98 protein-coding genes (2 of these 98 running past the window's edge) are annotated in these 115,343 nt (G+C 35.7%); 59 read left to right on the top strand and 39 right to left on the bottom strand.

Features of this window, described 5'->3' with window-relative positions:
* From IIF7_RS03275 to nhaC, 8 genes are all read right to left on the bottom strand, one after another.
* Positions 1–1,974: the 5' portion of a DNA translocase FtsK gene (locus tag IIF7_RS03275; protein WP_084840339.1), read on the bottom strand. 441 nt of this gene lie to the left of the window's left edge; 1,974 of the gene's 2,415 nt are visible here — the first part of the coding sequence; its start codon is at positions 1,972–1,974; its stop codon lies off the left edge, out of view.
* Positions 1,975–2,088: 114 nt separating this feature from the next.
* Positions 2,089–3,081 carry an alpha/beta fold hydrolase gene (locus IIF7_RS03270; protein WP_084840244.1) on the bottom strand — a complete coding sequence of 331 codons (993 nt, stop codon included), beginning with the start codon at positions 3,079–3,081 and terminating at the stop codon, positions 2,089–2,091.
* A 176-nt stretch (positions 3,082–3,257) separates the two neighbouring features.
* Entirely contained in the window at positions 3,258–3,626 is a 369-nt protein-coding gene (locus tag IIF7_RS03265) for a diacylglycerol kinase family protein (protein ID WP_084840243.1), read from the bottom strand.
* A gap of 1 nt (position 3,627) precedes the next feature.
* Positions 3,628–4,128 carry a thiol peroxidase gene (gene tpx / locus IIF7_RS03260; protein WP_084840242.1) on the bottom strand — a complete coding sequence of 167 codons (501 nt, stop codon included), beginning with the start codon at positions 4,126–4,128 and terminating at the stop codon, positions 3,628–3,630.
* A 138-nt stretch (positions 4,129–4,266) separates the two neighbouring features.
* A complete protein-coding gene (locus IIF7_RS03255; protein ID WP_084840241.1) occupies positions 4,267–4,518 on the bottom strand; it encodes a DUF6952 family protein in 252 nt (83 codons plus the stop codon).
* Entirely contained in the window at positions 4,499–4,813 is a 315-nt protein-coding gene (locus IIF7_RS03250) for a thioredoxin family protein (protein WP_084840240.1), read from the bottom strand. Before IIF7_RS03250 ends, IIF7_RS03255 begins: the two co-directional genes overlap by 20 nt.
* A 106-nt stretch (positions 4,814–4,919) precedes the next feature.
* Entirely contained in the window at positions 4,920–5,558 is a 639-nt protein-coding gene (locus tag IIF7_RS03245; protein ID WP_084840338.1) for a peroxiredoxin, read from the bottom strand.
* A 165-nt stretch (positions 5,559–5,723) separates the two neighbouring features.
* On the bottom strand, positions 5,724–7,211 hold the full coding sequence (gene nhaC / locus IIF7_RS03240; protein WP_084840239.1) for a Na+/H+ antiporter NhaC: 1,488 nt from the start codon (positions 7,209–7,211) through the stop codon (positions 5,724–5,726).
* Between the two features lie 329 nt (positions 7,212–7,540).
* Here nhaC and lpdA point away from each other — a divergent pair, with 329 nt between their 5' ends.
* The 3 genes from lpdA (at position 7,541) to IIF7_RS03225 (ending at position 11,047) form a co-directional block, all read left to right on the top strand.
* A complete protein-coding gene (lpdA, locus tag IIF7_RS03235) occupies positions 7,541–8,947 on the top strand; it encodes a dihydrolipoyl dehydrogenase (RefSeq protein WP_084840238.1) in 1,407 nt (468 codons plus the stop codon).
* 201 nt (positions 8,948–9,148) lie between these two features.
* Positions 9,149–9,736 (top strand): hypothetical protein, encoded by a 588-nt coding sequence (locus IIF7_RS03230; protein ID WP_084840237.1) that lies wholly within the window; start codon positions 9,149–9,151, stop codon positions 9,734–9,736.
* A gap of 15 nt (positions 9,737–9,751) precedes the next feature.
* A complete protein-coding gene (locus IIF7_RS03225; protein WP_092542001.1) occupies positions 9,752–11,047 on the top strand; it encodes a hypothetical protein in 1,296 nt (431 codons plus the stop codon).
* Positions 11,048–11,238: 191 nt separating this feature from the next.
* Here IIF7_RS03225 and IIF7_RS03220 read toward each other — a convergent pair whose 3' ends face one another.
* Together IIF7_RS03220 and IIF7_RS03215 are read right to left on the bottom strand one after the other, a co-directional pair.
* Complete coding sequence (locus IIF7_RS03220) at positions 11,239–11,949, bottom strand: LytR/AlgR family response regulator transcription factor (RefSeq protein ID WP_084840235.1); 711 nt, start codon at positions 11,947–11,949, stop codon at positions 11,239–11,241.
* 46 nt (positions 11,950–11,995) lie between these two features.
* Entirely contained in the window at positions 11,996–12,394 is a 399-nt protein-coding gene (locus IIF7_RS03215) for a hypothetical protein (protein WP_084840234.1), read from the bottom strand.
* Between the two features lie 224 nt (positions 12,395–12,618).
* Between IIF7_RS03215 and IIF7_RS03210 the strand changes: the two genes are divergently transcribed.
* Positions 12,619–13,668, top strand: a complete 1,050-nt coding sequence (locus IIF7_RS03210) for a sensor histidine kinase (protein WP_176218888.1) — start codon at positions 12,619–12,621, stop codon at positions 13,666–13,668.
* A gap of 245 nt (positions 13,669–13,913) precedes the next feature.
* Here the strand turns inward: IIF7_RS03210 and IIF7_RS03205 are convergent, their stop codons facing one another.
* Positions 13,914–15,257, bottom strand: coding sequence for a DEAD/DEAH box helicase (locus IIF7_RS03205; protein ID WP_084840337.1), 1,344 nt, complete (start codon positions 15,255–15,257; stop codon positions 13,914–13,916).
* Between the two features lie 107 nt (positions 15,258–15,364).
* On the bottom strand, positions 15,365–16,237 hold the full coding sequence (locus IIF7_RS03200; RefSeq protein ID WP_084840232.1) for an aldose 1-epimerase family protein: 873 nt from the start codon (positions 16,235–16,237) through the stop codon (positions 15,365–15,367).
* A gap of 161 nt (positions 16,238–16,398) precedes the next feature.
* On the opposite strand from IIF7_RS03200, the gene IIF7_RS03195 reads away from it, so the two are divergent.
* A complete protein-coding gene (locus tag IIF7_RS03195; RefSeq protein ID WP_245801497.1) occupies positions 16,399–16,938 on the top strand; it encodes an NADPH-dependent FMN reductase in 540 nt (179 codons plus the stop codon).
* A gap of 2 nt (positions 16,939–16,940) precedes the next feature.
* Entirely contained in the window at positions 16,941–18,245 is a 1,305-nt protein-coding gene (pabB, locus tag IIF7_RS03190) for an aminodeoxychorismate synthase component I (RefSeq protein ID WP_084840231.1), read from the top strand.
* Here the strand turns inward: pabB and IIF7_RS03185 are convergent.
* Positions 18,242–18,538 (bottom strand): type II toxin-antitoxin system RelE/ParE family toxin, encoded by a 297-nt coding sequence (locus IIF7_RS03185; protein WP_084840230.1) that lies wholly within the window; start codon positions 18,536–18,538, stop codon positions 18,242–18,244. The two genes, pabB and IIF7_RS03185, sit on opposite strands and share 4 nt — an antisense overlap.
* Positions 18,535–18,756 (bottom strand): hypothetical protein, encoded by a 222-nt coding sequence (locus tag IIF7_RS03180; RefSeq protein ID WP_084840229.1) that lies wholly within the window; start codon positions 18,754–18,756, stop codon positions 18,535–18,537. The genes IIF7_RS03185 and IIF7_RS03180 overlap by 4 nt, the downstream gene beginning before the upstream one ends.
* Before the next feature lie 150 nt (positions 18,757–18,906).
* Here IIF7_RS03180 and tilS point away from each other — a divergent pair, with 150 nt between their 5' ends.
* The 6 genes from tilS (at position 18,907) to IIF7_RS03150 (ending at position 28,895) form a co-directional block, all read left to right on the top strand.
* Positions 18,907–20,220 carry a tRNA lysidine(34) synthetase TilS gene (tilS, locus tag IIF7_RS03175; RefSeq protein WP_084840228.1) on the top strand — a complete coding sequence of 438 codons (1,314 nt, stop codon included), beginning with the start codon at positions 18,907–18,909 and terminating at the stop codon, positions 20,218–20,220.
* Entirely contained in the window at positions 20,217–22,238 is a 2,022-nt protein-coding gene (locus IIF7_RS03170) for a protein-disulfide reductase DsbD family protein (RefSeq protein ID WP_084840227.1), read from the top strand. The genes tilS and IIF7_RS03170 overlap by 4 nt, the downstream gene beginning before the upstream one ends.
* Before the next feature lie 63 nt (positions 22,239–22,301).
* Positions 22,302–24,155 (top strand): CocE/NonD family hydrolase, encoded by a 1,854-nt coding sequence (locus IIF7_RS03165; RefSeq protein ID WP_084840226.1) that lies wholly within the window; start codon positions 22,302–22,304, stop codon positions 24,153–24,155.
* Positions 24,156–24,161: 6 nt separating this feature from the next.
* Positions 24,162–25,982, top strand: coding sequence for a DUF885 domain-containing protein (locus tag IIF7_RS03160; RefSeq protein ID WP_084840225.1), 1,821 nt, complete (start codon positions 24,162–24,164; stop codon positions 25,980–25,982).
* Between the two features lie 57 nt (positions 25,983–26,039).
* Positions 26,040–27,032, top strand: a complete 993-nt coding sequence (locus IIF7_RS03155) for an aldose epimerase family protein (RefSeq protein WP_386274864.1) — start codon at positions 26,040–26,042, stop codon at positions 27,030–27,032.
* A 180-nt stretch (positions 27,033–27,212) separates the two neighbouring features.
* Entirely contained in the window at positions 27,213–28,895 is a 1,683-nt protein-coding gene (locus tag IIF7_RS03150) for a sodium/sugar symporter (protein ID WP_084840224.1), read from the top strand.
* Between the two features lie 83 nt (positions 28,896–28,978).
* Here the strand turns inward: IIF7_RS03150 and IIF7_RS03145 are convergent, their stop codons facing one another.
* Positions 28,979–30,019, bottom strand: coding sequence for a UDP-glucose--hexose-1-phosphate uridylyltransferase (locus IIF7_RS03145; protein WP_084840223.1), 1,041 nt, complete (start codon positions 30,017–30,019; stop codon positions 28,979–28,981).
* 23 nt (positions 30,020–30,042) lie between these two features.
* A complete protein-coding gene (galK, locus tag IIF7_RS03140; RefSeq protein ID WP_084840222.1) occupies positions 30,043–31,206 on the bottom strand; it encodes a galactokinase in 1,164 nt (387 codons plus the stop codon).
* A gap of 124 nt (positions 31,207–31,330) precedes the next feature.
* On the opposite strand from galK, the gene IIF7_RS03135 reads away from it, so the two are divergent.
* Complete coding sequence (locus IIF7_RS03135; protein ID WP_084840221.1) at positions 31,331–32,035, top strand: NUDIX hydrolase; 705 nt, start codon at positions 31,331–31,333, stop codon at positions 32,033–32,035.
* A gap of 102 nt (positions 32,036–32,137) precedes the next feature.
* On the top strand, positions 32,138–33,025 hold the full coding sequence (locus tag IIF7_RS03130; protein WP_245801495.1) for a hydroxypyruvate isomerase family protein: 888 nt from the start codon (positions 32,138–32,140) through the stop codon (positions 33,023–33,025).
* Positions 33,026–33,082: 57 nt separating this feature from the next.
* On the opposite strand, the gene IIF7_RS03125 is transcribed toward IIF7_RS03130, so the two are convergent.
* From IIF7_RS03125 to IIF7_RS03095, 7 genes are all read right to left on the bottom strand, one after another.
* Entirely contained in the window at positions 33,083–33,955 is an 873-nt protein-coding gene (locus IIF7_RS03125) for a sterol desaturase family protein (protein WP_084840220.1), read from the bottom strand.
* 110 nt (positions 33,956–34,065) lie between these two features.
* Complete coding sequence (locus IIF7_RS03120; protein WP_084840219.1) at positions 34,066–35,166, bottom strand: hypothetical protein; 1,101 nt, start codon at positions 35,164–35,166, stop codon at positions 34,066–34,068.
* A gap of 217 nt (positions 35,167–35,383) precedes the next feature.
* On the bottom strand, positions 35,384–37,936 hold the full coding sequence (locus tag IIF7_RS03115; RefSeq protein ID WP_084840218.1) for an adenosylcobalamin-dependent ribonucleoside-diphosphate reductase: 2,553 nt from the start codon (positions 37,934–37,936) through the stop codon (positions 35,384–35,386).
* 380 nt (positions 37,937–38,316) lie between these two features.
* Positions 38,317–39,762 (bottom strand): alpha-amylase, encoded by a 1,446-nt coding sequence (locus tag IIF7_RS03110; protein WP_084840217.1) that lies wholly within the window; start codon positions 39,760–39,762, stop codon positions 38,317–38,319.
* Positions 39,763–39,814: 52 nt separating this feature from the next.
* Positions 39,815–40,969: a SusF/SusE family outer membrane protein gene (locus IIF7_RS03105; protein WP_084840216.1), complete on the bottom strand. Its 1,155-nt coding sequence runs from the start codon at positions 40,967–40,969 to the stop codon at positions 39,815–39,817.
* A gap of 16 nt (positions 40,970–40,985) precedes the next feature.
* Positions 40,986–42,608, bottom strand: a complete 1,623-nt coding sequence (locus tag IIF7_RS03100; protein WP_084840215.1) for a RagB/SusD family nutrient uptake outer membrane protein — start codon at positions 42,606–42,608, stop codon at positions 40,986–40,988.
* Positions 42,609–42,618: 10 nt separating this feature from the next.
* Positions 42,619–45,546, bottom strand: coding sequence for a SusC/RagA family TonB-linked outer membrane protein (locus IIF7_RS03095; RefSeq protein WP_176218887.1), 2,928 nt, complete (start codon positions 45,544–45,546; stop codon positions 42,619–42,621).
* A 240-nt stretch (positions 45,547–45,786) separates the two neighbouring features.
* On the opposite strand from IIF7_RS03095, the gene IIF7_RS03090 reads away from it, so the two are divergent.
* From IIF7_RS03090 to IIF7_RS03040, 11 genes are all read left to right on the top strand, one after another.
* Positions 45,787–46,806 (top strand): LacI family DNA-binding transcriptional regulator, encoded by a 1,020-nt coding sequence (locus IIF7_RS03090; protein ID WP_084840213.1) that lies wholly within the window; start codon positions 45,787–45,789, stop codon positions 46,804–46,806.
* 142 nt (positions 46,807–46,948) lie between these two features.
* Positions 46,949–48,316: an MFS transporter gene (locus IIF7_RS03085; protein ID WP_084840212.1), complete on the top strand. Its 1,368-nt coding sequence runs from the start codon at positions 46,949–46,951 to the stop codon at positions 48,314–48,316.
* Positions 48,317–48,340: 24 nt separating this feature from the next.
* A complete protein-coding gene (gene pgmB / locus IIF7_RS03080) occupies positions 48,341–48,997 on the top strand; it encodes a beta-phosphoglucomutase (RefSeq protein WP_084840211.1) in 657 nt (218 codons plus the stop codon).
* A 12-nt stretch (positions 48,998–49,009) separates the two neighbouring features.
* Positions 49,010–51,310 (top strand): glycoside hydrolase family 65 protein, encoded by a 2,301-nt coding sequence (locus tag IIF7_RS03075; RefSeq protein WP_084840210.1) that lies wholly within the window; start codon positions 49,010–49,012, stop codon positions 51,308–51,310.
* A gap of 35 nt (positions 51,311–51,345) precedes the next feature.
* Positions 51,346–53,457 (top strand): glycoside hydrolase family 97 protein, encoded by a 2,112-nt coding sequence (locus tag IIF7_RS03070; protein WP_084840209.1) that lies wholly within the window; start codon positions 51,346–51,348, stop codon positions 53,455–53,457.
* Between the two features lie 272 nt (positions 53,458–53,729).
* The gene (locus IIF7_RS03065; protein ID WP_084840208.1) at positions 53,730–55,577 is read left to right on the top strand and encodes a glycoside hydrolase family 13 protein; all 1,848 of its coding nucleotides are present in this window, start codon (positions 53,730–53,732) and stop codon (positions 55,575–55,577) included.
* A 2-nt stretch (positions 55,578–55,579) separates the two neighbouring features.
* Entirely contained in the window at positions 55,580–57,025 is a 1,446-nt protein-coding gene (locus IIF7_RS03060; RefSeq protein WP_084840207.1) for an alpha-amylase family glycosyl hydrolase, read from the top strand.
* Positions 57,026–57,148: 123 nt separating this feature from the next.
* The gene (pfkA, locus tag IIF7_RS03055; protein ID WP_084840206.1) at positions 57,149–58,135 is read left to right on the top strand and encodes a 6-phosphofructokinase; all 987 of its coding nucleotides are present in this window, start codon (positions 57,149–57,151) and stop codon (positions 58,133–58,135) included.
* A gap of 17 nt (positions 58,136–58,152) precedes the next feature.
* Positions 58,153–59,151: a type I glyceraldehyde-3-phosphate dehydrogenase gene (gene gap / locus IIF7_RS03050; protein ID WP_084840205.1), complete on the top strand. Its 999-nt coding sequence runs from the start codon at positions 58,153–58,155 to the stop codon at positions 59,149–59,151.
* 99 nt (positions 59,152–59,250) lie between these two features.
* Positions 59,251–60,108, top strand: coding sequence for a BadF/BadG/BcrA/BcrD ATPase family protein (locus IIF7_RS03045; protein WP_084840204.1), 858 nt, complete (start codon positions 59,251–59,253; stop codon positions 60,106–60,108).
* 53 nt (positions 60,109–60,161) lie between these two features.
* Entirely contained in the window at positions 60,162–61,697 is a 1,536-nt protein-coding gene (locus IIF7_RS03040) for a YifB family Mg chelatase-like AAA ATPase (RefSeq protein ID WP_084840203.1), read from the top strand.
* Here the strand turns inward: IIF7_RS03040 and IIF7_RS03035 are convergent, their stop codons facing one another.
* Entirely contained in the window at positions 61,698–63,314 is a 1,617-nt protein-coding gene (locus IIF7_RS03035) for a TlpA family protein disulfide reductase (RefSeq protein ID WP_084840202.1), read from the bottom strand.
* Positions 63,315–63,510: 196 nt separating this feature from the next.
* Between IIF7_RS03035 and IIF7_RS03030 the strand changes: the two genes are divergently transcribed.
* From IIF7_RS03030 to IIF7_RS02910, 25 genes are all read left to right on the top strand, one after another.
* Positions 63,511–64,665: a DUF2891 domain-containing protein gene (locus IIF7_RS03030; protein ID WP_084840201.1), complete on the top strand. Its 1,155-nt coding sequence runs from the start codon at positions 63,511–63,513 to the stop codon at positions 64,663–64,665.
* A gap of 17 nt (positions 64,666–64,682) precedes the next feature.
* Positions 64,683–65,894: an Nramp family divalent metal transporter gene (locus IIF7_RS03025; RefSeq protein ID WP_084840200.1), complete on the top strand. Its 1,212-nt coding sequence runs from the start codon at positions 64,683–64,685 to the stop codon at positions 65,892–65,894.
* 105 nt (positions 65,895–65,999) lie between these two features.
* The gene (pxpA, locus tag IIF7_RS03020) at positions 66,000–66,737 is read left to right on the top strand and encodes a 5-oxoprolinase subunit PxpA (protein WP_084840199.1); all 738 of its coding nucleotides are present in this window, start codon (positions 66,000–66,002) and stop codon (positions 66,735–66,737) included.
* Complete coding sequence (pxpB, locus tag IIF7_RS03015; protein WP_084840198.1) at positions 66,734–67,468, top strand: 5-oxoprolinase subunit PxpB; 735 nt, start codon at positions 66,734–66,736, stop codon at positions 67,466–67,468. Before pxpA ends, pxpB begins: the two co-directional genes overlap by 4 nt.
* On the top strand, positions 67,461–68,321 hold the full coding sequence (locus IIF7_RS03010) for a 5-oxoprolinase subunit C family protein (RefSeq protein WP_084840197.1): 861 nt from the start codon (positions 67,461–67,463) through the stop codon (positions 68,319–68,321). Before pxpB ends, IIF7_RS03010 begins: the two co-directional genes overlap by 8 nt.
* Positions 68,322–68,568: 247 nt before the next feature.
* Positions 68,569–68,952 carry a hypothetical protein gene (locus tag IIF7_RS03005; RefSeq protein WP_084840196.1) on the top strand — a complete coding sequence of 128 codons (384 nt, stop codon included), beginning with the start codon at positions 68,569–68,571 and terminating at the stop codon, positions 68,950–68,952.
* Positions 68,953–69,074: 122 nt separating this feature from the next.
* Complete coding sequence (locus IIF7_RS03000) at positions 69,075–69,689, top strand: hypothetical protein (RefSeq protein ID WP_139801255.1); 615 nt, start codon at positions 69,075–69,077, stop codon at positions 69,687–69,689.
* Positions 69,679–70,467, top strand: coding sequence for a sensor histidine kinase (locus tag IIF7_RS02995; protein WP_084840194.1), 789 nt, complete (start codon positions 69,679–69,681; stop codon positions 70,465–70,467). Before IIF7_RS03000 ends, IIF7_RS02995 begins: the two co-directional genes overlap by 11 nt.
* Entirely contained in the window at positions 70,460–71,086 is a 627-nt protein-coding gene (locus IIF7_RS02990; RefSeq protein ID WP_084840193.1) for a response regulator transcription factor, read from the top strand. Before IIF7_RS02995 ends, IIF7_RS02990 begins: the two co-directional genes overlap by 8 nt.
* Positions 71,087–71,172: 86 nt before the next feature.
* Complete coding sequence (locus IIF7_RS02985) at positions 71,173–72,693, top strand: carbon-nitrogen hydrolase family protein (RefSeq protein ID WP_084840192.1); 1,521 nt, start codon at positions 71,173–71,175, stop codon at positions 72,691–72,693.
* Positions 72,694–73,244: 551 nt separating this feature from the next.
* A complete protein-coding gene (gene ilvD, locus IIF7_RS02980) occupies positions 73,245–74,918 on the top strand; it encodes a dihydroxy-acid dehydratase (protein WP_084840191.1) in 1,674 nt (557 codons plus the stop codon).
* 11 nt (positions 74,919–74,929) lie between these two features.
* Positions 74,930–76,663, top strand: coding sequence for a biosynthetic-type acetolactate synthase large subunit (ilvB, locus tag IIF7_RS02975; RefSeq protein ID WP_084840190.1), 1,734 nt, complete (start codon positions 74,930–74,932; stop codon positions 76,661–76,663).
* Positions 76,663–77,202: an acetolactate synthase small subunit gene (ilvN, locus tag IIF7_RS02970; protein ID WP_084840189.1), complete on the top strand. Its 540-nt coding sequence runs from the start codon at positions 76,663–76,665 to the stop codon at positions 77,200–77,202. Before ilvB ends, ilvN begins: the two co-directional genes overlap by 1 nt.
* On the top strand, positions 77,199–78,674 hold the full coding sequence (gene ilvC / locus IIF7_RS02965) for a ketol-acid reductoisomerase (protein WP_084840188.1): 1,476 nt from the start codon (positions 77,199–77,201) through the stop codon (positions 78,672–78,674). The genes ilvN and ilvC overlap by 4 nt, the downstream gene beginning before the upstream one ends.
* 3 nt (positions 78,675–78,677) lie before the next feature.
* Entirely contained in the window at positions 78,678–79,946 is a 1,269-nt protein-coding gene (ilvA, locus tag IIF7_RS02960; protein WP_084840187.1) for a threonine ammonia-lyase IlvA, read from the top strand.
* Positions 79,947–80,338: 392 nt separating this feature from the next.
* Positions 80,339–80,968, top strand: a complete 630-nt coding sequence (locus IIF7_RS02955; protein WP_084840186.1) for a GNAT family N-acetyltransferase — start codon at positions 80,339–80,341, stop codon at positions 80,966–80,968.
* Between the two features lie 15 nt (positions 80,969–80,983).
* Positions 80,984–82,165: an argininosuccinate synthase gene (locus IIF7_RS02950; protein ID WP_084840185.1), complete on the top strand. Its 1,182-nt coding sequence runs from the start codon at positions 80,984–80,986 to the stop codon at positions 82,163–82,165.
* 19 nt (positions 82,166–82,184) lie between these two features.
* Positions 82,185–83,147, top strand: coding sequence for an N-acetyl-gamma-glutamyl-phosphate reductase (gene argC, locus IIF7_RS02945; RefSeq protein WP_084840184.1), 963 nt, complete (start codon positions 82,185–82,187; stop codon positions 83,145–83,147).
* Between the two features lie 23 nt (positions 83,148–83,170).
* Positions 83,171–83,965 carry a pyrroline-5-carboxylate reductase gene (gene proC, locus IIF7_RS02940; protein WP_084840183.1) on the top strand — a complete coding sequence of 265 codons (795 nt, stop codon included), beginning with the start codon at positions 83,171–83,173 and terminating at the stop codon, positions 83,963–83,965.
* 2 nt (positions 83,966–83,967) lie between these two features.
* Positions 83,968–85,107, top strand: a complete 1,140-nt coding sequence (locus IIF7_RS02935) for an aspartate aminotransferase family protein (RefSeq protein WP_084840182.1) — start codon at positions 83,968–83,970, stop codon at positions 85,105–85,107.
* A 115-nt stretch (positions 85,108–85,222) separates the two neighbouring features.
* Positions 85,223–86,170, top strand: coding sequence for an N-acetylornithine carbamoyltransferase (locus tag IIF7_RS02930; protein ID WP_084840333.1), 948 nt, complete (start codon positions 85,223–85,225; stop codon positions 86,168–86,170).
* A 164-nt stretch (positions 86,171–86,334) separates the two neighbouring features.
* Complete coding sequence (gene argB, locus IIF7_RS02925) at positions 86,335–87,108, top strand: acetylglutamate kinase (RefSeq protein WP_084840181.1); 774 nt, start codon at positions 86,335–86,337, stop codon at positions 87,106–87,108.
* Positions 87,108–88,175, top strand: coding sequence for a M20 family metallo-hydrolase (locus IIF7_RS02920; protein ID WP_084840180.1), 1,068 nt, complete (start codon positions 87,108–87,110; stop codon positions 88,173–88,175). The genes argB and IIF7_RS02920 overlap by 1 nt, the downstream gene beginning before the upstream one ends.
* Positions 88,176–88,329: 154 nt before the next feature.
* Positions 88,330–89,604, top strand: coding sequence for an argininosuccinate lyase (gene argH / locus IIF7_RS02915; protein ID WP_084840179.1), 1,275 nt, complete (start codon positions 88,330–88,332; stop codon positions 89,602–89,604).
* 2 nt (positions 89,605–89,606) lie between these two features.
* Positions 89,607–90,158 (top strand): GNAT family N-acetyltransferase, encoded by a 552-nt coding sequence (locus IIF7_RS02910; RefSeq protein WP_217806673.1) that lies wholly within the window; start codon positions 89,607–89,609, stop codon positions 90,156–90,158.
* Positions 90,159–90,224: 66 nt separating this feature from the next.
* Here the strand turns inward: IIF7_RS02910 and leuB are convergent, their stop codons facing one another.
* From leuB to IIF7_RS02890, 4 genes are all read right to left on the bottom strand, one after another.
* Positions 90,225–91,337, bottom strand: coding sequence for a 3-isopropylmalate dehydrogenase (gene leuB / locus IIF7_RS02905; protein ID WP_084840178.1), 1,113 nt, complete (start codon positions 91,335–91,337; stop codon positions 90,225–90,227).
* 33 nt (positions 91,338–91,370) lie between these two features.
* A complete protein-coding gene (gene leuD, locus IIF7_RS02900) occupies positions 91,371–91,982 on the bottom strand; it encodes a 3-isopropylmalate dehydratase small subunit (RefSeq protein WP_084840177.1) in 612 nt (203 codons plus the stop codon).
* Positions 91,982–93,364, bottom strand: coding sequence for a 3-isopropylmalate dehydratase large subunit (gene leuC / locus IIF7_RS02895; RefSeq protein WP_084840176.1), 1,383 nt, complete (start codon positions 93,362–93,364; stop codon positions 91,982–91,984). The genes leuD and leuC overlap by 1 nt, the downstream gene beginning before the upstream one ends.
* A 73-nt stretch (positions 93,365–93,437) precedes the next feature.
* The gene (locus IIF7_RS02890) at positions 93,438–94,610 is read right to left on the bottom strand and encodes a 2-isopropylmalate synthase (RefSeq protein WP_084840175.1); all 1,173 of its coding nucleotides are present in this window, start codon (positions 94,608–94,610) and stop codon (positions 93,438–93,440) included.
* A gap of 147 nt (positions 94,611–94,757) precedes the next feature.
* Here IIF7_RS02890 and IIF7_RS02885 point away from each other — a divergent pair, with 147 nt between their 5' ends.
* Together IIF7_RS02885 and IIF7_RS02880 are read left to right on the top strand one after the other, a co-directional pair.
* The gene (locus IIF7_RS02885; RefSeq protein WP_084840174.1) at positions 94,758–96,302 is read left to right on the top strand and encodes a hypothetical protein; all 1,545 of its coding nucleotides are present in this window, start codon (positions 94,758–94,760) and stop codon (positions 96,300–96,302) included.
* 11 nt (positions 96,303–96,313) lie between these two features.
* Positions 96,314–97,180, top strand: coding sequence for a DMT family transporter (locus tag IIF7_RS02880; protein ID WP_084840173.1), 867 nt, complete (start codon positions 96,314–96,316; stop codon positions 97,178–97,180).
* Between the two features lie 17 nt (positions 97,181–97,197).
* Here the strand turns inward: IIF7_RS02880 and IIF7_RS02875 are convergent, their stop codons facing one another.
* The 6 genes from IIF7_RS02875 to IIF7_RS02850 all read right to left on the bottom strand — a co-directional run bounded on the left by IIF7_RS02875 (position 97,198) and on the right by IIF7_RS02850 (position 103,525).
* Positions 97,198–99,000 carry a glycoside hydrolase family 15 protein gene (locus tag IIF7_RS02875; RefSeq protein WP_084840331.1) on the bottom strand — a complete coding sequence of 601 codons (1,803 nt, stop codon included), beginning with the start codon at positions 98,998–99,000 and terminating at the stop codon, positions 97,198–97,200.
* Positions 99,001–99,482: 482 nt separating this feature from the next.
* Positions 99,483–100,184 carry an RluA family pseudouridine synthase gene (locus tag IIF7_RS02870; protein WP_084840172.1) on the bottom strand — a complete coding sequence of 234 codons (702 nt, stop codon included), beginning with the start codon at positions 100,182–100,184 and terminating at the stop codon, positions 99,483–99,485.
* Positions 100,184–100,681: an ASCH domain-containing protein gene (locus tag IIF7_RS02865; protein WP_084840171.1), complete on the bottom strand. Its 498-nt coding sequence runs from the start codon at positions 100,679–100,681 to the stop codon at positions 100,184–100,186. The genes IIF7_RS02870 and IIF7_RS02865 overlap by 1 nt, the downstream gene beginning before the upstream one ends.
* Positions 100,682–100,686: 5 nt before the next feature.
* Positions 100,687–101,190, bottom strand: a complete 504-nt coding sequence (locus IIF7_RS02860) for a cupin domain-containing protein (RefSeq protein ID WP_084840170.1) — start codon at positions 101,188–101,190, stop codon at positions 100,687–100,689.
* A 28-nt stretch (positions 101,191–101,218) separates the two neighbouring features.
* Positions 101,219–102,037, bottom strand: coding sequence for a 3-methyl-2-oxobutanoate hydroxymethyltransferase (panB, locus tag IIF7_RS02855; RefSeq protein WP_084840169.1), 819 nt, complete (start codon positions 102,035–102,037; stop codon positions 101,219–101,221).
* Positions 102,038–102,388: 351 nt separating this feature from the next.
* Positions 102,389–103,525 carry a glycoside hydrolase family 18 protein gene (locus tag IIF7_RS02850; protein WP_084840168.1) on the bottom strand — a complete coding sequence of 379 codons (1,137 nt, stop codon included), beginning with the start codon at positions 103,523–103,525 and terminating at the stop codon, positions 102,389–102,391.
* Positions 103,526–103,609: 84 nt separating this feature from the next.
* Here IIF7_RS02850 and IIF7_RS02845 point away from each other — a divergent pair, with 84 nt between their 5' ends.
* Positions 103,610–104,062, top strand: coding sequence for a 3-methyl-2-oxobutanoate hydroxymethyltransferase (locus IIF7_RS02845; protein WP_084840167.1), 453 nt, complete (start codon positions 103,610–103,612; stop codon positions 104,060–104,062).
* 19 nt (positions 104,063–104,081) lie between these two features.
* On the opposite strand, the gene IIF7_RS02840 is transcribed toward IIF7_RS02845, so the two are convergent.
* The 3 genes from IIF7_RS02840 to IIF7_RS02830 form a co-directional block, all read right to left on the bottom strand.
* Positions 104,082–104,777, bottom strand: coding sequence for a CPBP family glutamic-type intramembrane protease (locus IIF7_RS02840; protein WP_245801493.1), 696 nt, complete (start codon positions 104,775–104,777; stop codon positions 104,082–104,084).
* An 85-nt stretch (positions 104,778–104,862) separates the two neighbouring features.
* Complete coding sequence (locus IIF7_RS02835; protein ID WP_084840165.1) at positions 104,863–105,321, bottom strand: GNAT family N-acetyltransferase; 459 nt, start codon at positions 105,319–105,321, stop codon at positions 104,863–104,865.
* 42 nt (positions 105,322–105,363) lie between these two features.
* The gene (locus IIF7_RS02830) at positions 105,364–106,788 is read right to left on the bottom strand and encodes an L-serine ammonia-lyase (protein WP_084840164.1); all 1,425 of its coding nucleotides are present in this window, start codon (positions 106,786–106,788) and stop codon (positions 105,364–105,366) included.
* A gap of 241 nt (positions 106,789–107,029) precedes the next feature.
* On the opposite strand from IIF7_RS02830, the gene dnaK reads away from it, so the two are divergent.
* The 4 genes from dnaK (at position 107,030) to IIF7_RS02810 (ending at position 111,570) form a co-directional block, all read left to right on the top strand.
* Positions 107,030–108,949 (top strand): molecular chaperone DnaK, encoded by a 1,920-nt coding sequence (gene dnaK, locus IIF7_RS02825; RefSeq protein WP_084840163.1) that lies wholly within the window; start codon positions 107,030–107,032, stop codon positions 108,947–108,949.
* Positions 108,950–109,575: 626 nt separating this feature from the next.
* Positions 109,576–110,160 (top strand): hypothetical protein, encoded by a 585-nt coding sequence (locus IIF7_RS02820; RefSeq protein WP_084840162.1) that lies wholly within the window; start codon positions 109,576–109,578, stop codon positions 110,158–110,160.
* A gap of 104 nt (positions 110,161–110,264) precedes the next feature.
* Entirely contained in the window at positions 110,265–110,906 is a 642-nt protein-coding gene (locus IIF7_RS02815) for a hypothetical protein (RefSeq protein ID WP_139801254.1), read from the top strand.
* Positions 110,907–110,916: 10 nt separating this feature from the next.
* Positions 110,917–111,570, top strand: a complete 654-nt coding sequence (locus tag IIF7_RS02810) for a hypothetical protein (protein ID WP_084840160.1) — start codon at positions 110,917–110,919, stop codon at positions 111,568–111,570.
* Between the two features lie 7 nt (positions 111,571–111,577).
* On the opposite strand, the gene IIF7_RS02805 is transcribed toward IIF7_RS02810, so the two are convergent.
* Both IIF7_RS02805 and IIF7_RS02800 read right to left on the bottom strand, forming a co-directional pair.
* Positions 111,578–112,864 carry an NRAMP family divalent metal transporter gene (locus IIF7_RS02805; protein WP_084840159.1) on the bottom strand — a complete coding sequence of 429 codons (1,287 nt, stop codon included), beginning with the start codon at positions 112,862–112,864 and terminating at the stop codon, positions 111,578–111,580.
* 464 nt (positions 112,865–113,328) lie between these two features.
* Positions 113,329–113,979 (bottom strand): alpha/beta hydrolase, encoded by a 651-nt coding sequence (locus IIF7_RS02800; protein ID WP_084840158.1) that lies wholly within the window; start codon positions 113,977–113,979, stop codon positions 113,329–113,331.
* Between the two features lie 48 nt (positions 113,980–114,027).
* Here IIF7_RS02800 and IIF7_RS02795 point away from each other — a divergent pair, with 48 nt between their 5' ends.
* Both IIF7_RS02795 and IIF7_RS02790 read left to right on the top strand, forming a co-directional pair.
* The gene (locus IIF7_RS02795; RefSeq protein WP_084840157.1) at positions 114,028–114,450 is read left to right on the top strand and encodes a PaaI family thioesterase; all 423 of its coding nucleotides are present in this window, start codon (positions 114,028–114,030) and stop codon (positions 114,448–114,450) included.
* Positions 114,447–115,343, top strand: the 5' portion of a protein-coding gene (locus IIF7_RS02790) for a chorismate-binding protein (RefSeq protein ID WP_084840156.1). 237 nt of this gene lie beyond the right edge of the window; 897 of the gene's 1,134 nt are visible here — the first part of the coding sequence; its start codon is at positions 114,447–114,449; its stop codon lies beyond the right edge, outside the window. Before IIF7_RS02795 ends, IIF7_RS02790 begins: the two co-directional genes overlap by 4 nt.

Genomic DNA, 115,343 nt, shown 5'->3' with positions numbered 1-115,343 from the left:
ATCTAAAATGGTTCTAGAATCGATCTTCGAGGTTACTCTAAAAGCAATACGTGCCGGGAAGTTAGCTTTTATAATCCCTGTAATTACGTTTACCGAAGGTCTTTGTGTTGCAATAATTAAATGAATCCCAACTGCACGGGCAAGCTGAGCTAAACGCGCAATTGGAGTTTCTACTTCTTTCCCGGCTGTCATAATTAAATCTGCAAACTCATCTACAACCAGCACGATATACGGTAAAAATTTATGTCCGTTTTCAGGATTTAGTTTTCGGTTTTTAAACTTAACATTGTATTCTTTAATGTTACGAACCATAGCATCTTTAAGCAGTTCGTAACGATCGTCCATTTCGATACAAAGAGAATTTAATGTATTAATAACCTTTGTGTTATCGGTAATAATAGCATCGTCTGTATCTGGTAGTTTTGCTAAATAATGACGCTCAATTTTATTAAAAAGCGTCAATTCTACTTTCTTAGGATCTACCAAAACAAATTTCACTTCAGCAGGATGCTTAGAATAGAGTAGGGAAGTAAGGATGGCGTTTAACCCAACAGATTTACCTTGTCCCGTCGCACCTGCCATTAGCATGTGTGGCATTTTGGCAAGATCTACGACAAAAGTTTCGTTACTAATGGTTTTTCCTAATGCCATTGGCAGTTCCATCTCGGCATTTTGAAATTTTGGCGAAGCAATTACAGATCGCATTGAAACGATGGTAGAATTTTTATTAGGCACTTCTATACCAATGGTTCCTTTTCCAGGTATTGGCGCTATAATTCTAATTCCAAGTGCAGCTAATGAAAGTGCGATATCATCTTCTAAGTTTTTGATCTTAGAAATTCTAATTCCGGCTTCAGGAACAATTTCGTATAAAGTTACTGTAGGACCAACTGTAGCTTTAATCTGGGCAATTTCGATCTTGTAGTTTTTAAGCGTATCTACAATTCTGTTCTTATTTTCCTCAAGCTCTTTTTGGTTAATCGTGATACCGCCGCCATAATCCTGCAATAGTTCTAATGTTGGGTATTTATAATTTCCAAGCTCTAATGTAGGATCAAATTCGCCAAAATCGCTGACTAATTTTTTGCTGAGTTTATCTTCATCTACCTCTTCTTCTTCAGGGGCAGTTTCTACCTCCATGGCAAGTTCTGCTGGCTCTTCTTCTTTTTCTTCGGAAGCTTTTTGAGGTGTATTTTTAGTTTCTGAAGCCGCATTAACTTCAGAAAGGTTGTTTTCGAAATCAATTTCAGGAGCAGTATCGTCTACTACAGGCTTTTCTTCAGTTTTAATACTTTGTTTTTTCCAATCCTGCTCTTCATCGGTAACATTAGCCGTCATTTTATTGGCTGAAGCTTCTTTGGCTGCCTTAAATTCAGCATTAATATCATCCTTTTTAGTTTTTACAAACGTGCCCACCATCTCTGGCGTAAGCTTTAAACGTAATGCAGCGTATGCAATAAAAAGGAAAAATAGAAGTAGTGCTGTACCAAAAAATCCTAAATAATCCTGAAGAAAATCATTCATTTCAAAACCAATGGTTCCTCCTAAAATAGAATGCTCTGTAAAAAAACCTAAGACTATTGATGCCCAAATCATAACCAAAATGCCCCAAAACCAGAACGAAACCAGTTTTTTTGAAGCCATTCCAAAAAACAGGTAAATGCCAGACATGGTGATTAATACAGCTATAGAAAAAGAAGCTATACCAAAGCCCTGGTAAATAAAGAAATCACTAATTAATGCACCAAATTTGCTTAACCAGTTTTTTGCCTCTATACTACGATCGCTAAATTCCTGTAAGGTACTTTGATCTGCCTGCCAGTTAAATAAAAAAGAGATAAAAGCAACAATTAGGGCTAAACCAAAAAGCATAAGAAAACTGCCCAAAACAACCTTTTGGTGTCGGTTTAGTGCAAACGAAAATTTCTTTGAATTTTTAGTGGTTTTCTTAGTTCTGGTTTTCTTTTTGGCCATGCGTGGTTTTTCGGAATTTTGGCAAAAATACAAATTAGCCTCATCTAAAATAAAGAAAATAAAATTCAATTTTAAAAGAGGTCGATTTTATAGAAAAACGCCAAATAGTACGCTTTATTTTTCTAGATACTCGAGAAGCGGAGTCATAAATTTATCGAATACCTCGATATGTGGTAAATGTCCTGTATCTGGAATTTCAACTAGCTGGGCATTAGGTATTTTATCCTGAGTAGATCTACCTAATTTATCATATAATCCCATGGTCGATTTTACCTGTTTTGAGACTAAATTTTTTCCTAGCGCGGTACGATCCCTGGTACCAATGATCAACAAAGTAGGAACACTAATTTCACTAAATTCGTAAACAACAGGCTGGGTAAAGATCATATCGTAAGTTAAAGCAGAATTCCATGCTATGCGATCGTAGTTTTCGTTAAGCGTCCATCCGGCTAAAAGTTTTGCCCATTTTGCATAATCTTGATTCCAATCGCCTGCATAATAGCTTTCTTTTTGATAATTCTTAATGTCTTCGTAGGTTTTGCCGATTTCATTCTTATACCAATCGTCTACGCTTTGATAAGGCACTTTAAGTTTCCAGTCTTCTAGACCAATGGGATTAACTAAAACCAGGTTTTTAGTAACTTCAGGATACATTAAAGTAAAACGTGTGGCAAGCATTCCTCCCATAGAATGGCCTAAAATTGTAGTTTCTTCAATTCCTAGAGAATCGATTAATCCTTTGGTGTTTTCTGCCAATTGCTGAAAGGTATACTGAAAATATTTTGGTTTGCTGGATTTCCCGAAGCCTAATTGATCGGGTACCAAAACATTGAAACCTTCTTTGGTTAGGGCGTCGATCGTGGTTTCCCAATATGCGCCATTAAAGTTTTTTCCGTGAAGTAGTGTTACTGTTTTTCCGTTATCATTTTCTGGCTGTATATACATATAAGCCATTTTATAATCATCTTTTTGTGCATTAAAATGATAAAAAGAAACGGGATAAGGATACTCATAATTTTCGAGCATTAAGCCAAGCTCTTTAACCTCTTGGGCATTGAGATTTAGAAATACTGAAAATAGTAAAAATAGAGCAGGAATTTTTTTCATGACATGAATTTTTCCTGAAGTTAAGAAGATCTACAAGTGTAGGTAAGCTGCTGAAGTACTTTAAAACAAATTTAACTCGATGATCGAGATTGAATGCTCTGAGTTTACCTCGAACTATTAAAAAATTTTAAACAAATGCCTAACGGGCTTATCCCGATGTAGTTTACATGAAAGATCTATAACGCCTGTAAATAAGGAATATAAATAATGCAGCCAATGATAATTGCAATGAAGGCCGCAATGCAAACAGCGCCGGCAGCAACATCTTTAATATGCCCTATTTTTTGATGAAAATCTGGATGCACAAAATCTGCAATGGCTTCGATGGCAGTATTTAGCCCTTCTGCACTCATAACCATTCCAACAGCGATACATTGAAACATCCATTCGTTTCTGGTAATATCAAAATAAAACCCGGCAACAGTTACAACGATAGAAATGGCAAATTGTACCTGTATGCTGGGTTCATTTCTTACAAGTAGCCAGGCTCCTTTTAAAGCATAGCCACCACCACGAATACGTTTCCCAAGGAAACTATCTTTCATTTTATAAAAGCGTTTTTAACGCAGCAAGATAATTTGGTTCTTCGGCAATATCCGGCACTTGCTGAGCATGGATTACATTTAAATTTTCATCCAGAACTATAACAACTCGAGAAAGTAAACCTTCTAAAGGCCCGGTGATCATTTCTACCCCGTAATCTTTCCCAAACTCACGTTCTTTAAAGTCAGACAAGTTAATAACATTTTTTAAACCTTCATCATTTACAAATCTTTTTTGTGCAAATGGTAAATCTCTGGAAATACAAAGTACTACCGTATTATTTAATTCGGTTGCTCTTTCATTAAAATTTCTAACAGAGGTAGCGCAAACTCCGGTATCGATACTCGGGAAAATATTAAGAATAATTCTTTTTCCTTTAAAATCTTCTAATTTGGCTTTGGATAGGTCGGTTTTAATAAGATCAAAATGTGGTGCTTTTTCACCAATCGCAGGCAGATCTCCATAAGTAATCACTCTTTCGCCTTTAAACGATATTTCAGACATAGCAAAATAATTGGTTAAGGATTAGTCTAGATAAATTTAGACTATTTGTAATGGAGTGATACTAAAATTATCATAAAACAAAAATCGGGTTAATTGAATTAACAATTAACCCGATTTTGGTCTTTTTATCACTAAGTTTTATTGATCTATAGATCCTAAAACTTTCTTTACAAATGCGTTTGCAGCGTCTGTATCTTTCATTCCTTCTTCACTTACCATTTTGTGAACTTCTATAGCACCACAAATATTAGTAATTAATTCACCAATTACGTCCATTTCCTCTTCAGAAACAGATCTATGTTCAGTGAAATTTTCAAGCACTTCTACAGTTGCTTCAAGTTTTTCAACTTCGTTATTACGTTGTAAGTGTTTAATTACTGGTAACTTCATTTACTAAGTCTTTTAGAACTTCAAACTTGTTAGTTTGAACTTGGTTTACGAAATCTCCATTTTTAAAAGTGGCGAATGTTGGTAGGTTATTTACGTTTGCAAGCTTTCTACTTTCTGGATACTTTTCAGCATCAACAAGAATAAACTCTGCATTTTCGTTTTCACCTGCTAACTTTTTGAATTTAGGCTTCATAAGTCGGCAGTTACCACACCATCCAGCCATGTACTGTACAACTACAGTTTCGTTGTTTGCAACGATTTCACTTAAATTATCTTGGTCTAATGTCTTCATTATAGCAATTTTTTCCCATCTAAGGGTATTAACACCCCGAGATAAATCCCGGGGATGAAAATTTTTCTTAATCTTTAGACTATCTCAGTTGGCTGAGAATAAAAGCTTTTTAGTTTAAGCTTAAATAATCTGCAACTCCTTTTCTGTCAGCTTTCATTGCATCTTTACCTTCTTCCCAGTTTGCTGGACAAACTTCACCATTTTTCTGAACGTGAGTATAAGCATCGATTAATCTGATGAATTCCTGTACGTTACGACCAAGTGGCATGTGGTTTACACCTTCATGAAATACAGTACCTTCTTCGTCGATTAGGTAAGTAGCTCTATAAGTTACGTTATCACCTTCTAAAGTTACATCACCAGTTTCTTCATCATAAGATTCTCCTGTAATATCAAGGATTCCAAGACGAGAACTTAAATTGCGGTTAGAATCTGCTAAGATTGGGTAAGTAACACCTTCGATTCCACCATCATCTTTTGGAGTGTTTAACCATGCAAAGTGAACCTCTGGAGTATCACAAGAAGCACCAATAACCATTACATTTCTTTTTTCAAACTCTTCTAAAGCAGCCTGAAAAGCGTGTAATTCAGTTGGGCAAACAAATGTGAAATCTTTTGGGTACCAGAATAATAATACTTTCTTGTTATTTTTCTGAGCTTCTTCTAATACATTCACTTTAAATGTATCTCCTAAGTCGTTCATTGCGTTTACACTTAGGTTTGGAAATTTTTTACCTACAATAGACATATGTTGTTGTTTTTGGGTTTTACTTTCTTTTCTTAATTCTGCTGCAAATATAGGCGAAGAGAGCGGTGTCTCCATAAAAATCAAATTCTTAATTTTTATACTGTGATAGAATTTGATTATTGTAAAAGAATATTCTTATAGGGTAATTCTATTTTCTTCGGAAAGCTACGCTGTACGGGTGTTTGCAGAATTACCAAGTTCTTTAATTTTTATTCTGAAAGCAGCGAATAATAAGGTCATAAAAGGACTCAGATAATTGAAGAAACTATACCCAATATAAGAAAGAACAGGTACACCAAGAACACCACTGTGATAAGCACCACAAGTATTCCAAGGGATTAATACAGAAGTTACCGTTCCTGAATCCTCTAAGGTTCTACTAAGGTTTTCTGGAGCCAGACCTTTATCTTTGTAAGCTTTTGCGAACATTTTTCCTGGAACAACAATAGCCAGATACTGGTCTGAAGCGGTTACATTAAGTGCAAGGCAGCTTACAACGGTACTTGCAAAAAGACCAAAAACACTATCAAAAAGATTTAATAAGGCCTTACTAATTCTAGCTAAAGCACCAATGGCGTCCATAATTCCGCCAAAAACCATCGCACAAATAATTAACCAAATGGTTCCTAACATTCCTGCCATTCCGCTTGAGGCAAAAAGATCGTTAAGTGCAGCAGATTCAGTTTCAATAGCAGTATCTACGGTTATAGCATCCATAATTCCGCGGTAAGCACTTACAAATGTCAGTTCGTCACTACCGCTAATTTCAAGAACAATTTCTGGTTGAAAAATAAGAGCAGCAACAGCACCAAGTAAAGTACCTATAAGTAAAGCAATAAGTGGAGAGGTTTTTCTAACAATTAAAAAGATTACCAATACAGGAACCACAAATAGCCATGGAGTGATATTAAAAGAAGCTTCAATAGCATTTAAAATTGAAGAGGTATCTGTAGAACCGCTGGTATCTAAATTAAGTCCTATAATAACAAATATTACTAAAGTCACAACGATGGTTGGGACAGTAGTAATTGCCATATATCTAATGTGAGTAAATAAATCTGTTCCTGCCATTGCTGGTGCAAGGTTGGTGGTGTCACTTAGCGGAGACATTTTATCACCAAAATAAGCACCAGATAAGATTGCCCCAGCCGTCATTCCTAATGGAATACCCAAAGCGTCTGCAATACCAACAAGTGCAATACCAACGGTAGCCGAGGTTGTCCAGCTACTGCCTGTCGCTACAGAGATCACAGAACATATTACAACCGTAGCTGCCAGAAAGATTGTGGGATTTAAAATTTGTAAGCCATAATAGATCATAGTTGGTATAATCCCACTAATTAACCAGGTACCTGCTAAAGCGCCCACCATTAAAAGAATTAAAATTGCCCCAGCTGTACTTTGAATGTTTTTGGCAACTTCATCGATCATGGTATCAAACTTTACTTTATTAAAGTAGCCAACAATTGCTGCAACAGCGCCACCTAATAGTAAAATAAACTGATTAGAGCCAGATAATGCATCATCTCCATATACCACCAAAACATTAAAACCAAGCATTATAATTAAAGCAAACACTGGTAATAGCGCAGCCCAAATACTTAATTCATTTTTTTCAACATTTTCTTCGGGATGGGTAGTATGGTTTTCCATTCAGTTTAAGAGAGTTTAGTTTCTAAAAGCTAAGATTCGATAAATCTAAAGATGTTTTTTAGGAAATATGAAAGTTTAGCATAGATTAAATTTTCGTTTGTAATGTTACGATTTTAGATAAAAGTATGCAAGGTTTAGGTATAACGCAGCTGTTTTAAATCGAATAAAAGCAGGTGAAACTTCAATATAGAAGAAGAATTATTAACAATATCGTTTGAAATTTAAGTTTTCTTAAAAGTTTAGAAAGCTAATTAGCTAGCATTGGTGGTTTAGAGAATAGTCGTACTTTTGTAAGTATTGTTTAAAATTCAACATAAAAACTTATTGTTATGAGTACATATGATGTTGCAGTTATAGGTTCTGGCCCGGGTGGATACGTGGCAGCCATACGCTGCGCACAGCTGGGAATGAAAACTGCAATCATAGAAAAATATTCTACTCTTGGTGGAACTTGTCTTAATGTTGGTTGTATTCCAAGTAAAGCACTTTTAGATTCTTCACACCATTATCATGATGCAGTAAAACATTTTGAGGATCACGGAATTGAAATTTCAGGAGAAATAAAAATGAATCTTGAAAAAATGATGGATCGTAAAGCATCTGTGGTTAGCCAGACTTGTGATGGTGTAAAATTTTTGATGGATAAAAATAAGATTGATGTTTTTGAAGGAATTGGTTCTTTTAAAGACAAAACTCATATCAATATTAAAAAGAATGATGGTGAGACTGAAACTATCGAAGCTAAGAAAACGATCATAGCTACAGGTAGTAAACCATCTAATCTTCCATTTATCGAGTTAGATAAAGAGAGAGTAATTACATCTACTGAAGCTTTAAAATTAAAAGAAGTTCCAAAACATCTAATTATTATTGGAGGTGGAGTAATTGGTTTAGAGTTAGGTCAGGTTTATAGCCGTTTAGGCGCAGATGTTTCTGTAGTTGAATTTATGGATCGTATTATCCCAACTATGGATAGTGCGCTTTCTAAAGAACTTACTAAAGTTCTTAAAAAACAGGGCGTAAAATTCTACACCAGTACAAAAGTGAAATCTGTTGAAAGAAACGGAGTCGAAATTATCGTTAAAGCAGATGATAAAAAGGATAAGGAGGTAGAATTAAAAGGAGATTATTGTTTAGTTTCTGTAGGTCGTCGCCCTTATACAGACGGACTTAATGCAGATGCTGCTGGAGTTACCATAGATGATCGTGGCCGAATTAGCGTAAACGAGCATCTACAAACCAATGTAGAAAATATCTATGCGATTGGTGATGTTGTAAAAGGAGCGATGTTAGCGCATAAGGCAGAAGAAGAAGGAACTTTTGTTGCTGAAACCATTGCCGGCCAAAAGCCACATATTAATTACAATTTAATTCCAGGTGTCGTTTATACATGGCCAGAGGTTGCATCTGTAGGTAAAACTGAAGAGCAATTAAAAGAAGAAGGCGTAAAATATAAAGAAGGTAAATTCCCAATGCGTGCTTTAGGTCGCTCTAGAGCCAGTGGAGATATCGACGGAATGGTTAAAATTCTTGCAGACGAAAAGACCGATGAGGTACTTGGAGTTCACATGATTGGTGCTCGTACTGCAGATCTTATTGCTGAAGCGGTAACCGCGATGGAGTTCCGTGCTTCTGCTGAAGATATTTCTAGAATGAGCCATGCACATCCAACTTTTGCTGAAGCTGTAAAAGAAGCTGCATTGGCAGCTACAGATAATCGCGCGTTGCACGTGTAGATCATTATCAGTTTAAAATTTTGGAAGCCCTGTTCATTTATTTGACAGGGCTTTTTTGATTATTGGAGTTAAAAATTTTCTTAAATAATAAAAGACTAATTCGTTTTAACGACTTTATTATGAAGCTTATCGGTTTTATTTTTTCATGAAAATACTTTGCAATACTATTGCAGTGTATTTAAAATTAACCCTACACCTTACATGAAAAAATTTTCCCCTACGAAGATTCTTCTTGCCGTATTATTTGTTTTTTTTAATGTCACTTTAGGTTTTTCGCAAGTTGGTATTGGTACGTCCAGCCCTGATAATAGTTCTATACTAGATGTTAAAAGTTCTACTGGTGGAGTACTTGTGCCAAGAATGACAACGGCAGAGCGTAACCGAATTTCTTCTCCTGCTACAGGATTATTAATTTACGATACTACGAGACAATGTCTAAGCCAGCAGGTAGGAACGCCCGCTTCGCCAGATTGGGTCTGTATTTCTGGGAATGTAGTTCGTTTCTTTTATTTACCTAGTTTGAACATAGATACTTCAGAAACAGGAAATGGAGAAGTGAATTTGTACGAGGAGTACAAAAAGCAGTTTTCTCAACCATTGGTGTCTTCTACACCAGGTTCAACTATTCCTTATTTCGAATCTGCAACAGATTTAGATTATCATGTTACGGCCTATGATTCATCAGTTTTAGACAATCTTTCTTTGAACCAAAACGGAGTTCTTTCGTATGAAGTAATTGGTAGTGCCACTGCCTGTTCTTTCATAAATGTTGTATTGGTTGTAAAATAATTTCAGCAAACAATTATGAAAAAACTATTCAGTCTTTTCCTGATCTTATTTTCGGTTTATTCATCCATTGCGCAATGTGATTGTGATCAAACCATTTCATCCAGTATATGGAATGGTGGTTATACATTTCAATCTAATAAAACGTATTGTATTCAGGGAAATATTACGATAAGATATAATGTGACTTTCCAAAATAATACAAGTATTTGTATTCCTCAAGGAGCTACGCTGAAAATTGATAATACGATGAATGGTGGTGCTAGTAATAAGGTTGATATAAGCGTATACGGTAACCTTATTGTACCTAATACTTTTCCAGTAAGTTTTGATATTCATGTTTATAATGGTGGTAATATTACAGGTCTTAGAGGGATTAAACAGGATATTCAGATGAATGGAGATAATTTTAATCTTATAATCGACGAGGGTGGTAGTTATAAATTTGGGAATTTGAATTTAAATAATAATGGTAGAGAAAATACGATAGAGAATCATGGGACGATGACAATTGATGGGGAAATTAATACTCGTAATGCAAAATCAGCATTAAGATTAGATAACTATGGAACTATTGATATGACAGGAAATATTTATTTCAGTAATTCATCTGGAACTAATACTTTTTATAATCATGGAAATTTAAGTTGCCTGGGAGTGTATTCAACAGACCCAACATTGCATATGCAAAATGCAGGAACTATGTCGATGTCTCAGAATTATGATAATACTGAAAACAGCGTATTTTCAAATTGTGGAACATTCAGAATGAATGGTAGTTGGGGATTTAATTTAAGAGGTTTAATTATAAATACAGGGAATATGATAATTCCTAATAGTTCTATAGCATTCTCTTCTACAGGTAGAATTCAAAACTATAGTGTAATGAGTTTAAAACAGATAGCTATGGATCCCAATTCAATAATTTATAATGAAGGTGAAATAACATTCGCAGAAGCTCCTAATACTAATATAAGATTTGCTGGGCCTGGTGCAAATGAGCAGCCAGAACATTCTGATTCTAGTAATTATGGTAGATTTAAATGGCCAGGCACACAGTCTAATCAATCTGGTTGGGCTAGAGGCAATTTAAATTTTGTTACTACTACTCCAAGTACGGTTAATGATAACAATGCTTACGGGATGTTTGGAAGATGGAATAGCGTAGAATTTGATAGTTCAGTAAAATTTGGAAACTGTAATACTTGTACAGTTATTACAGAATATGATCAATGCGCTAACGCAGATGGTACTTGGCCGGTTATTGGGCCAAAATGTATCCCGGTAAACAGGCATGTAAGAACATATTTATAATTACTTGATATAAATTAAAAGGCAGCCAACTGGCTGCCTTTTTTCATTCTAAACTACCTCAGAAATTATAAGGTTTGGGCTTTTTAATTGGTTTAGGAAGTAAATTAAAAGCCTGATTAATCTGAGTAAAATTCAATAGGGAAATATTGATTGTTTTAGAATGAGATTTTGCATGTTTTTACAGTCTTTTTTTAATGATATTCAGCCAACTTTTCTAGAACCTGGTCTTTAAAACTTCGGCTTATTGGTATCGATTTTTGTCGTATCACCACCTGCTCATTAGTATAAGATTCGATTTTTGGGATCGAAACAATAAAAGAGCGATGCGTTCTTAAAAATTTAGAACTAGGTAACTTCTCTTCAATCGCTGTAATAGTTTCTCTGGTGATTTTCGTATCAGTTAACAGGTGAATTTTTAAATAATCAGCATAGCTTTCGATATAAAGCAATTCTTCAAAATCGATTTTAACCATTTGGCGATCTATTTTTACAAAAATAAATTCGGCCTCTCTTTCAGCAATTTTCGTGATTTCTTTTTCTGAATGATTTTTTCGGTAATTATTGATGGCATCTAGCAAACGTTCAAAAGAAATAGGTTTTAGTAAATAATCTGCTGCGTGCAAATCAAAACCATCTACCGCATATTCTCGATAAGCAGTGGTGAAAATGATCTGTAGGTCTTTATTGATCGATCTAGCAAAGGAAATCCCGGAAATTCCCGGCATATTAATATCTAAAAAAATCAAATGGATGTTCTCTTTGCTAATTACATTAAAAGCTTCAGAAGCGTTACTGCAACGTGCTAGAATATTGATGTCTTCAATTTTAGAAAGATGACTTTCCATAATATCCAACGCAACAGGTTCATCGTCTACAAGAATACAATTAATGGGTGCCGCCATTTATTCAGAATTAATGCTTTTTAAAATTAACCAATTTCAGCATACATCACTTTTTTATGGCTGTTAAAATAATGATTCCCAGCCTGCCAACCAGAAAAGTTACAGTGCCAAAAATAATAGTAAGTAAAGTCACTTTTAATCCACCAGCCAGCATTTCAGTAGAAACATTTCCCCAGCTTTCTATTGCATCGAACATTTGTATTAAACCAAGAAACTGAAAAAGAAGTCCGCTTACCAATGCAAATAAGCCAATATGATGAATTAAACTGAGCGCTTTTTTGAAAAGATGATCCTGCGATAATTTTGTGGCAGCAAAGGCTATAAGTCCTATAGTAATTAAGAAGCAAATAAGGATGGTCCACATCGCAAAAGGCCCGCCCTCGTTCATTCTATCGGCTAATTGGCCAAAAAATCCACGACTTTGATACAGTAATACTAGGTACATAATTATTTTTTTAAAGATTGATGAAGCAAACTTAACAGCCTTTTAGCTTCAAAAAATCACTTTGCGATAGATTACAGGTTTTAGCTTCTTTTCTACATTAAAGATATATTTTTAAGTACAATTATCGCTAAACTTGTAGAAAAGCCAAGCTTTTTTGTAGTTGGTCGCAAAAGTTGATCTTACCAGATCATTCTTGCCATATTTGTAAATTAATGTTACTAAAATTGACCATAAAGATATTTAAGAAACTACTGCTACACAGCTTATTTTGGGTAGCAGTGCTTTTCTTTTATATGTTCTTTTTTGCGATAGACGATTCAGATTTGTGGTTATCGGCGCGATTTTCAATTGCATTGATGCCGGTTACAATTGGCACAACTTATATTTTTTCCTACACCTTAATCCCAAAATATCTATCTAAACGAAAGTATTTTTTATTCGGACTTTATTCATTTTATGCTTTAGTGATTTCAGCCTCGTTAATTATTTTTTCGGCTTTTTATGGCTATTTACTGGTGTTTGGATTGCAATGGGAGGGAAGTTACCCGGTTTCTAAAGGTTTAACCTTTATATATTTTGCGGTTTACCTGGTAATCGTCTTAGGTTGTGGCTTAAGTCTTACCAAATCTTATTTTAAAACTTTAAATAAAAACGAGGAGCTAAAAAATACTCTGCTAGAAAGCGAATTACAGCTTAAGATTCAGGAGTTACAGTATTTAAAGATGCAAATTCATCCTCATTTTCTGTTCAATACCTTAAATACTATTTATGGTTTGGCGCTTACCAAAAAGGATTCAGCTCCAGATATGATCTTGAAATTGGCAGATCTACTGGATTACATTTTATATGAAACTAAGAAGAATAAGGTGCCATTACAGCGCGAAATTCAGCATTTAAAGGATTATATCGAGTTAGAAAAACTAAGGTTTGGAGAACAATTAATTGCTGAAATAAATATTACTGAATTTTCATCGAATATTGAGATTCCGCCGATGCTTTTTCTGCCATTTCTGGAAAATTCATTCAAACACGGCAAATCTTCTGAAGATATCCTGAAAATAAAAATGAAGCTCGAAATTCTCGAAAATCAGCTTGTGTTTTTTCTGAAGAATTCGGTGCCTAAGCAAAAGGAAATTTTAGATCAAAATTCTGGAATTGGTCTTGAAAATATTCAAAAAAGGCTCCAATATATTTATAGGGAAGCTTATGATTTAGAGCTTTCTACAAGCAAAAATGAATATTCTGTCTTACTTAAAATTCCGCTTAAATTTTAGCATTTTGACCTTTAGAATTTTCAATTTTGTATTAAAGGAATCACTATCTTTAATAGGTTAATCCTAATTTTAAAGATTATGGGCAAAAGCAAAGCAAAGTCACCAGCTAAAAATTCGGTTAAAAAAGAACCGGTTTTAAGCTTAAAAGAGAAGCGAGCTGCAAATGCGGCTAAGAAATTGAACAGAAGCTAAAGTTTTAAACTTAGATTGAATAAAAAAAGGAGCTATTTTGCTCCTTTTTTCCTTTATTTTTTACGCCTGCGATTGGCATTTTTATCGCCTCGCGTTTTTGGCTTTTTATACTTTTTAGCAATTTCTCTACGATAAGAACCGCCAAGATTTACTTTTTTATTTTTTTCTTTTTTCTCGTGGAAAGCAGGGCCGGCTTCATCTAGTGGTTTACTAGGATTGTTAATCTCAATTTCTCTGGGGCGTTCTTCAGGAATTAATTCATTAGAGATCTTAACTTCTTTAGGAATTTCCATTTTTGGGACTTCCATTTTCATCAATTCCTCGATAGCTTTTAGGTGTTCTAATTCTTTTTCAGTAGTAAAAAGAATAGAATGTCCTTTTTTCTCAGCACGTCCTGTTCGCCCAATTCTATGCATATAATTTTCAGGATAATTTGGCGTATCAAAGTTAATAACGTGCGAAACAGCATTAAGATCTAAACCACGCGCCATCACATCTGTAGCGATCATAATTCGGGTTAAACCTTCATCAAAATCTTCAACGTTTTTTAATCGGTAATTCTGACTTTTACCGGTATGAACCAAACTAATTTCCCCTGGAAATTTTTTACCTAAACTTTCAAATAATCGATCGGCAATACGTTTATCTGAAATAAAAATAAGCATCTTTTTAAAGGTTTCTTTATCACTGAAAAGATGTTTTAAAAGATTCGCTTTTGTATTGAAATTAGGTAAAATATAGCCTTGTTGCTCGATATTATCTAACGGAGTACCACTAACCGCGATAGAAATTTTCTCTGGAGCTTTAAAATTCTCGTCTATCATTTCTTCTACCGTTTCAGTCATCGTTGCAGAGAACATGATGCTTTGTCGGTTAGGAGGCAGTAGTTCAATAATGTTATTGACCTGGAATTTAAATCCAAGATCCAGCATCACATCAACTTCATCGATCACAAATTTCTGAATCGATTTTAGCTGAATAGCACGTCTTAAAACAAGATCGTAAAGTCTTCTTGGCGTAGCCACCACAACATCTAAACCACGTTGTAATTCCTGTTGCTGCGTATTTATATTTACACCTCCATAAATCCCGGCTACTCTTAAATTAATGTATTTAGCAAGTTTGTCGATTTCCTCGGTAACCTGCACAACCAGTTCTCTGGTTGGAACCATGATTAAAATACGCGGATTCTTTTGCTTAGAAAATTTAAGCATTCTAAGTAAGGGTAATAAATAAGCAAAGGTTTTACCGGTACCGGTTTGGGCGATTCCTACAACATCTTTTCCAGACATGATTGGCGAAAATGCCTGTTCCTGGATAGGTGTTGGCTTTTGGAAGCCCATATCTTCCAGCGCATTGCGTAAAGGTGTATTTAAATTAAGATCTTGAAAACTCACAACGGGAGGTTTAATTTTTTGCAAAGGTAGGCTATGATTCTCAAAGAATTACTTTTAAATCTATAATTTGTTTGAGAATCGATGTTTTTGGGCTACTTTTTTTAAAATTATGCTATCGTAATGCTGTATGTTGCGCTGTATTCTTTCCCAGTTTCTAGCTCAATAATTCCTTCTTTGGTTTTAAAGTTTTGATCTGTGCTTTCTACGTCTGCAATCCCTAACCAGGGTTCAATACAAACATAAGGCGCGCCAGGTTTTGCCCAAACTCCCAAGTTTTTAAAATCATCGTAAGAAACGCTTAATATCGATCCATGATTTTTACTTTTTAAGCTTACATTTTTTGAAGTTATATTTTTAAAAATTAAAGCGTCATTATTAAAAAGATCTTTGGTTAGCTGAATTTTATCTGAATTTTCAATGATCGTTTTGGTATTATCACTCACTAAGCCGCTTTCTCCTAAAAGATAAGTTTCTAAAGTGAGATCTTGATCGAATTCCAGATAATAATCTTCATAAGTTTCGCCTTCAAAAAGTGGAGCATTAAATGCAGGATGCCCGCCGATTTGAAAATAAATAGGTTTTGTATCCATATTTTTTACCAGATGATTTACTTTGACAGACTTATCTTTTAAGGTAAAACTAAGCTCGAATTCAAATTCAAAAGGATAGATCTTACGTAATTCTTCGTTACTTTTTATGCTGAAGGTAATCGAAGTTTCGGTTTGGTTTTTTACTTCAAGATTTTCATTGTGGCGTATAAACCCATGTCTTGGCATATCGTAAAATTCACCTTCATATTTTATCTGATTGCCTTTTAAAGCGCCAATTACTGGAAATAAGTTTGGTGCGTGGCTTCCCCAAATTTCAGGATCGGCCTGCCACATATATTCTTTGTTGTTTTTCAGGTTTTTGATACTACATAATTCGGCTCCGTTATGCTGAATACCTATTTCTAATTGGTCGTTCTTTAAAATATACATCGTGATTTATTTTCTTCTAATTTTATTCAGTATAAAGATAACATCTCTTCAATTTTTATCAGCATTTTAAAAACATAAAGATTTCTTATGTTTCCTATAAAATGTTTCTTTAAGAAACAATTGCGCTAAGCCTTGGAAAATCTTAGTTTTGCACAAAAATTATGATGAAAAATATATTAGGATTTGCAGGATCAAACAGCAGTACCTCTATAAATGTACAGTTGCTTGAAAATCTGATGGATCGTTTACCTTCAGATTTTAACAAAAAACGTATCAATGTTTTAGATTACGATCTTCCGTTTTATGGCGAGGATGTAGAAAAAGAGCATGGGATTCCTGAAAACGCTGAAAAATTTGCTACAGAAATCGAAAAATATGATACTTTATTCATCACGATTAACGAGCATAACGGGAGTTTATCTGCATATTTTAAAAACTTAATCGATTGGACTTCACGTTATAAACATCAGTTTTTAGCCGGTAAAAAAATATTTTTAGCAGCGGCTTCTCCTGGTCAGGGTGGTGCAGCGGCTTCTTTACAATATGCGAAAACCGCGTTCACCATTTTTGGAGGTGATGTAGTTGAAACACTAAGTTTCCCTAGTTTTTACGATAATTTTAAAAACGGAATTGTAGTAAATCCTGAATTAGAAAAAGAAATTGATTCAAAATTAAATACTTTTGCACAACAAACTTCTTAAGTGTGCGGAGTAACAAGATTTTTGAACTTTCTAATGTAAATTTATTTAAGCAAAAATTGCTAAGCTGGGTTTCTGGTTTTAGAGAAGTGGTTTGGCTGGATAGTAACGCGTATCCAGATAAATACCGGCAATACGATGCAATTCTGGCAGTAGAAGCTTTTACGGCTATCAAAACCGATGCTGTAGAAGCTTTTGATAAATTAAAGGAATATCAGCAAACTACGAGCGATTGGATTTTTGGATACTTATCCTACGATCTTAAGAATGATACTGAAAATCTAAAGAGTAAAAATTACGACGGACTCGATTTTCCGGAACTTTATTTCTTTCAGCCTCAAAAATTGTTTTTACTGAAAGGAAATCAGCTTGAAGTACAGTATTTGCGGGTAGTCGATGATGAAATTGATCTGGATTTTTCAGCGATCAATGATATTGTAATTCCTGAAAAAACAGCTCAAAAACATCAAAAATCGACTCTAATACAGTCCCGACTTTCTAAAGAAGAATATCTTCAGAAAATCGAGAATATGTTGAAGCATATTCATCGTGGGGATATTTACGAAGCTAATTTTTGTCAGGAATTTTATGCTGAAAATGTCGAATTAGAGCCTTTGCAGATCTTTAATGCACTCAATACAATTTCTAATCCGCCTTTTGCCAGTTTTTTAAAGCTGGAAAACTACCACGCAATGTGCGCATCACCAGAACGTTATATTCAGAAGATGGGAAATAAGGTAGTTTCACAACCTATAAAAGGAACAGCAGCGAGACACGCCGATCCAAAAATTGATGTTGAAAATGCCCAAAATCTTACCGAAGATCTAAAAGAGCGTTCTGAAAATATTATGATCGCAGATCTGGTAAGAAATGATCTTTCCAGGACCGCTAAAAAAGGAAGCGTAAAAGTCGAAGAACTATGCGAGGTGTATTCTTTTAAGCAGGTACATCAGTTAATTTCGACCATTTCTGCAGAACTTCAGGACGATATTGCCGCCGTTGATGTGTTAGAAAGTACATTCCCTATGGGAAGTATGACGGGTGCTCCAAAAATTTCAGCAATGAAAATTATCGAAGATTTGGAAGAAACCAAACGTGGCTTGTACAGTGGTGCGATTGGCTATTTTACACCGGCAGCAGATTTCGATTTTAATGTAGTAATTCGCAGTATTCTTTATAATTCAGAAAATAAATATGCATCATTTTCAGTAGGGGGAGCAATTACCGCACAGTCTAAACCAGAAAAGGAATACGAAGAATGCATGGTAAAAGCGAGAGCTATGCGACAGGTTTTGGAAGAGAATATTTAAATTTCCTTATCTACTTTTTCTGGATTTTGGCGGGTATCAAAGAATGTGATAATTTCAATCTCATCATTTTTGATTCTATAGAAAAAAGTGATTTGTTTGGTAAGAACGCACTTGAAAACACCTTTTTTTCGGGATGATTCAGGGCAACTGTAAGGATATTTGGTTAATTGAGATAGCTTGTCTTTTAATAGGAGAATAAATTTATCCCGAGTTTTTATACCCCAATTTTCGAGGAGGTAAACCGAAATTCTTTGCAATTTAAATTCAGCAATTTCAGAAAAAAATATTTTCATTCCATAATTTTGTTCAAAACAGAATCATAGGGAATTCGTTTTCCTTCTTCTAATTGTTTTATACCTAAATCAATTTCTTCTTGTTGAGGTTTAGATAAATTGTTCCAAAAATCGGGCTGCTCATTTTTTACGAACTCAGCAATTTTTTGGATAAAGGCTTTATTGTCATTCTCAAGAATAACTTTTAATAAATGTAATTTGGTAGCCTGAATATCCATTGTATAAAGATTTGGTTTTCAATCCAATTAATTCAAAAATACAAATTATAGCTGAAGATTATAATTTACAAAGAGATTTAAGCCAATCTTAAGCTTAAAAACAGCAAACTTTGAAAATTCAGCTTATCGAATTTTGTATCTTTGATTTTTATGGAAAAAGCCTTTAAAAATCATATAAAATCGAACTTCCCAAATTTGGTGAATGCCAAGTTGATCCTTGCAGTAAGTGGCGGTGTAGATAGTATGGTTTTGATGCATCTTTGTAAAAAGGCAAAACTAGATGTTGCTGTTGCCCACTGTAATTTTAATCTAAGAAATAATGAAAGTGATGGTGACGAGGAGTTTGTGGTAAGGGCAGCGCAAAATCTAGGGATAAAAGTCCATATTCAGCATTTTAATACCACTTCTTTTGCTGAAGATCACAAGCTTTCTATACAAATGGCAGCCAGGGAACTACGTTATCGATGGTTTGAGGAATTACGAATCGCTGAAAATGCCGATTATGTTTTAGTGGCGCACCACGCCAATGATTCTTTAGAAACTTTTCTTATCAATTTTGTGAGAAGTACTGGTCCAGAAGGCTTGGCAGGAATAAAAGCCGAAAATGACAAGATTTTACGTCCATTATTACAATTTAGTAGGGAAGAAATCGAAAATTACGCCCGTGAAAATCAAATTTTGTGGCGGGAAGATAGCAGTAATGCCTCTACAAAATACCTTCGGAATAAAATAAGGCATCAGGTAATACCGCTTTTTGAAGAAATGAATCCAAATTTTTTGGAAGGCTTCAAAAATACTCAGGAATACCTGCGTCAGCAATTCGATCTAGTTGAAGATTATACCGAGCTGATCTATAAAAAAGCAGTCAAGAAAGTCGATTTTGGATATTCTTTCGATGTGCTTTTTTTACAGCGTTTACCACATACCAAGGCAGTTTTATATCAACTTTTAAAAACATTTGGTTTTACCGAGTGGAACGATGTTTACAATTTGCTGGATGCCCAGTCTGGTAAAATGGTTTTTTCCAACACACATCGACTGGTAAAAGATCGTGATGAACTTATTTTAACCAGGATCGATCAATCTCATTTAAAAGAAACCTACGAAATTGCAGAAAATGAGGAGAACTTTATGCTACCCAATGCAGCTTTTAGTTTTCATAAGGTTTCCGCAATTCAGGAAACCAATCGGCATATAATTTATGTAAATGCCAATAAGCTGGAATATCCTTTAAAACTACGCCGTTGGCAGGAAGGTGATAGCTTTCATCCATTCGGTATGAAAGGTCGAAAGAAAGTAAGCGACTTTTTTAAGGACAATAAATTATCTTTGCCGCAAAAAGAAAATACCTGGTTATTATGCTCTGGCGATAAAATCGTCTGGATTGTGAACTGGCGTGCAGATAATCGATTTGCGATAACATCCGAAAATCAACCCATATTAAAAATTACATTTCATCAATGAAAAAAATTATAGCATTAAGCTTACTATTGTTTGCTTTTTTACCCCTAAAAGCTCAGGTTTTCGATCCAACTATGGCTGGCGGAGGCGGGCAGTTTGAAAATCCAGTAAATTGGGAAGCTTCTTTCGAAAAGGAAAGTGACAGTATTTATATTATTAAAATTAAAGCCGAATTAGAGGGGAAATGGCATTTGTACTCGCAAAAAGAAGTAGAAATGGATATCGCTCCAATCCCAACACAATTCACTTTTAATGCTGAAGAAGGAGGTTACGAGCTTATTGGAGAAACTTTAGAGCCAGAAGTTGAGCCGGTTTATGATGAAGTTTTTGAAGCTGATATTACTTATTTTGAAGAGGAAGCTGAATTCACTCAGAAAATAAAAGTTACCAATCCTGAAGATACACAGGTTATTGCTGAAGTGTATTATTCTGTTTGTGATGATAAGCAATGTTTACCGCCAGAAACCGAACGCTTTACAATTTCTTTAGGTAGTAACAAAGTGACTCAGGGATTTACAGATCTAACTGTAGAAGAAGAAGATCAAAGTTTAGCACAGCAGTTAGATATTAAAGTCCAGGGATGGGAGGGCTACGAAACTGAAGAAGAAGAATCTTCATTTTTAAGCATTTTCTTTTTAGGATTTGTAGGTGGTTTGATCGCATTACTAACGCCATGTGTTTTTCCTATGATTCCACTTACGGTATCTTTCTTTACTAAGAGTGCGCAAACACGTTCTAAAGGAGTTACCAATGCGATATTGTATGGTTTCTTTATCTTTTTAATTTACCTGCTTTTAAGCTTACCATTTCATTTATTGGATAGTGTAAACCCAGAGTTGCTGAATAATATTTCAACCAACGTTACGCTAAACGTGATATTTTTTGTGATATTTATCGTTTTTGCCTTCTCTTTTTTCGGGTATTACGAAATCACTTTACCAAGTTCCTGGGGAAATAAACTTGATGATAAAGCCAGTAGTATTGGTGGTATTATCGGTATTTTCTTTATGGCGATCACTTTAGCAATTGTTTCCTTTTCATGTACAGGACCAATTTTAGGATCCCTGCTAGGAGGTTCTCTAAGTAGTGATGGTGGCGCAACTTTGCTTTCTATCGGGATGGGTGGTTTTGGTTTAGCCTTAGCTTTACCTTTTGCTTTATTTGCTTTATTTCCAAACTGGTTAAATTCATTACCAAAAAGTGGTGGCTGGTTAAATTCAGTAAAAGTAGTTTTAGGATTTATTGAATTGGCTTTAGCATTTAAATTTTTATCGAATGCAGATCTTGTAGATCACTGGGGACTTTTAAAAAGAGAGGTTTTCTTAGGGATTTGGATCGTTTTAGGTATTGGACTTACGTTATATCTTTTCGGTTTAATTCGTTTTCCGCATGATGGCCCAAAACAAAAAATAAGCAAAGGAAGATTTGGTCTTGGGATTATAAGTCTGCTATTTGTTCTTTATTTAATTCCTGGGCTTACCAATACTTCATATTCAAATTTAAAATTACTAAGTGGTTTCCCACCACCAAGTTTTTATAGCTTGTACGATAAAGATACCAGCGGCCCAATGGGATTAGAAAGTTATCATGATTTTGAAGAAGGTGTGGCTGCAGCAAAAGAACAGGGAAAACCTATAATTATAGATTTTACGGGTTGGGCTTGTGTGAACTGTCGTAAAATGGAAGAACAAGTATGGACAGACCCTGAAGTGTACAACCTTCTTAAAAACGATTATATTTTGGTGTCACTTTATGTAGATGATAAAGAAGAATTGCCAGAAGATAAACAGTTTAATTATGAGCGCCCAGACGGTAGCATTAAGAAAATTAAGACGATTGGAGATAAATGGGCGACCTTCCAAACCTTAAATTTCAAAAATAATTCACAGCCGTTTTATGTGCTTTTAGACAGTGATTTTAATCTGCTAAATGAGCCAACTGGTTATACGCCAAAAGCTTCAGAATATATCAACTGGCTGGAAAGCGGACTTCAGAAAAAAGGGGAGCTCGCTAAAAATTAAAAATTCTTTACGATTAGCGGTGTAATTTCTATCTTTAGGGATTAAAAACACAATTCCTGAATAATGAAATTACACCAACGGTCATTACTTTATACATTTTTACTATTTGTAGTATTTCAGGTTGCTGCTCAATCTGGCAGTGATTATAATGTAAAAGATCATTACACTAAAACTGAAGTTGATATCCCAATGCGGGATGGTACTAAACTTCACACTACAATTTACTCTCCAAAAGATACTTCCAAAAAGTATCCTATAATCATGCAAAGAACGCCTTATAACTCCAGACCTTATGGAGAAGGGCAAATGCGTTCTATGATTGGTCCTAACCAATATCTTATGCAACAAGGTAACATCATTGTTTACCAGGATGTGCGTGGACGTTGGATGAGTGAAGGGAAGTATGATAATATGCGTGCTTATATCCCGAATAAAAAAGGAGAGCAGTTTGACGAAGCCAGCGATACTTACGATACTATAGATTGGCTGGTAAAAAACGTAGATAACAATAACGGAAATGTTGGGATGTGGGGAATTTCATATCCTGGATTCTATTCTGTTTATTCTTTAGTAGATTCTCATAAAGCCTTAAAAGCGGTATCTCCGCAGGCGGGAATTTCAGATTTCTTTTTTGACGATTTTCACCATAATGGCGCTTACCTGTTAAGTTATTGGAGAGCAACAGCTCTTTTTGGATATCAAAAAGATGCTCCTACAACAGAGAGTTGGTACGAATTACCAGGTCTTGGTACACAGGATCAATATCAGTTCTTTTTAGATCATACGCCGCTTAGTTCTTTAGACGAATATTATAAAGAAGATAATGAGTTTTGGCAACAACTAAAAGATCATCCTAATTATGACGAATTTTGGGAATCTAGAGGGATTATTCAGCATTTAGATGATGTAAAGCCAGCGGTAATGATCGTTGGTGGATTGTTTGATGCTGAAGATCTTTACGGTCCTTTTAATGAATACAAAAAGATCGAAGAAACCAGCAACACTTATAATATTTTGGTTTACGGGCCATGGAGCCATGGAGACTGGGCTAGAGAAGGAGGAAGACAATCTGTTGGAAATGTATATTTTGAAGACAGTCTTTCTACAAGATATCAGCAGGATTACGAAACAAAATTCTTCAACCATTTCTTAAAGCAAAACGGTAAAGGTTCTTTAGATCTTGCTGAAGCACATATTTACGATACCGGGAAAAGAGAATGGACAGATTACGAGCAATGGCCTCCAAAAAATACCGTTGCTAAAACTTTCTATTTAGGGGACGATCAAGAGCTTACTACAGCCGCTACAGACACAAAACAAGAGTTTGTAAGTGATCCAGAAAAGCCAGTTTCTTACAATAACGAAATTAAAACTGTTTTTACGCCACGTGAATACATGACGGGTGACCAGCGTTTTGCTGCAAGACGGCCAGATGTTTTAGTGTATGAAACTGAAGTTTTAGATGAAGATCTTAGTGTGGTAGGTGAAATTGAAGCTATGCTAAAAGTTGCTACTACAGGAACTGCGGCAGATTGGGTAGTAAAAGTTATCGATGTGTATCCACCAGATGCCGAGAATTATCCTGAAACTATGGATCATTTAAAAATGAGTAATTATCATATGATGGTGCGTAGTGAGGTGATGAGAGGTCGTTTTAGAAATGATTTTTCTAAACCAGAACCGTTTGAGCCTAACACTAAAACCGATGTGAATCTTACATTGCAAGGGGTAAACCATACATTTAAGAAGGGGCACAAGATGCAAATCCAGATTCAGAGTACCTGGTTTCCTTTAATCGACCTTAATCCACAAACTTATGTGGACAATATATTTAAAGCTGAAAAAGAAGATTTTCAGAAACAAACCCATACCGTATTTGGTGATTCAGCCATAAAATTTTCGGTATTGAAAAAATAATTTGTCATGCTGAAGAATCTTAGAAATTTAGGCGTTTTTCTTACAATTTTAGCTTTTGCTTCTTGTAAAAATCAACAGGGAAAGAGCTATTCTGAAGCTGAAATTACTAAAGCTTCAGAAGAACTGAATCAATATTTTGAAGAGCAGTTCGAGATAGAAGTTCAGGAATCACCTATGATGCAAACCCAACTTGGTAGAAAAACCAATTATGGGAAATGGGACGATTTTTCTCATTTACGTTATGCAGATGAGTTGAAAGAGGCAAGAAAGCGAAAAGAATATCTTGAAAATATAGATCCAAATTCGCTAAATAGAGAAACAAATCTAAGTTATCAGTTATACAAAAGACAGATCGATAACGAAATTGAAGATTACGATTATCGGTTTTACGATTATCCGGTAAACCAGATGTTTGGTTACCATTCCAGTTTACCGGCTTTTTTGATCAATAACCACAGGATCGATTCAATTGCAGATGCTAAAGCTTACATTTCAAGGTTAAAAGGTTTTACAAAAGCATTTGAAGATGTTATAGGAGGAATTAAAATTAGAGAGCAAAATGGAATTGTTCCGCCTAGATTTGTTTTTGAAAAGGTAATTGATGATAGTAGAAATATCATTAAGGGAAAACCTTTTGAAAAATCTGAAAATGCCAGTACACTTTTGGCCGATTTCAAGGAGAAAATCGAAAAACTTGAAATTGCTGAAGATAAAAAAGTGAAATTGATAAGCGAAGCTGAAAAAGCATTGGTAGAACATGTTCAGCCAGCTTATCTTTCGTTGATAGAGATTTTAGAAAGTCAGCAAAAACGTGCAAATAGTGATGATGGTGCCTGGAAATTTCCGAAGGGAGATAAATTTTATGAGCTAGCATTAAAACGCACAACGACTACTAATATGTCGGCAGATGAAATTCATGAATATGGTTTAAGTGAAGTAACCAGAATTCATGCAGAGATGGAAAAGATCATGAAAGAGGTGAAATTTGAAGGTTCACTGCAGGATTTTTTCGATTTTATGCGAAATGACGAGCAATTTTATTACGAGAATACCCCTGAAGCAAAAGAGCAATATTTGGCAGATGCAACAGGAATTATAGATGAAATGCGTGGTAGTTTGGATGATTTATTTTTAACCAAGCCAAAAGCAAAAATCAAAGTAAAAGCAGTAGAAGCTTTTCGTGAAAAAAGTGCAGGTAAGGCATTTTATCAGCAACCAGCGCCAGACGGTTCCCGTCCAGGTATTTTCTATGTAAATCTTTATGATATGAAGGCAATGCCAACTTATCAATTAGAGGCTTTAGCTTATCACGAAGGAATTCCCGGGCATCATATGCAAATTGCAATTGCGCAGGAACTAAAAGATATTCCGCAGTTTAGAAAATTTGGCGGTTACGGCGCTTATGTAGAAGGTTGGGGCTTGTACAGCGAATATTTACCAAAAGAAATAGGTTTTTATAAAGATCCTTATGCCGATTTTGGACGTTTAGCGATGGAATTATGGCGAGCTTGTCGATTAGTTGTAGATACCGGGATTCATCATAAAAAATGGAGTAGAGAAGAGGGAATCGAGTTTTATAAAATGAATACGCCAAATGCAGAAAGTGACTGTATAAAAATGGTAGAACGACATATCGTGATGCCAGGACAGGCTACAGCATATAAAATTGGAATGAAGAAAATTTTGGATCTAAGAGAGAAATCTAAAACCGCTTTAGGCGAAGATTTCGATATTAAAGCCTTTCATGATGCTGTGCTATTGGATGGCGCATTGCCTTTAGATGTTTTAGAATCCAAAATTGATCATTGGATCGAAGAAAAGAAATAGATTTTAAAATCGTCCTGTTTTAGATTACAGGGCGATTTTTTTATTATCATAAATTATATGGGATTGGAAAATAATACAGAGTTAAAAACCGTAAAACTGGTAAATAAAGCCAGTACAGAGGTAAGTATCGTAAACTTTGGTGCTGCTATTGGAAGTATTAAGCTTTATGATAAAAACCAGAGAATGGTGAACGTGATTGTATCACCAATTATTCAGGATTTACCATCATCTTTAAACAAATCACATAACCAGTGTTTTGGGGCATCGATAGGGAGATATGCAGGAAGAATTTCTGAAGGTAAATTCGAATTGGATGGAAAAGAATTTAGTCTTCATCACGAAAACGGCGTTCACCTGCATGGTGGTGAGAATGGATTTCAGTATAAATACTGGGAGATCGTGGAAGAAAAGCATGAAGAAAATCCTTCAGTAAAATTAAAATACCTAAGTAAGCATAATGAAGAGGGCTACCCTGGTAATTTAGAAGTTTTTGTAACCTACACTTTAAATGAGGAAAACGATGTGATTATCGAATACGAAGCTAAAACCGATAAAAAAACAGTCGTTAATTTAACCAATCATGCCTATTTTAATTTAAATGGTGAGGGAAGTGTTAGCGATCATTTCTTAAAAATTAATGCTGATAAGATTTTAGAGATCGATGATAAGCAATTACCTACCGGAAATTTAAATAATCTACAAGGCCATGCAAAAGATTTTGGTAGTAATAGATTAATAGGAAATAGAAATCTGGACGATACTTTTGTGCTTAACAGTGATGGAGATGAGTTAGGCGCTCAGCTTTTTGCACCGCTAACAGGGATAAAATTAGATATGTCTACCAATCAGCCTGCAGTTGTGGTTTATGCACCAGAATCTTTGCCAGGTGATTTAACATATCAAACTAAGATATCTGAGTTTCCATCTATTTGTTTTGAGGGACAAAATTTCCCGGATGCACCAAATTTCAGGAATTTTCCTAATAGCATTTTGGAGCCAGGTGAAACTTATTACAATAGAATTAGCCTGAAATTTAGCGTTAAAAAATAGTATTTTCGACTATAAGCGTATTTTTTACGTTTATAAAGCAAAAAAGTAATATCTTTAGCAAAATATTGTGAAAATTTTATTTCATTTGGGATACGGTGAAGTTTTCTAATTCTAAGACACTACATCGATTTATTATCAACTTTTGAGATTTTCTTAAAATACAATCTAAACTTATTTTATATGGAATTTGAATTATTAGACGTGATAGTATTCGTTGCTTACGCGTTACTTATAATCGGGGTAGGATTATGGGTTTCTCGAGGCAAAGGGGATACTTCAGAGGATTACTTCCTGGCCAGTAAGTCTTTACCCTGGTGGGCGATTGGTGCATCTTTAATTGCAGCCAATATTTCTGCAGAACAGTTTATCGGGATGTCTGGTTCTGGTTTTGCATTGGGTCTGGCTATTGCTTCTTACGAATGGATGGCTGCGATCACTTTAATTGTTGTGGGTAAATTTTTCTTACCTATTTTTATTGAAAAGAAACTTTATACTATTCCAGAGTTTATTGAAGTTCGTTATAGTAAAAACCTAAAGACGATTTTGGCCGTTTTTTGGATTTGTTTATTCATATTCGTTAACCTTACTTCAGTTCTATATTTAGGAGCTACTGCCTTAGATACGATTATTGGTAGTGGTGATGGAGCTATTTTTATGGAGTGTATTATTGGTCTGGCTTTATTTGCAGCAGCATATTCGCTTTATGGTGGTTTATCTGCTGTAGCATGGACAGATGTTGTACAAGTAGTGCTTTTGGTTATTGGAGGTTTAATAACTACGTATATCGCTTTAGAACACGTTTCTAGTGACGGAAACATTTTTACCGGTATGGCTGAAGTTTACGAGCAGGTACCAGAGAAATTTTCTATGATCCTTGATAAAGGCGAAATTATTACACCAAACGGGAAAGATGCATGGTGGGATTTACCGGGAATCGCTGTATTAGTTGGTGGTCTTTGGGTTGCTAACCTTTACTATTGGGGCTTTAACCAGTATATTATCCAGAGAACACTTGCAGCTAAGAGTTTAAAGGAATCTCAGCGTGGTATCGTGCTTGCAGGATTTTTAAAAATATTAATTCCGCTTATTACAGTAATTCCGGGGATTATTGCTTTTGTAATGAATACCGATGCAGGTGGAGCAATTACTGAAGGTGTAACCAGCGCTTCTTTCTTTGGTGAAAACGGAAGAATTATTAATGATAACGCAGCGCCCTGGTTAATTAAAGAATTTGTACCAGCAGGTTTAAAAGGACTTGTTTTAGCCGCTCTTGCAGCAGCCATTGTATCTTCTTTAGCTTCAATGCTAAACTCTACCGCTACGATCTTTACTATGGATATTTATAAGCCATTTTTCCAGGAGAAAGCAGGAACTTCAGAAAAAGGATTGGTAAATGTCGGTAGGGTAACAGCTTCTATAGCTTTAGTTATTGCAATTATTCTGGCGCCACAATTAAAAAGTTTAGGACAGGTTTTCCAATATATTCAGGAATATACCGGTGTTGTTAGTCCGGGAATATTAGCAGTATTTATGCTAGGTTTATTCTGGAGAAAAACTACAAATAATGCGGCGATTTGGGGAGTATTGGTTTCTATCCCAATTGCATTATATTTCAAAATAGGGCCAAATGGTTGGATGGAATCACCATTCTTTGTTACCTGGCCGTTTATGCATCAAATGATGGCGACCTGGATCTTGACGATGATCATTATGGTGATCATTACTTACCTTGAAACGGGTGGTAAAATTCAGGAGAAATCTATTAAACTTAGCAAGGATCTTTTCAAAACAGGGCCAATTTTCAATATTGGTAGTTTTGCGATCATTTTAATTGTTGCGATGTTGTACGCTATGTTCTGGTAGAAATCAGAAAAAACATATAAAAAGCAAAAATCCCGAAGCATTACACTTCGGGATTTTTTTATTGGTTGGTTTAGTTGGAAAAATTATTGCTTTAAATAATGAATATCACTTAGATTTTGTAAAGTTTTGGCAGCCTGCTCTGCAGTAATATCTCGTTGTGGGCCGGCAAACATTTCGTAACCTACCATAAATTTTTTCACGGTAGCTGAACGTAAAAGTGGCGGATAAAAACTCATGTGCCAATGCCATTCAGGATAATCTGAACCATCAGTCGGGATTTGATGAATTCCGCTTGAATATGGGAATGAGGTTTCAAACAGGTTATCATATTTTATGGTCAGTTTTTTAAGAATTTCAGCAAAAGCTTTTTCTTCTTCTTCATTTAACTGCCCAATATGTTGTTGATGTTTTTTTGGAGCGATCATAATCTCATAAGGCCAAACTGCCCAATAAGGTACTAGTGCAACAAAGTATTCATTTTCAACAATTATACGCTCTTTAGCCTCTAATTCCTGTTTTATATAATCCCCAAGTAAACTGCTTTGATTCTTATCCCAATATTCTTTAAAATGCTTCGATTTTTTTTCGATTTCGGTTGGGATAGACATTTGCGACCAGATTTGCCCATGTGGATGCGGATTACTACAACCCATAATGGCGCCTTTATTTTCAAAGATTTGAACGTAATTAATGTTTTCCTGGCTGCCTAACTCGGCATATTCTTTTTTCCAGGTTTTCACTACTTTGGTAATATCTTCTTCTTCCATAAGTGGAAGGGTAAGCGAGTGATCTGGAGAAAAGCACACCACTTTACAAATACCAACTTCGGTTTCCGCTTTCATTAATCCATTTTCCTGAGTTGCCACAGGGCTATCGATCAAAAGCGCAGAAAAGTCGTTTATAAAAGTATAAGGTTCTTTATAATCTGGGTTTTTATCGCCAGTACTTCTTGTATTTCCCGGGCATAAATAACAGCTGGGATCGTAAGTTTCTTTTTTAGGCGTTGTATCCTTTTCGGTTTTCCCCTGCCATGGTCGCTTTGTACGATGCGGGGAACAAAGAATCCATTCGCCGGTTAGAATATTATATCTTCTATGAGGGATCGAATTAATATCGTGACTCATTTTTATCGTTTTCTAATTAGTAATTATAATTTTTCTACGATTGTTCCTTCACTTGGTGAAACAGCAATAGTATCTAATTTTATATTGAATTTTTTGAAGTAAGCTTCAGCAGCTTCAGCAACATATTCGTCGATCTTATCAGCTTCAATTAAATTAATGGTACAGCCGCCAAAACCACCACCCATCATTCGGGAACCATAGATGTAATCTTTATCTCTGGAAAACTCAACCAAAAAGTCGAGCTCTGGGCAACTTACTTCATAATTATGCTGAAGTCCGTCGTGAGATCCATACATTAAACCTCCAAATTCGTTAAGCTCTCCTGCTTTTATTGCCGTTGTAGCATTGATTACACGCTCGTTTTCTTCGATCACGTAACGTGCTCTTTGGTATTGTTTTCCTTCTAACTCTGCTTTAAATTCTTCAAGCATTTCAAGATTTACGTCACGCAGACTTTTTACTTCCGGATATTTTTTCTGAATCACTTCAACAGCAGCCTCACATTCCTGTCTACGCGTATTATATTCGCTATCGGCAAGATTGTGGGAAACATTGGTATTCAGCAATAACAATTTACAGGATTTAAAATCTGCGGGAATATATTCAGCATGTAAACTTTCACAATCCAAAAGAATAATATGATCCTGTTTGCTCATTACTGAAGCATATTGATCCATAATTCCGCATTTATTACCTACAAAATTATGTTCGGCTTTTTGCGATAGCTGAGTAATTTCAACTTTGCTTAAACCAAGATCAAACAGAGCATTTAGTCCTGAAGCAAAACCACATTCTAAGGCCGCAGAAGAACTAATTCCTGCACCGGTAGAAAGGTCGCTTTTAATGATACAATCAAATCCTTTTAAAGATTTTCCTAAAACCTTGATTTCGTTAGTTACTCCTAAAACATAGTTTTCCCAGGATTTTTCGCTTATCGATAAATTGTTATGATCAAATTCTAAATAGGCGTTATAGGTAGCGCTATAAATACGACAGGTACTATCTGTCCCGTTTTCTTTAAATTCGAAATAGATTTTTTTATCGATTGCGGTAGGCATCACAAAACCATTGTTATAATCTGTATGCTCGCCAATTAGATTTATTCTTCCGGGAGAAGCCACTTTAATGCTAGGCTTAAAATCTGTAAAAGCTTCCGGTAATTTTTGCGCGTTGGTTGAAGTACTCAATGTGCTTATTTTTAGTAAATTTATAGATCAAATATAATAAACGTAAAATTTACATTCATCTTTTTAATTGATTATTTTTTAACTATTTCCCTATATTTAACAGCAAACTGTATAAAATACGCTTATGACGCCAGCTTTAAAAGATCTATACGTCCAAAAAGATAAAATGTATGTAGCAACCGACTGTATTATTTTTGGTTTTGATGCAGGGAAGTTGAAACTACTCGTTTTTAAACGTAGGGTAGAGCCATTTTTGGGAACCTGGTCTTTGATAGGAAGCTTTGTACGAATGGAAGAAGACGTAAGCGTTGCCGCCAAACGTGTACTTACCGAAATTACAGGTTTAGACAATGTTTTTATGGAGCAACTTAAAGCTTACGGTTTGGCAGATCGTGATCCTGGCTATCGCTGTGTTTCTATAGCACAATTTGCTTTGATTAGAATCGACGATTACGATAAAGAACTAACAGAAAAGCACGGTGCGCATTGGTTCGAATTAGAAGAATTGCCAGAGCTGGTGTTAGATCATTCACAGATGGTAGAAGATGCAATGGCACGATTAAAACGTAAAGCCAGATATCAACCTATAGGTTTTGAGCTTCTACCAGAAAAATTTACGATCCCGCAGTTACAATCTTTATACGAAGCTATTTATCAAAAGAAACTGGATGATAGAAATTTCAGAAAAAAATTAATGTCACTGGGATTATTAATTAAGCTGAATGAGAAAGATAAAAGCTCATCACGAAGAGGCGCTTTTCTGTATAAGTTTGATTATGATAATTATCAAAAGCTGGTGAAATCTGGGTATAACTTCGAGATTGCTTAAATTGAATCAATTTTATTTGATATTTTATTAAAATTATAAGATTTAAAGTCGGTTTTTAATTTATAATGTATATTTTACGCTTATTAATAATTTCTGAAAAGGATGAGTAAGACAAATCGAAGATCTGCGATTAAGGCAATGGCAATGGGAGCTGGAGTTTTAGGTTTAAGCCCAATGATTGCATTGGAGGCTGAAGCAAAACCAACCAACCTAAATATGAAACGTTTAAAAAATAATATTAAACACTCTGCCTGCCGCTGGTGCTATCAAAGTATTCCTTTGGAGGAATTTGCAAAAAATGCTGCAGAAATTGGATTAAAAGGAATCGATCTTTTAAAGCCTGAAGAATGGGAAACTGTTGAAAAATATGGTCTTGAATGTTCTATGGCTACAGATACTTTTGCAAATATCGAAAACGGATTTAACGAAGTTAAAAACCATCAGCATTTGCAGGAATCTTACATGCCTTTAATCGAAAAAGCTTCGAATCACGGAATAAAGAATGTGATTGTTTTTTCTGGTAATCGCCGTGGAATGGACGATGAAACCGGATTTAAAAACTGCGTAACAGGTTTAAAACCATTGTTGGAATATGCACAAGAACGTAATGTAAATCTTGTGATGGAGCTTTTAAACAGTAAAGTAGATCACCATGATTATATGTGCGATCATACAGAATGGGGTGTAGAGCTGGCTAAACGTACAGAAATGCCAAACTTTAAACTGCTTTACGATGTGTATCATATGCAAATTATGGAAGGTGATGTGATTGCTACGATTAGAAAACATCATAAATACATTAATCACTATCATACTGGTGGCGTTCCTGGTAGAAATGAAATTAATGATTCGCAGGAATTATTTTACCCGGCGATTATCAAAGCGGTAATAGAAACCGGTTTTGATGGTTATTTAGCACAAGAGTTTATCCCAACTTACGATGATAAACTGGCAGCCTTAAAAGAAGGTATTAAAATTTGCGACGTATAGTTCTAAAAATAGGATCAAAAAATAACGAATCTCGCTAACAGGCGAGATTCGTTATTTTTAAGCATCTTTTTTACCGGGATTTTTCTCTAGTGAGCTTGGTGGCGCTACAAAAATCCATAAAGCCTTTTTTATACTTCCTGCGCGGCGCATATTTTTAAAAATATCTACCCAGACATGAAAAACATGCTTCACAGGATTAAAATGTTTTGGCTGATCTATAATTCCGTAGATCGATTTTTCAGTTTCTGGCTCAAAAGTGCCAAACATACGATCCCAGATTATAAAGGTTGAACCATAATTTTTATCCAGGTAATTTTCATTTCTTCCGTGGTGAACGCGGTGATGCGAAGGCGTCACGAAGAAGAAATTAAACCATTTTGGCATTCTGTCGATTAATTCAGTATGAATCCAAAACTGATATAAAACAGCAATTTGGTGACAAATAAAAAACACAACAGGGTGGAAGCCTAAAAAACTAATCGGGATAAAAAAGATCACTTTTATCTGCTGTGTCCACGACAATCTAAACGAAGTTGAAAGATTATATTTCTCTGAATTGTGGTGCGTAACATGCGTTGCCCAAAGAAAATTTACTTCGTGGCCATAACGATGCGCCCAATATCTACAAAAATCTAAAACAACAAAGCACAAGATCGAAGTGAACCAGTTAACGGGAATACTCCACGAAACCGAATTGTAAACCCATAACACCAATCCAAACATGATCGATTTGGTGACTAAACCTTGTAAAATATAGACCAGTCCTATCGTTAGGGAGGTCAAGAAATCTTTCTTTTCGTAAAGATCTCTTTTTGTTTTCCAGCTAAAGTAAAATTCTAAAAGTGCCAAGCCTATCATAATGGGAGCGGCATATAGAATTAAATCGGGAGCGCTGGAAATTACTTTTTCTAATGTGATTTCCTTTTTCATGGGGTTCTTTTCCTTTTTTAGGAGGATAAAATTTTTGAACTCCACTCGCAAATCTAAAATCTTAAGATTTCAAACTTTAACAGAAAACGGTTTTTTAAATGATTCTGATATTATTTCAATAGCCTAAAATACCATGATATCCCTAAAGACAGGTTTATTGAATAACCACTAAGATCGTCGTGAAAATCATTTCTAGAAACAAACAATCTTGATCTTATAGCGGTTTCAGTAATTTCTCTTTTACTTAAAAATACACTTGGCACCATATTTACTCGCTTTCGTATTTTATAATCTAGATTTACGCCAAAAAGAAAGTTGTAATCGGTTATAATAAGGTCACTTTCATCACCATCGTAGTCATCTTCAGAAAATTCAGTTATAGCAAGACCTGCAAAGGGAGCGATCTTAAGTTTAGGATTATCTACAATCGCGTATCCGTAAGAAAAATCTAGTAAGGCCAGCGTATAATCCAGGTCTTCTTCCCAGTAAGTTCTACCTGAGTAAGCTTGATCTACATTCCCACCAGATATGATCATATTAATGTATAATATTGAGCTTTTATAGGAAAAATCGAAACCAAAATTAAAACCAATCGAATTATCAAAATGTTCTTTTATAGACTCATTTCTAAAACTGTAAGCGGCGCCTACATGCATTCCCATTCCAAAATTAGCTTTTTCATATTTTGGGATGGTATTATTTTCGTAAATCGCTAAACGGTCTGCTATATTAGCAACCCATTCCTGTACAATTTCGTGATCTCTTCCGTTTCGGCTTTGGCTTTGAAAAATTTCAACTTCATTATTCAGTGCTTCGTATTGATTCTGAAAAACGGTTTCAGCTGAAAAATAGGAGCCGAGGTGATCCAGATCATATTGTAATTTTCTTCGGTATAATTCTGCAATATTAAAGATTACCTGGTTATACTGAAGGTTTTCTGGTGTTTTGAATTTAGGGTTTACCCACGAAAGCTGTGTATCGATAAAACAAAAACTTTGTAATCTAAAAAACACGGTATCGTTTACTTTTTCTTTACTCGGGGTGTAACCAATGACATATTTTAATTCTGAAATTGAATTTTCAAAGGAAATTTCAAGCTCTTTAAAGTCGGCCCAGGTTAAATCTCCTTCTTTCCAGTCTTTTCTGGATTCCTGACTGTATACTCCTGTAAAAACGAAGTAGAAGAGTATACAAAAATGTTTGATTTTCATTGAAGTAAGGGAATCATAAGATTCCAAAAGTAATTTTGATTGATAAAATTGATATTAAAAAAAGTCGGCTAAAATTATATAATTTCATTGATAGTTTTCGATAAAAAAGTAACTCTAAAACATCAAATTTCAGATTGTTAGGTTTGATTTAAAATAAAAAAAGGCTGCCAATTGGCAGCCTTTTACTTAACACTTAAAATTTGTTATTGTTTAGGGATTATCCACATTTAGAAGATCCACAATCTTTACAGGTTAAACATCCTTCCTGGTAGATGAGATTAGAGGAATTACAGTTGGTACATTTTTCTTTTTTAGCAAGCGTACCATCTGCAATAAAGCGTTTTAAGGCTCTTGCAACTCCGTTTTTCCAGGTATTAATAGATTCTGAATCTAACTGAAGACTGTTTACAAGATTTACCACATTATCTATTGGCATCCCGTGTCTTAACGTACTTGAAATCAATTTCGCATAGTTCCAGAATTCAGGATTAAATTTGTGCGATAAACCTTCAATAGTGGTTTTATAGCCTCTTTTATTTTTATACTGAAAATCGTAACGAGAAGTTCCGTCTTCATTTCGGTTTTTAATAATTAAACCTTCATTTACCCAACGCGGGATAAGGATCCCATCTTCATCATCAGAAAATCCGGTAAAGATCTCGTAAGGTCTGCCGTCGATTAATCCAATAAATGCGATCCATTTATCTTTATTATTTTGGAAGCGTACAACATCTGCTTCTAAAACCTGTGGACGCTTTGTAGGGAAAATTCCGGTTTCTTCCTGCTCTTCTTCTTTTTTCTCGTCGTTAGAGATTAAAACTCCAGAACGTGATCCATCACGATAAACCGTAACACCTTTACAACCGGCCTGCCACGCTTCAAGATAAAGTTTACCTACAAGATCTTCGCTAACATCATTAGGCAAGTTAATGGTTACACTAATAGAGTGATCTACCCATTTTTGTACTGCTCCCTGCATTCTTACTTTACTTAACCAGTCTACATCGTTACTGGTTGCCTGATAATAAGGAGAAGCTTTCACCAATTCATCCAACTCGGCATTCGAGTAATTTTTATCAATATCGTGACCGTTTACCTTCATCCATTCTTTAAAACGATGATGGAAAACCACATATTCTTCCCAGCTATCGCCAACTTCGTCTACAAAGTCTACACGAACATCTTTATCGTTAGGATTTACTTTTCTTCTACGTTTATAAACCGGTAAGAAAACAGGCTCTATTCCAGAAGTTGTTTGCGTCATTAAACTGGTTGTACCGGTAGGGGCAATGGTTAAAAGAGCGATGTTTCTACGGCCATATTCTAACATATCGTAGTATAATTTTTCATCGGCTTCTTTCAATCTAAGAATAAACGGATTCTCTTTTTCACGATCTGAATCAAAAATAGAAAATGCACCTCTTTCTTTTGCAGTATCTACAGATGCACGATAAGCAGCAAGGGCAATATTCTTGTGAATTTCTGTTGAAAATTCTACACCTTCTTCGCTTCCGTATCTAATACCAAGTCCCGCAAGCATATCACCTTCAGCAGTGATGCCAATACCAGTTCTACGACCTTCCTGAGCTTTCTTTTGTATATTTAACCAAAGGTTTTTCTCAACTCCTTTTACCTCATCAGTTTCTGGATCTGCGTCGATCTTTTCGATAATTGCATCGATCTTTTCTAATTCAAGATCGATAATATCGTCCATAATTCGTTGTGCAGCACCAATATGTTTTTTGAAAAGCTCGTAATTAAACTTCGCTTTATCTGTAAAAGGATCTTCAACATAAGAGAATAAGTTGATGGCTAATAATCGACAAGAATCATAAGGACAAAGTGGGATTTCACCACAAGGGTTGGTAGAAACTGTTTTATAACCAAGATCTGCATAGCAATCTGGTACAGATTCGTTAATTACCGTATCCCAGAAAAGAATACCAGGTTCTGCCGATTTCCAGGCATTGTGAACAATTTTCTTCCAAAGCTTTTCTGCCTCAATTTCTTTGCTGAATTTAGGTTCACTGCTAAAAACAGGATATTTTTGAGTATAAGCTGTTTTATTCTTTACAGCTCTCATAAAATTATCATCAATTCTTACCGAAACATTTGCCCCGGTAACTTTACCCTGCTCCATTTTAGCATCGATAAAATCTTCTGAATCTGGGTGATTAATCGATACTGAAAGCATTAATGCACCGCGACGACCATCTTGCGCAACTTCTCTGGTAGAGTTAGAATAACGCTCCATAAAAGGAACAATTCCTGTTGAGGTTAAAGCCGAGTTTTTTACTGCTGAACCTTTAGGTCTTATGTGTGATAAATCGTGACCAACACCACCACGACGTTTCATTAATTGTACCTGCTCCTGGTCGATTTTCATAATTCCGCCATAAGAGTCTGAACTACCATCGTTACCAATAACAAAACAGTTAGATAATGAAGCAATCTGGTAAGGATTTCCTATTCCTGCCATTGGGCTCCCCTGCGGTACGATGTATTTAAAATCTTTAATAAGATCGAAAACCTCATCCTCTGTCATTGGGTTAGGATATCGCTGTTCTACGCGAGCAATCTCTTTCGCAATTCTACGATGCATATCATTAGGGGTCTGCTCGTAGATGTTACCATCAGAATCTTTTAAGGCATACTTGTTTACCCAAACACGGGCGGCTAAATCGTCCCCTTTAAAATACTCTAAAGAAGCCTTAAAAGCTTCATCCTGAGTATAAATTTTAGGAGCTTTAGGAGTTGTTTTTACAGGCATAAATCACGTCTATTAAATTAGAAAAGTAAACTTTGGTAAGGTAAAAGTAAATAAATATTTACAAGCTTATTTATGTTGTAATTCAAAAGTTATCAATAAAATGTTGTTAATAAATTAGTAGTCAGTGAATTGAAAATTTATCAACAGGTTGAAGTTTACAAAATCGGATAACTTTATCGTTAAAATACTTGTGAGAGTTTTAAGTGCTGATTTTTAAGCGCTAAGAAAAAAGGATGGAAATTTTGTTGATTTTCGATAAATTCAACAGAAAATTAAAAGTAGAATTTTCTTTTTAAAAAATTGATTTCAGTATCATAAAAAAATCAAAAAACGGGATAAAAATCTATTTATCCCGTTTTCTAACTTTTGGTAAAAAATTGTTATTCTGTGATCGACCAGATTGCGTAAGAATTGGCAGGAGCTTCAATAATTACTTCGCCATTTTCAGACACCTGAGGACGGTAGTTTGAATTTTCAGAATAATCCATTAAAACTGTAGTATCCCAACTGGTAGTAATGGTTCTTCTTTTTGCATTTTCAGAAGTATTAATATAAAGTATAAGTCCGGGATTGTTTGCATCACCGCTACGTTGCATAATATATTCATCATTATCTGCATAAATTACATTTACAGATCCTGTTGCCAAACTATTATGAATACTAATTAATTTATTTAATTGATCCTGAAATTCTGGATTTTCGTAATCCAGATAAAATAAGGTAGGATAACCAGGATGCGTCATTATAAATGCATAAGCCTTCAGTTTATTCTCTGGAGCGATAATGTTATCTTCGTTTCCATCTTTTTCAGTATCATGATTGGCAGTGAAAGTTACCGCTTTATCTGGGTTTGTTTGCCAAACCTGATCGTTGGTAAGCCCTGTTAAATCATCATTTCTATCAAAAGCCTGTTCCATAACATAGAAAGCTGCAAAATCGAAAACACCGCTTCCGGTAGCTTCGATATGATTTCTTAGTACGCTAGGATTACCATCCCAAAGTTCACTTACTGCGAATCCGCCAACTTCTTCCAACCAATCTTTAATTACAAAATCTTCAAATCCTAAAACATAATCAAAACGCCAGCCATCGAAGCCCATAACATTTTTGTAATATTTTGCTACAGAATTTTCGTCTTTCCATAACCAGTTTTGAACACGCTCCCTATGATGATCTAAGTTGGTTTCTTCGTAAAATAAACTTCCCGGATCGTAATTACTTACACTATTTGGATAAAAATCTTCGTAATCTCTATTAAACATTCCTGAAGCATTACCATGAGTTTCATCAAATAGGGTATAGGTGTCTTTTTCGCGATATGGGTTGTACTGCAAACCACCACCGGAGTTATGGTTTAATACCATATCTGCGATAACTTCGATATTATTATCGTGAGCAGTACTAATCATATTTTCCAGATCTTCTCGAGTTCCAAATCTGGTAGGAACGGTACCATGTTGATCGTATTCTCCAAAGTCATAATAATCTGAAGGATCGTACCCCATAGAATAACCTCCAGATTGCCCTTTACTTGCGGGCGGAATCCATATACGGTTTATCCCGGCATCTGCCCAATTTTCTAATTTATCTGAAATGGTATTCCACCATTCAAATCTTGGCTCTACATCCCAATAAAAAGCCTGCATCATTACCCGGCTTCCATTATCATATTCGGCCAGGTTTAATGCTGAAACCGGTTCAGGTTGTTCTATACCGTTGTCGTCGTCTGGATCAACAGGTGGTGTATCATCATCTGAAGAACAGCTGAAGAAAACAACCAATATTAGCAAATATACTAACGGAATATTTTTTAGTGTTTTTTTCATAAAATAATGAAGTTAGAAAAGGCTGCCGCAGCAGCCTTTTCAATTAGATTATTTATTCAGATACCTGAGGAATAAAAAGGTAACGACCATCAAGATCATTAAACCATACATTATAAGTTCCTGGAGTTACCACGATATTAGGATCGTTGTTATTATTACCCTGTCCGCTTAAAAATGTGTCATCTCCCCAGCTATCTGTCCAGTCGTTATCGGCTCTAATTTTTGCTTCACCTTCAAAAATTTCGATTCCGTTAATATACCAGATGTGAGGGTTAAATGTAGATTGCGTAAAATCGATATCCTGATTCCATCCAGAATCATCTCCTGTAGTTGCAGTACCAATAATACCCATTGCAGAATAAGTTGGCGCGCTACTAGCATCTATACTTTCAAAAGTATATGTGCCATCGGCAGCATTTAATGTAAAGCTATAAAAAGCATCATCGCTAACCGGGAAAGCTTGAGGGTCACCTCCTAAAATATCACTGCTTGTAGCAGCACCTTCGTTAATTCCCCATTGTGGTTGCCAATTTCCTAAACTTTCTATTAGTTTGAAACCTTCTACACCATCACCACCAGCAAATCGACCTTCAAAATAATATATGTCATCATTTTCAGCATCTCTAAAAATAGGGGTGTTGTTGTTATCTGGGTTCCAACCAGCAGCGGTTGCATCACCTACTAAGTATAATTCTCTTTTTAGTTCAACAGCATCTTCAGTAGCTTCTGGAAGTGTTACAGAGACTGTAAGAATGTTAGAGGTTTGCTCTACCACATTACCGGCGTCTGCACCAACATAAGCTCTAACTCTAAAATAAATGTTACCAGTATTTGGAGCTTCTGTTTCTGGATCGTTATCTAAACCAGCTTCTTCAGCTAAGTCTAGCATACTACCAATACTAACGGCAAGATTATTATCTGTAACATCACCTAAAACAGAATAGCTGCTAAAACTTTCTTCTGCAGCTCCCTGTAATTCATAATTAATAGGAGTTTGAACATCAAAATCTACTTCGTTCCAAACAAATCTTTCTGCCAGATTATTAGCATTTGCAGAGGTTAACGTATAAGTATCTGCTGTTTGATTCATAAATGAAATTCCTTCTGGATCTGGCTTTGCGGTAAAAGTAAATCCATCATCTTCGGTACAAGCTGTAAAGCTTAATATTGCGATAAACGCGATGAATAATAGTGTTAACTTTTTCATTGTGTCTTTATATTTATTAATAGCCTGTATTTTGAGTTAAATTTGGATTGATTAAAATAATATTACTTGGTAAAGGGAATAGTGCTCTAAAATCGTCTACAGAAGTTCCAGATTGTGAACCTCCTTTAAAAGGCCATAAATAGCTACCGGATGTAAAGTCGTTATAACGAATAAGATCTGTTCTTCTTTGGCCTTCCCAGTATAATTCGCGAGCTCTTTCATCTAATACAAAATCTACAGTAAGATCGCTTGCAGAAATATTACCATCTGTATTTCCAAAAGCTCTTTGTCTTAACTCATTAATATATCCAACAGCAGCCTGAGTGTTACCACCAGATCCTCCACGGGTAACCGCTTCAGCATAGGTAAGATATATTTCTGCCATTCTAATTAAAGGTAGATCTGTATCTACAAAATCACCACCAGCATCGCTACCAGCATTTCCTTCAGAATCGATATTCTTAAATTTTGTTACTGCATAGCCATCAGTAAAGGTGTTTGCAATAGTGTTGATTTCAAGATTTTGACCTTCAGTAAAGAACATTGCTCGATGGTCTGCCCATTCGGTTGGATTTCCATCTTCATCTGAAGCGGTTACCGCATAGTCGAATTTATTAACCAGGGCTTTTGTGGTTCTTAAACCAGACCATCCGCCGTTTACTCCAAATGCAGCGGCATCCATATCACCACCGATAGCAGCGTGAACAAGGAAGGTTGTTCCTCCATAAGTTCTTGAGCTGTTACCATCAAAGTTCAATGCGAAGATAAATTCGTCCTGAGCACCATTACTATCATTGTCTGCTAAGAAAAGTTCGTCGTAAGCAGATCCATTTCCATTAGCATCTACTGTATTGATCTGGTAAGATGAATTGATCACCTGGTTCGCATAGGTGATCGCATCTGTATAACGATCCTGTCCTATCCAGGTTTCAGCGTTAAGATAAAGTTTTGAAAGAAGAGCCCAGGCTGCAACACGATCTACACGGCCATATTCGCTAGCACCACTTTCATTTAAATTATTCTGAATTTCGGTTAATTCAGCTTCAATATAATTGAAGATCTCTTCTCTTGAATTTTGAGCTGGTAATTCAGTTGAAATCTGAGTTACCAAAGGAACATTTCCATAAAGATCGATCAGGTTGTAATACGCAAATGCTCTTAAGAAACGTGCTTCAGCAATAAAAGAAGCTACTGAAGGATCATCCAAAGAGGATGCATTTGAAATAAAAGAGTTACAAAAAGATACCTCCTGCGCAAGACGATAATACATTGCTGTGGTAAAATCATTTCCTGCACCCCAGCTCATAGCATGTAAATTAGGAAGTCCCGGGTCACCCCAACCTACAACAGCATTATCTGTAGTAAGCTCATTTAAACTAAATAACATTCTGGAATATTGTGAAGTTCCTTCATCTATTCCAGAAATATCAGGTTGTCCTGCTGGTCCCTGTTGTCCTGTTAAGGCCAAACTGGCATAAAGTTTAGCTAAAGCACCTCTTGCCTCGTCTGCATTAGCAAATACATCATTCTCTGTAAAACTATCTGGATCGATAGGTGTTTGATCCAGGTCATCATGGCAAGACACTATAATAAGTGTAGGTATGATGAGCGCTAATTTCTTTATATAATTCATTTTCATACTTCTTTTTTTAGAAATTAAGATTTACACCAACGGTAAAAGTTCTTGGTCTTGGATAGAAGTTATTGTCGATACCTCCATTAATTTCTGGATCAAGACCATCATAGTCTGTCACGATAAGCACGTTTTGCGCTGTACCATAAAGACGTAGTGTAGATTCTTCAAAGATTTGATCGAAAGTATATCCTAGTGTGATATTGTCTAATTTGAAGAAAGACGCATCTTGTACATAGTAATCACTTTGTAGATTAGTTTCAGTTAAACTTTGGAAACCAGTATTAAAGTAATCTCTATGTAGATTTGTTAGAATACTATTCTCTGTAGCTCTTATCTCATAAGATTTTGCAGAAGCCATATTGTTATATGCATAGTTTCCTAAACTAGCTCTAGATACAACCGCTAGATCCCAATTCTTAAAACTAACATTGGTATTTAATCCCATAGTGATATCTGCAAAAGGATCCTTGTATAAATATTTATCTTCATCGTTGATCTGGTTGTCACCATTACGATCTACATAAGCACCTTCGATTGGTCTTCCCGCTTCATCATAAACCTGTTTGTAAACCCAGTAGCTAAAAGGAGAATATCCTTCTTTGTGTAATTGGATATTATTACCAGTACCTCCATTGATTCCACCAGTCTCTACCTGGTCTGGTAAATTGGTGATCTCATTATCGTTATAAGCGATATTGTAGCCAATACTCCATTTAAAATCATCGGTTTGTACAGGAACTACATTTAATTCGAATTCAACACCTCTGTTTTCCATGTCTCCAATGTTCTTATCGATACCATTAGAAAAGTTAGTAAATGGATCTACCGTTACGTAGCTAATCATATCTTCTGTTCTCTTAAGATATGCGTTGATAGATCCAGAGATTCTGCTATTAAAGAATGAATAATCTAAACCGGCATTTAAAGTTTTTCCAACTTCCCATCTAAGGTCTTCGTTATAAGCTTCTGGACGGTAAGTTTGGTAATATGATTGTCCAAATTGATAATATGCATTAGATCTTGAACCTGTATATTTCGTTAAGAAAAGATAATCTCCAAGACCATTTACGTTTGCGATCTCACCATAACCTACACGAAGTTTTAATTGATCTACAGTATTAGAATTAAAGAATTCTTCGTTATTAATATTCCAGGCTACAGCAAAAGAAGGAAAGTATCCCCAACGATCATCTGGATTTAATTTAGAAGAAGCGTCAGCTCTTAAAGTTGCAGTTACTAAGTAACGATCTGCATAGTTATAATTTGCTCTACCAAAATATGATAGTAATGTACTTCTCCATTTATCGATAAATTCTGCATCGTTTCCTTCTTCTGCAGCTTCACTATCAAAACTGTAGTTATCGTTTTCGAAACTCTGATAAGAATATCCCAAAACAGCGTTCAAACTGTGGTCATCAAAATCATTATCGTAAGTTAAATAAGCATCGAAAAGTTTATTAGTAGAGTTATTCGTATAATTTGAGTATGAGCCATTCCAATCTAACTGAGAAGATGGCATATTTTCTGAAACTATCGTTCTACCATGACTATTAGTTCTATCTAGTCCAACGTTAACAGTCGCTGTGATCTCTGGGAAAAAGTGTAGTTTATAGTCAACTTTTGCATTTCCTATAAAACGACGAACTTCAGCAGAATCATCTTTTTCGTTAATCAGTGCAATTGGGTTGACAGGAGCCAGGTTGTTTAAAGCATATCTATCTGCTTCCTCACTATATACTAACCATGAATTATAGTTACTAAATGGAGAGTTTGGATCATAAATAGGCTGTGTAGGATCGTAATCTACAGATGTTCCAATCGCATCACGGTTTGCGAACGTATTTTCAGTATACATTCCACGTCCGTTAAGCTCAAATTTCAAATGACCATCCATAAAACTTGGCCTTAAGCTTACAGATCCTGTTGTTCTGGAAAAGTTATCACCAGATAAAATTCCATCCTGATCTGTATACCCAACTGAAGCACGAGTTGGCATAAATCCACCAATGTTTCCGGTAGTACTTAAATTGTGATCAAATCCTATTGCTTCAGAATAGATTTCTTCCTGCCAATTTATGTTAGCATCACCTAGTCTTTCGATAGCTGCTTCGTTCCCAACCTCGTTTACCAATGCTCTAAACTCATCAGCATTCATTACATCTACATAATTTGTAGGTCTTGACACTGTTGTGTTACCAGAGTAGTTGAATTTAAATTCCTGTCCTTTACCTTTTTTAGTAGTAATTAAAACTACACCATTGGCAGCACGAGAACCATAGATCGCTGTAGAAGAAGCATCTTTTAGAACGGTCATGCTCTCGATATCATTTGGATTAATGAAATCTAACGGGTTTCTAGATCCACCAACATTGCTGTTGTCTAATGGAATTCCATCTACTACGTAAAGAGGAGAACTATTTAAAGAAATAGATCCAATACCACGAATATTGATACTTTGTCCCTCACCAGGGGCTCCACCACCTGAAGTCACGGTAACACCGGCGATCTTACCAGTGATTAACTGTCCTGCAGTGTTTACCTGTCCCTGGTTAAAATCTTCAGTAGAAACCTGATTTACGGCACCTGTTGCATCTTTTTTACGAACGGTACCATATCCAACCACAACTACTTCATCTAAAGTAGCCTGGTCTTCGTCTAACTGTACATCTATTGTTTGCTGTCCTGTGAATTCGACCTCTTTAGTAGAGAATCCTAAAAATGAAAAAGCGATGGTATCACCCACTACAAGGTTTTCGATAGTGTATAAACCATCAAAGTCTGTAATGGTTCCATTGCTGGTTCCTTTTACAATCACGTTTGCTCCAGGCACCGGCATTCCGGTTGCGGTTTCAGAAACCGTTCCAGAAACGGAATTTTGGGCAAAAAAGCTCATCGGCAGCATAAGCAGCAAAAACAATGTGCTTTTAATTAATGTTCTCATAAATTTCCCTATTGAATTTTACTTAGATTATAAACTTTATATTTTTACTTCCTGAGGTTAAAATTATATAATTTTTAAGTTCTTTTTTTGAGGATATCTCAACAAACACTCACTACAACGTTGTAGTGTTGAAAACTTTTCTATTTTCCGGGTTTAAATTGCCTAAATCGCAAACCAAACCATCATTTTATAGTATTTTTGGAATAGAAGAAGAGCGCGAAATCATGTAGACCGAATTTTATGAGGCCAAAACTTACTTTAAAGCAAATAGCGAAAGAATTAGACGTATCAATTTCAACAGTTTCAAAATCTTTAAGGGATAGTCCTGAAATTGGAGAAGATACAAGGCAAAAAGTGCAGGCTTTTGCCAAATTGTACAATTATAAGCCTAATAATATTGCCTTAAGTCTTAAAAATAGAAAGACAAAAACGATTGGAGTTGTAATTCCTGAAATTGTACATCATTTTTTTACAACCGTTATTAGTGGGATAGAACATGTCGCCAATGAAAAGGGTTATAGCGTAATTGTATGCCTTTCAGATAACAGTTTTGATAAAGAAGTGCTGAATATGGAGATGCTAGCCAATGGTAGTATCGACGGATTCATACTTTCAGTTGCTAAAGAAACCATGCAAAAAGGTGATTATCATCATTTGATCGAAGTGGTTAATCAAGGAATGCCTTTGGTACTTTTTGATCGTTCTGTAGAAGAAGTTCCTTCAGATAAAGTAATTATTGATGATGTAAAAGGAGCAAAAAAGGCCGTTCAATGTCTAATTGATAAAGGGGCGAAGAATATTGGTATCATTTCTACAGTAGATTATATTAGTGTAGGGAAATTAAGAACCCAGGGATATACAGAAGCACTTCAGGAAAACGGATTTAATGTAAATCAAAAAAGTATTCTCAAAATAGAGAATATGGATAATATAGAGAGTGAGATTTCAGCATTTGTGAAAGAATCAGATTTTGATGCTCTATTTGCGGTAAACGAACATTTTGCTGCGGCTGCCGTTCGAGCAGTGCGAGATAAAGGACAAAAAGTTCCTGATGATGTTCAGGTAATAGGCTTTACCGATGGAGAATTATCCAAGCGGTTTATTCCTAGTCTAACAACTATTAGTCAGCACGGAAGCCGAATGGGCGAAGAAGCAGCGCGCTTGCTTATAGAGAAGTTAGAAAAGTCTCCAAATGAGGAAGAAAGCTACAAAACAATCATTGTGGAAACTGGTTTAATTGAGCGAGAATCTACAAAATAACAATTTTAATGGCGTAATTTTTAAATTATTAGCTATCTTTATCGCCAAATTAGTTAATTTATCAGAACTTATATTTTTACTTCCTACCTAAATTAAGTTTTGATAAGTCTTAGTGCTTATCGTAACCATTTAAAATTACGATATGCAGAAACGCAAATTAAGTTTCTGGGAGATCTGGAATATGACATTCGGATTTCTCGGGATTCAAATGGGATTCGCATTACAAAATGCAAATGCCAGCCGTATCCTTCAGGTTTTTGGTGCAGAGGTCGAGCATCTCTCATGGTTTTGGATCGTCGCTCCTGTTACAGGTTTGATCGTACAACCTATTATTGGTTATTATAGTGATCGTACCTGGACCAAATTGGGTAGACGTCGTCCCTTTTTTCTAACAGGTGGAATATTAGCCGCTATTGGTTTGGTGTTAATGCCAAATGCCGACTTGTTTACTGCAATTATGCCTTCTTTATGGGTTGGTGCCGGGATGCTAATGATTATGGACGCATCTTTTAATGTAGCCATGGAACCATTTAGAGCTTTAGTAGCCGATAATCTTCCAAGCGATCAGCGAACCTTAGGTTTTAGTATTCAAACGGTATTAATTGGGATAGGCGCTGTAGTTGGCTCGTGGTTACCTTATGTTTTAACCAATTGGTTTGGGTTTTCGAATAGAGCTGCGGAAGGTGAAATTCCTTTAAATCTTCTATTATCTTTTATCATTGGGGCTGTTGTTTTAATAGTAAGTATCTTAATTACAGTATTTACTACTAAAGAATATAGCCCTGAAGAATTAGAGCATTTTCATGCACAGGAAGATAAAACTGGTGACATTGTTCCAGATGAAGAGAAATCTAAGATCACTGATATTTTTACAGATTTTGTAAAAATGCCTCATACTATGCGCCAGTTAAGCTGGGTGCAGTTTTTCTCCTGGTTTGGATTGTTCGGAATGTGGGTATTTGCTACTCCGGCCATAGCACATCATATCTATGGATTACCACTTTCAGATTCCAGCAGTGAAACTTACCAGGATGCTGGGGATTGGGTTGGAATCTTATTTGGAGTTTATAATGCCGTTTCTGCTGTCTTCGCGTTTTTCTTACCGGTAATTGCCAAAAAAGTAGGCCGTAAAAAAACACACATCATTTCATTACTTATTGGTGGGGCAGGTTTGCTTTCCATTTATGTAATGCCCGATGAAAATTGGGTAATCTTAAGTATGATTGGTGTTGGTGTTGCTTGGGCGAGTATTCTGGCGATGCCGTATGCTATTTTAGCCGGAGCGATACCACCTCGAAAAATGGGGGTTTACATGGGGATTTTCAACTTTTTTATTGTTGTGCCTCAAATAATCAATGCGTTAATAGGCGGGCCAATGGTAAAATACCTTTATGGCGGTGATCCTATTTATGCACTAATGATGAGTGGCGTGGCATTTATAATTGCGGCGATACTTACCCTAAGAATAGATGACGTAGACGAAGAAGTCTCATCGAATGCTACTAACTAAGAATTCAAGAAACATACTACTAAAATGAGTCAAAAAGCTATCATATTCGATCTTGATGGTGTAATCGTAGATACTGCAAAGTTTCATTTTTTAGCCTGGAAGAAACTGGCTAATGATCTGGGTTTCGATTTTACCAAAGAGCAAAATGAAGAATTAAAAGGAGTGAGCCGGGTAGATTCGCTTAAAAAAATACTGAATTGGGGGAACAAAGAACTTTCAGAAGAAGAATTTAATCGCCAAATGCAGTTAAAGAACGAGAATTACCTGTCTTATGTAAATGAGATGGATAAAGGAGAGGTACTTCCGGGAGTGCAAAAAGTACTGGATTATCTTGAAGAAAATAACATTCTTTATGCACTAGGATCGGCCAGTAAAAATGCACGTCATATTTTAGAGAAAATCGATTTAAAAGATGGTTTTTCTGCAATTGTAGATGGTACAGATGTTAGCAAAGCCAAACCAGATCCCGAAGTTTTCTTGATTGCTGCTGAAAAACTGAATGTGGCTCCGCAAAACTGTATCGTTTTTGAAGATTCGGTTGCCGGAGTACAGGCAGCTAACAAAGGTGAAATGACAAGCATTGGAATTGGTGAAGAAAAAACGCTTCACGAAGCCGATTATATCTTCACTGATTTTACAGAGATCTCGATCGAATTTTTAAAAAATCTACTCCAAAAATAAATAATATCAGCAATGAATCAGGATTATATTAAACCAGATGAATGGTCCATTATAGAAGAAGGTTTTGATGCCGCGCACGTAGAATCTTCAGAAAGTTTATTCAGTATTGGTAATGGTGCTATGGGGCAACGTGCCAATTTTGAAGAGCAATATTCTGGCGATACTTTTCAGGGGAATTATATCGCCGGTGTTTTTTACCCCGATAAAACAAAAGTGGGTTGGTGGAAAAACGGCTATCCCGAATATTTCGCTAAAGTTTTAAATGCGCCTAACTGGATAGGAATTAATGTTTCTATAAACGAAGAAGCTTTAGATCTTAATACTTGTAAAGAGGTTAAAGATTTTGTGCGTGAACTAAATATGAAGGAAGGCTATCACCAAAGAAGTTTTGTGGCGGTGATGCCAAACGATCTTGAAGTAAAAGTTACGGCAACCCGTTTTCTTTCTATCGTAGATGACGAGTTAGGTGCTATAAATTACGAAGTTGAGTTGCTTAATGCAGATGCTGTAGTAAAATTTACTCCGTATCTAGATGGAGGGATCACCAACCGTGACGCTAACTGGGAAGAGCGTTTTTGGGAAACTTTAGCTGTTAAAGCTGAAAACGAGCAGGCTTTTGTGGTTTCTAAAACTTTGAAAACCGAATATCACGTAGGTACTTATATGCAATCTGAAATCACTTTGAATGGTGAAAAACTTCAGGTTGAAGGTGAAGTAGAAAAAGCAGATGATCAGGTAAGTATTTCATATTCAGTTAAAGTAAATAAAGGAGAGAAAATTGCTCTTCAAAAATATGCCGGCTATGTAACTGATATGAATCACAGTCAGGATTCATTGATTGAAGCCGCAAAAAATGTGCTTCAAAAAGCTACAAAATCTGGTTTTTCGGCATTGCTTCAGGAGCAAAAAGAAGCCTGGGCGAAGATCTGGGAAATGGCAGATATCACGATCGATGGTGATGTAAAAGCACAACAGGGAATTCGTTTTAATATTTTTCAGCTAAATCAAACATATTTAGGGAAAGACGAGCGATTAAATATTGGTCCAAAAGGATTTACCGGCGAGAAATATGGCGGTAGTACCTATTGGGATACCGAGGCGTATTGTATTCCGTTTTATATGGCGACCAAAGATCAGCAGGTAGCTAGAAATCTATTGACCTATCGTTACAACCATTTAGAAAAAGCGAAAGAAAATGCACAAAAATTAGGTTTTACTAATGGTGCGGCACTCTACCCTATGGTAACTATGAATGGGGAAGAAAGTCATAACGAGTGGGAGATCACTTTTGAAGAAATTCACCGTAATGGTGCGATGGTTTTTGCGATCTACAACTACGTTCGATTTACGGGAGATTACAGTTATGTGCCAGAAATGGGGCTTGAAGTAATGATCGCGATTGCTAGATTCTGGCAACAGCGAGCAAACTTCAGTAAAAGCAAAAATAAATATGTGATCCTTGGTGTTACCGGGCCAAACGAATACGAAAACAACGTAAATAACAACTGGTACACTAACTATTTGGCAAAATGGTGTATCGAATATTGTATCGAAAATATCGAGAAAATTAAAGCGGAATTTGCTGAAGATCATTCTCGAATTATGGCTAAAACCAGTTTAGATGCTGAAGAAATTGCCAAATGGAAAGACGTAGCTGAAAATATGTATTTCCCATATTCTGAAGAATTAGGTGTTTATCTTCAGCAGGATGGTTTCTTAGATAAAGAGATCGAGCCGGTGAGTACGCTTACCAAAAAACAGCGCCCAATTAACCAAAATTGGAGTTGGGATCGCATTCTAAGAAGTTGTTATATCAAACAGGCCGATGTGCTTCAGGGATTCTATTTCTTTGAAGATCATTTTTCCGAAGAAAATTTAGAAAAACACTTCGATTTCTACGAACCAATTACTGTTCACGAATCTTCGTTGTCGCCTTGCGTACACAGCATTCAGGCAGCGAAATTGGGTAGAATGGAGCAGGCTTATACTTTTTACTTAAGAACTTCTCGATTAGACCTGGACGATTATAATCACGAAGTAAAAGAAGGTTGCCACATTACCAGTATGGCGGGAACCTGGATGAGCATTGTAGAAGGTTTTGGCGGAATGCGTGTGGTAGATGAAAAATTGTCTTTTGCGCCGCAATTGCCGGAGCAATGGAACAGTTTCAGTTTTAAAGTGAATTTTAGAAACCAGATCCTAAGGATCAATATTGGTAAAAATGAAACTACATTTTCTGTAGATGGAAACGAGCCAATGACCGTATTATTAAACGGAGAAGTGATTGAGGTGCACAACACCATAAAAAGCTAAACAAGCCTTTGAGGGCATTTTAAAATTTTTCGAAGATGAAAAAGATAATAACAGTAATTACAATTTGTTTTTCTTTTCTAGGATTGCAGGCACAGGAGTTAAAATCTCCTAATGGCGACCTAAAAATGAAATTCAGTTTACAAGAAAACGGAACTCCGGCGTATCAATTATTTTACAAAGGAGAAGAAGTGATAAAAACCAGCACGCTTGGTTTAGAACTTAAGGATGATGAAACTTCGTTGATGAGCGGATTCGAAATTTCTGACTCAAAAACATCGAATTTCGATGAAACCTGGACGCCGGTTTGGGGAGAAACAGCCAAAATTAGAAATCATTACAACGAGTTAGCGATCACTTTAGAGCAAACTTCAGCAGATCGAAGAATGATCATTCGTTTTCGTATGTTCAATGACGGTTTAGGGTTTAGATATGAATTTCCGCAGCAAAAAAACCTGGTGTATTTCGTGATTAAAGAAGAACATACGCAGTTTGCAATGACGGGAGATCATACGGCTTATTGGATTCCGGGAGATTACGATTCTCAGGAATATGATTACACGACATCTAAACTTTCAGAAATTAGTGATTTATTTGATAAAGCTTTAACCGATAATGCTTCTCAAACGCAATTCTCAAAGTCGGCCGTACAAACTTCTTTAATGTTGAAAACTGAAGAGGGAATTTACATCAATCTTCACGAAGCTGCTTTAAAAGAATATTCGTTAATGAACCTGAATTTGGATGAAAATAGCCTTGTTTTTGAATCATGGTTAACGCCAGATGTACTTGGAAATAAAGGTTACATTCAGGCGCCTACGACTTCACCGTGGAGAACGATCATGGTAAGTGATGATGCAACAGAAATTTTAGCATCTAATATCACGCTAAATCTTAACGAACCAAATAAGATCGAAGATACTTCGTGGATCAAACCAATGAAATATGTTGGTGTTTGGTGGGAAATGATCACCGGAAAAAGTAGCTGGAATTATACCGATGAATTTCCATCTGTGAAATTAGGCGAAACCGATTTTGAAAACGCTGAGCCTAACGGAAAACATGGTGCTACGACTAAGCATGTAAAAGAGTATATCGATTTTGCTGCTGAAAATGGTTTTGATGGTGTTTTAGTTGAAGGTTGGAATGTTGGCTGGGAAGACTGGTTTGGGCAATCTAAAGATTATGTTTTTGATTTTGTAACGCCGTATCCAGATTTTGATGTCGAAGGAATTCAGAAATATGCAGAAGCTAAAGGAGTGCAAATGATCATGCATCACGAAACTTCTTCGGCGATTCGTAATTACGAGCGTCACCTAGACACCGCTTATCAATTCATGAATAAATATGGTTATCCTGCAGTAAAGAGTGGATATGTTGGCGATATTATTCCGCGTGGCGAACATCATTATGGGCAGTGGGCGATCAATCACTTTTTATATGCAGTGAAAAAAGCAGCCGATTATAATATTATGGTAAATGCTCATGAAGCGGTTAGACCAACTGGATTACGCCGAACTTGGCCAAACTTAATAGGTAACGAATCTGCCAGAGGAACCGAGTTCCAGGCATTTGGTGGATCAAAACCAAATCACGTGACCATTTTACCATTTACACGTTTAATTGGTGGGCCTATGGATTATACTCCGGGAATTTTTGAAATGGATATCAGTAAGATCAATCCAGATAACAATTCGCACGTAAATTCAACTTTAGCAAATCAATTGGCACTGTATGTAACAATGTACAGTCCCTTGCAAATGGCAGCCGATCTTCCTGAAAATTATAAGCGTTTTCCAGATGCTTTTCAGTTTATCAAAGATGTGGCTTTAGATTGGGATGAAAGTAACTATATCGAAGCAGAACCGGGACAATATATTACTGTTGCTCGTAAAGCTAAAGGAACTGAAAACTGGTTTGTAGGAAATGTAAATGGAACAACATCAAGAACTTCAAAAATCAAGCTTGATTTCTTAGAAGATGGGAAAAAGTATGAGGCAACAATTTATGCAGATGCAAAAGATGCTCATTACAAGACCAATCCACAGGCTTATAAGATCACCAAGAAAACCGTAACGAGCAAGTCGACTTTAAAACTGACTTCAGCGCCCGGCGGTGGTTATGCGATAAGTATTTTTGAGAAGGAATAACTAGAAGTTAGATTTTAGAAGTGAGAAGTTAGAAATATCTAGTAGTCATCCCGGACTTGATCCGGGATCTCATTTAGAATAATCTGGATGAGATTCTGAATCAAGCCCGCCTGCCGGACGGAAAGGTTCAGAATGACAGTAATACTTGCTGTCACTGCAATTGACTTTATTGAAGCGAAAGCGTAAATAAAATACTATCGATAAATCTTATTTAACCCAAAACTAAAGGCTGATAGCTGTTCGCTGAAAGCTCAGCGCTAAAAATTTGAAAAATGAAAACTAAATTATACAATCTTGTGTTACTCCTGTTATGTTTTACAGGAGTAACGCAAGCTCAAATCGATAAAATGGAACCGCCTTTTTGGTGGAGTGATATGAATCTGGAAGAACTTCAGATCATGTTCTACGGAGAGAATATCGGGACGTACGAAGTTTCTTCAGAAGATGAGGTAATTATCAACAATATTAGAAAAACTGAGAATCCAAATTATGTATTTGTGACCATCAATTCTGGAGATCTTGCAGCAGGAGATTACCAATTTACCTTCAGTAAAAAAGGTAAAAGAAATATTACCAAAACTTTCGAATTAAAGCAAAGAGAAGAAGGTTCAGCATTAAGAGAAGGATTCGATGCCAGTGACGCGATCTATTTAATTATGCCAGATCGTTTTGCTAATGGAAATCCAGATAATGATTCTTCAGCAGAAATGCAGGAAAAAGCCGATCGTTCTAAGCAAGGTGGTCGCCATGGTGGAGACTTGCAAGGTGTGATCGATAATTTGGATTATTTAGATGATCTTGGTATTACCGCACTTTGGAGTACGCCTTTACTGGCAGATGATGATGCCGGATATTCGTATCATACTTACGCGCAAAGCGATGTTTATAAGATCGATCCTCGTTACGGAACCAACGAAGATTATAAGCGTTTAGCCGATGAACTTCATAAAAAAGATATGAAGTTAATTATGGATTACGTGACGAATCACTGGGGAAGCGAGCATTGGATGATCAAAGATCTGCCAACTTACGATTGGGTTCACCAATTCCCGGGTTACGCTAATTCTAATTATAGAATGACTACGCAATATGATCCTCATACATCTCAGCGTGATTTTAAATATTGTGTGGATGGTTGGTTTACGGGTACGATGCCAGATTTAAACCAGAGTAATCCTTTGGTTTTAAATTATTTGATTCAGAATGCAATTTGGTGGATCGAATATTCTGGATTGGACGGTTTTCGTGTAGATACCTATTCTTACAATGATAAAGATGGCATCGCAAAATGGACAAAAGCGATCATGGACGAATATCCATATTTTAATATCGTTGGGGAAGTTTGGATGCACGACCAGGCGCAGATAAGTTACTGGCAGAAAGATAGTCCGATTGGTGCGATTCAGGATTACAATTCTAATTTACCATCGGTAATGGATTTTACTTTACATGATGCGATGACGTCGATGTTTAACGAGCCAGATGCCAGCTGGGATCGCGGAATGATAAAAGCTTACGAGAATTTTGTGAATGACTTTTTGTATGCCGATACCGACAATTTAATGGTTTTTATGGGAAATCATGATACCGGTAGATTTAATGAGATTTATGATGGCGATTTCCAGAAATACAAAATGGCAATGACGATGATTGCCAGCGTTCGTGGAACTCCACAGTTGTATTACGGAGACGAAATTGGCATGCGTGGCGATAAAGGGAAAGGTGATGGCGCGATTAGACAAGATTTTCCAGGTGGTTGGGAAGGCGATGAACAGTCTGCTTTTACTGCGGAAGGAAGAACGGAAACCCAGTCGAAATATTTCGAATTAACCTCAAAATTGTTGAATTTCAGAAAAGAAAATGAAGTGTTGCAATTTGGAAAAATGCTTCAGTTTTTACCTGAAAACAACGTATATGTATATTTTAGATACAATGATGAAAATCGCGTTATGGTGGTAATCAATAATAACGCTGAAAGCCAAACATTGGATCTAAAAAAATATGTTGAAGGAATCCAAAATTCGACATCTGGGAAAGAAATTATTTCAGGAGAAACTATTCAGTTAGATGAGAGTTTAAGTGTTAAGGCCCAGGATGCCATGTTAATTCAACTTCAATAAAAATGAAAAGATTTATAATAGCGGCGCTTGCAGTTTCGATGCTTGCTGCCTGTAAAAATGAAGCTTCAGAAGATTCAATAAAAAAAGAGGACGAAAAAGCTCAAATATTAGCTCCAATTAATGATAGTATTTTAGGACAATCGGTAATTTACGAAGCTAATATTCGCCAATATTCTCCAGAGGGTACTTTTAATGAGTTTACGAAGGATATTCCGCAGTTAAAAGAGCTGGGCGTAAAAGTTATCTGGCTAATGCCGGTGTATCCAATATCTTCAGTAAAAAGAAAAGCTACTGATGGTCGATTTGCAGAAGAAATAGAAGATGCTAAGGAGCGCGAAAAGATTTTAGGTAGTTATTATGCAATTTCAGATTATACAGGGATTAATCCTGAATTTGGAACGCTAGAAGATTTTCAGAAATTAGTGAAAACAGCTCACGACAATAATATTTACGTGATTTTAGACTGGGTAGCAAATCATACCGGTTGGGATCATGTTTGGATCGATGAACATCCAGAATTCTACACGAAAAATGAAGCAGGTGAAATTATAGATCCTATAAATCCGGATACCGGTGAGAGCTGGGGTTGGACAGATGTAGCCGATCTTAATTACGATAATAAAGGATTATGGACAGAAATGCGCAAGGAAATGCGTTATTGGGTTGAAGAACAAAATATCGACGGATTTAGATGTGATGTAGCCGGTGAAGTACCAACTGAATTTTGGGAATCTGCCGTTAAAGAGATCAAACAGGTAAAACCAATCTTTATGCTGGCAGAATCTGAGGATAAAGATCTTTTTGAGGAAGCTTTTGATATGGGGTATAACTGGGAAGGTCATCATATTTTAAATGCTATTGCGAAGGGCGAGAAAAACGCTAAAGATTTAAGTGATTATTTAAAGAAGATCGATACCACGTATAAGGAAGATGATTACCTGATGAATTTTGTTACCAATCACGATGAGAATAGTTGGAGTGGATCTATAAATGAACGAATGGGTGATGCAGCAGAAGTAATGACGGCGCTTACCTTTACAATGCCGGGAATGCCTTTAATTTATAGCGGGCAGGAATATGATATGCAAAAGCGTTTGCGATTTTTTGAGAAAGATACTATTCCACATCAAAAAAATAAATTCTGGCCAATTTTATCGAAACTCGGTAAATTAAAAAATAAAAATCTTGCATTAGAAGGTTCTAAAACACCTGCAAAGTTCTTAAAAATAGAAAATTCTAATGAAAGTACTATCTTTAGCTTCGAAAGAGAAAAGGATGCTGATAAAATAATTTTTATTGGCAATTTATCTGATACTTCCAGTAGCTTTTCGATTAATTTGGAAGGTAACTTTATTGACTATATGAATAACGAAAAAGTTTTCGTAATTGATAAAAATCAAAAAATAGAATTTTCTCCTTGGGAATATAAAATTTTAATAATTCAGTAGTAAAATTCATAAAATGATAAAAACAGCCCCTATTTGGGGCTGTTTTTATTAGTTATTAACCGAAATCGATTTAGTTTAAATACAAATTAGGTTATATTTAAGATTTAAAATAGCTTTGAGGTGATGGCAAATACAATAAAAAAAATTGGTGTCTTAACGTCGGGAGGAGATGCTCCCGGGATGAACGCCGCGATTCGCGCGGTAGTTAGGGCTTGTTCTTTTTATAATGTTGACTGTGTAGGGATCTATAGAGGTTATCAAGGGTTAATGGAAGGAGACTTCGAAGAACTAAATGCCAGATCTGTACGTAACATTATTAATAAAGGTGGTACTTTCCTTAAATCTGCTCGATCTATGGAGTTTAAAACCATAGAAGGTCGTAAAAAAGCTTACGAGCAATTAACAAAAAATAACATTGACGCTTTGGTTGTTATTGGCGGAGATGGTACTTTTACAGGAGGTGTATATTTTAGTCAGGAATTTGATCTTCCAATAGTTGGAATTCCTGCTACGATCGACAATGATATTAGTGGTACAGATTTTACCTTAGGATATGATACTGCACTTAATACTGTTGTAGATGCTATAGATAAAATTAGAGATACTGCCAGTTCTCATAACCGATTATTCTTTATCGAAGTTATGGGAAGAGATGCGGGAGACATTGCTCTTAATAGCGGAATAGGAGCAGGAGCCGAAGAAATTTTGATTCCGGAAGAAGACGAAGGCGTAGAGCGTATGTTGGAATCCTTACGTAAGAGTAAAATGTCCGGCAAACTTTCCAGCATCATAGTAGTAGCCGAAGGAGAAAAAAGCGGGAAAAATATTTTCCAGCTTGCAGAATATGTAGAAGAGCATTTAGAAGGATACGATATTAGAGTATCTGTTCTTGGGCATATTCAAAGAGGAGGACGACCAAGTTGTTTTGATCGTGTTCTTGCGAGTAAGTTAGGTGTGGGTGCTGTAGAAGCGCTATTAGACGGGGACTCTAAAGTAATGATAGGCTTAAGCCATCAACACGTTGTTCGCGTACCGCTTACCGTAGCCATTAATGGCGAGGCAAAATATGATAAAGAGTTAAGAAGGGTGGCAGACATCACTTCAGTTTAAATTTTAAAAATAGAAAAATGAGTACAAAAATTGGAATTAACGGTTTTGGCCGAATTGGGCGTATAGCCTTTAGAATAGCTGCACAAAGCGAAAAAGTAGAGGTTGTTGCTATTAACGATTTACTTGATGTAGATCACTTAGCTTACCTTTTAAAATATGATTCTGTTCATGGTAAATTTAAAGGTTCTGTTGAAGTAAAAGACGGAAATCTTGTTGTGGATGGTAAAACTATTAGAGTAACTGCTGAGAGAAATCCTGCAGACCTAAAATGGGATGCTGCTGGTGTTGAAGTAGTATTAGACTGTACAGGAATCTTTACAGACTTAGATAACGCAAAAGCTCACCTTGAAGCTGGCGCTAGAAAAGTTGTAATTTCTGCACCATCTAAAACTGCTCCAATGTTCGTAATGGGAGTTAACCACCACGAAGTAACTGCAGATCAGGATATCGTTTCTAACGCTTCTTGTACTACAAACTGTCTTGCACCACTTGCTAAAGTAATCGATGAGGAGTTTGGATTAGTAGAAGGTTTAATGACAACTGTTCACGCTTCTACATCTACTCAATTTACAGTAGATTCTCCTTCTAGAAAGAACTTTAGATTAGGAAGAAGTGCGATCGCTAACATTATCCCAAGTTCTACAGGAGCTGCAGTAGCGGTAACTAAAGTAATTCCTTCTCTTAAAGGAAAACTTACTGGTATGGCATTTAGAGTTCCTACTACAGATGTATCTGTTGTGGATCTTACTGTAAAAACAGAGAAAGCTGCTTCTTACGAAGATATTAAAGCTGCATTCAAAAAAGCTGCAGACGGTGCTTACAAAGGAGTGATTTCTTATACAGATGACGCTGTAGTTAGCCAGGATTACGTATCTGATGCTCATACTTGTAACTTTGATGCTGAAGCTGGTATCGCTCTTAACGATAACTTCTTCAAATTAATCGCATGGTATGATAACGAATACGGTTATTCATCTAAACTTGTAGATTTAGCTGCACACGTAGCTTCTTTATAATAAATTCATTTAAGCCTGAAAGATTGTGCGGTAATTCAGATTTTTTGAATTTGCATGGTTTTTCAGGCTTTTTTATCTCTAATCAATACTAAATAGCAAATGATACTAATAGCAGATGGTGGCTCTACAAAGTGCGACTGGATATTAATGGATTCCACCGGAGAAAAGATTTTTAAGACCAGAACTAAAGGATTAAATCCGGCTGTATTTCCAGAAATAGTATTGGAACAACGTATAGAAGAAAATCCAGAACTTAGAGAAGTAAAGGATAAGGTAGAAAGAGTTCACTTTTTTGGAGCAGGTTGCGGTACAGAGAAGCCAAGTAAACTTTTAGCTGGTATTATCGCCAACTTCTTTACTAATGCAGATGATGTAATGGTAAAAGAAGATATGGTTGCTGCTGTTTATGCTGCTACAACAGAGCCTGGTATTGTTTGTATTCTTGGTACAGGTTCTAATTCATGCTATTTTGATGGTGAAAATATACATCAGGCTGTAGCCTCTTTAGGTTATATTTTAATGGATGAAGCTAGTGGTAATTACTTCGGAAAAAGATTGATCCGTGATTATTACTACAAAAGAATGCCTCCTGAACTTGCGGTTAAATTTGAAGAGAAATTTGACGTAAGCAGTGATGAAATTAAAAAGAATATTTACCAAAAAGAAAATCCAAACACCTATTTAGCTTCTTTCGCTGAATTCATTTTTGCCAACGAGCGTAATGGATATTTCTATAAATTGGTTCATGAAGGATTAACAGATTTTGTACATTCTCGTGTACTTTGTTATCCAGAATGTCGTACCACTCCGGTTCACTTTATTGGTACTATTGCTTACTTTAGTGAAGATATTATTAAAGCAGTTCTTCAGCCTTACGGTATAGAAGTAGGAAATATTGTTAGACGTCCTATCGATGCTTTAGTAGATCACTATCGTAAAAATGTGTTAACTGTTTAAAATACAGTTTATTAAAATATTTTATTTACTACATTTAGAGAAAACGTCTTTAAATGCTGGTAAAAGTTTATGGTAGCGCTGTCTTTGGAGTTGAAGCAACAACCATTGCGGTTGAGGTGAATATCGACAAAGGAATTGGTTATCATTTAGTAGGTCTGCCAGACAATGCGGTGAAGGAAAGTAGTTTTAGAATTGCCGCAGCACTTCAGAATAACGGATACAAATTTCCGGGAAAAAAGATTATTGTAAATATGGCTCCGGCCGATCTTCGTAAAGAAGGATCGGCTTACGACCTTACTTTCGCAATAGGTATTTTGGCTGCCTCTGGCCAGATTAAAGCCGAAAATATTTCAGAATATATTATAATGGGAGAATTATCTCTTGATGGAAGTTTACAACCCATCAAGGGAGCACTTCCTATTGCCATAAAAGCCAAGCAGGAAGGGTTTAAGTATTTTATCTTACCCGAACAGAATGCCAAAGAAGCAGCTATAGTTTCAGGTTTAAAAGTCTTTGGTGTAAAGAATATCAAAGATGTTTGTGAGCATTTTGATAAGGATATTGAACTTCCTGAAACTATTGTAAATACCAGAGAAGAATTTTATAATCACTTAAATCATCCAGAGCACGATTTTGCCGATGTTAAAGGGCAGGAGTCTATAAAACGCTGTATGGAAATTGCTGCAGCTGGTGGGCATAATATTATTCTTATTGGTCCGCCTGGAGCCGGTAAAACGATGCTCGCAAAAAGACTACCCAGTATTTTACCACCAATGACCTTGCACGAAGCATTGGAAACAACCAAAATTCATAGTGTGGTTGGAAAAGTAAAAGATCACGGACTCATGGCGCAGCGCCCGTTTCGTAGTCCGCATCATACAATTTCCGACGTCGCTCTTGTCGGTGGCGGGGCATACCCCCAACCTGGTGAGATTTCACTTTCACATAATGGCGTATTGTTTTTAGATGAATTGCCCGAATTTAAGCGTAGTGTTTTAGAAGTAATGCGACAGCCTTTAGAAGATCGAGAAGTGACCATCTCCCGGGCAAAATTTACGGTAACCTATCCCTCAAGTTTTATGTTGGTGGCAAGTATGAATCCAAGTCCCGGTGGTTATTTTAATGATCCAGATGCTCCCGTTACTTCCTCACCTGCAGAAATGCAACGATATTTAAGCAAGATCAGTGGTCCACTTTTAGACCGAATTGATATTCATATAGAAGTTACTCCGGTTCCGTTCGATAAACTTAGTGAAGATAGAAAGGGAGAAAATAGTATCGATATCAGAAAGCGGGTCACTAAAGCCAGGGAGTTACAAACCGAGAGATTTCAGGAGTTTGAGCATATTCATTACAATGCACAGATGGGAACCAAGCAGATCACCAAATTCTGCAAATTAGATACTACTTCTAAAAATCTCCTGAAAACTGCAATGGAACGTCTCAATCTTTCAGCAAGAGCTTATGACCGAATTTTAAAAGTTTCCAGAACTATAGCAGATCTAGAAGCTTCCGAAGAAATTAAATCTAACCACATTAGCGAAGCTATTCAGTATCGAAGTTTAGATAGAGATGGCTGGTTGGGGTGATTATTCAAGTTTTTCTAGGTAGTATTCTAATGTTCTTTTAGTTGCATTATTCTCTGGTCCTGAGGCATTATTTTGAATAATATTTCCATTGCCGTCGATGATTATGTATCGAGGAATAGCTTTTACATTCAATTCTTTCAAAAAACCTGAAGTTTTAGTGTTTATAACCAGATAATTATTTTCAACAATAGAATCTGATTTAGCTGCCTTTCTCCAATTATTTTCTTCATCATTGATAGCAAGATATAAAAACTCAATTTGGTTATTTTTGAATTGCTTTTTTAGTTCTTTACTTTTTGGCATGGCTTCACGACATGGCCGGCACCAACTGGCCCAAAAATCGATATATAATATTTTTCCTTGGTTTAATTTTATTAAAGAATCTAAGGAGGTGGTTTCTCCGGAAAATGATTTTAATAGAAGTTTGTGTTTGTTTTCTGTTTGATATTCTAGATTAGAAGCGAGCTTATTTAAATTTTTATCAAGACCATATTCTTGTTGATATTTGTCTATATACTTTAATTCTATATCTACAGGAACTTTATTAAAGTCCATCTCATAAATAGTTCTGAGTCTAAACTGTTTAGTATACTTAGGAAATTCACTCGGAATTATAGAGTCATATACCACGGTTAATGGTATTACTTTATTTTTGATTAAATATTTCCATAAAAAATATGTTCCAACTGTTTTAGATGTGTATGTATTTTCATTTTCTGCTGTAAGCTTCACTAAGTTGCTAATTGTTTTATCTATACTATCATGGATCATAAAATAATTGGCAGTAAAATAAAATTGGTCTTTTTGATTGGATGAAAATGTTAAGTCATGCAGTTTTTCTGGTAAAAAGTCTTTTAAAGATTTTAGTTGCCTGTAATGCTTCCAGATAGTATATCCTTTATAGAATTCTTTAAGTTCTTCATCTTTATAATTATTAATGTTCTTATAGATTCCTTTATAGTAATTATTTATTTCTTTTAGATGAGAAATTGCATTTTTTTGAATTTCTTCCATCCCCTCAAAATCTTTAGGTTGTCTTGGATGATCATTGATTTTTCTGTATTGCTTTATAGAATCAGAAAGGCTTGGATAAGGAGGTCGAAAGGAATTTACGACAGTATTAATAGTTTCAATTTTCTTGTATGCAGCATTTCTAGGGAAGATATGGTGATCTTGCCATAGAATACGCTTTGTATTTAGAGAATCATTTGTTAGGCTAAACTGAAATTTTTTGTTGTTCAATTTTATTTGAACGGTGTCATTATGTTTTAGAATTATAGTATCACTTAAAATGGTTCTATTGTGTATTAATAGCATATCAATAGGGTAGATGTAAATCTTTTTATATAAAATTGAAGTGCTTTTTTCTTTATCTGGATCAAAAATAATCTGATCAAGATTACTTTGAACAGTTATAGGAGAGTTTATATTAGATAAGAATTTTAAATAGGCGAAAGAAGAATCAGGAATTATTTTCTTGGAAGAGCTAGATAGATTAATCTCCGTATTTCTTATTACATTTTTTTTGCTTTTATCGTTGCAACTTAGCATGATTAAAAATGAACATAGATAAAAAATGCTTTTGGAAATATAGTTTTTACGTCTTTTGGATTTCATTAAATGATTGATAAATAGATGAATGTGTAATTTAAGTATATTTTTTAACTAATTTACATCAGCTGAGTGATTCGCTATTAGATATTAGATAGAGATGGCTGGTTGGGATTATTCTTTTTTCTTTTTGGGAAGAGCTTTAAACTTTTGTAATTAATTTTTGATAAATTGTTCCTGAATTTTCAATCAATCCCAATTCATGAAAAAATTAGTGCTTGTTTTTGCAGCTTTTAGCCTTTTAGCTTGTAAAAATGAAACAACCAACAACCCCGCTAAGCCAGATGAAACTTCATCTGATTCTATCATCGATGTCGACGCGATTACAGAAACCATTAATCCTGAAACTACTATAGAATTTACTTTAGAGGAAGCTAACCGTCTTGCGCAACTGCCTTTAGAATGTGTAAGTATAGAGTATCCCAATAAACTAAGCCAAACTTTATCTAATGCTGAAGCAATGGGAGAGCCTTCGCAGTTGCATCCTGCTTTTTATGGTTGTTTCGATTGGCATAGCTCGGTTCATGGACATTGGTCTTTAGTAGCGCTTTTAAAACGCTTCCCAAATCTTGAAAAAGCAGACGAAATTCGTCAAAAATTAGAACAATCTTTATCTGCTGAAAATATCAAAGCTGAAGTAGCTTATTTTAAACGCCCTGAAGAAAATTCTTATGAAAGAACCTATGGTTGGGCCTGGCTATTAAAGTTGGCACAGGAAATAAAAACCTGGGACGATCCACTGGCAACAAAATTAGATGAAAACCTTCAACCCTTAACCGATTTAATTATTTCAAGATATATTGAATTTCTACCTAAACTTAAGTATCCAATTCGTGTAGGAGAGCATACCAATACAGCTTTTGGTTTAGGCTTTGCTTACGATTTTGCGGTGATGACTGAAAATACTGAACTTAAAGAATTAATCTCTAAACGCGCTAAAGATTTTTATTTAAAAGACGATAACTGCCCAATTACCTGGGAGCCGAGTGGTTATGATTTTTTGTCCCCGTGTTTAGAAGAGATCGATATCATGCGAAGAATTATGCCTAAAAATGCATTTTTTCTTTGGATCGAAGATTTTATGCCGCAACTTGTGAACGAAGATTTCTCGATAGAAGTGGGAGAAGTTTCAGATAGAAGTGATGGTAAACTGGTTCATTTAGATGGTTTAAATTTTAGCCGAGCCTGGGTTTTCTACGGTTTAGCAAATGAATATCCAGCGAAGTTTGGTCATTTAAGTTCTCTGGCAGATAGTCATTTGAGTTATTCTTTTCCAAATGTGGTTGGCGATTCTTACGAAGGTGGTCACTGGCTAGGTACTTTTGCGATCTATGCGTTAAGTCAGGATAAAAAATAGTCATTTTTAAACATAATTTGAAGAATTACCTCAAAGAATTAGGCCCGGGAGTATTAGTTTCTGCAGCTTTTATTGGCCCGGGAACGGTGACCGCCTGTACATTGGCCGGTGTTAACTTTGGGTATTCGTTACTTTGGGCGTTAATACTATCTATTTTTTCCTGTATTATTTTACAGGAAATGGCAGCCAGGTTAGGCGTAGTTACCCAAAAAGGATTAAGTGATAATATAAGAGCAGAACTTAAAAAGCCGGTTTGGCGATTTTTGGCACTCGCCTTAATTTTTTCGGCTATCGTGATTGGTAACGCGGCTTACGAAGCGGGTAATATTACTGGTGCAGTTTTGGGATTACAGGCCGTTTTTGGTGAGCAACAGTTCAGGTTGCTCAATTTTGATGTAAATCTTTGGAGTCTTGCTGTGGGAGCAATTGCATTCGCTATCCTTTGGATAGGGAATTATAAAGTTTTAGAGAAGATTTTTATCGCCCTTGTTATTTTAATGAGTCTGGCGTTTATCATCACAGCAATTGTTGTAAAACCTGATATTGCTGAAATTTTAAACGGATTTATACCGAATAACATTTCTACCGGAATTCTTGGAGTGATCGCTTTGGTAGGAACTACTGTAGTACCCTATAATTTGTTTTTGCACGCATCACTGGTTAGTGAGAAGTGGAAAGAAAAAAAGTATCTTAAAACGGCTAAAATCGAATTAATTATTGCGATCGTTTTAGGCGGAATCGTTTCTATGGCGATTTTGGTGTGTGGCGCGGCCTCTGGATTAGATGGCGTAAACAATGCAGTAGATCTGGCTGAAGGTTTAAAACCTGTTTTTGGAGATTTTGCATCATGGTTTATGGCTATTGGACTTTTAGCCGCAGGGATTACCTCGTCGATCACCGCGCCACTTGCAGCTGCTTACGTGGTAAAAGGTTGTTTAGGTTGGCAAACCGACTTAAAATCGGTTAAATTTAAAGCCGTTTGGGCTTTTGTAGTGATTTTGGGCGTTTTTTGTTCGTCTTTAAAAATTCAGCCAATCCAATTAATCCAGTTTGCACAAATCGCAAACGGAATTTTGCTTCCGGTCATCGCGATTTTTCTCTTTTGGGTAGTGAATAAAACTTCAGTATTAGGTAATTACAAGAATACACTTACACAAAACATCTCTGGTTTTATCGTAATCGCAATAGCTATTTTCCTAGGAGCAAAATCAATCTACACGGTTTTATAAATTCTTGCCTAAAACATCGAATTTCAGCATTTATAAAGGCTTATCATTTCTTTTGCACTTTTCTGCGGAAAAAACTTTATATTAAAATCCTAGCAAAATTAGACAATGAAAGAGATAGATATTAATTGCGATCTTGGTGAAGGTGGCAATTACGATCACTTATTAATGCCGTTAATTTCCAGTTGTAATATTGCCTGTGGCGGCCATGCCGGCGATCTTAAAACGATGGAAAAAACGATAGATCTTGCCATAGCAAATAATACAAATATTGGTGCGCATCCTTCGTATCCTGATAAGGAAAACTTTGGTAGAAGCTCGATAGATATTTCTGCTGGAGAACTAAAAGAAAGTATACAGAAACAGATTATATCATTACAGAATATTGCTGAAAAAAAAGGAACAAAACTGCATCATGTAAAACCTCATGGAGCACTTTATAATGATGCTGCAAAAGATGAAAAAATTGCGCGAATTATCATTGAAAGTCTCCTTGAAATTGAAAGAAATTTTAGCCTTTTTGTCCCCTTAAATTCGGTAATTTCTGAAGTTGCAAAAGGCAAAATGAATATCATTTTTGAAGGCTTTGCAGATCGAAATTATGAAGCTGATTATTCCTTGGTAAGTAGATCGAAATCTAATGCCGTGATCGAAGAAAAAGAAGCCGTTTTTAAGCATGTTTTTAGTATGTTTCATGAGCAAAAAATCATAGCCGAAAATGGCCAGAATTTGCCTTGTGAAGCAACTACTTTTTGCCTGCATAGCGACACTAAAAATTCAGTTGAAATTCTACGATTTTTACATCAAAAATTTTCCGAAGTAAATATAAAGATCAAAAACACATGAGTAAGGAATTACCACATATTTCTCAGTTAGGAGATAATGCAATTTTGATTCAGTTTGAGAAAATTATAAGTGAGAAAGTACTAGATGAAGTATTGTTTTACAAAAACCTGATTCAGCAACTTTATATTAAACAAAAAGTTGAAGTAATCAATACATATAACTCGATATTAATTAATTACTTCGTTACTATAGAAGATGTTTATAGTGATTTAAAAGCTGTCAAAGAAGTCTTTCAGCAGAACAATAATACAAAAAATATTAATAGTCGTGTTTTTGAAATCCCGGTGTGTTATGACCTTGATTTTGGGATTGATCTTGAACTTATTTCCAAAGAGAAAAACTTGGAAATTTCAGAAATAATTTCATTGCATACAAAGCCAGAATACCGAGTTTATTTTATGGGTTTTTTACCCGGATTTTTGTACCTGGGAGGTCTGGATAAAAAGCTTCAGATTTCAAGAAAATCTCAACCCCGAATGAAGATCGAAAAAGGGGCTGTTGGAATTGGTGAAAATCAAACCGGAATTTACCCAAAAGTGAGTCCTGGTGGCTGGCAAATTATTGGTAATTGTCCGGTGAATTTTTTTGACAAAAACTGTGAAATTCCAACACAAATTTCAGCAGGAGATTACATCAAATTTAAGAGTGTAGATAGGGCTGAATATGATCGTATAAAAGAGCAGGTAAATCAAGGTAATTTTCAACTTAAAAAGCAAGATAGAAATGGGTAAAATGCAAGTTTTACAACCGGGACTTTTTAGTAGTATTCAGGATTATGGAAGGTTTGGAAATATGAAATATGGAGTTCCATTAAGTGGTGTGATGGATCGATATGCAGCAAGAATGGCGAATCTTATTTTAAGAAATAATGCTAATGATGCGGTTCTTGAAATTACGATGATGGGGCCAAAATTGAAGTTTAGTAAATCGACTAAAATTGCCATTACGGGAGCGCATCTTTCAGCAAAGCTTAATGATGAAGAAATCGAAAATAATACGATTATTGAAATTAGCGCAGGCGATATTTTAAGTTTTGGGAGACGAATTTTTGGTTGCCGTGCTTACCTTTCAATTTCAGGAGGTTTTTCTGCTGAAGAAGTTTTTGGTAGTAAAAGTTGGTATGAAAACATTACAAAAGATGCAAAATTGGAAAAAGGAATGGAAATTTCTTATAAGGAAGATGCAGCCAATAAAGTTGAAACCAATGCTGGTTTAAAATTTAAAGAAAACTACCTAAAAACATCGAATATCGAGGCGTATAAAGGACCAGAATTTGATTTTTTATCTGATAAACAAAGGGATAGATTAGAATCTTTAAAATTTAGTATCGATCAAAATAATAGTAGAATGGCCATACAGCTGCAGGAACAATTAGAAAATGATCTTGATCCTATAATTACCGGGCCGGTAGTACCGGGCACGGTTCAGCTAACACCTTCAGGTAAATTGATCGTTTTAATGAAAGATTGCCAGACTACGGGAGGATATCCAAGGGTTTTACAATTAAACGAAAACGGAATAAATACAATCGCACAAAAGTTAACTAATGAAAAAGTGAGATTTTCTTTAACGAAACCGTTATAAATAAAAAAGTGCCGACTAGACGTTTAACGAAGTAATAAAGACCCTACTCAGAATTACTTCACATTCTATCGACACTTTTTTGCCCCAAAACACCTTAGCTAACTAAAATGATAAGTCAAAAGTAATTTAAAAGATTCTTATAGCAAAGGGGAAAAACACCCCTTTTTGATAAATATTTCTTGAAACACCTAAAAAATAGTTGTAATTTTATCTTAAAATTAATTCATCGTTAAATAATTCATTATCAATGCATCGACCAAAAAACTGCATTTCTGTAGAAGAGGCTAAAGATCTGGAATACAGATGGCAAGAGACTCGAGGAGAACTTCTGGAAAAGGGGTTGGGTTATGTAGATACCCATCAAACTATTTTTACGATTAAGGAATTAAGAAATTATTTGGATTATGTAGAGCGGGAGTCAGTCTTACAGGAGATTGAAGCGCCCAAAATCGCTATTTTTTTAGGAGCTTACAAGAAAACTGAAGAAAGACCTTCTTTGACTACCGTATTTTTGGCTCCAACAAAATCTGTAGCTTCTGGCCTGAATTTATCAGACGAAATAAATTACGATATTGACCCTCTTAATAATGGAGTTGAACCATGGCCTCCCGGAAAATATGCTAATGAATGAATTTAATAGAATGGTTTTTTACAAGTGTAGGCTTATATTTCTTTTACGAGCTGGCAGCAGCGATATTTTCAACTATTTTTTATTTCAAATACGCTAGGAGCAACTTTTTATATAAATGCTTAATGTGTTTTTTTTGGTGGACCTGGTTTGCAGATACCGGGGCTAAGTATGCGGCTTTACTTTATTTAAATGAATATCAATTTCTAGATGTTAGAAATACTGTTTTTGAAAGGAGTGGCTGGGTTTATAATATTGTTTGTATAGTATCTATCTTATTTTATACCTGGTTTTACCATCGTTTAATCTCTAATAAAATTTTTAAGAAAACGATTAAAATACTTGGAATAACCGGCGCTCTTTTATGTGTGATTTTATACTTTACAACTGAAGGATTTTGGGTTTATACCAATGGAAATGCATCTTTTGTTCGTGGTATTATCGTAATAATATATTGCGTTTTATGTTTTCTGGATTTAATGAATTCAGAACAATTTATTTCATTTTATAAGTTTTTTGGCTTCTATTTTACCATTGGTATTTTTATATTTTATCTTTTAACTACGCCGTTGTTTATCTATTCTAAGTATTTTACCTGGGATAGTTATGAGTTTTCAATGCTAATGGTGTTTGTGATAAAAGTTTGTAATGTTGTACTCTATAGCCTATGTGTAATAGGCTATTTAATGGCTATGAAGCATAGTAAACTAAATCTTAAATTCTCTTTTTATGCTACTTAAGGAAGAAGTTTTATTGATAGCTTATGTAATCTTTGTTTGCTTTTGCCTGGGTACTTTTATCATCGCATTTTTTGTAACCTACCAGCGTAGAAAAAATAAATTATTAAGAGAAAAGATAGAAGCTGAACAGTATTATGAAAAGGAAATTTCGAACACAAAAATTGAAATTCAGGAGCAAACTTTAAAGAATATTGGTTGGGAATTGCATGATAACATTGGGCAATTATTGTCTGTAGCAAAAATGCAATTGAATATGGCCAGTGCCGCACATAAAATAGAACAGGAAACTCTTGTAGATATTAAAAATGTGGTGGCTAATTCGTTGCAGGAAGTTAGAGCACTTTCAAAATCTTTAAACAGTGACGTTATAGGAAGTGCCGGTTTAGAGAAGTCGGTTCAAACAGAGCTGGATCGATTTTCTAGACTTAACGTTATTAAAACAAATTTTACCACAAATGGTAAAATATTTGTTGTAGATCAAAAAGATAGCCTTGTAATTTTTAGAATATTACAGGAATTTTTTTCTAATGTTATTAAACATTCTGGGGCAGATCATTTAAAGGTTTGTTTTGAATATCTTGAAAATGAGCTTTTTATAATTTGTGAGGATGATGGTGTAGGCTTTGATATCGAGAAGGTAGATCGCAGTAATGGACTATTTAATATGCAAAATAGGTCTCATTTAATTAATAGTCAATTTAAGCTAGAATCTTTTCCCGGTCGGGGAACTTCTATATCTTTGCACTATCCAAAACAACCTAGTCAATCAAATGAGTAAATCGATAATTATAGTCGATGACCATGTACTCTTTGGCCAATCTTTAAAAGGATTAGTCGATTCTTTCGATGGTTATCGGATTAAGGCAGTTTATAAAAACGGAAAAGAACTTCAGGATAATTTAAGGAAAATGGATTTACGTCCAGATCTTATCTTGTTAGATGTTCGTATGCCGGTGATGGATGGTCTTCAGACAATGCAATGGCTTAAGCAGGAGTTTCCCAAGCAAAAAGCTATGGCCTTAACAATGGAAGACGATGAAGAAATTCTTTTAAAAATGCTAAGTTTTGGATGTAGGGGTTATTTACTTAAAGATATCGATCCAGATAAATTTAAGAAAGCCTTAGATAGCGTTACAGATACCGGTTATTACATAGATAAAGAAGTGATGGAGGAACTGGAGAGAAAAGAACGTGCTAAAGAGCAATTTACAGATAGAGAAATAGAATTTCTAAAATACGTTTGTACAGAAATGACGTACAAAGAAATTGCAGCAGAAATGAATTTAAGCCCAAAAACAATTGATGGGTATAGAGAAAGTCTTTTTGTAAAACTAGATATAAAAAGTAGGGTAGGGCTTGCCGTTTATGCCATTAAAAACAATTATTGTACAATCTAATATTCCCTGTTTTTAGCTTCATTTTTTGAAAATCTAAATTTTTAGATAGTATCTTCGTTTTCAGAATTAAACATGGTTTATAGAAGATGGAGACACCTACAATAGAGCTTAGAAACTTAAAAGTTCAGGATTATAAAGAACTTAAAGTTTCCATGATAAAAAGTTATAGCGGTATGCCAGATGATTACTGGAGCGCTGCTGAAATTAAAACTTTAGTCAAAAAATTTCCAGACGGACAGTTTTGTATCGTAATCGATAATAAAATCGCTGGTTGTGCCCTTTCAATTATAGTAGATTACGATAAGTTTGATGATAATCATACTTACGAAGATATTATTGGCGGAGAAAACTTCTCTAATCATACCAAAAACGGTGATGTTCTCTACGGAATTGATGTTTTTATACATCCCGAGTACCGTGGGAGACGTTTGGGGCGTCGTTTATACGAAGCCCGAAAAGAATTATGTGAGCAGCTTAATTTGAAGTCTATAATTTTTGGTGGCAGGATTCCTAATTTTGCTAAATACGCCAAAGAACTTACTCCTAAAAAATATATAGATAAAGTAAAACTTCAGGAAATTCATGATCCTGTTTTATCTTTTCAGCTTTCTAACGATTTTCACGTAAAGAAGGTAATTAAAGGATACCTTTCTGGTGATCATGAGAGCAAAGAATATGCTGTTTTAATGGAATGGAATAATATTTATTATACCAAACCTCAAAAACTAATAGAAAGTACTAAAACCGTTGTTCGGTTGGGTTTGGTGCAATGGCAAATGCGCTTATTTAAGAATTTTGACGCGCTGGTTTCTCAAATCGAATTCTTTGTAGACGCTGTTAGTGATTATCAAAGCGATTTTATTCTTTTTCCTGAATTGTTTAATGCACCGCTGATGGCTGAATTTAATCATTTAAATGAGGCTGAAGCTATACGAGGACTCTCAACTTATACCGATAAATTACTGGAAACATTTATCGATTTTGCTATTACCTATAACATTAATATCATAACCGGAAGTATGCCACAGGTTATTGGTGAGCATATGTATAATGTTGGTTTTTTATGTCGTCGAGACGGAAGTTACGAGCGATACGAAAAACTGCATATTACTCCGGCTGAAGAATCTGCCTGGGGAATGAAAGGCGGCACCAAATTGCAAACTTTTGATACAGATTGTGGGAAAATAGGTGTTTTGATTTGTTATGATGTAGAATTTCCAGAGCTTCCAAGGTTATTGGCAGAAGAAGGAATGAACATTTTGTTTGTTCCATTTATGACCGATACTCAAAATGGATATTCTAGAGTTAGAATTTGTGCGCAATCACGAGCAGTAGAAAATGAATGTTATGTGGCAATAGCAGGTTCTGTAGGAAACCTGCCAAAAGTTAACAATATGGATATACAGTATTCGCAGAGTGCGGTGTTAACTCCGTCTGACTTTGCTTTTCCTGTTAACGGAGTTAAAGCAGAAGCCACTCCTAATACGGAAAGTACACTACTTGCAGATGTAGATCTAGATTTGCTTAAAGAATTACATAATTTTGGCAGTGTACGTAATTTAAAGGATCGCAGAAAGGATTTATACTCAATAAAACTTAAAAAGTAAACATTTTTGCAAGCAGCTTAAAAAATTATCCTTAAGTTTACTTGATAATCGAGGTTAAACACAATAGTAGTCGTAATGCCGCGAAAAAAATTAAGTATATAAATGCCTTAAGAGCTAACTCTGAGGTTAATTGCTTTATGAATTTTAAGAAAAAACACATTATTTCTTCAATTATTGAGGTCATTTTCATTTTGAAAACCTGACCCATAAGAAGATGCGTGTATATTATATAAAATGAAAGCCATCTCTCGAGATGGCTTTTTTTATGCTTTTTTCTGAAGTTTATGAGAAATTATAGGAAATAAAAATATGTCGTATTTCAATTAAAATCAATTGTATTTTAAAGATTATATAGATGTTATTGTTAAATAAGTAAAAAATTAAATGTTTTTGTTAGTTTCAGCAGTCGTAAAAAAGAAGCTTTTAAAATACTGAAAATCAATATTTTGCACTGTTAAATATGTCGTTGAAGACAATTAAGCAATCTTAGCTAAAAAACGGAGGCATTTTGAAGGCGGTAATTTTATCTAACGAGAAGAGAAAAATTAGTAATGAACAATAAGTATAGTAGTATTTTAACTCAGAGTGATTCGCAACCGGGATCACAGGCCATGCTTCACGCTATAGGCTTAACTAAAGAAGATTTTAATAAACCATTTGTAGGGATTGCCAGTACAGGATACGAAGGTAATCCTTGTAATATGCACTTAAATGATCTTGCAAAACTGGTAAAGGAAGGTACGCTTTCTGCAGATCTTGTAGGATTAATATTTAATACTATTGGGGTAAGTGACGGAATTTCTATGGGAACTCCGGGAATGCGTTTCTCCCTTCCTTCACGTGATATTATCGCAGATTCTATGGAAACTGTAGTCAATGCCATGTCTTATGATGGCTTGGTTACTGTAGTAGGTTGTGATAAAAATATGCCGGGAGCCTTAATGGCCATGTTAAGATTGAATAGACCTTCAGTTTTAGTTTACGGAGGTACGATTGCTTCTGGATGTCATAATGGAAAGAAACTGGACGTAGTTTCAGCATTTGAAGCTTGGGGAGCTAAAGTGAGCGGTGATATCGATCAGGAAGAATATGATAATGTGATCGAGAAAGCTTGTCCTGGTGCAGGAGCCTGTGGTGGTATGTATACTGCGAATACAATGGCTTCAGCAATAGAAACATTAGGAATGTCTTTACCTTATAATAGTTCTAATCCTGCAGTAGGAGAAGAAAAAAAATCTGAAAGTGTAAGGGCAGGAGAAGCAATGAAACTTCTTATTGAAAAAGATCTTAAACCAAGAGATATTGTAACTAAAAAATCGCTGGAAAATGCCATTCGACTATTAACACTTCTTGGTGGTTCTACTAATGCGGTATTACACTTTTTAGCGATTGCTCGTTCAGCAGAGATTGAGTTAGGTATTGAAGAATTTGGAAAGATTGTAGATAGCACTCCGTTTTTAGCAAATCTTAAGCCAAGTGGTAAGTACGCTATGGAAGATATTCATAGAATTGGAGGAATCCCTGCCGTACAAAAGTTCATGTTGAAACATGGTTTACTTCATGGCGATTGTATGACGGTTACTGGTAAAACTTTAGCTGAAAATCTTGCTGATGTTCCAGATTTAGAAGAAGGTCAGGATGTTATCTATCCAATCGATCAGCCAATTAAGAAGACTGGTCATATTAGAATTCTTCACGGAAATTTAGCTGAAGAAGGTTCAGTAGCAAAAATTACTGGTAAAGAAGGATTAAGTTTTACAGGAACTGCTAAGGTTTTTGAAAGTGAATACGAAGCTAACGATGGTATTTCAGAAGGAAAAGTAAAGAAAGGCGATGTTGTGGTGATTCGCTACGAAGGTCCAAAAGGAGGCCCTGGAATGCCAGAAATGCTTAAACCAACTTCTGCAATTATGGGAGCTAAACTAGGTAAAGATGTTGCTTTAATCACAGATGGTAGATTTTCTGGAGGAACTCATGGTTTCGTAGTTGGGCATATTACTCCTGAAGCTCAGGAAGGTGGTATGATTGCTCTTTTAAAAGACGGAGATAAAATTACTATTAGTGCAGAAGATGATTCTATACATGTAGATCTTACAGATGCAGAAATTGAAGAAAGAAGAAAAAACTGGAAAGCACCTGCCTTAAAATTTAGTAAAGGTGTTTTATATAAATATGCGAGAACAGTTTCATCGGCATCAAAAGGATGCGTGACCGATGAGTTTTAATTTGGTGAATTATGGAAGTAAAAACAGCTAGTTTCGAAAAGACATCGGCAGATACTTCAATGACGGTTTCTGGAGCAGAAGCAGTAATTAAGTGTTTGTTAGAAGAAGGCGTAGATACGATTTATGGCTACCCGGGTGGAGCCATTATGCCGGTGTATGATGAATTGTATAAGTACCAGGATAAAATTCACCACGTCCTTACGAGGCATGAGCAGGGAGCTACTCATGCTGCACAAGGATATGCTCGCGTAAGCGGTAAAGTAGGAGTGGCTGTGGCAACCTCTGGCCCTGGAGCAACAAATCTTGTAACAGGAATTGCAGATGCTCAAATAGATTCTACTCCTCTAGTTTGTATTACCGGGCAGGTAGGTTCTCATTTATTGGGGAGTGATGCATTTCAGGAAACTGATATTGTAGGTATTTCGACACCAATTACTAAATGGAATTACCAGGTAACTAGAGCTGAAGAAATTCCTGAAGTGATCGCAAAAGCATTTTATATCGCAAAATCTGGGCGTCCAGGTCCTGTTTTAGTAGATATTACTAAAGATGCGCAATTTGCTTCTTTAGAGTTTAATTATAAAAAATGTAGCGGGATTCGTAGTTATAAGCCTAATCCCGAAGTGAACCTAAGCGAGGTAGAAAGGGCTGCAGAAGTTATTAATTCTGCCAAAAAGCCAATGATCGTATTTGGCCAGGGTGTAATTCTTGGTGGAGCTGAAGAATTATTCAAGGAATTTGTTGAAAAAACAGGAATTCCTTCAGCATGGACAATTTTAGGACTTTCTGCTTTACCTACAAAACATCCATTAAATGTTGGTATGGTAGGGATGCATGGTAATTATGCACCAAACATCTTAACCAACGAGTGTGATGTTTTAATTGCAATAGGAATGCGATTTGATGACCGAGTAACCGGTAATTTAAATCACTACGCAAAACAGGCAAAAGTGGTTCATTTAGAAATCGATCCTGCTGAAATTAATAAAAACGTTCATGCAGATTTTCCTGTTTTAGGGAATGTAAAAGAAACGCTTAAAGTCCTTTTAGACTTAGTTAAACCAAATTCTCATGAAGAATGGCATAACGAGTTTAAAGAATTGTATAAAACTGAATATGATAAAGTAATCAGCAAAAACCTTGATGTTAATAAGCAGGATTTAGGTATGGCTGAGGTTATTCAGGAAATCAATATAAAAACCAAAGGAGATGCGGTAATTGTATCTGATGTTGGGCAGCACCAAATGGCTGCGTGTCGTTATTCAGATTTTACACAAACCAGAAGTAACGTAACCAGTGGTGGTTTAGGAACTATGGGATTTGCTTTACCTGCTGCTATAGGAGCGAAAATGGGAACTCCAAATAGAGAAGTCGTTGCTATTATTGGTGATGGTGGTTATCAAATGACCATTCAGGAATTAGGAACAATTTTCCAAACCAGAGTTCCGGTTAAAATTGTGATTTTAAACAATGGATTTTTAGGAATGGTAAGACAATGGCAACAATTATTTTTTGATAAGCGTTATGCCTCTACCGAAATGACGAATCCAGATTTTGTAACTATAGCCAAAGGATATCATATCGAGGCAAACCGTGTTACAGATCGATCACAGCTTAAAGATGCAGTAAAAGCGATGATAGAACACGATGGCCCTTATTTCCTTGAAGTGAAAGTAGAGCAGGAGGAAAATGTTTTCCCAATGGTACCAACAGGAGCATCAGTTTCAGATATAATTTTAGAGTAATGGAAAAGAAAAATTTCACAGTTTCGATATATACTGAAAATAACTTAGGACTTTTAAGCCGAATCGCGGCGATCTTCCTAAGAAGACACATTAATATTGAAAGTATTACGGCATCGCCAAGTGAGGTGCCAGAAGTAATGCGTTTTATTATTGTGGTTGAAGTTACTGAAGAACAGATCAAGAAAATTGTAGGACAAATTGAAAAGCAAATCGAAGTGATTAAGGCTTTTTATCACACTGCAGAAGAAATGATCTATCAGGAAACGGCATTATACAAAATCAAATCTTCAGAATTTTTGGACGATCTTAATGTACAGGCATTTATTAAAGCTACAAATGCTCGTATCGTTACAGTTACGCCAAAATTCTTTGTGATCGAAAAAACCGGTAAGCGTCACGAGGTAGATGAACTTTACGAGACACTAAAACCTTATGGTTTAATGCAGTTTGTACGTTCAGGAACTATCGCGGTTACTAAAAATGAAATGCAAATAACAGGAATCTTAGAAAAATTTAATACAACAAATTCAATATCATGACAAACTATTTTAACAGCCTTTCTTTACGAGAAAAATTAGCCCAGCTGGGGACTTGCAGGTTCATGGAACTAGATGAGTTTAGTGATGGAGTGGCTGCATTAAAAGATAAAAAAATAGTTATTGTAGGATGCGGATCTCAAGGTCTTAATCAGGGATTAAACATGAGAGACAGCGGTCTTGATATTTCTTACGCGCTGCGAGAAGGAGCGATCAAAGAAAAAAGACAGTCTTACAAAAATGCAACTGAAAATAATTTCACAGTTGGAACTTACGAAGAGTTAATTCCATCGGCAGATCTTGTGATCAACCTTACTCCAGATAAGCAACATACAGGAGTGATCAATGCAATCATGCCTCATATTAAAAAAGATGGAGTGCTTTCGTATTCTCATGGTTTTAATATTGTTGAAGAAGGGATGCAAATTAGAGAGGATATCACAGTAATTATGGTAGCTCCTAAGTGTCCTGGTAGTGAGGTTAGAGAAGAATATAAAAGAGGTTTTGGTGTACCAACTTTAATTGCAGTACATCCAGAAAATGATCATTTAGGTATTGGTCTGGAATGGGCGAAAGCTTATGCTTACGGTACTGGTGGTCATAGAGCAGGAGTGCTTCAGTCTTCATTTGTTGCTGAAGTAAAATCTGATCTTATGGGAGAGCAAACTATTCTTTGTGGATTGCTTCAAACAGGATCGATCTTAAGTTTCGATAAAATGATTGCAGATGGTGTAGAGCCTTCTTATGCTGCAAAATTAATTCAGTATGGATGGGAAACTATTACAGAAGCATTGAAGCATGGTGGTATCACCAACATGATGGATCGCCTTTCTAATCCTGCAAAGATCAAAGCTTTTGAGATTTCAGAAGAATTAAAAGAAATTATGCGTCCGCTTTTCCAAAAACATATGGATGACATTATTTCTGGAGAATTTAGTTCCAGAATGATGAAGGATTGGGCAAATGATGATAAAGAATTATTAGAGTGGAGAGCCGCTACAGGAGAAACTGCTTTCGAAAAAACCGATGCTTCTGATGAAGAGATTTCAGAACAGGAATATTTCGATAAAGGAGTACTTATGGTAGCGATGGTAAAATCTGGAGTAGAACTTGCTTTTGAAACAATGGTTGAAGCTGGTATTATTGCAGAATCTGCTTACTACGAATCTTTGCACGAAACTCCGCTTATCGCAAACACCATTGCCAGAAAGAAATTGTTCGAGATGAACAGAATTATTTCGGATACGGCTGAATATGGTTGTTACCTTTTTGATCATTCTTGTAAGCCGCTTATTAAAGATTATGTAAATGCTTTAGATAAGGACTTTATTGGTCATTCTTTTGGAACTGAAGAAACCGGAGTAGATAATTTAGAATTAATTGCTGTAAATGATGCCCTAAGACAGCATCCTGTAGAAAAAGTAGGAGCTAAGCTTAGAAAAGCAATGACAGCAATGAAAAGAATACATGAATAATTGATGGATACTGCATTGGCACAAACATATAAACCAAGTATAGAAGCTGTTAAACAGGCATCTGAAAGAATTTCTAAAGTTGTTGTACATACACCTTTGGCTGAATCATTTACATATAGTAATCGATTTGGAGCAAATATTATGCTTAAAAGGGAAGATTTACAGCAGGTACGCTCTTACAAAATTCGTGGAGCTTACAATAAGATTTCCAGCTTGCCTAAAGATCAGTTAGAGAAAGGTGTGATTTGTGCCAGTGCGGGTAACCATGCACAGGGAGTAGCTTTTGCCTGTAATAAATTAAAAGTTAAAGGCGTAATTTATATGCCAAGTACAACGCCCAGCCAAAAGGTAGCACAAACAAAAATGTTTGGAGGCGATTGGGTAGAGGTTGCTTTAGAAGGTGATACTTTCGACGATTCTTTTAAAAATGCAATGATAAGAGCAGGAGAAGATGACCTTGTTTTTATTCATCCTTTTGATGATGAAAAGGTAATTGAAGGTCAGGCAACTATTGGATTAGAGATTTTACAGCAAGCCAACGAACCTATAGATTATGTTTTTGCTCCACTTGGAGGTGGAGGTTTGTTAGCCGGAGTTTCTTCGGTTTTTAAAGAATTATCTCCAAAAACAAAGATTATAGGTATAGAGCCAGAAGGTGCTCCATCAATGTCTGCTTCCTTAAAAGAAGGAAGGTTGGTAGAGCTAGATAAAATAGAGCGTTTTGTTGACGGTGCTGCTGTACAAAAAGTTGGAAGCCGAAATTTTGAAATTTGTAAGCAAAATTTAGACAAAATGGTGACCATTCCTGAAGGTAAAATATGCCAAACCATTTTGGATCTTTATAATCAGGATGCTATAGTGGTTGAACCTGCTGGGGCAATGTCGATTTCAGTATTAGATTTTTTTGCTGAAGAAATTAAAGGTAAAAATGTGGTATGTATCGTTAGCGGAAGCAATAACGATATTACGCGTACAGCTGAAATTAAAGAAAGAGCTCTACTTTATGCAGGCTTAAAACATTATTTTGTAGTAACCTTCCCGCAACGAGCTGGTGCTTTACGCGAATTTTTAGATAAAGTTTTAGGACCTACAGACGATATAACCCATTTTGAGTATTCGAAAAAGCATGAAAGGGAAAATGGCCCTGCAGTAGTAGGTATCGAGCTAAAAGATAAAGCCGACTTTCAGCCGTTAATAAAAAGAATGAAAGAGCGTAATTTTTATGGAAGATATCTTAACGATACTCCAGATCTATTTCAATTCATTATTTGATTAAAAAAACCTTTGTAAATCCGTTAATAAAACCTACATTTACATTGTGAATACACAAACTCAAATAATATTAACTAATAATCGATACCCCGTGCGCTGCATGAGGTAATGCTTATATAATCTTCTTATTAATATTATTTGAAACTTTTATTTTGAAAAAATCACTGAACATACAACAAATATTAGAAAGCCTTATTCAAGGTTTACAGGATTGGATTGCCCTTTTTAACAGGCCATCAACTCCTTCAGTTGTTTATGTTCCCGTACGCCGTCGCCGCACTCCCCGCCGCACGTAAGTGCGTGTATATTTTTATGGAACTTAGGTGAGTCCGGTTCCCTTTTCGGTTAGAACTTTCAATTTAATTTTTTCAATCCTAATAATCGTTTAGCAAATGAAGATTGTCATTGCTAATAAATCTCATGCAAAATTTGCAGAGGTTATTTGTACAACTATAGAAGAATCTGCCAAAGTTCGTGGTACAGGTATAGCGCGCCGTACACCAGAATATGTGATTACCAAAATGGAAAATGGTAACGCAATTATTGCGCTAGATGGTGATAAGTTTGCCGGCTTTTGTTATATAGAAACCTGGAGTCACGAGAAATACGTTGCAAATTCAGGTTTAATTGTGCATCCCGATTATAGAAACCAGGGACTTGCAAAAGATATCAAAAAGGCAGTTTTTGAGTATTCTAGAAAGCGTTTTCCAGAAGCTAAAATTTTTGGAATTACTACAGGCTTAGCCGTAATGAAAATAAATTACGAGTTAGGATACCAGCCCGTTACTTTCTCTGAACTTACAGATGATGAAGCTTTTTGGAAAGGCTGTCAAACTTGCAAGAACTACGATATTCTAACCCGTACCGAACGTAAAATGTGCTTATGTACAGGAATGCTTTACGATCCTGAAAAGAAGAAAAAGGATAGAAAAAAGCATGACTTAAATGATAAAACATTTACACGACTAAAAAATATAAAACAAAGCCTTTTTTATAAAAAGGAAAAAAATAACCTAGATTAAAACTTACCAATAAAAATGAAAAAAGTAGTTATTGCCTACAGCGGCGGATTAGATACTTCATATTGTGCAAAATCATTGTCTAATGAAGGTTTCGAAGTTCATGCAGTAAGCGTGAATACAGGAGGATTCTCTAAAGAAGAAGTACAAAGAATAGGAGACAACGCAAAGAAAATAGGAGCAACTACCTATAAGAATATCGATGCCGTATCTTCTTTCTACGATAAGGTAGTAAAGTATCTTATTTTTGGTAATGTTTTAAAAAATAACACCTACCCACTTTCGGTAAGTGCAGAACGTATTGTGCAAGCGATCGAAATTATAAATTATGCTAAAGAGATTGGGGCAAAATATATCGCACATGGTAGTACCGGTGCTGGTAACGACCAGGTGAGATTCGATATGATCTTTCAGATCATTGCTCCAGAAATTGAAATTATCACTCCAATTAGAGATAAGCAATTAAGCCGACAGGAAGAGATCGATTATCTAAAGGCAAACGGAGTAGAAATGAACTGGGAGAAGTCTAAATATTCAGTAAACAAAGGACTTTGGGGAACCAGTGTTGGTGGTGCTGAGACTTTAACTTCTCACGAGCCTTTGCCAGAATCTGCATTTCCATCACAACTTTCAGAAAAAGAAGTTGGTAAAATTAGTTTAAGTTTTACAAAAGGAGAACTTACGGCTATTAACGATAAAGAAGATTCGCCAGAAAATAACATTCAGATTCTTGAAGAGATCGCTAAAAAATACGCGATTGGAAGAGATATTCATGTTGGGGATACCATTATTGGGATTAAAGGTAGAGTAGGTTTTGAAGCTGCTTCTGCAAGTATCATTATTAAAGCGCATCATTTATTAGAAAAGCATACGCTTAGTAAATGGCAACTTCAGCATAAAGATTATGTGGCGAATTGGTACGGAACGCATTTGCATGAAGGCCAATATTTAGATCCTGTAATGCGCGATTTTGAGGCTTTATTGCAAAGTTCTCAGGAGCGAGTAACCGGGAAAGTTTTTGTAAGCCTGCATCCTTACCGATTTGTTTTAGACGGAATTTCATCTCCATACGATCTAATGAACAGCAATTTTGGTAATTACGGAGAAGAAAATAAAGCCTGGACAGCCAACGATGCTAAAGGATTTATCAAAATTCTATCAAACGCTGGTAAGATTTACCAGTCGGTAGAAAATAACTAATCACAAAATTAGCATGAGCATGATCAAAGCAGGAATAATTGGCGGCGCAGGATATACAGCAGGAGAACTGGTTAGAATTTTAACGTATCACCCGGAAGTTGAACTCGATTTTGTCTATAGTACATCAAGACCAGGAACTCCGGTTTCAGGAGTGCACCAGGATCTCATTGGGGAAATCGATCTATTATTTTCAGGAGAAATAAATACTGAAGTTGATGTCGTTTTTCTATGTCTTGGGCATGGAAATTCTGTAAAGTTTTTAGCTGAAAATAAGTTCTCTAAAAACACGAAAATCGTTGATTTGAGCACCGATTTTAGAATGGATGGTGATCACGATTTTGTTTATGGATTACCTGAATTTAAAAAAGATGCGATCAAAACAGCGAATTTTATCGCAAACCCTGGTTGTTTTGCCACGGCTATAAGTTTGGCCATTCTTCCGTTGGCAAAAGCTAAGAAAGTTGAAGACGAATGGCATGTAAATGCAGTTACTGGAGCTACTGGAGCCGGAGTATCACTTTCAGCAACCACACATTTTACCTGGAGAGATAACAATTTTTCAGCTTATAAGTCTTTTGAGCATCAGCATTTAAATGAAATTGGGCAAAGTCTAAAATGGTTGCAACCCGATTTTGATTCGACTGTAAATTTTATTCCGAATAGAGGAAATTTTTCCCGCGGAATACACGCAACTGCCTACACTAAATTTACTGGTAGCCTTGAAGATGCAAAAGCGATCTATACAGAACAATATAAAGATGCAGCTTTCACTTTTGTGACCGAAGAGAATATTCATCTTAAACAAGTAGTGAACACCAATAAATGTTTGCTGAAATTAGAGAAATTCGGCGATAAATTATTAATCACGAGCGTGATCGATAATTTACTAAAAGGAGCATCTGGACAGGCGGTACAGAATATGAATTTAATTTTTGGTTTGCCAGAGGATTCAGGATTACACATTAAAGCCAGTTATTTCTAAACCAAATTTCTAAAACTTAAACCATGAAAATAGCCATTATCGGTGCTGGGAATTTAGGAAAGTCCATCGCAAAAGGACTTATCGTAAATAATGCCTTTACCACGCTTTACCTAACCAAAAGAAATACTGAAGCCATAAAATCTTACGAAGAATATTCTAAGGTTACGGTAACTTCAGATAACCAGGAAGCAGTTAAAAATTCAGATATTTTAATTTTTGCCGTTCAACCCCAGCAATTAGAACGAATTCTGGAGGAAATTAAAGACTTGCTTACAGATAAGCACGTGCTTATTTCAACAATTACAGGTTTTAAAATCGACAAAATCGAGTCGATAATTGGCCAGGATCAGTTTATCATTCGTGCGATGCCTAATACGGCGATCGCTGTTGGAAAATCGATGACATGCATGTGTTCTAACGAAAAAGGGGAGAAGCGTATCGCTATTGCCGAGGCTATTTTTAATCGTTTGGGAACAAGTATTATCATTAAAGAAAATAAGATGCAGGCTGCTACGGTAATTTGTGCCAGCGGTATTGCCTTTTGGATGCGTTTAATTAGAGCAACTACGCAGGGTGCCGTACAACTTGGCTTTGATGCCAAAGATGCACAGGAACTGGCAATGAATACCTGTTTAGGAGCTGCGAGTTTACTGGTAGAATCTGGCAAACATCCAGAGGAAGAAATTGATAAAGTAACTACGCCAAAAGGTTGTACCATTGAAGGTTTGAACGAGATGGAACACAATGGTTTAAGTTCTTCTTTAATTAAAGGTTTACAGGCATCTTTCAAAAAAATAAATAACATTTCAGAACAATAAATATGGAGCTTTTTGATGTTTATCCATTATTTGATATCACTCCCGTAAAAGGTGAAGGCACTTATGTTTTTGATAACGACGGAAAAAAATATCTTGATCTTTACGGTGGTCACGCCGTAATTTCTATAGGACATTCGCATCCTGCTTATGTAAATGCGATCTCTAACCAGGTTCGTAATCTTGGTTTTTATTCTAATTCAATCAAAAATCCATTGCAGGTAGAATTGGCCGAAAAATTAGGCAAGTTATCCGGTTGTGAAGATTATCAGCTGTTTTTATGTAATTCAGGTGCCGAGGCTAACGAAAATGCTTTAAAAGTAGCATCTTTTGCTACAGGGAAAGATCGTGTGATTTATTTTGATAATGCTTTCCACGGAAGAACTTCTGGAGTGGTGGCTGTTACCGATAACGAGAATATTAAAGCACCATTTAATAAAGGTCATAAAATCACCAAAATCGCCTTTAATGATGCTGAAACTTTAGCTTCGGAATTACAAAAAGGAGATGTTGCTGCCGTTATTTTTGAAGTGATTCAGGGAGTTGGTGGTTTGGATGAAGCTACAACCGAATTCTACCAGCAAATTGAAAAACTAGCCAAAGAAAATGGGGCGATGATCATTGCAGACGAAGTTCAGGCGGGTTATGGTAGAACAGGTGACTTTTTTGCCTTTCAGAAGCATAATATTCAACCGGATATCATTTCTATCGCAAAAGGAATGGGAAATGGATTTCCAATAGGTGGTGTTTTGATCGATAAAAATATTGCTCCAAAATATGGAATGTTAGGAACTACTTTTGGAGGAAATCATTTAGCCTGTGCTGCAGGATTATCGGTATTAAATATTCTTGAAAAAGAAGATTTAATGCAGAATGCTTCAGCGATGTTCGATTATGTTAAAGAGCAGGCAAAAGAGATTCCGCAGATAAAAAATATAAAAGGTCGTGGATTAATGATTGGTTTAGAATTCGACTTCGAAATCGCCAATCTTAGAAAAGATTTGTTGTTTGTGCACCAAATTTTTACAGGATCTGCCGCCAACAAGAATTTACTTAGAATTTTACCACCGCTTAATATCGAGAAAAAGCATTTTGATAACTTTTTCAAAGCTTTAAAGATCAGTTTAGCAAATTTAAAAGATTAAAAATATTATGTCATTCCGTGCTAGACACGGAATCTCATTATTGTAATAAATAAGTATACTAATGAGATTGTGAAACAAGTTCAGAATGACAGGAACCAAAAACCAACTAATTTCAATGAGACATTACACAAGCGTTCACGATATCGAAAACCTTGATGAATTAATACAGGAAGCCATTCAGCTTAAAAAAGAAAATTCAGCCGCCAGTTTGGGGAAAGGAAAAACTTTAGGCTTGTTGTTTTTTAATTCCAGTTTGCGTACGCGTTTAAGTACAGAAAAAGCTGGCCGACTTTTAGGAATGGAAGTGCTTACGATGAATGTTGGTGCAGATGGATGGGCATTGGAATTTGAAGATGGAGCGGTAATGAATTCAGATAAAGCAGAGCATATTAAAGAAGCTGCTGCGGTGTTGTCGCAATATTGTGATGTAATTGGTGTACGCGCTTTTCCGGGATTAAAAGATAAGACTAAAGATGAAGAAGAGCAGGTAATTACTGCCTTTACAAAGTTTGCGAGTGTGCCGGTTGTGAATTTAGAAAGTTCTACCGGGCATCCTTTACAGGCTTTAACCGATGCGATTTCGATAACCGAATTAAAGAAAAAAGATAAATTAAAAGTCGTTTTGACTTGGGCGCCACATCCAAAAGCTTTGCCGCAATCTGTACCGAATTCTTTTGCTGAAATGATGCAGAAAATGGATGTGGAATTTTGTGTTGCAAATCCTGAAGGTTACGATCTAAGCGATCGCGTTTTAAATGATACTAAAGTTTATCACGATCAAGACGAAGCTTTAAAAGATGCCGATTTTGTTTATGTGAAGAATTGGAGTAGTTATGAGAAATACGGAGAAGTTTTATCTACAGATTCAAATTGGACGTTTTCGAAGGAAAAATTAGCACTTACGAATGACGCAAAAGTGATGCATTGTTTACCGGTAAGACGAAATGTGGTGATTGCAGATGAAGTTTTAGACAGTGAAAATTCCGCTGTAATTCATCAGGCAAATAATAGAACTTACGCCGCTCAGGCTGTTTTAAAACGAATTCTGGAAACACTGGATTAATGCAATGATTTGTTGATGCGTTAATTTGATAATGGCATGATTTGAAAATGAGTGTCACTTCGAGTGATTTTATTGAAGCGATAGCGTAATATAAAATTGTATCGAGAAGTCGGGCTGAAAGCTAATAGCTGAAAGCCAAACATTAACTACTAATTACTAAATAAATGAAACCACTAAAAGTTGTAAAAATAGGAGGGAAATTGATTGAAGATTCCGCCAAATTCGATGAATTCCTAGAAGATTTTAAAAACCTGGAAGGACATAAAATTCTGGTGCATGGTGGTGGAAATATGGCAACTCAGATTTCAGAAAAATTAGGTTATGAAACCAAAATGGTCGATGGTCGCCGAATCACAGATGAAGATACGGTAAAAGTGATCACTATGGTTTATGGCGGATTGATAAATAAAAATATCGTTGCGAAATTACAATCGATGGAAACCAATGCAATTGGTCTTTGCGGCGCCGATGGACAAAGTATTCTTTCGGTAAAAAGACCGGTTAAAAACATCGATTATGGCTTTGTAGGGGATATCGAAAAAGTGAATGCCGACTTTATCGGAGCTTTGCTAAATGACGGAGTAGTACCGGTTTTTTCAGCAATTTCATGTACTAAAGATGGAGTGCTGCTAAATACAAATGCCGATTCGATTGCTTCTGAAATTGCTCGTGCAATGAGCAAATCTTATGAAACCGAGCTGTATTATTGTTTTGAAAAGCAGGGAGTGCTTGCAGATGCTTCAGATGACGAATCGGTTATCAAAGAAATAGATTTTCTTCAGTATAAAACGCTGGTAGAAAAACAGGTAATCACCGATGGAATGCTACCTAAACTTCAAAATTGTTTTGAGGCTTTAGATCAGGGTGTACATAAAATTCATCTTGGAAATCACCAATCTTTAAAAGAAAATACAACGCATACAAAAATTATTCAGTAATGGAAATTAAAGCACTTCAGCAGGAAGCACTTCAATTACTTCAAAATCTAATAGAAACGCAATCATTTTCTGGCGAAGAAGATCAAACAGCACATTTATTGGAGCAATGGTTTGTTCAGCATAAGATTCCGCATAAAAGACATTTAAATAATGTTTGGGCAACCAATAAAGTGTTCGATGAAGCAAAACCTACTTTGCTTTTAAACTCGCATCACGATACGGTGAAACCAAATGCTGCGTATACTAACGATCCTTTTAAAGCTGAAATTCGCGATGGAAAATTATTTGGATTGGGGAGTAACGATGCTGGTGGTTGTTTGGTTTCATTATTGGCGACTTTTACCTGGTTTTATGATCGTGAAGATCTAAATTATAATATCATTTTTGCCGGTACTGCAGAAGAGGAAACCAACGGGAAAAACGGAATTGCCTGTATGTTGCCTATCATGCCAAAAGTAGATGTGGCGATTGTCGGGGAACCAACGCTGATGGATCTGGCCGTTGCAGAAAAAGGTTTGGTGGTTTTTGACGCGGTGGTAAAAGGAACGCCATCACATGCAGCGCATCCCAATAACGATAATGCGATCTATAAAACTGCTGAGGTTTTAAAATGGTTTGAGGGCATTAAATTTCCTGAAGTTTCTAAGCAATTAGGCGAAGTGAAATTAACCGTAACCCAGATCAATGCCGGGACGCAACATAATGTAGTTCCAGCCAAGGTAGATTTGGTGATCGATGTTCGTGTGAACGATTGTTATTCTAATCAGGATATCAGTGATTTTTTACAGGATAATGCTCCGGTAGATAGTATCGAGCCAAGGTCGCTAAGATTAAATTCGTCTAACATTCCGTTAGATCACGATTTGGTGAAAGCAGGATTAGATTTGGGAATGAAAACTTATGGTTCTCCAACATTGTCTGACCAGGCGATGCTAAAATGTTCTTCGTTAAAGTTAGGGCCTGGAGATAGCACAAGATCACATTCTGCAGACGAATTTATTTACGTGAATGAAGTAGAAGAAGGAATAGAAAAATATATCGCCCTCTTAGAAAAGGCGTTGAGATGATAATATTATTTTTGTCATGCCGGACTCGATCCGGCATCTCATCCTGATTGTGTGAGATCCTGAATCAAGTCCGCCTGCCGGACGGACAGGTTCAGGATGACATCAACTAAAATCCAATTATATTATTAATTGGGGAAACTTAAAGAATTACGAAATGAAACTTTGGGATAAAGGAATAAGCATCGATAAAAAAATTGAAAAGTTTACGGTTGGTAACGATCGTGAACTGGATATGTATCTTGCTGAATATGATATAACAGCTTCTAAAGCACATGCTAAAATGCTTGGAGAGATCGGTATTTTGGAGAAAGATGAAGTGCCAGCTTTATTAACCGAATTAGAAAAACTTCAAAAACAAGTTGAAAACGACGAATTTGTGATCGAAGAAGAGTTTGAAGATGTACATTCTAAGATCGAATTTGAGCTGACCAAAGTTTTAGGCGATGCAGGTAAGAAAATCCATACAGCAAGATCTCGAAACGACCAGATTTTAGTGGCAATGCAATTATATTTCAAGGAAAATCTAATCGAAATTCGTCAAAAAACGGAAGGGTTAATAGACATTCTTTTAGGTCTTGCAGAGCAATACAAAGAGAAATTACTTCCCGGTTATACGCATTTGCAGGTAGCCATGCCTTCTTCTTTTGGTTTATGGTTTTCTGCTTATGCTGAAATTCTTATCGATGATCTTTTTCAGTTAGATGCTGCTCTAAAAGTAGCCGATCAAAATCCGTTGGGTTCAGCTGCGGGTTATGGTTCTTCTTTCCCGATAGATCGTGAATTTACCACAAAAGAATTGGGCTTTAAAACCTTAAAATACAACTCGGTTGCCGCACAAATGAGTCGGGGAAAATGTGAGCGTACGGTAACTTCAGCAATTGCCGGATTAGCCAATACATTGGCACGTTTTTCAATGGATATTTGCTTGTATATGAGTCAGAATTTTGGTTTTATCAGTTTTCCGGATGAATTAACTACCGGAAGTTCGATCATGCCGCATAAAAAGAACCCTGATGTTTTTGAATTAATTCGTGGGAAATCGAATAAACTTCAGGCAATTTCAACAGAAATGGTTTTAATCACTAATAACCTGCCAAGTGGTTATCATAGAGATTATCAGTTAATCAAAGAAAACAGTATAACTTCAGTAGAAGGAATAAAAGAGATCCTGGATATATTCTCCTATTCAATTTCGCAGATCATCGTTAAAGATATAGATCTTAATGACGAGAAATATAAATACCTGTTTACGGTAGATAGTATTAACGATTTGGTGATCGATGGCGCGAGTTTCAGGGATGCTTATAAGGAAATAGGAGGGCAGGTGCAAAACGGTACGTATAAACCGGGAGAAGGAAGAAAACACAGCCATTTAGGAAGCAAGGATAATTTGGCTTTAGATAAAATTGCAGCCAAGAAAAAGCTTTAAGATTGATCGATTTTAGCCTTCAGTTAACCGATGAACAGATTCTTTTAAAACCTATGGAATCTGAAGATTTTGATGAGATTTCAAAACTGACTCAGGATCCGGCCACGTGGTTTTATTTCACCTCAGATTTATCGAATCTTGAGGTTTTGAGAAATTGGATCGATTCAGCAGTAATAGACCGGAAGAATAAGAAGCGATTGGCTTTTGTGATTATTGAAAAAGTTTCGGGTAAAATTATAGGCTCTACAAGTTTTGGGAATTATTCTGAAAGGGATAAGCGTATCGAAATTGGCTGGACCTGGCTGGGGAAAGATTTTCAGGGAAACGGATATAATACTCAGGCAAAAGAATTATTGCTGAACTATTGTTTTGAAGTTTTAGAGTTAGAGCGGGTAGAAGCAAAAACAGATGTCTTGAACAAAGCGGCCAGAAAGTCTTTACTGAAATCTGGTTTTACAGAAGAAGGTATTTTGCGAAGTCATACACTTATGACGAACAATCGCCGTCGCGACACGATTTATTTTAGTGTTTTAAAAAGTGAATATTTTGCATAAAAAAAGGAGCTAAAATTCGATAATTTTAGCTCCTTTTTAAATATATAATTAAGATTAAAGTTCTAATTAAATAATGGTCATTTGACCAAAATTCAGGTTTTCGTCGTTGATATTATTTTCAGATTCGCTAATTAATCCTTCAAGGAAATCTCCAACTTTTTCAGTGCTGTAAGGATTATCTTTATTAATATCTTCAGTACAAACATTCAATTTAATACTTGTAGCCACTGCCTTTCTAATCACATCACCTTCTTCCACAAGACCAAAATGATCTAATAACATTGCTGCGGAAAGAATCGATGCTACAGGATTGGCAATTCCTTTACCGGTAGCTTGTGGATAAGAACCGTGAATTGGCTCGAACATCGCATTATCGCCACCAACCGAAGCTGAAGCTAATAAGCCGATACTTCCACCAATAACACTGGCTTCATCAGAAATAATATCACCAAACATATTTTCTGTAAGAATTACGTCAAATTGTTTAGGGTTTAAGATCATTTGCATGGCAGCATTATCTACGAATAAGAAATCTAATGCTACATCCTGATAATCCTCAGCAATTTTCTTAACCGTTTTTCTCCAAAGTCGGGAAGTTTCTAAAACATTGGCTTTATCAACTAAAGTTAGCTTCTTACGACGTTGCTGTGCTGCTTTAAAAGCCAAATGCGCCATTCTTTCGATTTCTTCAACAGAGTAGGTACAAATATCTGTAGCACTTTGTCCGTCTTCGCTTGTGCTTTTTTCACCAAAATAAATTCCGCCAGTAAGTTCTCTAAAGATCGTTAGATCTGCACCCTGAATTCTTTCAGGACGAAGTGGCGACTGGTCGATCAATTTCGCATAAGTAGTTACCGGGCGAATATTTGCAAAAAGACCAAGTTCTTTTCTAAGTTTTAGAAGCCCTTGTTCTGGTCTTACTTTTGCATCTGGATTGTTGTCATATTTAGGATGCCCAATTGCACCAAATAAAACAGCATCAGATTTTTTACAAAGATCTAAAGTAGCTTCTGGAAGCGGATTATCTAAAAGATCTATAGCAGCAGCACCTACGATAGCATCTTCGAATTCGAATTCGTGATCAAAACGATCTGCGATAGCTTTAAGTACTTTTATAGATTGCTGAGTGATTTCTGGACCAATTCCGTCTCCGGCTAATACGGCTATTTTTAATTTCATAATATTTCTTCTCTAAAAGTTTTAGATTCAGGTTTACTGAATCGCAGCTTCACGCATTTGCGTTTGTTTCTCTTCAAATTTCTTAATGGCATCTAATTTACTCACTAAAAAGTCGATATCGTCAAAACCATTAATTAAACAGGTCTTTTTATAAGGATCGATGGCAAAATTTTCAGATTTACCACTGCTTAACATTTCTATCTTCTGGTTTTCAAGATCAACTTTAAAGCTTTCTTTGTTATCTTTTTTGATTGCCAGAAAAAGTTCATCTAAAAATTCAGGAGAAACCTGAACAGGCAATAAACCATTATTTAAAGCATTTCCTTTAAAAATATCTGCAAAGTAACTGGAAACAACTACTTTAAATCCATAAGCTTTTAAAGCCCATGCTGCATGTTCTCTACTAGAACCACAACCAAAGTTGTTTCCTGCAATTAAAATTGAACCTGAATATTGATCCTGATTTAAAGTAAAATCCTCTACCGGTTTTCCTTCTTTATCAAAGCGCCAGTCTTTAAAAAGATTTTCTCCAAACCCTGCTTTATCGGTTGCCTTAAGGAAACGTGCAGGAATAATTTGATCTGTATCTATATTTTCGACCTCTAATGGGACGGCTGTATCTTGTAATGTGGTGAATTTTTCCATTAATTCAAACTTTTTGTAAAGTCGGTTATTTTTCCGGCTACGGCTGTTGCTGCTGCGGTTAGCGGGCTGGCCAAGATCGTTCTTGAACCTTGTCCCTGTCTTCCTTCAAAATTACGGTTACTGGTAGAAACACAATATTCTCCTTCCGGAATTTTATCATCGTTCATTGCTAAACAAGCGGAACAACCCGGTTGTCTTAATCTAAACCCAGCTTCTTCAAAAACTTTATCTAGGCCTTCTTCCTGAATTTGAGCAGCAACCTGTCTACTTCCAGGAACGATTAAAGCATTTACATTTTCTGCTTTTTTCTTCCCTTTTATATAACTGGCAGCCATTCTGAAATCTTCGATACGGCTATTGGTACAACTACCAATAAATATATAATTAATAGGTTTATCAATTAAACTTTCACCTGGTTTAAAGCCCATATAACTTAAAGCTTTCGCGTCACTTTTACCACCTTCAACAGGAATTGCTCCAGTAATCTTGATTCCCATTCCAGGATTGGTTCCGTAGGTGATCATTGGTTCGATATCTTCAGCATCAAAAGAATATTCCTGATCAAACTCGGCACCATCATCGGTTCTTAAAGTTTCCCAATAGGCTTTCAGTTTATCGAATTCTTCTCCTTTTGGAGCAAATTCTCGTCCTTCAACATAATCGTAAGTGGTTTGATCTGGCGCTATAAGTCCGCCACGAGCTCCCATTTCGATACTCATATTACAAACCGTCATACGGCCTTCCATAGACATGTTTTCAAAAACATCTCCGGCATATTCACAAAAATAACCAGTACCCGAATTGGTTCCCAGTTTACTAATAACATAAAGAATAACATCTTTTGGAGTTACTCCTTTCTTAAGTTCACCATTTACATTTACGCGTAATCTTTTTGGTTTTTCTACCAATAAACATTGAGAAGCGAAAACCTGAGTTACCTGGCTGGTACCAATACCAAAGGCAATGGCACCAAAAGCACCATGCGTAGAAGTATGGCTATCACCGCAAACCATGGTTTTCCCTGGTTGCGTAATACCAAGTTCTGGAGCCATTACGTGAACAATCCCGTTATAAGGATGTCCCAAACCGTAAAGCGTAATATTATTTTCTTCGCAATTTTGCGATAATTCTTTTAATTGTTTTCTAGACAATAAATCTTTAACCGGTAAATGCTGATTTTCTGTAGGTGTGTTGTGATCTGCAGTCGCAACGATTTTATTTGGTCTAAAAACAGGAATTTCACGCTCTTTTAGTTCGTTAAAAGCCTGCGGACTAGTAACCTCGTGAATTAAGTGTTGATCGATATATAAAATATCCGGACCATCCGGAATAGACTCTACCACATGGGCATCCCAAATTTTATCGAAAAGGGTCTTTTTCATTTATTTAAATTTTAAAACACAGCGCAAGGGCTGTGTTAATATAAGCTTCAAAACGAAACCTAAAATTATATCGTTAAGCGATTGCTTTCATTTTCTTTTTAGAGATCTCCATGATCTCGTGAATATCGTTATCTAGCACTTCTTTCTTCATATCTGCATAATTAAGAAATTCAGCATAAACAGTATCCAATTCTAATTTTGTAAGATTATAGCCTACTTTTTTAGCCTTATAAGCTAAAGCCGCACGACCACTACGAGCTGTTAATATAATTGCAGATTCTGTTACCCCTACATCTGCAGGATCGATGATCTCGTAAGTCTCACGATTTTTAATTACTCCATCCTGATGAATACCAGAACTGTGAGCAAAAGCATTTGCACCAACAATCGCTTTATTTGGTTGTACAAACATTCCCATTTCTCTAGATACCATTTTACTTAATTCAAATAGTAATTTTGGGTTGATATCTGTATTAAGATTTAAAGTTGGATGTTGGCGAAGAATCATTACTACTTCTTCTAAAGCGGTATTACCTGCGCGCTCACCAATACCGTTAATAGTACATTCGATTTGACGAGCTCCGTTAGCTACACCCGCAATAGCGTTTGCCGTAGCTAAACCAAGATCATTATGGCAGTGGCAAGAAATGGTAACATTATCGATGCCTACAACATGATCTTTTAAATATTTTATCTTTTTACCATATTCTTCAGGAAGGCAATATCCTGTAGTGTCTGGAATGTTTAAAACTGTAGCCCCTGCATTGACGACCTCCTGGCAAACCTGTGCTAAAAAAGCATTATCGGTTCTACCGGCATCCTCAGCATAAAATTCAATATCATCTGCAAAATTTTTGGCATAAGCAACAGCCTCTACCGCACGCTCTATAATTTGATCTGGCGTAGCATTAAATTTATATTTTATATGAGAATCTGAAGTTCCTATTCCTGTATGGATACGAGGTTTTTTTGCATATTTTAAAGCTTCAGCAGCTACTTCGATATCTTTCTTAACAGCTCTGGTGAGTCCACAAACGGCAGCGTTTTTTACGATTTTTGAAATTTCGGTAACCGAGTTAAAATCACCGGGACTAGATACAGGAAATCCGGCTTCTATAACATCTACACCCAACTCGTCCAGCCTTGCCGCAATTTTTAATTTTTGTTCTGTATTAAGTTTACATCCGGGAACCTGCTCACCGTCTCTCAAAGTTGTGTCAAAAATTTCTACCTTTTCTGCGCTCATAAGAGTTTTTTTTTGCTTTATCTTTAACTAAAGTATAATAAAGCCTAATGCTGGCGCAGTGAACGCACTAAAGTGTTACGATAATTAAATCAGTTATATTTTTGTAATGTATCTGATTTTCAATTATTTAAAAAGTATCTTGTTACAATGACCAACGATTTAACGGATAACCTATTTTCTTTAATTAAATCACTTTCTCCTTCAGAAAAAAGACAATTTTCGCTGTATGTTGGAAGAATTGGAGTGAATTCAGATAGTAAATTTCTTAACCTGTTTAAGATTTTAAGTAAGCAAAAGAAGTATGATGAAGAATTAGTGCTAAAAAACACTAATATCACCAAGCAGCAATTATCAAATATTAAAGCACATCTTTATAAGCAAATCTTAATTAGTTTAAGGCTGAATCCTGCGCACCAAAGTATTCCTATACAAATACGTGAGCAGCTGGATTTCGCTATTATTTTATACCGAAAAGGGCTTTACAAACAAAGTTTAAAACTTTTGGATAAAACTAAAGCTACCGCTTTGGCTTACGAAGAAAAAAATCTTGCTTACGAGATTTTAGAACTCGAGAAGATTATAGAGTCACAATATATTACCAGAAGTATTGAAAACAGAGCCGAAATATTAATAAAGCAAACCGAAGAACTTACTAATCTTAATCAGATCTCCAGTAAGTTATCTAATTTGTCACTTCAATTATACGGCATTTTCCTAAAAATGGGATATGCCCGTACAGAAGAAGAAGCGGCTACAATTAATAAGTATTTTGAAACGCATTTACCAGAATACGAATTTGCAGATTTAGGATTTAAGGAGAAATTGTGGCTTTTTCAGGTGCATTTATGGTATAGTTTTATTACTCAAAATTTCCTAAATGCCTTTAAGTATTCTTCAAAATGGATCGATCTTTTTAACGATAATCAGCATTTAATCCCGGTACACCCGGTTTTCTATTTAAAAGGGAATCATTATTTGCTGGAGTCTTTATTCTATTTAAACCATACCACTACGTTCGAGAAGGTTTTACATCGATTTGAGGATACGCTTAAGAATCCAAAGATTCCAGATGACGATAATATCGCCTCACTTTCCTTTTTATATTTATATGAAAATAAGCTTAATCTTAGGTTTATGAAAGGCGAGTTTCACGGTGGCGAAACTTTAGTTGAAAAAATCGATCAAAAAATTAAGCGTTTTAAAGGGAAAATCGACGAGCATCATATTATGGTGTTTTATTATAAAATAGCATCGCTATATTTTGGGGACGGAAATAATAAAAAATGTATCGAATATTTAGGGAAAATCATTCAGAATAAATCTTTGGAAATGCGTGAAGATTTAATGTGTTTTTCACGTATTCTTAGCCTGGTGGCGCATTACGAAGCGGGAATGGATTATCATTTAGAACGACTTATTAAGTCAACCTATAAATTCCTGATCAGGATGAACGATCTGCACGAGGTTCAAAAAGAAATGATCAAATTTTTAAGGAATCTTCCAGATGTTAGTCCGCTTGATATTAAAGACGAGTTTAGAAAACTGCATGCAACCCTTAAACAATACGAAGATCATCCTTTTGAGCGTAGGGCATTTTTATATTTAGATATTATTTCGTGGTTAGAAAGTAAAATCGATAATCGCCCGGTTGCAGATGTGATCAAAGAAAAAGTAAATGATTATGCACGCTAAAAAGTTATAATTTGGTTGAAGAAAGAGCCGATTTAAAACATATCTTACAATTAAACCTGGCGGTTATAATTATTAGCACGTCTGGAACTCTAGGAAGATATATCGAATTAAGCCCTTTTCTTATCATTTTTTTACGATCGTTTATTGCAATTTGGGCGCTACTAATTTTTTGTAAGATTAAAGGTTTTAAACTGAATTTTTCTAACAAAAAGGATCTTTTAAAAGTTCTTTTTGCGGGAATTTTGATGTGCGCACATTGGCTCACATACTTTCAATCTTTAAAATTATCTAGTGTAGCCATTGGGATGCTTTCCATTTATACCTATCCGGTAATTACAACATTTCTAGAACCACTTATTCGAAAAACAGGTTTTAATAAAATACATCTGTTTTTAGGGATTTTGGTGTTATTTGGAGTCTATTTTTTGGTACCAGAATTCAGTTTGGATAATCAACAAACTATAGCAGTATGTTTTGGTGTAGGATCGGCTTTTTTATATTCACTTCGGAATATTTTAATGAAACAGCAAGCTTCAAAATACAATGGATCGGTCTTAATGCTGTATCAAATGTTTGTGGTAAGCACACTTTTGACTCCGGTTTTGTTCTTTTTCGATCTATCGGTCATTCCGTCGCAGTTAGCGCCAGTTTTAGTCTTGGGATTATTAACAACATCTGTTGGGCATACGCTTTTAGTGAGCAGTTTTAAATATTTTTCAGCAACAACAGCAAGTATTATTAGTAGCGCACAGCCTATCTACGGAATTTTACTCGGTTATTTTATTCTGAATGAAATTCCGTCGATAAATACTGTGATTGGCGGACTATTAATCGCGACCGCTGTTTTTACTGAAATTTTTAGAAGTTTTAAAAAGTAAGCTGAAATTATACAATCTTAGCTATTATTTTTTCGATCCATTTTTTTATTCAATTCTAAGCAGGCATTGATAAGTGCAAGATGAGTTAGAGCCTGCGGAAAATTCCCAACCTGTTCACCACTTTTGCTTATCTGTTCACTAAATAATCTAAGCGAATTTCCGTAGCCTAAAATCCGTGAAAAATTTTCAGCTGCTTCTTCCAAACGATCGCCCAGCGCAAGGCATTCAATATACCAAAAAGAGCACATGGTAAATGTCCCTTCTTCACCTTCTAAACCATCTGTGTCGGTTTCTGCAGCGCGATAGCGATACACCAAAACATCATATTTTAATTCTCGCTCTACGGCTTTCATAGTTTTTTCCCACTTCTCGTGATATTTATCGATAAAATGAAGAATTGGCATAAGCAGTACCGAAGCATCAATTTCATCTGATCCTTTATGCTGAACAAATGCTTGTTTCTCTTCATTCCAAAAATCGGCGTAAATGCTATCTTTTATTTGCTGTCTTACTTTCTCCCATTTTTCTTTTGGAAAATCAAGATCATTACCTTCAGCAAGTTTAATTCCGCGATCTACAGCCACCCAACAGGTTAATCTGGAATGTAGAAACTCTTTTTTATCTCCTCTAATTTCCCAAATTCCGCGATCCTTATCTTTCCAGTGCTCACATACATATTCTATATGATGCTTAATGTTTTTCCAGAAATCTTCTTTTATTGGGCCATCGTGCAAATAATAAACATATACAGCATCGATAAGCTCGCCATAAATATCTAATTGAGTTTGATTTTTTGCTTCATTCCCAATTCTTACCGGTTTGCTGTTTTTATAGCCATTAAAATGTTCTAAAGTTGTTTCGTCTGGCGGAGTTTTACCATCGTAAGTATATACCAACTCCATTTTATCTTTAAAGCAATATTTCTCTACCCATTTAAAAAATGAAGTCGCTTCTTCTTTAAAACCGAGTTTTAAAAAGGCATACATAGCAAATGCAGCATCGCGAATCCAGGTATAGCGGTAATCCCAATTTCTTTCGCCACCAATCTTCTCTGGTAATCCAAATGTTGGTGCAGCGATAAGGCTTCCTTCTTTATGAGAAGTCAGCAATTTTAGAGTAATCGCAGATCTTAAAACAGTTTCTACCCAGCGACCTTTATAAGTAGATTGGCTAACCCATTTTCGCCAATATTCGTTACTTTCTTCAAGATAACTTTCACCAAAAGATGGCATATTTTGCTGTTGCTCTTCAGATAAATGGAAATCGGTTAAGATAAAGTAAGCCGATTCTCTTTCAGCTAAAGAAAATTCAGAAAAACCATCGTCCATCGAGATGTATAGATCCTGGCAACTATTTAGGCATAAAAAATTATTGTCTCCCGTAGAAAAACAAATTTCTTTGCCTTTTTGTGTGGCCTTATGCCTGGTTTCGGCGTGATTAAATCGTGGGTTGCATTTTACCCGGTAAGAAATATCACCATAAGTTGTTGTGACCTTTCTTAAGAGTTTAAATTTATGATCTTTTTCATCGACCACCATTGTATCACAAATCTCACCCATACCATCCTTAGACGAAAATCGTGTAATTAACGTGGCGGTATTGGTAAGATAAAATTGTTTGTATTCCAGGTTTTCGATAAGTGGTTCTATGGCAAAACAACCACCTTTATCTTCATCTAAAATAGTGGCAAAAACAGTGGGCGAATCAAAATTTGGGAAACACATGAAATCGATGTCTCCCTGTAACGAAACAAGTGCTGTGGTTTGTAAGTTCCCAATAAATCCGTAATTATTAATCTTGGTAAATTTTCTTTTCTGCATGAAATCTTCGGATAGTAATTTTTTATCCAAATTACTTCAAGAAAGGATGATTTGAAAATCTTAATAATGCCTTTGTGAAAGATTTAATATCGAAAATCGAAATTTTAAAACAAGTTTTTGAAAAGAAGGAAAGTCTTAAGAAGTGTTGAATCCTTGTTATTGCTGCGGTTTATTTAGAAGATAAAAAATAGAGAAGTGACCAGAGATTCAATTTGAAAATATGCCGATGTGCTAATTCGAAAATTATTCTCTAAGCTATAGGTTAAGATCGTTGATTTTGGAGATGTTTTTTTAATGTTGAAGGCTGACTACTGAAAGCTGAAAAAATCAATTTGAAGATTTGTTGATGTGCTAATTCGAAAATTATTCTCTAAACTATAGGTTAAGATTGTTGATTTTTGAGATGCTTTTTAAAATGCTTAATGCTGACCGCTGAAAGCTAATAACTGTAAACCGTCAACTGTCAACTGAAAACTAAAAAACTAAACACAAGCCTTCCAAAGCGGCTCATCTGGGACTTCAGCAATTACTTTTACAGGTTCATTTTTTACAGGATGGATAAATTCTAATTTACGAGCATGTAAATGAATCCCGGCATCTTTATTACTACGATCAAATCCGTATTTTAGATCACCTTTTATAGGACATCCAATCGCCGAAAGCTGACTGCGAATCTGGTGATGTCTCCCGGTTTGTAGGTCGATTTCCAATAAAAAATAATTGTTCAATTCCTTCAAAATTCGATATTCTAAGATCGCTTTTTTACTATCTGGAACTTCATTTTTATGAGCGAAAGATTTATTTTGTTTTGGATTGCGTTTTAAGTAATGCACTAAGACATCCTTATCTTTTGGTGGCCGATTTTTTACCACCGCCCAATAGGTTTTTTTAGCATCTTTTTGCTGGAATAACTTATTGAGTCTTGGTAGCGCTTTAGAAGTTTTAGAAAATAGAACAATTCCGCTTGTTGGCCGATCCAAACGATGCACCACACCAAGATATACATTCCCTGGTTTGTTATATTTTTCTTTTATGTACGATTTTACCACCTCACTAAGTGGCTTGTCGCCGGTTTTATCACCCTGTACGATATCACCCACACGTTTATTCACGATGATCACGTGATTGTCTTCGTGTAAAACCTGTAAATTATCTTTGTTAGAAAGTAACTTATCTGTCGCCATTATTTTTTAGGATAAATACATTTAAAATATTCACAAACGATCACCATATTTTCATCAAATTCAATTTCGGGAATATTTTGTTCTCTGCAATAATACGCTTTATGTACCTTTTTCCAATACGCTAAAGATTTATCTCCTTCACCTTCAATTTGGGCAAATTCAGGTGTAATTTTATTGGAGGGTGTAAATTCAATTTTTTCGATCTGGATCACGGCTTTTGCAACTCCGTCCCAATTGGTAACGATAAAAAGATCACCTGGTTTACTAAACTCAATATTATTGCTTTTAAACCATTTTAGAGAAGACGCTGTTGCTTTTTTTGTTCCTTCAAGAACCAGATCTGCACATTCATTAGCGTCTTTTAGGTTATCGCAGAAATAGAACGACTCCGGAATTCCTTTTTGCTGAAAATGAGGCTGATTTTCAATAAAATTACCCCACATTTTTTCAACCGAAACATAATTCTTAGCAACCCGATTTTCATGTTCTGTTTTCATCAGAATTATTCTCGGGTAAAATCGCTAATCAACTTTTTATGCTGCGGAAATTTTTGCGTGAGCGAATCTCGATTAGCAAGTGTAAAATCTTCAAAATCGAAACCTGGAGCCACAGTGCAACCCACAAACGAAAAATGATTTGGCTGAATAACTTTCGCTGCAAACCAATAATTTCTAGGAACTACATATTGCGGAACTTCTCCATTTTCAAGATCTCTTCCAATTTTTATTTCTGAAAGTTCTCCAGAAGGCGAAATGGTATATAAAAGAAGAGGTGAGCCATCGTAAAAATGCCAAACCTCTTCCTGATTTATTTTATGAAAGGCTGAAAAATTCTCTGAAGTCAGCAGAAAGTAAATACTGGTCGAATAATTTCTTTCGGTTTTAAAAGCTTCAGGCAAAGCATCAGCTTCAATAAGATCGGGGCTTCGATAAACTTCCTTAAAAAATCCACCTTCTGGGTGAGCCTGTAAGTTTAAGCGATCGATTATTTTTTCCGCAGTATTCATTTAGTAGAAACCTTTTCAGTAAAGAGTTTTAATATTGCTCTTCTTCAGAAGGGAAATCACCACTTTTCACATCTTCAGCATAACGCTGAAATGCGCCCGTCATTTCGCTATAAAGATCCAAATATCTACGTAAAAATCTTGGATTGAACTCTTTGGTCATTCCCAACATATCGTGAACCACCAATACTTGGCCGTCACAACCGTTACCAGCACCAATTCCGATTACAGGAATACTGATACTTTCAGCAACTTCTTTAGCTAATTTGGCAGGAACTTTTTCTAAAACAACCGCAAAACATCCTAGTTTTTCTAAAAGTTTTGCATCAGATTTTAGCTTTTCAGCTTCTTCATCATCTTTTGCACGAACGGTATACGTCCCAAATTTATAAATAGATTGAGGGGTTAAGCCTAAATGTCCCATTACAGGAATCCCAGCGTTTAGGATACGTTTTATAGACTCTTTAATTTCTTTACCACCTTCAAGCTTTATGGCATGCGCTCCACTTTCTTTCATAATTCTTATAGAAGATCGTAGTGCTTCTTTTGGATCACTTTGATAGGTTCCAAACGGAAGATCTACCACAACCAAAGAACGGCTAATTGCGTTTACTACACTTGTTGCATGATAGATCATGTGATCTAAAGTCATAGGCAAAGTAGTTTCGTAACCTGCCATCACATTACTGGCCGAGTCGCCAACAAGTATGGCATCGATACCTGCACCATCCATAATTTTGGCCATAGAGTAATCGTAAGCCGTTAACATAGAGATTTTTTCTCCACGTTTTTTCATGTCTACTAAAGACTTAACTGTAATTCTTTTATATTCTTTTTTAGCAACAGACATTAATCTAGATTTTTATATGCGTAAAAATAGGGTTTTAATGAGAGACTAATTAAGATATTGTCAAGAATTTGGGAATATGAAACCTTAAAATGGATTATTGAAATAAAAATCCAAAGAAACATATAGTGCGTAAATAATTGAGATTAATGTAATGATCCAATTCAAACGCCTAATAATTACTTTGCTAATTGCGAAAACAATAAATCCTATAATTAATAAAACCATGGATAAATGTAAGGTATAATAGCTCCATGATTCGCGCTGGGAGGCATATAGGTGTTATAAGCTAAGAAAAATGAAATTATAGCTGTAAAACAAATAATTTGAAAATTAAATTTCCAGGAATTCAATTTATTTTTCGTGATTTTCATTTTTTAGGTTTAGAAAAAGACTTTCCAAAAGTTCACCATCATCGCCATGATATTGCCAAAACATGGCACCGCCTAAATTTTCGGTTTTAATAAATTCAATTTTCTTTTCGATAGAAACCGGGTCGTCGTAAGTAATAAAAATCTGGTCTACATCATTCCATAAATAAGGAGCCTGTGCTGCTTCATCCCAATAACGATGGTATTTTCCAGATCGTAAACTGTCTTTTAAAGAAGTATAATTTAAAGAAAAAGCCTGTCCGTTTGCCGGTTGATACAAACCATTATTTTCAGGATTAACTTTTCTCCATCCGCGACCATAAAAAGGAACTCCAATAATCAATTTTGAAGGAGCTACACCAGCTTCGATATAATTTTTAATAACCAAACGTGTACTCTGATTTTGATTTTTAGTAGTAGCTGCTGAAGTTAATAAATTGGTATGATGCGATGTTGAAGCATCCCAATCACCGTGATAATCGTAGCACATAATATTAATGAAATCTACATTTTTAGCTATTTTCGAGATTTCGATGTTTTGTAGATACTCTGAGTTTGAAGCGGTAGCGACCGATAATAAATAGCTATGATTGGTTTTTGCTGAAAATGAGTCTAATTTTTGTCGAATTTCAGCTAATAGTAATGTGAAATTTTCCTTGTCTTGAGGTAAAAAGGTGCTAGCACCATTGTTTTTAGGAGATTCCCAGTCTAAATCGATGCCATCTAACTCATATTTCTTTAAAAATTGAAGTGTACTCTGGGCAAATTGTGCTCTGGTACTATCGCTTGCAGCTATTTTAGAGAATTTTGAAGCATTTGCCCATCCACCAACCGAAATTAGAAGTTTTAAGGATGGATTTTTAGACTTTAAAGATCTAAGTTTTTTAAATCTCTTGGGATCATTTTCATCTGCAATGCTAATTTTTCCTTCTTCAATTTTAGCAAAAGCATAGTTTAGATGTGTTAGTTTTTCAGCATTTACAGGTGCTTCAGCTTTATCCATTAAATCGCCAAAAACATAGCCAATAAGTTTGTATTCTTTCTTGTTAGATTGCTGGGCAACAAGAAGATTTCCAAAGAAATATATCATTAAAACGAAGATATACCTTGTTGTTTTCATTAGGCTGATGTTCTAGAATGTTCTAAATTTAGAAAAAATATATGCGAAGTTTGGTAAAGCTTGGCAATCTTAACGTTGTTTTATATGAAATCAATTTTATACTTCATTCTTCTATTTTCTATAAGCACTTTACATGCGCAGTCTGAAGCTGAAAATGTAAAAAATACGATAGATTCTTTTTTTGAATCTTTTCACGCTCAGGACTCTCTTGCAATGAAAGAATTTGTTTCAACTAATGTCATAATTCAATCGATAGGAGAGGATCAACAAGGTGAAACGCTAGTGCATAAAACTTCGTTTTCTAAGTTTTTAAAAGGCATTGTAAGTATTCCAAAAGATGCTAGTTTTAAGGAAGAATTACTAGATTATCAAATCTCGATAGATGGGAATATGGCCAATGCCTGGACGCCCTATAAATTCTATTTTAAAGATAATTTTAGTCATTGTGGCGTAAATTCTTTTCAGTTAGTGAAAATCGATGGCAAATGGCAGATTATTTATATTATCGATACGCGTAGAAAAGAGGGGTGTAATTAACCAAAATCGGGTTTAGAAATCACAGGAATATATCGGTTATTTCCTCTGCTTTAGAGGAAATTAAAACTACAATGCCGTTATTCATGGCATGGAGCAACATAGGCCAGTATAATTCTTTATTCTGAATTTTTAGTCTACCAAAGAAATAACCGGCAATGATTCTTGGGAAAATAAGGATGAAAAGAATAAAATTAAATTCGAATCCAGAAACGTAATTCCACACATGCACATAGCCAAAAATTACTGCTGAAATTATCCAAATAAACCGGTGATATTTATGAAGCTGATATTGGAGTTTTTTCATCTTATTTTCTGGAATCACAGATTTTAAGAATAGAAAGATGATAAAAACACTAAGTAGGAGTAAGCTGTATTTTAGGATGATATTTGCTTCAGGAGGAATAAATGCCAGGCTTACAAATAAAATCCAGGAACATATAAAAACAAGAATTTCGTTTTGTGAAGGTTTTATAAGACTTCTAAAAAGACATTCTTCCATAATTGGCGCGATGATTACTGCCAGAATAAAAAATACGACAGGATTGTCTGTCATCATTTCGTAGATTTCGGTTTGCTGGTAGCGATCGAAATCTAATTGAGGAAAAAGATTGTTTAAAACGCCCATTCCCATAAAGAACAAAAAGTAGCTCCCAATGGTAAGAAAGTAATGGCGGAAGAGATTCTTTATTTTAGAAGCTAGGCTTAATGTATACAATGCTTTTTGGTGTATTTACTCGATAATCGAAATGACTTTAAAAAAATAATTTACTAATAATTACCTCATGTTTTTTTCAGGTATTTTACTGACACATTTTATAATTGATAATTTCTACACCATTGATGATATTTTTATTTTCCTTAATGACGGAGAAGCCTTTGCGTTCAAAAAAAGGTCTTGCCGTTTTACTAACGTTGGAAGTTATTTGACTATAACCAAGCTCTATCGATTTATTTTGAAGCCCTTCGAATATCTTGCTGGCTACTCCCTTCCGAAGGAAATCTTTATGAACATACATAAAATCGATATAATTCTTATCTAAAGAGCCAAATCCTACAATTTTACTGTTAATTTCAGCAATTAAAACATACTGGTTAGCCAGCATAGATTTCCAACGTTCTTTATTTTTCACAGTACTCGACCAGGCTTCAGTCTGTTTTTTGCTATAATCACTGTTGGGAATATTTTTGATAGCTCCCAGAAATAATCTCTGCATTTCTTCTAGATCACTACAATATGCTTCTCTAATATTTACCTTCATCAAACAAAGCTTTTAGGAAATAAAATAGATGCCTTAGTGCGATTAACAATCACTCAGGCTCACTTTAACAGCGAGTCCGCCTTCACTGGTTTCTTTATATTTCGAGTTCATATCTTTTGCCGTATCCCACATAGTTGCAATTACTTTATCTAGCGGAACTTTAGCTTTGGAAGCATCACTTTCCAGTGCGATTTCAGCAGCGTTAATCGCTTTAATTGCTCCCATTGCATTACGTTCTATACAGGGTACCTGAACCAAGCCGGCAATAGGATCGCAGGTTAAGCCAAGATGATGTTCCATGGCAATTTCGCTTGCCATTAAAACCTGCTCTGGCGTACCGCCCAGCAATTCGGTTAAACCACCGGCAGCCATTGCAGAGGAAACTCCAATTTCTGCCTGGCAACCACCCATCGCGGCAGAGATTGTTGCTCCTTTTTTAAATAAGCTCCCTATCTCACCAGCTACTAGCATAAAGCGTTTCATATCTTCGAAGGTGGCTTGGTGATTTTCAATCACCATATAGTACATCATTACGGCAGGAACGGTGCCGGCGCTTCCATTAGTTGGCGCAGTAACTACACGGCCTAAACTAGCATTAACTTCGTTTACACTTAATGCAAAACAGCTTACCCATTTAAGGATTTGGCGAAATTTTACTTCGGTATTTCTTATTGCACTAATCCAGTTTTGGGGAGAATCATATTTTTCTTCACCAATAAGACGTTGATGCATTTCAAAAGCACGTCTTTTTACATTTAATCCGCCTGGTAAAGTTCCTTCAGTATGGCAACCAATATACATAGATTCTAGCATGGTATCCCAAATTTGCTGAAGTCCGGCATCGATTTGCTCATCATTTCTTAAGGAACGTTCATTTTGTAACACCAGTTGAGAAATACTCAAATTTTCGGCTTTACAATAGGCTAAAAGTTGATTTGCGCTTTCTACCGGGAAAGGAAAATCTTCAAATTTATCCTGTTTCTTTTTCGCGTTTTTTCGGGTTTTTTTTACAACAAAGCCTCCGCCAATAGAAAAGAAAGAGGACGAGCATTTTTTACCATTTGTAAGAGTTGCTCTAAAGATCATTCCGTTTGGGTGAAAATCGAGAAATTTGCGATTAAATTTTATATCGGTTTCGTAATTAAAAGGAATGTCTAATTCTTTATTAAGAGGAAGGATTCTTTTTTCTTTTATTGCTGAAATTTCGGTTTCAATTAAAGAAATATCCATCGTAACAGGATCGTGGCCGCACAATCCTAGTAAAGTGGCAATATCTGTAGCGTGACCTTTTCCTGTTAATGAAAGTGAGCCGTAAAGATCGATATGTATTTTTTCAACAAGCTGAAAAGTTTCTTTAGCTTTAAGTTCTGCAATCCATCGCTGTGCAGCACGCCATGGTCCTAAGGTGTGAGAACTTGATGGGCCAACACCAACCTTCAACATATCGAAAACGCTAATACATTCCATACCGAAAAATTATGCGAACAAATGTATAATTTCAGAAACAGATTCAGAAATAAAAAAGCATTTCAAACTGCCTATTTATGCACAATTCGCAGGCTACTCTGCAAAAGTTGCATTGATTTTAGCTGAAAATACAGCTGTTTAAAAATGTTTCTGCCAACCTGTCATAAGTTTTTTGCTGGCATAAAGATTGACTTTTAGAGAGCGAAACATTGAATAAAAAATTAAATCAACGTATAAAGTTATGAGTAAGATAATTGGAATTGACTTAGGTACAACTAACTCCTGCGTTTCAGTTATGGAAGGTAACGAGCCTACGGTAATCCCTAATGCCGAAGGTAAAAGAACAACTCCTTCTGTAATTGCTTTTGTAGAAGGTGGTGAAATCAAAGTTGGGGATCCTGCAAAAAGACAGGCTGTAACAAACCCAGAAAAAACAATCGCTTCTATTAAAAGATTTATGGGGAATAAATTCTCTGAATCTTCAAGAGAAGCTGGTCGTGTAGCATATAAAGTGAAAAAAGGAGATAATGATACACCTCGTGTAGATATCGATGGTCGTCTTTATACTCCGCAAGAACTTTCAGCAATGATTCTTCAAAAAATGAAGAAAACAGCTGAAGATTATTTAGGACAGGATGTAACAGAAGCTGTAATTACAGTACCTGCTTATTTTAACGATTCTCAGCGTCAGGCTACTAAAGAGGCTGGTGAGATTGCAGGTCTTAAAGTAAGACGAATCATTAACGAGCCAACCGCTGCTGCATTAGCTTACGGTTTAGATAAAAAATCTAGCGATCAAAAAATTGCTGTTTATGACCTTGGTGGTGGTACTTTCGATATTTCTATCCTAGAATTAGGAGATGGTGTATTTGAAGTATTATCTACAAATGGTGATACTCACCTTGGTGGTGACGATTTTGATGAGGTAATTATCGATTGGTTAGCAGATACTTTCCAGAAAGCTGAAGATATCGATCTTAGAAAAGATCCTATGGCGTTACAACGTCTAAAAGAAGCTGCAGAGAAAGCGAAGATCGAGTTATCATCTTCTTCTCAAACAGAAATTAATTTACCTTATGTTACTGCTACTGCTAGTGGACCAAAACACTTAGTTGAAACTTTAACAAGATCTAAATTTGAGCAATTAGCAGCAGAACTTGTAACAAGATCTATGGAGCCAGTAAAGAAAGCACTTAATGATGCTGGTCTTTCTACAAGTGATATCGACGAAGTAATCTTAGTAGGTGGTTCTACACGTATTCCTAAAATTCAGCAGGAAGTAGAGAGCTTCTTTGGTAAAAAACCTTCTAAAGGTGTAAACCCAGATGAGGTTGTATCTATTGGTGCTGCAATTCAGGGTGGTGTATTAACTGGAGATGTTAAGGATGTATTATTACTAGACGTAACCCCACTTTCTTTAGGTATTGAAACTATGGGAGGTGTAAATACAAAACTTATTGAATCTAATACCACGATTCCTACTAAAAAGTCACAAACTTTCTCTACCGCTGCAGATAATCAGCCTTCAGTAGAAATTCATGTGTTACAGGGAGAGCGCCCAATGGCCGCAGACAATAAAACGATTGGTAGATTCCATTTAGATGGTATTCCACCAGCGCCAAGAGGAACACCTCAAATTGAAGTAACTTTCGATATTGATGCAAACGGTATTATTAAAGTAAGTGCTACAGATAAAGCGACAGGAAAATCTCAGGATATCCGTATCGAGGCTTCTTCAGGATTAACAGAAGAAGAAATCGCAAAAATGAAGCAGGAAGCTGAAGCAAATGCTGATGCCGATAAGAAAGCGAAAGAAAAAGTAGATAAGCTTAACGAAGCCGATGGAATGATCTTCCAGACTGAGAAACAATTAAAAGAGTTTGGTGATAAACTTTCTGATGATAAGAAGAAGCCTATCGAAGATGCTTTAGAAGAGCTTAAGAAAGCTTACGAAACTAAAGAATTAGAAACCATTTCTCCTGCATTAGACAAATTGAATGAAGCATGGAAAACAGCTTCAGAAGAAATGTATAAAGCACAAGCTGAAGCTCAGGGAGGCGCTCAACAAGGAGCAACCGGAGCTGAAGGAGGACAAGCCGGAGGCGGTGAAGCCAAAGGTGGAGACGATGTAGAAGATGTAGATTTTGAAGAAGTGAAGTAAGCAGAGAACAGATTTGCTTTGTAAAATCTTGTGAATCGCTTATCCCGAACTTGATTCGGGATCTTCAAAATTGAATATTATATCTGAATAATAAAAAAAGCCGCTGATTTTTCAGCGGCTTTTTTTGTACGCAACCTTTTAGGATTTTTTGTATCTACTTATAAATCAATCAAATATTATGATCAGAAAATACTAATTTTGGTTTTAGCATCTTGTTCAGACGATGATGATACTAATTGTACCGGTGGATAAAATGAAACTTGGTTTACTAATTATAAAGCTGAACTGAACTCAAATTGCGGAACTGAAGTATCAATTTTTAGAGGTGATTAAAAGGGACAGACTGTTTACTATGAATTAATCACGGATGGTAGAGTGAATTTTCAAGGGATGATAACATTTTACAACTGCAAAAGAAAGTAATGCGTACTTAGAAAATGAAGGCCGGGATGATATAAAGGTTTTTACCTGCTCTTCTTCAGATTAAACGATAACACAGTGATGTCCACTTTTCCATACTTTAACTCACTTAAATTACACGCTTTGTACAGATTCTTTAGTGTTAAAAAACTAGTACTTTTTAAATAAATACTTAAAAATATCAGAAAACTAAATTCAGATTACAGATGAAAAAACTTTTACTTCTTGGCGCCTTTTTTTGCATTACACTTTCTTGCAGTAATGACGACGATGATTCAATAGATTTTCGATATGAATCATATAATTTGAGCGTTGGTTCTTTAAATAATTGTACAAAGCTTGAAATCGCTTGCCCTGTCGGCGTTAATTGTGACGAGAACTATTATTATCGCGCTTATAGTTATACGGATGAGCGTTTTCAAATTTATATAAGTTTCGATGCAGACATCATTAAAAGTTTTTCCGAAGAAAGTATTCGTAAAAATTTTCGATATATAAATTTTGTATTCCGTTTTCCGGAGCAATCGAGCGAAACTGTAAGCTATCATTATAGTACACTAGATCCTATTAGAAAATTAGATGAAACTACTGAAGAAGGAGCTAATTTCAGAATTAATAGTTTTGAAAATGGAGTTTTAAATGCAACAATATCTGGATATACCAATAGTATTTCAAAAATAATAATTTCAGATGATCCAGATTGTAGTATTGGTGACGTTCGGGGTATGTGTGGGGAAAATATTGAGGCGGATATTAATTATAGCATCGATTTAAGTTTTTGTTTAGAGTAAACTCCGGAAAATGATTTGGGATGAAATCATTGATTTTTCAGCAGCTTTTTTTATACGCAACCTTTTTGAATTTTTTGCATCTAATTAGAAATCAATTAAATATTATGATCAAAAAACTATCAATTTTAGCCTTAGTAATGTTATTATTTTCTTGTTCAGATAATGATACTTCTGAAGAAATTGACCTTGCGGTATATTCAGATTTTCAGGAAATAGAAGAAGAGGATTATATGGAGATTTTAGCTAATAGTCTGAATATAGACGGAATGGCGCAGGTTTTAATCGCAGAAAATGGAGATCAGTTGATTACATTTCAATATGGTACTTGCACAGAAAGTCCAAACAGTTATTGCGCAAGTCTTGAAAATACAGATCCGGGGAATGGTTTTAAAAAGTATGTTGGTTTATATGGATATGACTGTCATGACTATTTAGTCGTTTCTCGAAACGGAAATGAATATGTTATAAATACTGAAGCCGAATTTGTAGATCTGGTAGGAGAGGTTGATACACTGGCAAAAGCTCTTTTCTTAGTGTGGGGAAGAACTTATAGAACCGATTATAATAATATTGAAGTTGGAGCTTATCGAGAGACTACTGCAGGTTATGAATTTATAGCAACCAAATTGATGTCTGATTGTTTGCCCATTCTTACCAATCGATTTAATCTACTTGTAAAGAGAAATGGACAAATCTCTATAGAAGCAGAGGAAGAATATTCGAGAAATGATGATATGTGTATCTAGAAAGGAATTGATGAAAAATTTACTATTCGTAGCACTAGTATTATTACTCATAGGTTGCTCCAGCGACGATGATGGGATCGAAGTTAATTTTAATGATTTTGAAGCAATATCTGCAGCCTATCCATATTCTGATATTCAGACTGATGAGCAAATTACCTATTTTGAATATATCCAGTCAATGCCAGATTTAGAAGATCCAGATGATCCAACTTCATTAGTTTATCGCAATAACGTACTTTTTTCTTTTGGTGAAATTTGTTCAGAATCTGATTGTTTAACGACATTTGATAATTTACAAGCAGATGCTGGTTTCGTTAGTGGCTGTTTGCCAGATTATTGCTTCAGTTTTATTAAATATCTGCAAGAGGGAGATAGTTTTTTAGTTACTTCTAAAGAGGATCTTCTTAATTTTCTTGGAGAAATTGATACGCCGAGTGAAGCCTTACTTGTCGCAAGAGCTAATGCTTATTATTGGGCTGTAAATGATAAAAATAGTGGTGCTATTAAAGAAACTCAAGATGGTTTTGAATTAATTGTAATGCAAACGGTAAGCTATTGTTTGCCATTTCAAACAAACCGATTTCATCTTAAAGTAGATCGCGAGGGAAATATAACCATAGTTTCTGAAGAGATTGCAGAGATAGATGAAAATGCCTGCGTTTAATTGGTTTCTATATAAAAAAGTTATAGCCTAAATAGGCAATATTGAATACCAATAGCATCACAAAACAAATGATCGTAAATATTCGGTAATTTTTACCCGGCCTATCGGCTTCCGGCATTTCCTGGCCAGTAACCAATTTATAATTAAACCAGGCGAGAATTGGGGCAGACAAAAATGATAAACCAGCGGCAAAATCTACCAAAATGGTAAATGATCCCGAAGTAAAATAAAGAATCGCTAACGAAAGTATGGGGATTATAAAAATCGATATTCGATAAAATTGCCATCTTTTTTTACGATTATCAGCTTCAGCCGAAATAGAATTTTCTGGGTGAAATAATTCAGAAATAACCCTTGGATAAGCATCAGTGACCGTAATCACGGTGCTTAACATCGTTACAAAAGCAGCAATGGCGATAACCGGTTTACTCCATTCTCCCAAAGTTCTTCCGTAGAGATTAATAAGTTGCGAAGAAAATTCAATACTATTACTGCTAAAACTTTCTCCACTTCCAAACATCACCAAAACGCCTAGCAGGAAGAACAAAATTCCAATAAAACAAGCCGAAAAATAACCAATATTAAAATCTAAAAAAGCGCCTTTTAGACTAAGTTTCTCTCTAATTTCGTGTGCTTTTTCTTTAGTCCAGATCGAATGCCAAACTGCAGCATCTAAAGGAATAGGCATCCAGCCCATAAATGCAATGATAAAACCGAGGCTCGCTGTAGTCCACAAAGAGGGAACTTCAACAGTTTCTACCGGTTCTTTTTGAATTCCCAAAGCCATACAAACCGCTGCCAAAGTAGCTAGTGTAAGTAAACTTACAATGATCTTCATACTTTTATCGAGTCCGGGATATTTGCCAATCAGCAATAACGCAATGCTTGCTCCAAAAATGATGAAACTCCACGTAAATGGGGAAAGTCCGAAATTAAAAAGTCGTTCTGCTAAACCGGCCGTTACGATAGTTACCGCTGCCTGGATTATAAACATACTGGCTACCGTAATAAAAATGAATAAATAATACGGAATCTTACCTAGCTGTTTATAGCCGGCAATTAAATGCTTCCCGGTTCCCGCGACATAACGAGGACCAAATTCTAAAAACGGATATTTAGAAACACAAGCCAATAATAAAGCCCAAATAAGAATATAACCATAATCGGCGCCGGCTCGGGTAGATTGTACCAAATGAGAAACTCCAATTGCGGCTCCTGCGAGTAAAAACCCCGGACCGATATTCTTTAAAACTGAAGTCTTTTTTGTTCTTTTTGGCTTTTGCTGTGATTCCATCGCGTTTCTAGATCATATCTGGCGAAAATATTTAAAATTATTCAGAAAAAAATGGAAAGTTTGCAGGTTTACAGCTTTCAACAGTCAGCTTTCAGTGAAAAAGATTTCTCGACTACACTTCGTTGCGCTCGAAATTACATTTCTGTGAAAATTATAACTGCAACTGCTAATTGTAGTTTACAGTTTATAGTTTACAGAAATTTTTTAAGCTATCAGTGCTCAGCTTTTAGCATTGAACTGAAAATTTTTTCATTGATAATTGTTAACTGGTAATTGCTCACGACAACTAAGACTGCCTACTGGAACAGACTTCTCGATACATTTTATTTCTTCGCTATGCTGCGAAATAAAACACTCGAAGTGACAACAAATTTAATTCAAAATTCAATATTTAAAATTTTTGATCTTAGTTTCAATTACCACATTACCACATTACCACATTATCGCATTTTCAAATTTTCAAATCAACTCAGTTTTTCAATAATTTCAGTATTAAATTCGTGTCCGCCGCTATAGGTTAGAATTTCTAGATTATTCGGAAATAGCGTTTTCAGGCTTTCCTCTTCAACTTCAATAATTCCTTTTTTTAGATATTCGTCTTCAGTTCCGTAGAGATAAGTGACGTTTGTGTCTTTCAGAAATTCTAGGTCTTCCGAAGAAATTTCAGCAGGAATTTTACCTGAGTGTAAAATGAGTTGATCACATTTAATTTTTCGTCGTGCTAAAAATCGCGTAGCAACAGAAACGCCTTGTGAGTATCCCAAAATGATAAGATTGGGCGTTTTAGCTAAGTTTTTTTTAGAGAGAATTTCTTCAGCATATACTTCATCTAAATATTTCAACACATTTTCGATATCGGCTTCAGTATTTTCTCTGGTCAACCATGAGGCGCCAACATGGCGATAATCAGATTTCAGGTAATATTTGCTTTGCGCCTGGGGTGCGATGATGTAGTTCTCACTGGCATCCAGATGATTAAAATGCCGAATAAAATATCGGCTTAAATAACCAATGCCGTGGCAAACCAGCCAAATGTTTTTCGTGTTCTCGGTAAACTCGTTTAAAACGCTATATGTATTACTAATTTTGTAAGAAACCTGTTTTTCGCGGCTCATGCTGTAGATTCAATTTTGTACTTTTACAAAGTAATTAATCGTATTGCTATGAACAAAGAGGAAATCCTGGGAATGTGTTCAAAAATGTGTAAAAACACATTAATGGAAACCTTGAATATTGAATTTATAGATGTTGGCGAAGATTTTTTAACCGCAAAAATGCCGGTAACGCCAAAAGTACATCAGCCAGACGGAGTATTGCATGGTGGTGCGAGTGTGGCTCTGGCCGAAAGTGTTGGCAGCGCGGCGAGTTATATTTTTTTAGATACCAAAGATTTTGTGATTCGTGGGATAGAAATTTCTGCCAATCACCTTAAAAGCATAAAAGAAGGCGATGTTTTTGCCAAAGCTATCTTTATTCATAAAGGCCGAACCACGCAGCTTTGGAATATTCATATTACCGATGCTCAAGATAATTTAATTTCCCTGGTAAAACTTACTACCATAGCATTAGCAAAAAAGAACTCATGATGCAGGCGATGGCGTTTTTTAACGCGTTAGAAGATCATATCAATAAAAATTTAGCATTTGTCGCTTATCGAAAACCAGATGAAAATGTGATCAAAGCATTTTTACAAAAGGATAAGCAATCGTATACGACGACCGATTTTTCTGAAAGCGGATTTGTTTTTTCTGATTTCTGCGGAACGAAAAGTTTATTAATTCCTGAAGCAAATTCTGAAGTTATTTCTACGGAATATAGCACGGAGAAACCTGCTACAGAAACTTCAGAATATATTCCTGAAATCACTAATATCGAAGCTCAAAAGCAGCACGAAGCATTAGTGGCAAAAGGGATCGCAGAAATTAAGTCGGGAAATATGAAAAAAGTGGTTTTGGCCAGAAAAGAACAAAACCCAACGCAACTTTCAGCACTTTCGATCTTTAAAAATTTACTTGAAAATTATCCAAAAGCATTTTGTTATATCTGGTCACATCCAGAAAGCGGGATCTGGATTGGTGCTACTCCTGAAACTTTGGTGAAAGTAGAGCGAAATCGCTTTAAAACCATGGCGCTTGCAGGAACGCAGGCTTTTAATGGAACCATCGATGAAGCGGCCTGGACACCAAAAGAAGTTGAAGAGCAACAAATCGTTTCAGACGAGATTGTACAAAAATTAAAGGATTTTAAAGTAGCTGCTGGAGAAATAAATCTAAGTGATCCTTATACTGTAAAGGCAGGGAATTTACTGCATATTCGTACCGATATTTCTGGAGTTTTAGACAACGATAATTTATCGAATCTATTGGAAAGTTTACATCCAACTCCGGCTGTTTGTGGTTTCCCAAGAGAAAAAGCAAAGGAATTCATTCTAAAAAATGAACACAGCGATCGCGAATTTTATTCAGGTTTTCTTGGTGAG

It is taken from the genome of Zunongwangia atlantica 22II14-10F7 (genome assembly GCF_002094855.1).
In the GTDB taxonomy this organism is placed as follows: Bacteria; Bacteroidota; Bacteroidia; order Flavobacteriales; family Flavobacteriaceae; genus Zunongwangia; species Zunongwangia atlantica.
The sequence above is the reverse complement of the archived record's forward strand: the minus strand, read 5'-3'. Positions and strand labels throughout refer to the sequence as shown.

Coding starts and splice junctions, on each gene's coding strand:
- nhaC (WP_084840239.1), bottom strand. CDS start 7,211: ATGGAAAACCATACTACCCATCCCGAAGAAAATGTTGAAAAAAATGAA.
- pgmB (WP_084840211.1), top strand. CDS start 48,341: ATGAGTCAAAAAGCTATCATATTCGATCTTGATGGTGTAATCGTAGAT.
- IIF7_RS03100 (WP_084840215.1), bottom strand. CDS start 42,608: ATGAAAATGAATTATATAAAGAAATTAGCGCTCATCATACCTACACTT.
- IIF7_RS02870 (WP_084840172.1), bottom strand. CDS start 100,184: ATGGCGACAGATAAGTTACTTTCTAACAAAGATAATTTACAGGTTTTA.
- IIF7_RS03105 (WP_084840216.1), bottom strand. CDS start 40,969: ATGAAAAAGTTAACACTATTATTCATCGCGTTTATCGCAATATTAAGC.
- pxpA (WP_084840199.1), top strand. CDS start 66,000: ATGAAAGAGATAGATATTAATTGCGATCTTGGTGAAGGTGGCAATTAC.
- IIF7_RS03265 (WP_084840243.1), bottom strand. CDS start 3,626: ATGAAAGATAGTTTCCTTGGGAAACGTATTCGTGGTGGTGGCTATGCT.
- pxpB (WP_084840198.1), top strand. CDS start 66,734: ATGAGTAAGGAATTACCACATATTTCTCAGTTAGGAGATAATGCAATT.
- argC (WP_084840184.1), top strand. CDS start 82,185: ATGATCAAAGCAGGAATAATTGGCGGCGCAGGATATACAGCAGGAGAA.
- IIF7_RS03010 (WP_084840197.1), top strand. CDS start 67,461: ATGGGTAAAATGCAAGTTTTACAACCGGGACTTTTTAGTAGTATTCAG.
- IIF7_RS02865 (WP_084840171.1), bottom strand. CDS start 100,681: ATGAAAACAGAACATGAAAATCGGGTTGCTAAGAATTATGTTTCGGTT.
- IIF7_RS03130 (WP_245801495.1), top strand. CDS start 32,138: ATGAGTAAGACAAATCGAAGATCTGCGATTAAGGCAATGGCAATGGGA.
- IIF7_RS02930 (WP_084840333.1), top strand. CDS start 85,223: ATGAGACATTACACAAGCGTTCACGATATCGAAAACCTTGATGAATTA.
- IIF7_RS03125 (WP_084840220.1), bottom strand. CDS start 33,955: ATGAAAAAGGAAATCACATTAGAAAAAGTAATTTCCAGCGCTCCCGAT.
- IIF7_RS03110 (WP_084840217.1), bottom strand. CDS start 39,762: ATGAAAAAAACACTAAAAAATATTCCGTTAGTATATTTGCTAATATTG.
- IIF7_RS03040 (WP_084840203.1), top strand. CDS start 60,162: ATGCTGGTAAAAGTTTATGGTAGCGCTGTCTTTGGAGTTGAAGCAACA.
- IIF7_RS03070 (WP_084840209.1), top strand. CDS start 51,346: ATGAAAAAGATAATAACAGTAATTACAATTTGTTTTTCTTTTCTAGGA.
- IIF7_RS02860 (WP_084840170.1), bottom strand. CDS start 101,190: ATGAATACTGCGGAAAAAATAATCGATCGCTTAAACTTACAGGCTCAC.
- argB (WP_084840181.1), top strand. CDS start 86,335: ATGAAACCACTAAAAGTTGTAAAAATAGGAGGGAAATTGATTGAAGAT.
- IIF7_RS03035 (WP_084840202.1), bottom strand. CDS start 63,314: ATGAAATCCAAAAGACGTAAAAACTATATTTCCAAAAGCATTTTTTAT.
- gap (WP_084840205.1), top strand. CDS start 58,153: ATGAGTACAAAAATTGGAATTAACGGTTTTGGCCGAATTGGGCGTATA.
- IIF7_RS02920 (WP_084840180.1), top strand. CDS start 87,108: ATGGAAATTAAAGCACTTCAGCAGGAAGCACTTCAATTACTTCAAAAT.
- IIF7_RS03160 (WP_084840225.1), top strand. CDS start 24,162: ATGCTGAAGAATCTTAGAAATTTAGGCGTTTTTCTTACAATTTTAGCT.
- IIF7_RS02885 (WP_084840174.1), top strand. CDS start 94,758: ATGACCAACGATTTAACGGATAACCTATTTTCTTTAATTAAATCACTT.
- IIF7_RS03090 (WP_084840213.1), top strand. CDS start 45,787: ATGAGGCCAAAACTTACTTTAAAGCAAATAGCGAAAGAATTAGACGTA.
- IIF7_RS02935 (WP_084840182.1), top strand. CDS start 83,968: ATGGAGCTTTTTGATGTTTATCCATTATTTGATATCACTCCCGTAAAA.
- IIF7_RS02830 (WP_084840164.1), bottom strand. CDS start 106,788: ATGGAATGTATTAGCGTTTTCGATATGTTGAAGGTTGGTGTTGGCCCA.
- leuB (WP_084840178.1), bottom strand. CDS start 91,337: ATGAAATTAAAAATAGCCGTATTAGCCGGAGACGGAATTGGTCCAGAA.
- IIF7_RS02820 (WP_084840162.1), top strand. CDS start 109,576: ATGAAAAAACTTTTACTTCTTGGCGCCTTTTTTTGCATTACACTTTCT.
- IIF7_RS02995 (WP_084840194.1), top strand. CDS start 69,679: ATGCTACTTAAGGAAGAAGTTTTATTGATAGCTTATGTAATCTTTGTT.
- tilS (WP_084840228.1), top strand. CDS start 18,907: ATGGAAAAAGCCTTTAAAAATCATATAAAATCGAACTTCCCAAATTTG.
- IIF7_RS03195 (WP_245801497.1), top strand. CDS start 16,399: ATGATGAAAAATATATTAGGATTTGCAGGATCAAACAGCAGTACCTCT.
- leuC (WP_084840176.1), bottom strand. CDS start 93,364: ATGAAAAAGACCCTTTTCGATAAAATTTGGGATGCCCATGTGGTAGAG.
- IIF7_RS02835 (WP_084840165.1), bottom strand. CDS start 105,321: ATGAAGGTAAATATTAGAGAAGCATATTGTAGTGATCTAGAAGAAATG.
- IIF7_RS03045 (WP_084840204.1), top strand. CDS start 59,251: ATGATACTAATAGCAGATGGTGGCTCTACAAAGTGCGACTGGATATTA.
- IIF7_RS03165 (WP_084840226.1), top strand. CDS start 22,302: ATGAAATTACACCAACGGTCATTACTTTATACATTTTTACTATTTGTA.
- IIF7_RS03120 (WP_084840219.1), bottom strand. CDS start 35,166: ATGAAAATCAAACATTTTTGTATACTCTTCTACTTCGTTTTTACAGGA.
- IIF7_RS02795 (WP_084840157.1), top strand. CDS start 114,028: ATGAACAAAGAGGAAATCCTGGGAATGTGTTCAAAAATGTGTAAAAAC.
- IIF7_RS03075 (WP_084840210.1), top strand. CDS start 49,010: ATGAATCAGGATTATATTAAACCAGATGAATGGTCCATTATAGAAGAA.
- leuD (WP_084840177.1), bottom strand. CDS start 91,982: ATGGAAAAATTCACCACATTACAAGATACAGCCGTCCCATTAGAGGTC.
- IIF7_RS03180 (WP_084840229.1), bottom strand. CDS start 18,756: ATGGATATTCAGGCTACCAAATTACATTTATTAAAAGTTATTCTTGAG.
- IIF7_RS02950 (WP_084840185.1), top strand. CDS start 80,984: ATGAAAAAAGTAGTTATTGCCTACAGCGGCGGATTAGATACTTCATAT.
- IIF7_RS02805 (WP_084840159.1), bottom strand. CDS start 112,864: ATGGAATCACAGCAAAAGCCAAAAAGAACAAAAAAGACTTCAGTTTTA.
- dnaK (WP_084840163.1), top strand. CDS start 107,030: ATGAGTAAGATAATTGGAATTGACTTAGGTACAACTAACTCCTGCGTT.
- IIF7_RS03230 (WP_084840237.1), top strand. CDS start 9,149: ATGAAAAAATTTTCCCCTACGAAGATTCTTCTTGCCGTATTATTTGTT.
- IIF7_RS03150 (WP_084840224.1), top strand. CDS start 27,213: ATGGAATTTGAATTATTAGACGTGATAGTATTCGTTGCTTACGCGTTA.
- IIF7_RS03115 (WP_084840218.1), bottom strand. CDS start 37,936: ATGCCTGTAAAAACAACTCCTAAAGCTCCTAAAATTTATACTCAGGAT.
- IIF7_RS02890 (WP_084840175.1), bottom strand. CDS start 94,610: ATGAGCGCAGAAAAGGTAGAAATTTTTGACACAACTTTGAGAGACGGT.
- tpx (WP_084840242.1), bottom strand. CDS start 4,128: ATGTCTGAAATATCGTTTAAAGGCGAAAGAGTGATTACTTATGGAGAT.
- IIF7_RS02810 (WP_084840160.1), top strand. CDS start 110,917: ATGAAAAATTTACTATTCGTAGCACTAGTATTATTACTCATAGGTTGC.
- IIF7_RS03225 (WP_092542001.1), top strand. CDS start 9,752: ATGAAAAAACTATTCAGTCTTTTCCTGATCTTATTTTCGGTTTATTCA.
- ilvN (WP_084840189.1), top strand. CDS start 76,663: ATGGAAAAGAAAAATTTCACAGTTTCGATATATACTGAAAATAACTTA.
- panB (WP_084840169.1), bottom strand. CDS start 102,037: ATGTCTGTTGCTAAAAAAGAATATAAAAGAATTACAGTTAAGTCTTTA.
- IIF7_RS02850 (WP_084840168.1), bottom strand. CDS start 103,525: ATGAAAACAACAAGGTATATCTTCGTTTTAATGATATATTTCTTTGGA.
- IIF7_RS03060 (WP_084840207.1), top strand. CDS start 55,580: ATGAAAAGATTTATAATAGCGGCGCTTGCAGTTTCGATGCTTGCTGCC.
- IIF7_RS02815 (WP_139801254.1), top strand. CDS start 110,265: ATGATCAAAAAACTATCAATTTTAGCCTTAGTAATGTTATTATTTTCT.
- IIF7_RS03155 (WP_386274864.1), top strand. CDS start 26,040: ATGGGATTGGAAAATAATACAGAGTTAAAAACCGTAAAACTGGTAAAT.
- IIF7_RS03185 (WP_084840230.1), bottom strand. CDS start 18,538: ATGAAAATATTTTTTTCTGAAATTGCTGAATTTAAATTGCAAAGAATT.
- IIF7_RS03030 (WP_084840201.1), top strand. CDS start 63,511: ATGAAAAAATTAGTGCTTGTTTTTGCAGCTTTTAGCCTTTTAGCTTGT.
- lpdA (WP_084840238.1), top strand. CDS start 7,541: ATGAGTACATATGATGTTGCAGTTATAGGTTCTGGCCCGGGTGGATAC.
- IIF7_RS03000 (WP_139801255.1), top strand. CDS start 69,075: ATGTGTTTTTTTTGGTGGACCTGGTTTGCAGATACCGGGGCTAAGTAT.
- IIF7_RS03145 (WP_084840223.1), bottom strand. CDS start 30,019: ATGAGTCACGATATTAATTCGATCCCTCATAGAAGATATAATATTCTA.
- IIF7_RS02875 (WP_084840331.1), bottom strand. CDS start 99,000: ATGCAGAAAAGAAAATTTACCAAGATTAATAATTACGGATTTATTGGG.
- IIF7_RS03135 (WP_084840221.1), top strand. CDS start 31,331: ATGACGCCAGCTTTAAAAGATCTATACGTCCAAAAAGATAAAATGTAT.
- ilvA (WP_084840187.1), top strand. CDS start 78,678: ATGGATACTGCATTGGCACAAACATATAAACCAAGTATAGAAGCTGTT.
- IIF7_RS02800 (WP_084840158.1), bottom strand. CDS start 113,979: ATGAGCCGCGAAAAACAGGTTTCTTACAAAATTAGTAATACATATAGC.
- IIF7_RS02985 (WP_084840192.1), top strand. CDS start 71,173: ATGGAGACACCTACAATAGAGCTTAGAAACTTAAAAGTTCAGGATTAT.
- IIF7_RS03005 (WP_084840196.1), top strand. CDS start 68,569: ATGCATCGACCAAAAAACTGCATTTCTGTAGAAGAGGCTAAAGATCTG.
- argH (WP_084840179.1), top strand. CDS start 88,330: ATGAAACTTTGGGATAAAGGAATAAGCATCGATAAAAAAATTGAAAAG.
- IIF7_RS02845 (WP_084840167.1), top strand. CDS start 103,610: ATGAAATCAATTTTATACTTCATTCTTCTATTTTCTATAAGCACTTTA.
- IIF7_RS03245 (WP_084840338.1), bottom strand. CDS start 5,558: ATGTCTATTGTAGGTAAAAAATTTCCAAACCTAAGTGTAAACGCAATG.
- ilvD (WP_084840191.1), top strand. CDS start 73,245: ATGAACAATAAGTATAGTAGTATTTTAACTCAGAGTGATTCGCAACCG.
- IIF7_RS03270 (WP_084840244.1), bottom strand. CDS start 3,081: ATGAAAAAAATTCCTGCTCTATTTTTACTATTTTCAGTATTTCTAAAT.
- IIF7_RS03215 (WP_084840234.1), bottom strand. CDS start 12,394: ATGTACCTAGTATTACTGTATCAAAGTCGTGGATTTTTTGGCCAATTA.
- pfkA (WP_084840206.1), top strand. CDS start 57,149: ATGGCAAATACAATAAAAAAAATTGGTGTCTTAACGTCGGGAGGAGAT.
- IIF7_RS03220 (WP_084840235.1), bottom strand. CDS start 11,949: ATGGCGGCACCCATTAATTGTATTCTTGTAGACGATGAACCTGTTGCG.
- IIF7_RS03065 (WP_084840208.1), top strand. CDS start 53,730: ATGAAAACTAAATTATACAATCTTGTGTTACTCCTGTTATGTTTTACA.
- IIF7_RS03200 (WP_084840232.1), bottom strand. CDS start 16,237: ATGTATATTTTAAAGAACGACCAATTAGAAATAGGTATTCAGCATAAC.
- IIF7_RS03085 (WP_084840212.1), top strand. CDS start 46,949: ATGCAGAAACGCAAATTAAGTTTCTGGGAGATCTGGAATATGACATTC.
- ilvB (WP_084840190.1), top strand. CDS start 74,930: ATGGAAGTAAAAACAGCTAGTTTCGAAAAGACATCGGCAGATACTTCA.
- IIF7_RS03095 (WP_176218887.1), bottom strand. CDS start 45,546: ATGAGAACATTAATTAAAAGCACATTGTTTTTGCTGCTTATGCTGCCG.
- IIF7_RS02990 (WP_084840193.1), top strand. CDS start 70,460: ATGAGTAAATCGATAATTATAGTCGATGACCATGTACTCTTTGGCCAA.
- IIF7_RS03170 (WP_084840227.1), top strand. CDS start 20,217: ATGAAAAAAATTATAGCATTAAGCTTACTATTGTTTGCTTTTTTACCC.
- IIF7_RS03255 (WP_084840241.1), bottom strand. CDS start 4,518: ATGAAGTTACCAGTAATTAAACACTTACAACGTAATAACGAAGTTGAA.
- IIF7_RS02955 (WP_084840186.1), top strand. CDS start 80,339: ATGAAGATTGTCATTGCTAATAAATCTCATGCAAAATTTGCAGAGGTT.
- proC (WP_084840183.1), top strand. CDS start 83,171: ATGAAAATAGCCATTATCGGTGCTGGGAATTTAGGAAAGTCCATCGCA.
- ilvC (WP_084840188.1), top strand. CDS start 77,199: ATGACAAACTATTTTAACAGCCTTTCTTTACGAGAAAAATTAGCCCAG.